Origin of the sequence: Nocardia sp. NPDC005366, assembly GCF_040606855.1 — a bacterium.
Taxonomy (GTDB): Bacteria; Actinomycetota; Actinomycetes; order Mycobacteriales; family Mycobacteriaceae; genus Nocardia.
In genome coordinates this window covers 173015-288357 of record NZ_JBEXFQ010000002.1, presented here as the reverse complement: position 1 = coordinate 288357, position 115343 = coordinate 173015, and the positions used below count along the sequence as shown (strand labels likewise).

The following is a 115343-nucleotide window of genomic DNA, read 5'->3' as shown; positions in this document are numbered from 1 at the left end:
GGAGCAGCCGATGACGATCATCGAGAAAACCATCACCGACGAACCCACCGAGACGGCCCGAATCGCCGGACTAGGCAAGAGCTTCGGTGACCATGTCGTCCTCGACGGCATCGACCTCGATATCGCGGCCGGGGAGATCGTCGCGCTGGTCGGGCGCAGCGGCTCCGGCAAATCGACGCTGCTGCGCGTCATCGGCGGGCTGGAGACCGCCGATCGCGGTGCGGTGGCCGTCGACACCCAGCCGACATTCGTGTTCCAGGAGGCGCGGCTGATCCCGTGGCTGCCGGTGGTGCGCAATGTGGCGCTCGGGCGTCCGCGCCCTCGCAGCCGTCGCCGGGACGAGGAGATCGCCCGGACCCTGCTCGACCAGGTGGGCCTGCGCGAGCGCGCCGATGCCTGGCCGCTCACCCTCTCCGGTGGGGAGGCGCAGCGCGTCGCGCTGGCCAGAGCCCTGGTAGCCCATCCGAGTCTGCTGCTGCTCGACGAACCATTCGGCGCGCTCGACGCGCTGACTCGCCTGTCCATGCACGAATTGCTGCTCGGCCTGCACGCCGAACACGGATTCGGCGTGCTGCTCGTCACCCACGATGTCACCGAAGCGGTGACCCTCGCCGATCGGGTGCTTGTCCTCGACGCGGGCCGGATCGCCGACGAGGTGCGCGTCGAGTTGCCGCGCCCGCGTTCGCATTCGGCGCCGGAGGCGGCCGGATACATCACCCGCTTGCTGGCGCTGCTCGGCGTCGGCGCCTGAATCTCCACCCATTCCGACAACGCAGGAAAGCAGTTCTCGTGAAACGACTCTCGATATCCCGACTCGCCGGTGCGGCCATGATAGCGGCGGCTGTGTTCGCTACCGCGGCCTGCGGCGGCGACACCGAGCCTGCCTCCGACGGCCCGGTGGATCTCAGCACGGTCACCCTGAAAGTCGGTGATCAGAAGGCGATCTCGATCGAGGTGCTGTTGCAGGCGTCGGGTCAGCTGGCGAATCTGCCGTACAAGATCGAGTTCTCCACCTTCACCGCGGGTCCGCCGTTGATCGAGGCGGCCGGAGCCGGTGGTATCGATCTGGCGCAGGTCGGCAACACCCCCGTGATCTTCGGGGCGGCGGCCAATGCCGATATCAAGATCGTCGGCGCACTCGCGGCCACCGGCAAGGGCGACGCGATCCTCGTCGGCAAGGATTCCGCGGTCCGCGCCGTCGCCGATCTCAAAGGTAAGAAGGTCGCGGTGACCAAGGGGAGTTCGGCGAACGCGAACCTGCTGTTGCAGTTGCAGAAGGCCGGTCTCGGCCTCGGCGATATCGAACCGGTCTACCTCGCCCCCGCCGATGGATACGCCGCGCTGACCCGCGACGATGTCCAAGCCTGGGCAGTGTGGGATCCCTACACCGCCATCGCGGAGAACGAGGTCGGCGCGAAGACCATCGCGACCGCCGACCAGGCCGCCAACGGCTACAACTTCTGGGTCACCTCGAAGAAGGCGATCGGCGATGCCGGAAAGTCGGCCGCGATCAGCGATTTCTTCAGCCGGTACGCCGCGGCGACGAAATGGTCCTCGGACAACCTCGACCTGTGGTCGACCAAGTACGCCGAACTCACCTCGATTCCGGTCGACGCCTCCCGCACCACCTGGACCCGCTCGATCAAGGAACCCATCCCGCTCGACGACAAGGTGATCGGCTCCGAGCAGCAGATCGCCGACGCCTTCACCAAGGCCGGCGCGATTCCAGGCAAGATCAGCTTCGCCGATTTCGTCGATACCCGCTTCGAGTCGAAGTAGGCAACCGTCCATCGATGGAATCGGCCTTGCCGTCGACCCCCGATCCACTGCGCGCTGCTGCACGCTGACGGGGAAGCCAATTCTGCTCCGGGGACGTCCAATTGGGCTCTGCTACTGGCCACATCGAGATCCTTCGCGCCGCTGAACGCGCCTGATCGTTCCTCGACGACCCTGGCCGAGGTCGCGGGTAGTAGTAGCGCGAAACCAGCTCAGCCTGATGCGATTCCAGCTGGTCACAGACTGTCCGGCTGGGCTCTGCCTAGATGAGCACATTCGCCGTCGGGCTCGGTCGCTCAGGATCGGTTGCTGCATCAACGTGGCCCTGGGCAACCTCGACATCGTCAGGGACTGTGTGCCATACTTTCGAAAGAATCGAAAGCTCATTCGCGATGTTCGAACGAGCTCATCTGAGGTGAGGAAGGTGCGACGGTGGACGCGCAGGCATTGGAGCAGAAAACCTTCATTCCAGCCGATGATCACGAGCAGTTAGCGCCTGTCCTGAGCTTCCTGAACGCCCACGAACAGCGGCGCGGGCAAGCGACCAATCTCAGCTATGCACTGGTCGGGGTCGACGAACATGACCGCATCGAGCTCCCCGAGGACGTGCACCAAGCGCTGAAGCGGGTTGTGACAGCCTTGCTGGCGGGAAAGGCGGTGACTATTGCCCCCCACGGCATGACACTGACCTCGCAGCAGGCTGCGGATCTGTTGGGCGTCAGCCGACCCACCGTTAAGCGACTGATCGAGAAGAACGAGTTGGCGGCCGAGCGGGTGGGGACGCGGCATCGCCTGCGCCTGGATGACGTCCTTGCATACCGGGAGGTTCGGCGTCAGCGTCAGTACGACGCCTTGGCGACGACGGCGGTAGACATCAACACCGAAGACGATCCGGCCAAGGTCCAAGAGCAGTTGCGTGAGGTCCGTCGGCTGGTCGCCGAACGTCGAAAAGCCAAGGGCTGAAACAATCGGCGGATGTTTGCCGTAGTGCTGGATACCTGTGTCCTCTGGCCAAGTCTGCAGCGTGACTTCCTGCTCTCTCTAGCCGTGGAAAACCTCTACCGGCCTCTGTGGTCCGACCGGATCCTGGAAGAACTGGAATTCCATGAGGCACTCAAGCTCAGTAGCCGTGGCGAGGCCATGCAGGTCGCAGAAACGCGTGCACACAACCTGATTCAGCGGATGGCATCGGCCTTCGATGACGCCCTTGTGGAGCACTGGCAACCCCACGAGGGCACTTTCGATCTTCCGGACCCGAACGACGAGCACGTGCTGGCCGCCGCAGTCGTAGGAGGAGCTGGTGCCATTGTCACCGGCAATGGAATGAATGAAGCTGTGGAACTGATCCGCAACGTCGATCCTGACTCCACTCCTTCAGCCGGCTAATTCGCCGAGGTAAGCGAACCCGGAGCCTCCAGGTCGCGGGCACCGCGCTGCAGGAACTCAATGCCTGCCCCGCTGAACGGCTCTGACGACTCGCTACGGGGCCGCCCTGCCAGGTCTTCGTCTGGCCTCCGATTCTCCCTCCCTTATCGGAGGCCAGCACCAAGGGGGCTGCAGGCTCACCGATGCGGATGCCGTGATGGGTGCACTCTTCGGCTGCCGGCTCGCGTCGGCAGCGTCGGCCGGTGAGAAGTTGGTAGAGTCCGGCGCTGTTGCGGTGGATCCGGTGGCGGACGTCCATGACTACCTCGTCGGCGGAAACGAGAGGTCGGTGACGTCAGGAGAGGCACTGGCACGAGGGCTGCGGGAATACTGTCGCGCCCGCATCGGCTGACATGTGGTGGCAAATCGTAGACAGATCGTAGCCAGCAGGGGGATACCCCACGGATGTACAGCTCGGGGTGGGATAGGGTTTATAGGTCATGAAGTCGGCTTTTTCGGGTCAGGTCACCAGTGGTGCGCCCAAGACGGTCTACCTCGATCACGCGGCCACCACACCGATGTTGCCTGCCGCCGTCGAGGCGATGACGGCTGCCTTCTCGCGGCCGGGGAACGCGTCCTCGCTGCACGCGTCCGGGCGTGCGGCCCGGCGGTTGCTGGAGGAGGCGCGCGAGTCGATCGCCGCGAATCTGGGCGCGCGGCCCTCGGAGGTCATCTTCACCTCCGGCGGTACCGAGAGCGACAATCTGGCGATCAAGGGCATCTTCTGGGCTCGCCGTGACGCCGACCCGCGCCGCGTCCGCATCGTCGCGAGTTCGGTCGAACATCACGCGGTGATCGACGCGGTGGAGTGGCTCGAGCAGCACGAGGGCGCGCGAGTGACCTGGCTGCCGGTGGACGACGACGGGGTGGTGTCGGCGCGCACCCTGCGAGCGGTACTGGCCGAGCACGGTGACGAGGTGGCTCTCGTCACCGTCATGTGGGCCAACAACGAGGTGGGCACCGTGCAGCCGATCGGTGAATTGGCCGCGGTGGCACAGGAATTCGGCGTACCGATGCACAGCGACGCGGTCCAGGCGGCCGCGCAGCTTCCGATCGATTTCGGCGCGAGCGGACTGTCGGCGGCCAGCTTCGCCGGACATAAGTTCGGCGGCCCGCACGGGGTCGGGGTGCTGCTGCTCGGCAGGCAGGTGCCGTGCGTACCCTTGCTGCACGGCGGCGGGCACGAACGGGATCTGCGTTCGGGGACCTCCGATACCGCGGGCGCGGTCGGATTCGCGACCGCACTGCATCAGACCGCGATCGAATTGCCCACGCGAATAGCCGAATTGAGCGCGCTGCGAGACGAGATGATCGCGCGGATCATCGAAGCGATCCCGGACGCGGTGCTCAACGGCCCACTGGGTGTGCAGCGGCTGCCCGGCAACGTGCATTTCACCTTCCCCGGCTGCGAAGGGGATTCGCTGCTGATGCTGCTGGACGCGGCGGGTATCGAATGCTCCACCGGTTCGGCCTGCAACGCGGGTGTCGCCTCGCCCAGCCATGTGCTGATCGCCATGGGGGTGGAACCGTGGCAGGCGCGGGGGTCGCTGCGCTTCTCTCTCGGGCACACGTCGACTCGCGCCGACGTCGATGCCCTGCTGACTGTCCTACCCCAGGTGGTGGAGCGTGCCAGAGCCGCAGGCCTGGCCGGAGCGAAAGGTGGTGTGTGATGCGGGTACTCGCGGCGATGAGCGGCGGTGTGGATTCCGCCGTCGCGGCGGCGCGCGCCGTCGATGCCGGACACGAGGTGGTCGGCGTGCACCTCGCGCTGTCCGCCACGCCGGGCACGCTGCGCACCGGTTCGCGCGGCTGCTGCTCCAAAGAGGATGCCGGTGATGCCAGGCGCGCCGCCGACGTCCTCGGAATCCCTTTCTACGTCTGGGATTTCGCCGATCGGTTCAAAGAGGACGTGATCGATGATTTCGTCGCGTCCTACGCCGCGGGTGAGACGCCCAATCCGTGCCTTCGGTGCAACGAGAAGATCAAGTTCTCCGCACTCGCCGACCGGGCGGTCGCGCTCGGCTTCGACGCCGTCGTCACCGGCCACTATGCCCGGTTGGACGACGGGGTGCTGCGCCGTGCCGTCGACGCGGACAAGGATCAGTCGTATGTGCTCGCGGTGCTGACCGCGGGGCAACTGTCCCGTGCGATGTTCCCTGTGGGTGACACCCCGAAGCCGCAGATCCGCGCCGAAGCCGCCGAGCGCGGGCTCGCGGTGGCGAACAAGCCGGACAGCCACGACATCTGCTTCATCCCCTCCGGCGACACCCGTGCCTTCCTCGGCGCGAAGATCGGCGTCAGGCCGGGCGCGGTCGTCGACGCCGACGGCCGGGTGCTCGGCGAGCACGAGGGTGTGCACGGCTTCACCGTCGGCCAGCGCAAGGGCCTGGGACTGCCGGGCCCCGCCGCGGACGGCAAGCCCCGCTACGTCACCGGGATCGACCCGGAGTCCGGCACCGTGCGCGTTGGCTCCGCGGAAGATCTGCACGTGTGGACCGTCATCGCGCAGCGGGCCGTCTGGACTTCGGGCGTCACCCCGGGCGGGCCGATCGAATGCGTCGCGCAGGTGCGCGCGCACGGCGGTACCGCGCCCGCGGTCGCCGAGGCGGTCGGTGACGGATTGGTGGTGCGGTTGCGTGAACCGTTGACCGGCGTGGCGCGCGGACAGGCCGTGGTGCTGTACCGGCCCGACGACGTGGGCGACGAGGTGATCGGCAGCGGCACCATCAGCGGTACCGCGGGCGCCGAAAGCCCCGTCGATGTCGCCGCCGGTGTCGCCGACTAGAACGCGTCACCGGGGCCGCCCTCCTCGTCATCGACGTCGACCGTGATGGGAACCACGAAGGACCGGACCGGATATGGTCGCCCCGCCGGGGTACGGCGGAGAACCGACAGGGGATGAACGTGGTGAGCGAAATCGGAACCGACGCGACGAACGCCGTATCGGAGGTATCGGCGTCGCTGCGCGGTGGGATCGCGACGGCGGTCGGCTCCTGGCCGGGCCTCGATCCGCGCGAGGCGGCCACCACGGTCATCGGTGAACTCGCCGATCTGGCGCACCTGGTGGAGTTGCCCGAGCGCGGGGCCGGGGCCGATATGGTCGGGCGCGTATCCGCGTTGCTGATCGACCTGCGCTTCGACACGACCACCAGGGGTTATCGGCTCGCATCGCGCCCGGGCGCACTGTCGCGCCGGTCGCGGGATCTGCTGCGCGCGGATCTGGACGCACTCGAAGAAGCCTGGGAGATATCGGGGTCGGCGGGGACAGGGCGGGCCGTCAAGGTGCAGGTCTGCGGTCCGCTGACGCTCGCGGCCCAGGTGGAGCTGCCCGGCGGGCATCGCATTCTCACCGACCGCGGTGCGGTGCGCGATATCGCGGAGTCGCTGGCCGAAGGAATCGACCGACATGTGTCCGAAGTGCGCAAACGGCTGGGCGCTGAGGTGGTCGTGCAACTGGACGAACCGTCGCTGAACGACGTGCTGAACGGTTCGCTGCGCGGGGTGAGCGTCCTCGACACGGTGCGCGCGCTGCCCGCCCCCGAAGCGCTCGCCGTACTCGACGCGGTGATCACCGCCCAATCCGCTCCCGTGCTCGTGCACAGTTGCGCCGAACCGCCGCCGCTGGATTTCCTGAAGGGCAGCGCGGCCGCCGCCATCGGCTTCGATATGGCGACCGTCGGCACGAAGGATCTCGACCCGATCGGCGAGATCATCGACGCGGGGAAGTATGTCGTTCTCGGTCTTGTCCCGACCACGGCCCCGGCGGCGCCGGTCACCTGGCGCGAGATCGCCGAACCCGGTGTGCGACTGATCGACCGGCTCGGCTTCTCCCGCTCGGCCCTCGCTCGCGCCGTGATCGTGAGTCCCGCGTGCGGTCTGGGTGCCGCGCCGCTGCCGTGGGCGCGCAAGGCGATCGGGCTCGCCACCGAGGTGGCGCGCGCGTTCGCCGAAGAACCCGAGTCGCTGACATTCGACTGAGCTTCCAGGGGGCTTCGCCGCCCGCGGCGCGCGCGTCCGCGGCCGGATCGCGGCACGGGGGCGAGGACCGGCACGGGTGCGAATCCATCCGAAATATGGCGGCGACGTGCGGGAACGTCTGCGAATGTGTCGGTGGGCTCCGCTAATGTGCGTGGGGTGAGTGACAGCGAGAGTGCAGCGGTTGCGGCGACCGCCGAGCAGCGGGTGCAGTGGCAGCAGCTTGCGGATGAGGTTCGTGAGCACCAGTTCCGCTACTACGTGCGGGACGCCCCGATCATCTCGGACGGGGAGTTCGACGAGCTGCTGCGGCGGTTGCACGACATGGAGGAGCGGCATCCGGATCTGCTCACCCCGGATTCGCCGACGCAACTGGTCGGCGGCGGATTCGCGACCGATTTCACCGCGGTCGACCATCTGGAGCGCATGCTGTCGCTGGACAATGTCTTCGATTTCGACGAGCTACGCACCTGGGCGAGCCGGGTGGAGGCCGACGCGGGATCGGATCTGCACTATCTGTGCGAGGTGAAGGTAGACGGCGTCGCGCTCAATCTGGTCTACGAGCACGGCAGGCTGGTACGCGGGGCCACCCGCGGTGACGGGCGCACCGGCGAGGATGTCACCCTCAACGCGCGCACCATCGACGACATCCCCGGCGAGTTGACCCCCACCGAGGAATTCCCCGTTCCGGCCCTGCTCGAAGTGCGCGGCGAGGTCTACTTCCGGCTGGAGGATTTCGAGACGCTCAACGCCCAGATCGTCGCGGAAGGGAAACCGCCGTACGCGAATCCGCGCAATACCGCGGCGGGTTCGCTGCGACAGAAGGATCCCGCGGTCACCGCGCGTCGCCACCTGCGCATGATCTGTCACGGCTTCGGACGGATCGAGGGGTACACGCCAGCCTCGCAACACGAGGCCTACCGGGCGCTGGCGGTGTGGGGACTTCCCGTCTCCGATCACACCCGCCGCGTGCAGGGCATCGACGCGGTGATCGAGCGGGTGACGTACTGGGGCGAACACCGTCACGATATCGACCACGAGATCGACGGCCAGGTCGTCAAGGTCGACGAGATCTCGTTGCAGCGCCGTCTCGGGTCCACCTCGCGCGCGCCGCGGTGGGCCATCGCCTACAAATACCCGCCGGAGGAGGCGACGACCAAACTCCTCAACATCGAGGTGAACGTCGGCCGCACCGGTCGCGTCACCCCGTTCGCGGTGATGGAGCCGGTGTCCATCGCGGGCTCGACGGTCGCCATGGCGACCCTGCACAACGCCTCCGAGGTCAAGCGCAAGGGTGTGCTCATCGGCGACACCGTCACCATCCGCAAAGCCGGAGACGTCATCCCCGAGGTGCTCGGCCCCGTGGTGGACGCGCGCACCGGTGACGAATACGAATTCGTCATGCCGACGCACTGCCCGGAATGCGGGACCGAACTCGCCCCGGCGAAGGAAGGCGACGCCGATATCCGCTGCCCGAATCAGCGGCACTGCCCGGCGCAGTTGCGCGAACGGGTGTATCACGTGGCGGGGCGCGGCGCGTTCGATATCGAAGCGCTCGGATACGAAGGCGCGGTCGATCTGCTGAAGTCGGGCGCGATCACCGACGAAGGCGATCTGTTCGATCTCGACGAGGCGCGCCTGCTCACCACCTCGCTGTACTCCAACAAGGACGGCAAGCTGTCGGCGAACGGCAAACGCCTGCTGGACAATCTGGCGACGGCGAAGGATCGGCCACTCTGGCGGGTGCTCGTCGGCCTGTCCATCCGGCATGTCGGCCCGACCGCGGCCCGCGCCCTGGCCGCCGAATTCGGCAGTATGGACCGGATTCGATCGGCTACCGCGGAGGAATTGGGCGGCGCGGACGGCGTCGGCCCCACCATCGCCGCCGCCGCCGCGGAATGGTTCACCGTGGACTGGCACCGCGCCATCGTGGACAAATGGCGCGCCGCGGGGGTGCGGATGGAAGACGCGCGCGACGAATCGATCGAACGCAACCTCGAGGGTCTTTCGATCGTCGTGACGGGCTCGCTGCGGGATTTCACCCGCGACGGAGCCAAGGAATCCATTCTCGTTCGAGGCGGAAAGGCTTCGGGGTCGGTGTCCAAGAAGACGTCCTTCGTCGTCATCGGCGATTCGCCCGGCTCCAAGGCGGCCAAGGCCGAGGAACTCGGCGTCCCCATCCTCGACGAGGAAGGGTTCCGGCTGCTCCTGGAAGGCGGGCCCGACGCGGTGCGGCCGGAGAACGCGGCAGCAGACGCGGAAGCCGACGAGGACTAGGCGGATATCTCGCAACCCTCGGGCTGACCGGAATCCGCTCGGCCGCCGTCGTTTCCGGATCCGCCGGAGGGCGATATCAGTCGGCGGTATCGCTCGTCGCGAATGTTCCTTGACCTGAACCTCACTTCAGGTAACACCATCGAGTGGGTAGGCGGTCGCAAACCCGGTGCTCGATCCGATGGGCGCGGTGCTCGGCCGCACCCTCGGGCGACCATCAGGAGATCGACATGACACACGCACCCACCGCAGTGATCACCGGCGCGTCGGCCGGATTCGGCCTCGCCCTTGCTCGCGCGCTGGTCGAGCGCGGCTGGCGGGTGATCGGCACCGGCCGCCGCGCCGACCGACTCGCGGCGGTGCACGAGGAACTCGGCCCCGCCTTCCTCGCCGTTGCCGGTGACATCGCCGATCCCGAACACCGGACGCGCCTGGCCGCGACCGCGCGTGCCGCCGGACCACTCGACCTGCTGGTGAACAACGCGAGCAGGCTCGGTCCCAGTCCGCTGCCAAGGCTCGCCGACTATCCGCTCGATGAACTCGAGCGGGTGTATCGCACCAATGTCATTGCCCCGCTGGCAGTTCTGCAGTTCGGGTTACCCCTGTTGCGCACCACCGGGGTCGTGGTGAATATCAGTTCGGACGCGGGGCGTGAGCCCTATCCGGGATGGGGCGGATACGGATCGTCGAAGGCGGCGCTCGATCAGCTCACCGCCGTACTCGGCGCCGAACATCCGGAAACCTCGATCTACGCGTTCGATCCCGGTGATATGCGCACCGCCATGCATCAGGCGGCATTCCCCGGCGAGGACATCTCCGACCGTCCCGAGCCCGAGACGGTCGTTCCCGCGCTGCTGCGCCTGATCGAACAGCGTCCACCGAACGCCAGGTATGCCGCGGGCGACGTCGTCACCTCCGGCGCGGTGCGATGAGCACCGTGGTATCGGTCGCGCGGCGCTCGTTCCCGCTCCCGCCGGAGCGCAATGCCTCGGTGCCGCCCGAGGCGCGCGGGCTGGCACGCGACGAGGTGCGCATGTTGGTCGCGCGGGACGCGATCGTGCACGCGCGGTTCCGTGAGTTGCCGCGGCAGCTGCGCGCGGGCGATCTCGTGGTGGTGAACAATTCGGCCGTCATGACGGCCGCGGTGGACGCCGTCATGGGGGAGCTGCCGGTGACGGTGCATTTCTCGACCTGGTTGGACGACGGCCGATGGGTGGTCGAGATCCGATCCGCCGAACGCACCCGATTCCCGGATGCCGACCTCGCGCCCGGCGCGGAACTGGTACTGCCCGACGGGGCGCGGGTCGTCCTGGACGAACCCTGGCTGCCACCGGCGCGGCGGCTGTGGACGGCGCGGACCGACGCCGATCCGCGCGCGACGATGACCGCGCACGGCCGCCCGATCACCTATGCCTATGTCCGGCAGCGCTGGTCGGCCGATTACTACACAACGGTTTTCGGCCGCCTGCCTGGCAGCGCGGAGATGCCGAGCGCCGCAAGACCTTTCACGGACCGCTTGGTACTCGATCTGCTCACCTCCGGTGTCGCGGTCGCTCCCGTCACCCTGCACACCGGCGTCTCCTCCCCGGAAACCGGCGAACCACCGAGCCCGGAACGGTTCGCCGTTCCCGCTGCCACGGCACGACAGGTCAACGCCACGCGGGCGGCGGGCGGTCGCGTCGTCGCGGTCGGCACCACGGTGACCAGAGCCCTCGAATCCGCCGCCGATCCCACCGGCTCGGTGCGGCCCGCCTCCGGCTGGACCGACCTGGTCCTCGGCGTGGACCGTCCCGCTCGCGCCGTCGACGGCCTGATCACCGGCTGGCATGCCCCCGGCGCATCCCACCTCGATCTGCTCGTCGCGGTCGCGGGCCCCGACATCGTCGACGAGTCCTACGCCGCCGCTCTCGACACCGGCTACCTGTGGCACGAATTCGGTGACAGCGCCCTGCTCATGCGTGGCGCCTGACCTCGCGCGCCCGAACCTACGGACCGTGCCGCCGAATCGTGCGATGACGGGCAGGCGCGCCCACGGACGCGGGTGATGCGGCCGAAGACCGGATCAGGCGGGCGCGACCACGACCGTGGCGCTCTGCTGACCATCGAGTTCGAGGCGGGCGCAGTGGCCGCCCGGATCCAGTTCGATGTGCTGCCTGTTGACGCGGCGTTTGCCGGTGGTGTCGATGACGGCCGTGGTGCCGCCGGTGGTGCAGATCTTGGTGGCCCAGGGCTGCGCGTAGGACGCGGTGCCCGCGCCCTGGCAGGTATTGGTGGAATTGCTGAGGAACACACGCGCCGTGCCGTCGGGGCACGGGGCATCGGCGACGGCGTGCGGGCCGAGCACGACCATCGAGCCGATACCCAGCGCGGCGGCGACGGAACTTCGGACCACCAGACGACGAACCGTACTTCCCATCGCTAACCCTCATCCGTTCGAGATCACCGAGCACGTGGCGAATGCCGCGTTCAGCATGCTAGCGCCCCGCGTGGCGCTTGTCCCGGCGTGCATCGACTCGCCCGGCGCTCCGGTCGCGCCGATCGGCGAGTCGCTCTGGATGCCGACCGTTTCCCTCGGGTGTGACCGGGGTGATGTCGAGACCGGATCACCCGACCTGAATCATGGCGTCATGCTGCGGAGTTTTCAGGTGACCAATCACCGATCGCTGGCCGAACGGCAGGAACTGCGGTTGTACCGGGGGAGCGGACCCGTCGCGGTGCCGGTGACGGCGATCCACGGCACGACCGCCGCGGGCAAGTCGAGTGTGATCGACGCGCTCGCGCAGATGCGCGACGCGGTACTGCATTCGGTGACCGGGTGGGATCCCTACGCCGGACCGGTGCGCGCGCCGCATCTCGGATTCCCCGATCGGCCGACGGAATTCGTCGCGGGATTCGTCGCGGAGGGGGTGCCCTACACCTACGGCTTCCAACTCGACAATGCCGGGGTGACCGCGGAATGGCTGCACACCCAACCGCGTTCGCGTAAACGGATCGTCTTCGAGCGGTCGGGGCAGGGCATCAAGATCGGGCCGATGTTCGAGGCCGCGCGCTGCGGTATCGCCGCACTGGTACCGCTGGTGCGCCCGAACGCGTTGCTGCTCAGCCTCGCCGGGCAGATGTACGCCGAGGCGCTGGTGCCCGCCTACCGCTGGTTCTCGTCCATGCTCGACGTCGAGCGGGGGACGGGTGAAACCGCCGAGGTCGCGCATCGGCTCGGCGCGCACATCTCGCGTGCGCCCGACAATGCCGCACGGCTGTCGATGTTGCTGTACGCTGCGGGACTCGGCATCACCGATGTGCGGATCGCCGATCACGATCCGCTGTACGCCGATTACCTGCGTGAGCTGGACGGCGATATCACGGCGACAGCGAAACAGGTCGAACTGTGCGCGACCGCGCCTGGCCACGCCGATCTGCTGTTGCAGGAGAACGGCGTCACGGCGCTGATGCTCGAACGGGAACTCGGTAATCTGCGCGCCGCGCGCGAGGCCCTCTACACCCGCATGGTCGCCCGCCGAGGGGTCGGACTGCGCCTGGTGCACGCCGGTATCGACGCGCCCTTCGAGATCTCCGACGAATCCGCCGCCACCGTTTCGCTGCTCCGGCTGCTACCGGCCATATTGGACGCGCTCGACCAGGGCAGGGTGCTCGTGGTCGACGATATCGGCGCGCGCCTGCCCGCCGAGCAGACCGACCGCTTGATTCGGCTCTTCCAGAGTCCGGAAACCAATTCTCTCGGCGCGCAACTGGTTTTCACCACCGACGATCGCGCGCTGATCGATCGCGGCAACGGCCGTTCGCAGCGCACCCGCACGGCGGTCTGGCAGGTGCGTCGCACCGAGCGGGGCGTCAGCGAACTCGCCGCGCTGTAGCCGCTGGGACGGCGGCGGCCCCATAGAGTGGTGGGCATGGTGGAGATCGCGATGCTGGTGATCATGGCCGCGGCACTGGTGGCCATGATCGTGCTGTACCGCCGCGGCCGGGGGCAGGCCGGGTTCCCGGCGGAGCCCGAACGCGGTTCGCTCCACGTCACCGGGGTGAGCCCGCGCCCGGATGCCGAGGGCGAGCAGTACGTCACCATCACCGGCAACCTGATGGGGCCGACCGTCGCGGAGCGGGTCGTGTACGGGCGCTTCGCCTGGGATGTGCACCACTGGCCGTCCATCGGTGACGAGATCGCGGTGATCTATCCGGCGGGCAAACCGGACCGCTGGCGAATCCTGCAACCGGGGAGCCGCCCACCCCTCGGCTCCTGATCGGTCACCGGCGCACCCGGCCCCGGTGTGCGCGGTGGCAGGATGCGGGTATGGGTGACAACGACGCCGAGCTCGCGATCAGGACGGCCAGCGCCGAGGAATACCGCGCGGTCGGCGCGCTCACCGTCGAGGTCTACGTGGGCGAGGGATACGTCGGCGCCGGCACCCCCTACGCGGCGCAACTCGCCGATGCCGAACATCGAGGCGCCGCCGCGCAGATCCTCGTCGCGGCATACGCGGGCGACATCGTCGGATCTCTCACCGTCGCTCGTCCCGGTACCCGCTACGCGGACATCGCGCGGCCGGGTGAACTCGAATTCCGCATGCTCGCGGTGTCCAAGACGGCACGCGGACTCGGCGCGGGAACAGCGTTGGTGCGCACCGTGATCGAGACGGCGGTCGCCGAGGGGCTCGACGCGGTGGTCCTCACCACGATGCCCGCCATGGCGGATGCCCGCCGCATCTACGACCGCTTCGGTTTCGTCCCCGTTCCCGAGCGGGACTGGAATACCGAGACGGGCGAAGCGCTCACCGTGCTGCGCCTGGAACTGCCTGCCGCGTAGCCGGATCGAGTGCTCAGCCCAGCACCGTGGCGACTATGCCGGCGAGATAACCCAGCCGCGCGACCTCGGACGGCCGGAAATCGGGTCCGCCGGGCCTGCCGAGCATGAGCACCTTGCCGGAGCTGCCCAGTGGGGCCGCCGCGAGTTTGGTGTCCATATCGCGCCAGATCTGCGGAACCCATTCGGCTTCGGGATCGAGCACCGTCGGCTTGTCCAGCGGCATCCAGGGCGCCGAACCGGCCTGGGTCTCCGGCGCGCTCTGGCTGCCGACCACCCGGTACGCGCCCTGCGGACCCATATCGATGATCGTGCTCCAGCCGACCCGGAGCACCCGGGGCACGCCGTCGACGAGTACCTGCATCCGGTCGTCGCGGGCGCTGGCCACCTGGTCGATCAATTCGAGTTCGCGATGGGTGTCCAGCACGCCGGAATACGGGCGGATGGAATCGACGTGGACGTCGCCGATGGATTCGGCGGCGGTGATCAGGGTGTCCGGGAGGGCGTTGGGTGGCACCTCGACGACGAGATCGTCGACTGCGAAACCCGCACCGCGCTCGACGACGTCCAGCGAGAGGATATCCGCGCCGACGGAACCGAGTGCGAGTGCGAGTGCGCCGAGGCTTCCCGGGCGATCCGGAAGTTGCACGCGGAGCAGATATGACACGCGCGTTCCTTTCCTCTTGCCGGCCGAGCGTGGTGGTCGGATACCCCGGTCTGGCAATCTTTACACCCCCTGGCGTCGGTTATCGACCCGAAGCACGGCCAGTGAGCTACGCCACGCGGTAAATTCGCGCACCGTCGGCGTGTCACTCTAGTTCACGGGGTGTGTCGTCGCATTGCGGGCGCGAGCGAGGGGGGCCGGGCGTGGCCAGCTAGGCTGTCCGATGGCCGAATTCTCCACGCTCAACCATGCCGAAAGGGGTTCCGCGGTGCCCGCCATCTCCCGCGACGAGGTCGCACACCTCGCCCGGCTGTCCCGGCTCGCGCTGTCCGACGCCGAACTGGATCAGTTCGCCGGTCAGCTGGATTCGATTCTGAGCCACGTACGGACCATCTCCGAGGTCGCCGCCGCGGACGTCTCGCCCACTTCCTCGCCGAATCCGGCGACCAATGTGACCCGCCCCGACGAGGTGGTGCCAGGTCTCACCCCGGAGCAGGCGCTGTCGGGCGCCCCCGCGGTGGAGGACCAGCGCTTCATGGTTCCGCAGATTCTGGGAGAGGGCGAATGAGCACGGCGACGACCGGCGGCAGCGACCTGACCACCAGGACGGCGGCCGACCTCGCGGCGCGGATCCACGCCCGCGAGATCTCCTCGGTCGAGGTCACCCAGGCGTATCTGGACCGGATCGCCGAGGCGGACGGTGAGATCCACGCCTTCCTGCACGTCTCGGGCGAGCAGGCGCTCGCCGCGGCGTCCGCGGTCGACGCCGCGCTGGCCGATGGCAAGGCCCCGGCCTCGCCGCTGGCCGGAGTTCCTTTGGCGCTCAAGGATGTTTTCACCACGACCGACGCGCCGACCACCTGTGCTTCCAGAATTCTGGAGGGTTGGGTCTCGCCCTACGACGCGACCCTCACCACCCGGCTGCGCGCCGCGGGCATCCCGATTCTCGGCAAGACCAATATGGACGAGTTCGCCATGGGCTCCTCCACCGAGAACTCGGCCTACGGCCCGACGAAGAACCCGTGGGACACCAGTCGCATCCCCGGCGGTTCCGGCGGTGGCTCCGCGGCGGCCCTGGCCTCCAACCAGGCGCCGCTGGCGATCGGCACCGATACCGGCGGCTCCATCCGCCAGCCCGCCGCCGTGACGGCGACGGTGGGCACCAAGCCGACCTACGGCACGGTCTCGCGCTTCGGCCTGGTGGCCTGCGCGTCCTCGCTGGATCAGGGCGGCCCGTGCGGGCGCACCGTGCTCGACACGGCCCTGCTGCACGAGGTGATCGCGGGCTACGATCCGCGTGACTCCACCTCCCGCGATGTGCCGGTGCCCCCGGTTGTCGCCGCCGCGCGCGCGGGCGCGAAGGGGGACCTGCGCGGGGTGAAGGTCGGCGTCGTCAAGGAATTGCATTCCGACAGTTACCAATCCGGCGTGATCGGTTCCTTCGACGCCGCCGTCGCGGTCTTGCGCGAACTCGGCGCGGAAGTGGTCGAGGTCTCCTGCCCGAACTTCGAATACGCGCTCTCGGCGTACTACCTGGTCATGCCGAGTGAGGTGTCGTCGAACCTGGCGCGCTTCGACGCCATGCGCTACGGCCTGCGCGTCGACGACGACGGTCAGCACAGCGCCGAGCAGGTGATGGCGGCCACCCGCGCCGCCGGATTCGGCCCGGAAGTCAAGCGCCGCATCATGATCGGCACCTACGCGCTGTCGGCGGGCTACTACGACGAGTACTACGGCCAGGCGCTCAAGGTGCGCACGCTGATCACCCGCGATTTCGACAGGGCATACGAACAGGTCGACGTGCTCGTCTCGCCGACCAGTCCGTTCACGCCGTGGAAACTGGGCGAGAAGGTCGACGATCCGCTGGCCATGTACCTGTCGGATCTGTGCACCCTGCCCACCAACCTGGCCGGTCATCCCGCCATGTCGGTGCCGTCGGGACTCAGTGCGGACGACGGCCTCCCGGTCGGATTCCAGATCATGGCCCCCGCCCTCGCCGACGATCGCCTCTACCGGGTGGGCGCGGCCTACGAAGCCGCCCGAGGGCCCATCGCCTGATCCTCTGACCCATCCGCTCCGGCCCAGGGGCGGATGGGTTCAGCGACCCGAATCCTCACTCCGCGCTCGCGGTGATCCTCTCGTGGACCGTGAGCAGCAGGTGATCGAACCTGGTCTGGACATGTTCGGCCGGACGAGGCAGGGTTTCCAGATCGATCAGCAATTGCGCGGCCAGGTCGCGCAGTTTGGTGTTGGTCTCCTGCGAACGCCAGCGCAGGAGGTCGAAGGCCTGATCCGCGGTGATTCGGTACACATAGCGCAGGATGCCTTTGGCCTGTTCGATCGCCACCCGCGCTTCGTGCAGCACGGGGACTTCCTCCTCGAGCACCTGCTGACGCCGATCCTCCAGTGCGTCGGTGAGATCGATGTAGTAGCCCGTGGTTCCGACCACGGCATCGCCCTCGACCAGTTGGTCGGCCAGCACTATCACCTCGTGCGCGGTGCCGGCGGTATCGATGATGCGGTGGCGGCTGCAGAACGCCTGCCCGTTCGTCACCGCGCCCTCGATCGCCGCGGCCACATGGTCGCGATCATCGGGATGTTTGTGCGAGAGCAGTAGCTCCGTGGTCGGTCGCGCCTGGCCTACCGCGTAGCCGTGCATGGCGGCGACCTCGTCGGACCAGTCCCATTGCTGGTCGGCGAAACGGAATCCGAATCGGCCCGCGGTCAGCCGGATGCCGCCACCGAACACGTGGTCGGCTGCCTCGCTTGTTCCCGGAACGGATTCCTTCATATCGGTCACAGCCCGAGTATGCCGAAGTGTCGAACCCGCTGTTCGCCGACCCGGGGGCGAACGCGAGTTCGAAACAACCGGGGTTCGTCGTGCACACGGTCGTAGCGACGGATACGCTACGTCAGCCCTTCATGGGAGCTCAGCTCCGAGGGGTATCGCTGATCCGGAAAGGCCGGGTAATCCAGTTGTTGGTAGGCGGAACCATGGAGACGGTTTCGGAGGTTGCCGGCGCGGGCTTGTTGTCCGAGTTGGTGGAACACCTGCGACAGAACCGTACGGTGCTGCGAGAGGAATGGGCGCGCCGGATCACCGAGGCCGAATTGCTGACCGCCATGTCGCCGGAGGAGATGTTCTCCGAGGCCACCTCGGTCTACGACAACTACGTCGCGGTGCTGGAGACCGGCAGTGTCGAAGCCCTGCGGGATTACGCGCGCGACCTGTCCGAACGCATCGTCCCGCGCGGCGTGGAGACCGACGAGGTCGTCGGCATCGTCCTGCTGCTGCGCGACGTGCTCGCCCGCTCACTGTTCGAGAAGTACCAGTCCGATTTCGAACTGCTGAACAACGTTCTCGACGCCTACGAGCCCGCGGCCAACCGTATCGCCAACACCGTCGGCGTGAGTTTCGTCGAAGAACGCGAACGCATCATCCGCCAGCAGCAGGAAGCGATCCGCGAACTGTCCACCCCGGTACTCCAGGTGCGCGAGCAGTTGCTGATCCTGCCGATCATCGGGGTGCTCGACGGCCAGCGTGCCCGGCAGCTGACCGAACAGCTACTCGGCGCGATCCGTGCCAACCGAGCCAAGGTGGTGGTGATCGACATCACCGGCGTGCCGACGATCGATTCCACGGTCGCCAACCATCTCGTGCAGACGGTCGAGGCATCCGGGCTGATGGGCGCCAGCGTGATCATCACGGGCCTGTCCTCGGAGATCGCGCTGACCCTGGTGACCATCGGACTCGACCTGTCGAAGATGAACGCGGTCGGTGACCTGCAGGGCGGTATCGAGGAGGCCGAACGGCACCTCGGCTACGAAGTCACGAGGACATCGGATCTGTTCCGTTCCCCGATCGCCGCCGAACCGCGTCTGCGTGCGTGATCGAACACGTCCCGTCGGCCGTCGTCTAGGGTTGCCGTGGTGCCCGTGTCCGCCGACCCGACGGCGGCGCACGGCATCGCGAGCTCTGCCGCGTGCCACGACGGTGAGTATCCATCGCTGGACGAGAAGGAGATCGTGCGATGCTTTCCGGGCGTAAAGAGGGTTTCGGCCGCGCCACGGCCGACCTCTCCGGATCGGAGACCAGACTGAACCCCATCGGTGCCGGAGTGTGGCATAAACCCGAGCCGGTGGTGCTCCTGGTCGAGGACGACGAGGCAGATGCTCTGCTGGTGGAGGAACTGGTCGCCGACGGCGCCCCCGGCCTGCGGCTGATCTGGGCCAATTCGATCGCCCAGGCGTGTGAGCGGCTCGCCGATGGCCTGCCCGACTGCGTACTCCTCGATCTGAATCTGCCCGACGCGCACGGACTCGACGCGCTGGCAGGCATCCACGACTACACCGATGAGGTGCCCGTCGTCGTCCTGACCGGACTGGACCAAGAGCAGACCGGCCTCGCCGCCGTCGCCGCGGGCGCGCAGGACTATCTGGTCAAAGGCCGGGTGGAACCCGAATTATTCGGTCGCGCAATCCGATACGCCATCCAGCGTAAGCAGACCGAGCTCGCCGCCGCCGCGCTGCGCCTGAGTCAATTGCGCACGGAGGAGAACGCGCGCCTGGAACGGGGTCTGCTGCCGACGCCGCTGCTGCGCGGCGAGCGTGTGATCGATGTCGTGTCGCGCTACCGTCCCGGCCGGGTCAAGGCCCTGCTCGGCGGCGATTTCTACGATGTGGTCCAGGACGCGGACGGCACCGTGCACGCGCTGATCGGCGATATCTCCGGGCACGGACCGGACGAGGCGGCGATCGGTGTCGCGCTCCGATTGGCCTGGCGCACATTGGTGTTGAGCGGCATCACCGGACCGAGGCAGCTGGGTCTGCTGGAAGAGGTACTGCTCGCCGAACGTACCGGACGGCGCACGTTCGCCACCGTCACCACCCTGGTCCTCGATCCGGGCACGCGGATGGCGCGAGTGCTGCGCGCGGGCCATCACGGCATGTTCCTCTGCCGCGGCGCACAGGTGGACCTGGTCGAGGTGCCGGGCGGCCCCGCGCTCGGATTCGTGCCAGGACAAGCGGATTGGCCCGAAGAGGAGCTGCGGGTGCCGGTCGGCACCGGACTGCTTCTCTTCACCGACGGCCTGTTCGAAGGTCATATCGGTCCCGGGCTCGAACGCCTCGGCGAGGAGGGGCTGCTGAGCCTGGCCCGCACCCTGTGCGAGTCGGCGCCCGCGGAGTTCGTCGACGCGCTGATCGAACACGCGGAAGGACTCGCCGCCGAACACGGCGGACTCGCCGACGACGTGGCCGTTCTGCATCTGCGGTGGATCCGCGACGACAGTATCGAGGGACGAAACCGATGACATCGAGTTCACCGCCGCGAAGGCTGGCGGGCAGGCTGACGGTTCAGACATGGTTCCAATGGGTGCTCGGACTGATGGCGCTGCTCGTTCTCGTGTGCGCCGTCGCGGGCGCGGTGCTCATCTCACAGACCAATCGCGTCGCCGACCGTCTGCTCGACCACGTCCAACCGGCCGCCGCCGAGGCATACCGGTTGCAGACCGCCCTGATCAGCCAGGAGACCGGTATACGGGGTTACGCCATCACCGCCGACCCCCAGTTCTTCGCGCCCTATCTCGAGGGCAAAGTGGAGCAGGCGCAATCGGCCGGCCGTCTGCGTGAACTGCTGGCGGGCCGCCAGGCGCTGCTCGCGGATCTCGACGCGGTGGAACGGGCCGCCACGACCTGGCGCGACAGCTATGCCGAACCCCTCGCGGCGAGCGTGACGCCACGGGGCGCGCGTGTCTCCGACGAGACAGCGGCCTCGAGGGGGAAGGCCCTTTTCGACGACCTACGCCTGCGGTTCACCGCGCAGAGCGAGGGGCTCGCCGCGGTCGCCGACCATGACCGCGACGAACTGCGTCAGGCGCGCGCGGTGCGCGATATCGTCCTCGTCGGCATGATCGCGGCCTTCGTGCTGACCAGCGTCATCCTGACCGTGCTGATCCGGCGGTTGGTCGCGCGCCCCCTGCACAGCCTGGAGAAGGCCTCGCTGCGGGTCGCGGGCGGTGACTTCGACCATCGCATCACCGCGCAGGGGCCTTCCGATCTGGCCACGGTCGCCGACGCGGTCGAGAGTATGCGTCGCAGGATCGTCGCGGAACTGGCATCCGCGCGGGTCCAGGAGACGCAGCTGGAGCGACAGGCGGCCGATCTGGACGCGCAGACGGTGGAACTGCGCCGATCCAACGCCGAACTCGAACAGTTCGCCTACGTGGCCTCCCACGACCTGCAGGAGCCGTTGCGCAAGGTGGCCTCGTTCTGTCAGCTGCTGGAGAAACGCTACGGCGACCAACTCGACGAACGCGCGACGCAGTACATCGGTTACGCGGTGGACGGGGCCAAACGGATGCAGGTGCTGATCAATGATCTGCTCGCCTTCTCCCGCGTCGGCCGGGTCAACGACCGCACGGTGCCCGTCGCCCTCGATCAGACCCTCGGCAAGGCCATCGATAATCTCGCCACCGCGATCGAGGACACCGCGGCGACGATCATCCGTCCCGACACCATGCCCGAGATGACCGGCGATCCGACGCTGCTGATCATGCTGTGGCAGAACCTGGTCGGCAACGCGATCAAATTCCGCAGTCCCGATCGCGCGCCGGTCATCCGCATCGAATGCGAACCCGACCCCGACGGCGGCCACCGATTCTCGGTGGCCGACAACGGGATCGGCATCTCGCCCGAGTTCGCCGACAAGGTGTTCGTGATCTTTCAGCGCCTGCACAGCCGCGACGAATACAGTGGAACTGGAATCGGCTTGGCGCTGTGCAAGAAGATCGTCGAGTATCACGGGGGGCGCATCCGGCTCGATACGGAATATTCCGACGGCACCCGATTCGTCTTCACCCTCGCCGAACCCCTTGCGTCACTCGCCGATCCCGCACCGCTATCCGACAAGGAGCTCACCACGTGACCACCGAAGGAAGACCGATCGACATCCTCCTCGTCGAGGACGATCCCGGCGACGAACTGATGACGAGGGAGGCGTTCGAGGACAACCGGATCGGCAACACCCTGCACGTCGCGCACGACGGCGAGGAAGCGCTCGATTTCCTCTACCGGCAGGGCTCCCACACCGACGCCCCGCGCCCCGATCTGATCCTGCTCGACCTCAACCTGCCCAAATACGACGGCAGGCAGGTGCTGGAGAAGGTCAAATCCGATCCGGATCTGGCGCATATCCCCGTCGTGGTGCTGACGACGTCCTCGGCCGAGGAGGACATCCTGCGCAGCTACAAATTGCACGCCAACGCCTACGTCACCAAACCGGTCGATCTGGATCAGTTCATCGCGGCGATCAAACAGATAGACGACTTCTTCGTTCAGGTGGTCCGGCTGCCGCAGCGTCCGTGATCGGCGGGCGGCAGCCGGAGCCGGACTCAGCTCGCGTCGACGGCGCGATCCACGGTGTCGAAGACGGCGAGGAGTTTGTCCAGACCGGTCACCTCGATCGGCCTGCGCACCTGATCCGAGGCCACCACCCTGAGCCCGCCCGCGGGCGCGGCCTCGGTGGCGACCAGCAGGACGCTGAGGCCGGCGGAGCCGAAGAATCCGACCCCGGACAGGTCGACCACCAGAACCGGCGGCTGCGCGCGCAGCGCCTCGTCGATGGCGGACTGCAGCTGCGGCGCGGACGCTACGTCGACTTCGCCGCTCACCGTGAGCACAGCCGTCGAACCGATCGAGGTGTGCTCCCATTCCAGGAGCAGATTCTTGCCGTCGGCGCTCATCGGGCCACCGCCCGTGCACCGCGCGTGCACTCGAAACCAGTGCGCACATCGCGTGCGCTCGCGGTCGCATTCACTGCACTACCTCCGCTGCGTGTCGAACCTCTGCCGAATCCGGATGCGGCGCAGAGGATGAGCCTTCGTGGTCAACCTACCCGACTCCGCTCCCCGATATGCCCCTGGTTCTATTCCCCGGTGGAACCGAGTTATCCTGGCCGCTCCGAATGGCTCTACATCTCGATGAGGCGGTAGGAATGGCAGAGTGGACCACGGATACCTCGACCACGATCGAGGTCCGAGTGCCTGCGCAGCTCGAACAACTCGCCATGCTGCGCGCTCTCGTCGAAACCGTCGCCTTCATGGCGGATTTCGCCGTGGACGAGGTCACCGATATCCGGCTCGCGCTCGATGAGATCGCCACCGGCCTCATTCTCGACGCGGTCCCGGATTCGACCCTGGACTGTTGTTTCACCTACCGCGATTCCGCCGCTATGCACGTGCGGGTGCATTCGGTCTCGGCGTCGCGGACTCCGCCCAGCCAGGACAGTTTCGGCTGGCATATCGTGCGCACACTGACCCGCTCGGTCAACGCGGTACAGGCCGAGTTCTCCGCCGATCGCGGTGGTTATCCGGTCGTGGTCGATTTCGAGTGGTCGCGCGGCGGTACCGATGGCCGATAGCGGCACGGGGCCCTCCAGACCGGAGCGGCGCCGACCCCATTCGGGTAACGAGACCTACGACGACCTCGAGCCGCTGTTCACCCGGCTGGCCGCCTTCGAGGCCGACGATCCCGCCCGGGACGCGCTGCGTCAGGACATCATCGAACGCTGTCTGCCGCTCGCGGCGAATATCGCCCGCCGCTTCTCCGGTCGCGGCGAGAATTTCGACGATCTGCTGCAGATCGCCCGCGTGGGCATGGTGCAGGCCGTCGACCGATTCGATCCGTCCTATGGCGCGTCGTTCCTGTCCTTCGCGGTGCCGACCATCATGGGCGAGGTCCGGCGGCACTTCCGCGATCACACCTGGGCGGTACGGGTGCCGCGCCGGTTGAAGGAGATCCAGCAGAGCATCGGACCGGCCACCGAGAAGTTGACCCACGAACTCGGCCGGATGCCGCGGGCCAGGGAGATCGCCGAGGAGATCGGCGCGGACCTGAACGAGGTCACGCAGGCGCTGATCGCGAGGAACGCCTATCAGACCTCCCCGATCGATCCCACCCCCGATGGCGATTCCGACAACACGCCCGCCTCGGTGCTCGACACCCTGGGGGCCGACGATTCGAACTACGGCTCGGTCGAGGACTATCTCGCCGTGCGCCCGCTCATCGCCGCCCTTCCGGAACGGCAGCGGCAGGTGCTGGTCTGGCGCTTCTTCGATTCGATGACTCAGATCGAGATCGCCGAGCGCCTCGGCTGCTCTCAGATGCAGGTCTCGCGGATTCTCACCAAGACGCTGAGTTCACTGCGCGAGCAGGCCATGCGCGACTGATCGCTCGGCGGGCGTCAACGCCATCATCGCGTACTGGGTGGTGCCGTGCCCGGTGGTGTGGGTGCGGACCAGGTCGCAGAGTTGGTGGACGAGTAGCAACCCCCTGCCGCCTGGCACTCCGGCGCTGGCCGGTCTGCGCCCGGCCAGCGGGTCGTCGAGCCGTCCGACGTCGTGGACCTCACAGATGAGGTAGGTGTCGTCGGTCCACAGTCGCACCCGCGACGGCCCCGCGCCGTGGCAGAGGCTGTTGGTGGCGAGTTCGGTGACGATCAGTTCGAGGTCACCCTGCCGCTCGGCATTCAGGCCGAAGCGTCGGCCCTGTTCGGCGGCCCAGCGGCGCGCCCCCGCCATATCGGCGGATTCGGATACCGTCAACTCCACGGCGTCGGCGGGGGCGGGAATCGGCCGGTTGTAGTGTTCGACCACCGCGTCCGGGTCGTAGTCCCGGCTCATCCTGCGGTGATCACCCTTCTCCCACAGCACCGGGTGGGTGGCGTGGGCGTCGGCGATCACCTCCGCGTCGAGTCCGGCGAGGTCGTAGGGACAGACGATCGTCACGTCGCGTCCGGCGAACGCGGGATTGATCAGCGCCTCGTGCTGGGCGCACGCCGGGTATTCCATGGCGTTGCGTCCGGGCCAGATGGGTTCGCCGATGATGCGGACATGCGAGTCGGGGTGGTCGTCGGCGAACGCGCGCAACACGGTGGCGATGATCCGGCCCGGATTGCGGCCCGCCTGCTCCATATCGATCCACCGCACGCCATCGGCCGACGTTCCGAGCGCCTCGCGCAGGGTCCGCAGTCTGGCTTCCGGCACCGCGACGGCGACCGGTTCGCCCAGCGCGAGTCCCTCGCGGATGAAGGGCACGAGCCCGGCCAGGTACTCGTCGTCGCCGTTGTAGAACAGTGCCGGGTGCGAGAAGTCGCTGGGCGCGCTGGTTTCGGTGACGGTCATACAGTGTCCGTTACGTCGGATCGATCGGGTGTCACGTGCCACCGTAGCGCCCAGCCGTGCCGATGCGGACAGTGCACCACCGTGCTCGTGCGCGGGTGCGGGCCCCGCGTCCCGCGCGAGGTCTCAGTCCTGGTCACCATCATCGTCTCCGGGGATTCGCTGGTCGGCTTTCGGCGCGTCCCGGCGCCAATCGAATTCGACATGGGTCGGATATCCGGAGACGGTGATGTCGAACGGCTGCTGGCTCGCGGTGGCCTGCGTGGTCAGCGATCGAACGATCCGCCACCCGAAATCGCGTTGCTTCACCCCCCGGTTGGCCCACGCGGCCGAATTCACCTCGACCGACATCCGGTCTCTGCCGTAGGTGAATCGACAGTCGATCATCGACCCGGGCACCGCCTCGACGACGAGTGCCGTCGCCACCTCGTTGAGGGCGAGCCGGATATCGGCGATATCCTCCGCTCGGAATTCGGCGTCCACCGTCACCGCGTCCGCGAGGGCCCGTACCAATGCGAGCTGCTCGCGTCGTGCGGGCACCTGAATTCGGACGGTCGTCGTTTCGGGGAGAGTTCCGTGAACCGATTGCATAGTGCTCACCACCTAAACCCGCTGGACCCGACCATCGGGCATATTCCCGGCCGACGAACGTCTGGTCCACTGGAAGAGTCGGGCCGCCATTTTTGTCGGCCGATGACATTCAGATACCCGGATACATGTCATCGAATCACCGTGTCGACGCGGTTTCCAGTCGGTTCCCGAACTCTGGTCAATTCGGCTGGAATCCGGCGCCGACCTCCGAACCGGCGTTCAGATCGGCGAGGATCGCGTGAATGTCGGTGCCGACCTCGGGCCCGAAGCAACCGACCCCGTAGTAGGCGTTGACCATCCCGACGAGGGTGGCGCCCGACACGATCGGCGCACCGGAGTCGCCTTCCAGGACGCAGAGCTGAGTCCAGGTCCGATCACTCGGTCCGCCGATATCGCCCCACGTGACGCCGCAGGTGTCGCCGGTGGTTCTGCCCTTCTTACAGACCACAGTCGGGAAGTACGTCGGCGCGCCGATATCGGCGATGCTGAGATTTCCCACGCGAGTGGACGGAGTGATCCGGTCGGGCGCGAATTCGATGACGGCATAATCCAATTCGTGATTCGTCCGGACGAATCGGCCGACCACCCCGTAATCCGGATCCGCTTCCGTCGACACCGCGGCGCCCGGCTCGCCGCAGTGGCCCGCGGTGAGTCCGACCAGTCGGCCCGCCGAATCGTGTCCGACCGTGGTCAGGGTGCAGGTGGTGTGCTGGTCTATCACGATTCCGGAACCTCCGCCCACCGTCGGAGGTTCGGTCCGTGCCGCCGCGCCGCCCGCGCCGAGCGTCGCGGTAGCGACGGCGAGTGCGCCGAGTGCGCCGATGGTGGTCAAATTCGGATGCTTCACTCCCATATCGCTGGGGTGCCCGACCGATGCCGCGTCAAACGATGCCTCGGCGGTGCCGAACGGCGACCGGATGCGAAGACGCGTTCTGATCAGCCGAGCGACTCGGCGGGTGCGAACTCAGCGCGTGCGCAGGGATTCGGACCTCAGCTGGATTCCCGCGGTCATCCCCTCGAACCCGGCGCGCAGATTCTTGCCGAGGACGGCGGCGACGACGGGGTGCAGCCAGCCGTCCAGTTCGAAATGCGATTCGTACCGGGTGCGGCCGTCGCCGACCGGTGTGACGGTGTGGGAGCGCAGGCTGTGCAGGGCCCCGAGCGGCACCGGCTTCATCGAGTAGCTGAGTTCACGGCCGGGGGTGTGACTGCGAATCCACTCCCGCTGTCTACGTGGGGTGGAGCCGAAGACGGCGACCGTCATGTCGATCGGTTCGCCCGGTTCGAGACTGCTCTCGCATCGGGTGACGAAGGGATTCCACTCGCCGTAACGCGGGAGATCCGTGATCACCTGCCACACCAGGTCGGCGGTGGCGTCGATGTAGACCGCCGCGTCGATGACAAAGCCCATGGGAGAAAACTAGAACATGTTCTATCGGGGGGCAAGGTCGGACTTCGATATCAGCACGATCCGATCCCCGTCCCCTGGTCCGTGCCGTAGCGGTGACCGTGACCGACGGGCGCGTCCAGGGCGGACAGGAGATCGGCGGTGGTCTGGACGAAACTCACCACCGGCAGCCAGCGTGGGATCGGCGCGTCCACCCGGACACCGTCGAGATTCGGTCCGCGCCAGAGCAGCGACGGCGACCAGCGCACCACCGGATCGGAACTGTTGGCGAGCACCGTCGCGCCGCCGCGGTGCACGTCACCGGCGGGCGGACCGGCCCAGAGCGCGGCGCAGGTGCGACGGTCCTGCTCGGCGTCGTCGGTGAAGATCGAACTGCCGCCGAGCGCGCCGAGGCTCTGTCCGTAGACGAATAGTCTCGGTCGCTGCGCGAGGGTGTCGAGACGGTTCTCGATCGCGGTGAACAGCGCGCGGGCGGAGGCGACGGCGGCATCGCGGCCGAAGACGAAGGTCGCCCAACTCGGCGCGTAGGAGTACTGCAAGCCGACCAGCGCCACATCGCCGCCGAACCGTTCGGCGAATCCGGTGACGGCGTCGGCGTCGATCCACCCGGAGCCGGTGGGGATGGCGACGACGATATTCCCCCGCCGGAAACCGCCGGTCCGCTCCAATTCCGCGAGGGCGAGCGCCACCCGCGCGTCGAGATCGGCCGCCGATTCGAGCCCGACATAGATCCGGATCGGACCATCGGGCCCACCCGCGACGAATCTGCGTCCCTGCGTACCGAGCGAGGACCAGCTGACCGCCGACGCGACCCCGCCCGATCTGCTCGATGACACCGGTGGCGGCAGCGCGGGGTCGACAACGGCGTTTGCCGCCGAGTACGTGCCGTAGCGCCAGTCGACCACGGCGGGCGCCACGATCGAATATCCGGCCACCGCAGCCGCGATGGTGACCGCGACCCCGCGCGCGGTGCCCAGCCTGCGTAGCACGCGCCCGGCGGCACGGGCGATACCGAGGCAGATGCCCGCGATCAGCGCGGCTCCCAGCCCGCAGCGCGCCCAGTACCCGGGGCCGATGGGCGGGGTGCCCATCGCGGCCCGCAGTCCGTTCTGCCAATGACCCGCCTGTGCGCCCGCCGCGACGACCAGCGCGACGGTGAGCGCGAGCAGTGGTCCGCGGAAGCTCACGAAGTGGGCATCGACGTCGAAACCACTGCGGCGCACCATGAATCGAAGGATTCCGGCGACACCGAGGGCGACGGCGACGAGTAGTCCGGTCAGCATCGCCTGTGCGCCCGGTGTCCGTGGCAGGAGTCCGGGGGACAGCGAGATCAGCGCGCCCGTGCCGACGGCGAGAGTGGTGCCGATCCTGGGTCGCGGTATCGAATTCCCCCGCTCGATCAGCGCTCGCGACGACCACCGGCGCCGTGTCGCGGACACGGGGTTCGTCACGTCCATGCCCCCGCACCGAACAATGCCGCCCGCCTGTCATCGATCGAACGACGCGGCGCGTCGATCAGGAACACGAGCAGAGCAACCAGCCCGGCGGCCCCGAGCCCGATACTGCCGACCAGCCACCCGCTGCCACCGGCAGGCCCGAACAGCGATTCGACCACCGGCGTGCCGTAGTGCTGGCGGCGCGAGTTCAGGTCGACAGCCACGTCGGCGATATCGGCCATCGCGAAACAGCTCGCGCGCTCGACCGCGCCGGTGCGGTCAGCGCACGCCCGTCGCATACGTCGGTCGAGGGCGGTGTCGATGGCCTGACGGGCCCACGGACCGAGCGGTTCACCGTGATGATCCGCGTAGCGCAACAGGTCATAGCCGAGATCGTGTGCCTTGCAGGCGATATCGAATTCGGCGGGCAGCGGTACCGGTGACGAGCAGTCACCGCTCGGGTTCACCAGCAGACCGTCGATGGTGCCGGGGTGATAACCGAGCACCGAGGCGAAATCATCGGGCACAGCGCCGGTCTCGCCGCCGGTGATCGCGGTGACAGCCTGTGCGGCCGAGGCGTTTTCGATGCCGGGCCGGTCGACGACGGTGGCCCGCGCGGCGGGCGCGAGGGTGACGGTGGCCGTGATCGCCGTCAGCGCGACGGCTGTCACGGCCGCGCAGCGCCGCACGGCGGCACGGTGTGCGGCGACACGGTGTATGGCGGCACGGCGTACTGCGACGGGACCGGTGCGGACCGGAGCGGCCTCGGATCGGGCGCTCACCTGCCGTGCGGTGCTCGAGGTGCTCATGATCCTCGACGCTAGGAATCGGGTGCGCCCGCCCGCCTCCCGCCGAAGTCCGGTTCGCCGCGCCTGCCGGTGGGGGAGTAGCGGCGTCGTCTCACCCCCGGGTACGGGTGGCGATTCACCCGCCGGTATGAGGCTCCGATGCGGCCGGGTTCCTACTGTCGTAGACATGGAACAGACAAGCCGTGCCCGGTTCGGGCGGATGAGCGCGCGAACGCGGATCGACGTGTGCACCGTGATCACGGCGATCGTGTTCTATTCCGTCGCGTGGCCGACGCTGCACGTCACCCACGTCGTTCCGGTGGCGGTCCAGCCGTTCATCGCCGCGCTCGCCGCCTTCCCGATTCTGCTCGCGCGGGTCAATCCGGCGCTGGGCTGGGCCATTTCCGCCGGGTCCGCGCTGGTCATCGCCTTGGCGATTCCGCATCAGCCGGGTAGTGATCTGCCTTTCCAGGTGGTGCAGATCCTGGCACTGATCGCCTTGCTGTTCGCGGTGGGGTTGCGCGCGTCGATGCAGATCGTCGCCGTCGCCTGGTTCGCCACCTCGCTGCTGTTCGCGACGACCACCTCCGGCGAGGGGGTGAGCGCGGCATGGGGCTGGCCGATCGGATTGTCGGCGGTGGTGCTGTTCGCGCTGCTGGTCCGCTGGCTGGTCTCCTCGCGCGTGCAATTGCTGCGGCAGGAGGAAGAGAACGAACTGGAGCGCGCCCGTCGCGCGATTCTGGAGGAGAAGGCGCGCATCGCCCGCGACCTGCACGATGTGGTCGCCCACCATATGTCGCTGGTGGTGGTGCAGGCACAGACCGCGCCCTACCGGGTCGAAGACGTCAGCCCGGCGGCGCGGCTGGAATTCGAATCCATCGGAGCCACCGCCCGCGAGGCGTTGAACGAGATCAGGGGCATGCTCGGGGTGCTGCGCAGCGACGGCCAACTGCCCGAACACGCCCCGCAGCCGAAGGCCGCCGACGTGACGAGCCTGTTCGACGGGGCGCGGCGCGCGGGCGTCTCGATCGAGTGGACCGTGACCGGCGACCTCGGCACCGTGGGGGAGACGACCGGCCTCGCGCTGTATCGCATCGTGCAGGAGTCGCTGTCCAACGCCGCGCGTCACGCACCCGGCGCACCCGTCCAGGTGCGCGTCACCCGCGATCTCGACCTGAGTCTGCGTGTCCTCAATGCCGCGGGCGCGCACCCGGCGCGTCCGGTCGGCAACGGCGGCCACGGTATCGCGGGGATGCGCGCACGGGCCATCGCGGTGGGCGGCGAGGTGATCGCGGGACCGAGCGCGGACGGCGGTTTCCTCGTCGAGGCGCGGCTGCCGCTCGGGCCTGGCACACCTGAGCCGCGGTCGGCCGAAGACGTGCTGCCCGCCGCGCCGGGGTAGCCGTCATCTCCGGGAGGCGACGAGGGTCGGCCACACCGACGACCGGTGCGGACGCGGGGTGAGCGGGGAGCCTTACGCTGGGCGCGTGGCTATTACGGTTCTGATCGCCGACGACCAGGCGATGGTGCGCCAGGGGTTCGGCGCACTGCTCGCCGCCCAACCGGATATCAGCGTGGTGGGGGACGCGCCGGACGGGAAGGTCGCGGTGGCCGAAGCCAAGCGACTGCGCCCGGATGTGGTGCTGATGGATGTCAGGATGCCGGAGATGAACGGCCTGGACGCCGCCCGCGCCATTCTGGCCGCCGGATTCGACCCGCCGGTGCGGGTGCTCATGCTCACGACCTTCGATATCGATGACTACGTCTACGAAGCTCTGAGTCTGGGCGCCAGCGGATTCCTGCTGAAGGACGCGCCCGCCGAGGAATTGGTGCGCGCGGTCCGGGTGGTCGCCGACGGGCAGGCGTTGCTCGCGCCCACCGTCACCCGCAGGCTGATCGCCGATGTCACCCGCCGTCGCACCGCGACCCGCGCCAAACCGGCGCCCGCGCTCGCCTCGCTGACACCACGGGAACGGGAAGTGCTGGAACTGATCGCCAAGGGCATGTCCAACACCGAGATCGCGGAGAACCTGTTCGTCGCCGAACAGACCGTGAAAACCCATGTTTCCAAGGTCTTCTCGAAGCTGCGTCTGCGCGACCGGGCGCAGGCGGTTGTGCTGGCCTACGAATCCGGGCTGGTCACCCCTGGCTGAACCCGGTGGCTCAGTGCGCGCATTCGCCGCCGCGCAATTCGTCGCGGTGCCTGTCGATCAACCGGGCCAGCCGGTCCAGCAGCGCGGTGCCGTCCTCGTAGGTACCCGAATCGGCCTGCGCGGCGACCGCGACGGCCATCCGGCCGGAAGGGGTCGGCACCAGGCCGAATTGGCGGACCGTGTAGATGCCGGTGTCGTCGTCGGGGCCCCAGCCGCCCTTGAATTCGGCGCCGTCGATCGTGCCGAGGCCCCATCCCTGTTCGGGCGTGATCTCGCCCATCAGTTTGGTCACCTCGCCGGTCTGCGCGAGGCACGGCAGCTTCGAGGCGAAGCGCACCTGCTCGGTCAGCGTCCATTCGGTGGAACCGAACGAGGTGTAGTCCAGCGTCGTCCGAGGACCGGCGACACCGGTGGTGAGATCACCGGCCTCGTCCAGGACGTCCTGCACCGCCTGCGCCGCTTCCAGGCCGTCGCCGAGCGACTGCCACAGCGCCTCCGCCGCGCCGTTGTCGGAGTAGGTGATCGCCGCCTCCGCGTCGTCGAGCGCGCCCGCCGGATCATGCCGCAACGCCGCGATGGCAAGCGGAACCTTGATGGTCGACCAGGCGATGCCGGTCGTCCAGTCGCCGAATACCGTCATCCGGCCACCGCCGACCGGCATGATCGCCATTCCGACCTGGCCCGCCAGCGTCGGCTGCAACTGGGTGAAATCGGCGGCGAAGGAACCGGGCCGGGCGACCGACCAACCGGAACGCCACGCCCCGCCGGAATTCAGGGTGACCGTCGTCGCACCGGACGCGTCGTGCTGCTGCGGCAGCAGGGCGCAGGAGGCGAGGATCAGCAGTACGAGGACGGCGGTACCGCGCAGTACCGATCGAGGGACATGAACCGTTCGAGCCGACTTCACCACCGCGTCCTCCCCACCACCAGCACACTGCAAAGCTCATCGGCGGTGAAACACTCCTCATCTCGCCGATCCGGGCGAATGCCGGACGGCGGGAACATCCTCGTGCGCGCCGCGAATCATGACGCGACGACGATGTCCCGCTCCTAGTTTTGCCGATTTTCGCCGAGAATTCGAAATCCCGTGGCCAGGCGCTCACCGGGTAGGCTCGAGTGGTGCGCTCGATGCGTTCGGCTCCGTTCACGACGAGGGGGCGCTGTGCCGATCGGCGCACCCGCGACGGCCACACCGCCGCCCCCGGATCTCGTACGCGGCGAGCGTCGGCGGCGCACTCGCTACCCTCGATTCCTGTGGTGGTTCACGGAAGGGGGCGGCGTTGCTGAACAGCGGTGACGTGTTCGCGGGATACACCGTCGAGCGACTGCTCGGGCAGGGTGGGATGGGATCGGTATACCTGGCGAGGCATCCGCGGTTCTCCCGGCAGACCGCGCTGAAATTGCTCAATCCCGACCTCTACACCGACAACGAGGTGCGCGCCCGATTCGAACGGGAAGCCGATCTCGCCGCGCAACTGGACCACCCGAGCATCGTCACGGTGTACGACAGGGGCTCGGAGAACGGTCAGTTGTGGATCGCCATGCAATACATCGATGGCGTCGACGCCGCCTCGGTGAATCCGATGACCTTGCCGCCCGAACGGGCCGTGCAGATCATCGAGGGTGTCGCCGCCGCACTGGATTACGCGCACGGCATGGGTGTGCTGCACCGCGACGTCAAACCGGCCAACATCATGCTGGCCCGATCCTCCGGCGGGCAGGGGGAGCGCGTCTTCCTCACCGACTTCGGCATCGCACGACTACGTGAGGATTCCACCCACCTCACCCAGACCGGTATGTTCACCGCCACCCTCGCCTATGCCTCGCCCGAACAGATGACCGGCGGCCACCTCGACCCGCGCACCGACCAGTACGCGCTGGCCTGCACGCTGTACTGGCTGCTCGCCGGAGTCGGCCCCTTCGATGCCGACAATCCCGCCGATATCATCCGTGGTCACCTCCAACTCGCCCTGCCTCCGCTGGCCGTGCGCCGCCGCGGCCTGAACCCCGCGATGGACGCGGTGCTCGCCGCCGGAATGGCCAAACGCCCCGAACATCGATACAACACCTGCGCCGAATTCGCCGCCGCCGCCAAACACGCCCTCACCACCACCTCCGGCCCCCGCCTGCCCAGCCCGCCACCCGGCGCGGTCGTGCGGGCCGACCAGACATTTCCGTCGATGCCGCCGGGCGCGTATCCCGCACCCGCCCAACAATTCCCACCCGCTCCCGGCCCGCCCGGATATCAGGCGGTGCCGCAGAATCCGGCGCCCGGCTACCCGGTGCCGCCGCAGAATCCCGCGCCCGCCTATCCGGCCGCGTCGCAGAGCCCGGCGCCCGCTCACCCTGCCCCACAACACGGAACGAGCGAGTCCGGACCGGCGGCCGAGACGAAGGAGGGCCGGGCGGAGTGGTCCGAGCACGCGTCCCCGCCCGCCGCGCAGGCGGGTTCGGCCGATACCGGCGCTGTCACGGTCGGGGATCAGCCGGTGCCGCGAGGCGACGAGTCGGCGCAGCCGGCCGCGGCGGGCGCGGTCGGCGTGGATCTCGTCGAGGGACAGGCGAATTCCGTCGCCCCCGGCTATCCGCCGCCGGTCGCCGCCGACAGCACGCCGCGGACGACATCGCGTGCGACCGGCGTACTGATCGGGGTGCTCGCCGTCGGCGTGGTCGCGATCGTCGTCGCCGCCGTTGCCCTGATCGCGGTGGTACTGATCGGCTCGGAGCCGTCCGACACCGCCGCGTCACCCGCGACGTCGAGCCTCCGATCCGTCACACCGAGCGGCGCACCCGACCCCGTGACGGCCAGCGTGCGGGCTTTCCCGCGGCTGTTGCCGCCTGGTGGCGTCGACTGGGGCGAGGGCTACCAGGACGCCGAATGCGCCGCGTACCGCCAGGGCGAGGGCTTCGAGCCGAAAGACGCACCGCTGCGGTCGAGTTCGTGGGTCATCGCGTGGCAGTGCGACCGCGACGTCGACGACCAGAGCCATATGAGCTACACGATTCTCGGCTACGACTCCCCGGCCGCCGCGCGCGCGACGGTCGCCGCCCTTCCCTCGAATACCGAAACCCCCGGTCTCAAGAACGGTGTCAGGCACACGCGCCACGGGTGGATAGTGCCGGACCCGCCCGGTCCCCTCCAGCCGTATTTCTACACCGCGAAAATGGTGGTCAGCTTCGAGGACGACCCGGCTCGCGCCGGCTACCTCCTCTACGTCAGCCATCAGGGCACCTCGAAGAACCCCCAATCCCTGCAACCCTCCGCCGATGCGAATATCGCCGAATGGTGGTCGGCGGCCCCGTTGTGAGATCCGGGCCGCGGTGCGGCTCAGTCCGCGGCCAGCGCCTCCACGATCGGCATGCGACTGGCGCGCAGTGCGGGCGGGATGGATCCGAGGAGGGCTAGGGCAAGGGCGGCCACCGCGTAGATCAGGATCAGCGGTCCGGGTTCGTAGACGATATCGATGGTCATGGCGTGCCCGATGGCGACGGTCGCCAGGTATTGAACAGCGGCGCCGACGATGAGACCCAGTGCGGCGCCGACGATTCCGATGCCCGCCGCTTCCGCGAGCACCGAGCGCATCAGGAATCTGCGTCCGGTGCCCATGGCGCGCAGCACGCCGAGTTCCCTGCGTCGTTCGAGCACCGAGAGCATCAGGGTGTTCAGCAGGGCGACCGTCGCGACCAGCACCACGATCCACAGGATGGCGGCGCTCATCGCCGAGCCCTGGCGCACGCTGGAGGATACGGCGGTGACGGCCGCGCGTCCGGTGTCGACGTGGAGATCCGGCGGCACCATCGCCCTGATGTCGGCTACCACAGCGGCCGGATCGGCACCGGGTTGGAGATCGACGGAAAGGATGGTCTCGCCCGGCCGCTCGTACCACTGTCGCAGCTGGTCCAGATCCATCACGACGACACCGGCGACCGCACTGAAATAGGGGATCACCTGCAGCACTTCGACCGTGTGCGCTCCGGTCGGGGTAGGCAGCGTCACCGACGACCCCGGTTCGAGATTCAGCGACCGCGCCACATCGCGGGACACGATCACGCCTTCGCCCGACGCCATGCGGGGCAGCAGGGAACGGTCCACCGCGTTCACCCTGATATCGCCGCTCGCGGCGGGGAAACCCTGCAGCATGACCCGTCCGCTGCCGAGGGTGGCGAAGGCCATCTGCGCCGAATTGACGTCGGCGACTCCCGGCAACGCGGCGATCTCGCCGCCGAGTCCGGTGGGCAGTAGCGGCCCGGTCGGAAACTGTTCCATCGAACTGGGACTCACGAAGATATCGGTTCTGGCCAGTTCCTCGAAGGTGACGGTGGCGGAATCGACCATATTGCGCGACGCCCCGCCCATCGCGACTGTCGCGGCGACCCCGATCATCACGGTCATCGCGGTCGCCCAGACCCGCCGCGGCGCGCGCTCCAAGGTGGTGGCTCCGAGTGCGCCGGGTGCGCCGAACAGGTGGGCGATCGCCGCGGCGACCCGAACGATCGGCCCGGTGCCCGCGTAACAGAGCGCGACCGCCGCGGTGAACGACAGGGAGATCGCGGCCAGCGACACCCGGCCGAGATCGGTCTCGGCGAGGGCGACGGCACCGCACGCCAACCCGGCGCCGACGACGACGGCAATCCAGCGCAGCGCCGGATGCGCCACATCGGAACCGCCCACTCCCACCGGTACGAGCGCCTCGATCGGCTCGACCTTGTACACCTGTCGCGCGGCGATGGCGGCGGCCGAAACACTCGCCAGGACGCAGGCCGCGATCGCGACGGGAATGGCATAGCCGGGCACCAGGTATTCGGTGCGCGCCTCGACCGATTGCATGATGGCGGCGGGCAACCGTCCGATGGCGATCCGGCCCATGAAGACGCCGATCACCGCGCCGATCGCGCCGCCGAAGACGCCGAGCAGCGCCGCCTCGACGAGCAGGTCGCGCACCATCGGCGCGCGTTTGCCGCCGATCGCCCGCAACAACGACAGCATCGGCCTGCGCTGGGCCACCGCCATACTCATCGCGTTGTAGATCAGGAAGCCCGAAACAATCAGTGCCGCAGCCGAAGACATCAGCGTCGAATACCGCACGATCTGGATCGCGCCGCCCGCCTGGGCCGTGCGCAGACTCGGATCGGCGACCACAGCGCGGCCATCGACCACGTCGGTGAGTTTCGCGCGCACCGTCGCGATATCGGCGCCATCGGCGGCGATGATCTGCACCGAATCCAGTCGGCCGACCCGGTCGGTGAGTTTCTGCGCCAATCCGAGCGGAGCCGCGACGATATGCCCGCCGTTGAGTTTCGCGGAGGTCTGCTCATCGAGCACTCCCGCCACCGTGACCGTCGCGGAGCCGAGGCGGAACGTCTCGCCTTCGGCCCTGCCGATGGCCCTGCCGACGAGCACCCCGTTCGGCACCGTGATCAACTTGCCGATCTGCGACGACATCGGGCCCGCCAGTTCGCTGCCGAGCGCGCTCATATTCGTGTCGGCCCCGATCAGCAGTGCGCGGTCAGCGCCGCTGCCGAGCTGGGCGCGCAACATGGGCACCGCCTTGTCGACCCCGGGGGTGGTCGAGATGGCTTGCAGCAGTGAGTGATCGAAACCGGCGTCGGTGATGCCGGTGATCTCCAGTTCGGCGTTGCCGCCCAACGCCTTGGTGAGCCGGTCGACCGATCCGGTCACCGATCCGGAGATGCTGAGCACCGCGACGAGCAGCGCGGCCGATATCCCCATGACGGCCAGCGACATCGCCGAGCGGCCGCGGTGGGCGAGCAGTTCACGAATATTGAACAGCCGCAGCCGATCCAAGGCCGCGCCGATCATGCGCGCACCGCGTCCTTGTCGGATTCGGCCGTGCCGTCGACCTTGTCGTTCGACCCGATCTTGCCGTCGCGCAGCGTGATCACGCGATCGCAGTAGGCCACCGCGCCCATATCGTGGGTCACCATCACCACCGAATTGCCGTTGGCCGCGATATCACCGAGCAGTGCGAGGATGGCCGCGCCGGTGGCCGAGTCGAGGTTGCCGGTGGGTTCGTCGGCCAGAATCAGCGGCGGGTCCATGATGAGCGCCCGCGCGACCGCGACCCGCTGCATCTGCCCGCCGGACAATTCGGCGGGCCGATGTGCGGCGCGGTCGCCGAGCCCGACCCGTTCCAGCAGTTCCATGGCGCGTGGTTTGGCCTTGCGTAATCCGGTGCCGTCGAGCAGTTTCGGGACGGCGACGTTCTCCCACGCGGAAAGCGTCGGCAGCAGGTTGAAGAACTGGAAGACGAAACCAACGCGATGCCTGCGGAATTCGGACTGACGCTCCTCGTCGAGCGCGCCGATCTCCTCGCCTCGGAAGCGGATCGAACCCGCGTCGGGGCTGTCGAGCGCGCCGAGCAGATGTAGCAGTGTGCTCTTCCCCGAACCCGACGGGCCGATGATCGAGGTGAATTCACCTGCCTCGATTCGTAGATCGACCCCGTCGAGCGCGGTCACCGTCTGGCCGCCGACCCGATACCGCTTGGTGATATCGGACAGTTCCAACATGGCCGGTTCCGGCATCTGTTGTCCCCCGTTCTCTTTCATCGTCTCAGCGGACCGGGGCCGCGGCGACCGAGTCGCGGTGACGATACTGCCTGTCGAGCAGCGCGCGCAGCGCCGGCTGTTCGGCCGAGAGTTCGAGATAGGCCTCGACCTCGGACTGGCCCTGCGTGAACGCCTGATCCAATTTGGCGGCGAGATGGTTGTTCCAGCGATGGCGCAGAGTGAGCAGCAACCCCTCGGGTCCGCCGAACAGTCGCTCCAGCTGCGGGATACCGGAGAACAGGGCGGGATCGTTCGGATCGAGGGCCGCGCGGTCGAGCACGGTGCGCACGATGTCGGAACGGAGGTGGTGATCTTCCCAGGACATGGTGTCGGACCTTCCCGTGGTACGTCCGCGGCGCCACCGATCGTGTCGGGGCGTTGGCGAGTATGTCCTCGACGCTACGGTCGCGCCGGGGCCGTGTCGTCGTGCCAGGGACGCGAATCGCTCTCCTACCCCGGTAGGAGACCGGGCCCGCTCGCGGGACGATGTGCGGGCCGCGACGCGGCGGCTAGCCTTGGAGCATGGATGTGATCCACGCCATCCCCTCTGCGGCAGGCGCCCGGGCGGCGATGCCCGTCGGGCAGCGTGGCCGCGTCCGGAACCGATGCGTGGCCTTCGTACGCAATCCGGTCGCGGCAGTGCGCGACAATCTCGAACAGCTGCCGTTCGACTACCCGCCGTCGCTGATGATCGGCGCCGACGCCGCGCTGGCCGTGGTCGGGGTCGCGGCCACGATCCAGCGTCACGGATATTTCCCCACGGTGCTGCCGCTGCTGGCCATGATGCTCGCCTTCGCCACCGTGCCACTGTTCTGTTTGTTCGGCATCACCCCGACACCGGGGCTGCTCGCCGTCACCGGGCTGGCGGCGACCGCGACCTTCCTCGCCCAGTCGGTCTCCGCGGATTTCGCACCGTTCGTCCTCATGGTCGTCGTCGCCGAGATCGCGGCCATCGCGCCCACACGCTGGAGCGCGTTGTTCGCGGTGGTCGCGGCGCTCGAATTGGTCGCCTTCGACGCCGCCGGACATGTCCAGTGGAGTGCCGACGGCGTACGGCTGCAGGGCCTCCCGATGTACATCGTCGGCGTCGCGCTCGGCTGGTTGGTCGGCATGATGTTGCAGTACCAGCGCAAATTCCTCTATCAGGAACGCGAGAGTCAGGCGATCCGCGCTGCCCAGGCCGCGAGCGAGGAACGCAGGCGCATCGCGCGCGAGGTGCACGACGTCATCGCGCATTCGCTGAGCATCACCCTGCTGCATCTGACCGCCGCCAGGCACGCGTTGCAGACCGATCGCGATGTCGATGACGCCGTCGAGGCGCTGGTCGACGCCGAACGCCTCGGCAGACAGGCGATGGCGGATATCCGCCGCACCATCGGACTCCTCGACGCGGCCCCGGCCAGGCTGGTTCCCGAACCGGGTATCGGCGATATCGAGGATCTGGTCGGTGATTTCGTCCGCGCCGGACTCGATGTGCGCTGCACCAGGGAGGGCGACCTCGGGGCGGTCTCGGCGGGGGTGGGTCTCGCGCTCTATCGCATCGGTCAGGAATCGCTGGCCAACGTGGTGAAACACGCGCCGGGGGCGAGCGCGCGGGTGCGACTCGCGGTGGACGCCGCCGCGGTGCGCATGGTCGTCGACAACACCGTGCCATCGGGTCAGCCCCGCGACGCGGGTGGCGGCATGGGGTTGTCCGGTATGCGTCAGCGCGCGGAACTGCTCGGCGGCAGGATCACGGCGGGACCGCGCGAGGACGGGTGGACGGTGCGCGCCGAATTCCCGCTCACCACGTCCCGCGGCTGGATGCTCTGCTCGGGTTCCGGTCGGGATGGCGACATGTCGACGGCAGCGCGCGAGCCTACGGAGAAGGCGGACAACGATGTCGCCACTACGGCACGGGAGGGTTTGTGACGACGACGTCGTCGGCGAACGGTGCGGACGCCGTCGCCGTTCTCGTGGTGGACGACCAGGAGTTGGTGCGCGGCGGATTACGCCGGATCCTGCGCCGCAGGGACGGATTCCTGGTCAGCGAATGCAGCGACGGAGATCAGATACCCGCCGCGATCGCGACCGCGCGGCCCGATGTGGTGCTGATGGATCTGCGGATGAAACGGGTTGGCGGCATCGACGCCACCCGATCGCTGCGCGCGGGGCGCGGCGCGCCACCGGTACTCGTGCTCACCACCTTCGACGACGACCAGTTGCTGTCGGGTGCGCTGCGCGCCGGGGCGGCCGGGTTCATCCTCAAGGATTCGCCCGCCGAGGATCTGATTCGCGCGGTGCGCACGGTCGCGGCGGGCGGCGCCTGGCTCGACCCGTCGGTCACCGGACGGGTGCTGTCGGCCTATCGGACCGTGCGTCCGGTCTCCGCGCGCACGGCCGACCGGCTCGGCGAACTGACGGCCCGCGAATACGAGGTGCTCGAATTGATCGGGCGCGGCCGGAGCAATTCGGAGATCGCCGGGAAGCTCGGCATCTCGGAAGTCACCGTGAAAAGCCATGTCGGACACATATTCGGCAAGCTCGACCTGCGAGATCGGGCCGCGGCGATAGTCTTTGCGTTTGACCAGGGGGTGGTCGCACCAGGAGAATCCAGTCTTTGACGGGTAGGACGACCGGTTGTTCGGCGCTGCCCGGGAAGCGGAGGTTCACGGGGTGGACGGACCTGGATGGCGGGTCGGTAGTCGGTTCGGGCCGTACGAGTTGCGCTCGCTGCTGGGCAAAGGCGGCATGGGCGAGGTCTACGAGGCCTACGACACCGTGAAGGATCGGGTGGTGGCGGTCAAGCTGCTGCCGGAGGAATTCTCCAAGGATCCCGTCTATCAGGTGCGGTTCCGGCGTGAATCGCAGGCCGCCGCTCGCCTGGCCGAACCGCACATCATCCCCATCCACGACTGGGGTTCGATCGACGGCGTCCTGTTCATCGATATGCGACTGGTCTCCGGCGTCGACCTGCGGACCATCCTGCGCTCGCAGGGGCCGATGACGCCCGAGCGCACACTCGGCATCATCGACCAGATCGCCGCCGCGCTCGACGCGGCGCACGCCAACGGGCTCGTGCACCGCGACGTCAAGCCGGCCAATATCCTGATCGCCGACGCGGATTTCGCCTACCTCGCCGATTTCGGCATCGCGCATACCGAGGGCGACAGCACCGTCACCCAGGTCGGGATGGCTGTCGGCTCCTACATCTACATGGCCCCCGAGCGCTTCGATGTCGGTCCGGTGACCGGTCGCGCCGACATCTATTCGCTCACCTGTGTTCTGTACGAATGCCTCACCGGGGCGACGCCGTTCCCGGCGGCGAGTATGAATGTGCTGATCAGGTCGCATCTGACCGAGCCGGCGCCGCGCCCGAGCGCGCAGCGACCGGGAATTCCGCCCGCCCTCGACGAGGTGATCGCCAAGGGGATGGCCAAGGATCCCGCCGACCGATATCCGACGGCCGCCGCCTTGGCGCAGGCGGCTCGGGTGGCGGCGAGTACCGGCCCGGTCACCCCCGCACCGACTTTCGTCGTCCGCACACCCGACCCGTCCCGTTTCGGGCAGCAGTCCCAGCCCGCCCCGCTGAGTTCGCTGGTGCCGCCGGAAGCCACCGGGGAGCTGTCGATCATCCCGACCGCCGCGACCGCGGTGCCCAGCGAAATCCAATTCGAGCCGTTGCCGCCTCGGCGAGAGCAGGACCCGGCGCCGTACGGACCCGAGCAGTCCTACGAAGCGCCGGTGCCCGTCCGCCCGTTCCCCGACGCGCATCTGTTCGGACAGGAGCAGGGTGGGGCCGCCGAACCGCCGCAGTACCCCGCGCCGCCGACCCAGCGATACGCGCCGGTGCCCGCGGTGTCGGGACCACCCGTCGCGATGTCGCCGCAGGGATCGTCGCCGCAGGGGTCGCACCAGGGTCACAATGGACCGCCGCAGGGATCTTTCGCGCCGCCGACTCAGCGCTACGACCAGGTTGTACCGGAACCGTACGGTCCGGCCGCCCAGCCGTACGGCGATGTCACGCCGGCGCCGGGGGCGTTCGCCCCCGCGACCCAGCGCTACGACGGGGCCGCACCGGCGGGACCGTACGCACCGCCGACGCAGCAGTACGGTGACGCCGCGCCGATCTCCGGATCGCAGGCCGAGGAGACCCGGCACTACGGGTTCGGCGCACCGGGATTCGATGACCCCGCCTCACGCGATGGCTTCGCCTACGAATCCGATCCGCATGTGGCCGCGACTCGGCATTATGGCGCGGCGCAGCAGCCGGTGCCGGGCGATCCGCAGTATCCGGCCGCGGGAGGTTACCCCGCGGCGCAGGCGTATTCGGACTACCAACCGGATTCGCCCGGGCACCTCTACGCCGCGGGCGGCTATCACCCGCAGGGCGCGAACGATCCGCGGGGCGAGTACGGCTACGGAGCCCAGGGTGAATCCGGTTACGGCGCCGCGGGGTACGCGCCGCCCGGTGACGGCGGCTACGGCGCACCGGGCCACTACGACGACTACAGCACCGGCGGCTACCTACAGGAGGCGCCACGGCGTTCGATCGTGCTGCCCATGTTGGTCGCGGTGGTCGTGATCGTGGTACTCGCCGTCGGCGGCGTCATCGGCTGGTCGATGTACGGCTCCGGCAAGCAGGACGCGGGCGTGGACGACCAGGCGGGGGCGATCACCACGTCGGCGGTCGCGCGCAGTACCGCGCCGGGGGCCGTCGCACCCAGCGCGACCACCTCGGCCGCGACCACCTCGACGACCCTGCCCGCTGGCGCGAAGACGTGTACGACGGGTCGCCCGCCCTCCGGCTCCTTCGGACGCGCGGCGGCGGGCAGCGAGGTGACGAGTTGCCCGTTCGCCGAGGCGGTCCGGCAGGCCTACGCCGAATCCGCAGCGGCCACGTCCTCGCGCGCACCCCGATCGATCGTGGCCGTCAGCCCCGTCACCGGGCGCAGCTACACGATGAATTGTGTCCCCGAGGGACAACTCGTCACCTGTACGGGAGGCGAGAACGCGGTGGTCTACATCTACTGACCAGGCGGTGCGGTGCGATGGTTTATCGGGACGGTGATATTTCCGAACGGAATGCCCACCCCGACACGCCGAAATGCGGGTTACGCTCGGTGCGTGTCGAAGCGGGGCTCTCAGGAGCGTGGGCGAGACGGGAAGCCCGAAGCGGTCCCCGCTCACAGATGGACGTCGGGCTGCGGACAGGGGCGCGCCACGCGTACCATGCCCGCACCGAGTACGGTTGCCCGTTACCGTACGTACGCAGGTATCGTGGGGAGCTCTCAACAGCAATGCGCCAAGTTATGTCTGACAGTCGTATTCGAAAATCCCTCGGTGCCGGCGCGCTCGCGCTGATTCTGGCGACCTCGTGCGGTATCGACCCCGGTGGCGTCGGTCCGAGCGAGTCCTCGACCATCACCCAGGCCGCGGCGGTCTCGGAACCGAAACTGGAGATGACCCTGCCAGGCACCCTCGCGGCCGGTTTCCAGGAGTTGCAGTCCACCCTGAAGGGGCGTTACGGCATGGCCGTCGTGGCCGTCGGCCGCGACGACGTGGTCACTTTCGGCGATTGGACCACCGGTCCGGCGTGGTCGACGATGAAGGTGCCGTTGACGATCGCCGCGGTCCGCCGCGACTCCGCCAACGGCGGTTTCGCCGCGAACGCCGCGATCACCGAATCCGATAATGCCGCCGCCGACGTGCTCTGGGAGGCGCTCGGCTCGGGACAGGAGGCCGCGACGGCGGTCGAGGCGGTGCTGCGCGAAGGCGGCGATACCAAGACCGTGATACCCGCGACCCGCACCCGCACCGAATATTCGGCCTTCGGACAGGCGGAATGGTCACTGAACGAACAGGTCCGGTTCGCCTCCCGGTTACCGTGCCTGGCGCGGGTCTCCACGGTGGTCAAACTGATGGAGCAGATCATCCCGAGTCATCGCTGGGGGCTCGGCGCGTTCACCGGCGCCGAGTTCAAGGGCGGGTGGGGCCCCGACGCGTCGGGCAAATATCTCGTGCGCCAGTTCGGCCTGATCTCCACCACCGGCGGACAGATCGCCGTCGCCCTTGCGGCACAACCGGATTCCGGCACGTTCTCCGACGGCATGACCGCGATGGACAAGATGGCGACATTGATTTCCGAGCACCTCGGTGAATTGGTCGCGGGCAAATGCTCGTCTTGAGAAACGGGTAACGGCGGGGGAGCGAACAATGTAGGTGAGGTCGCGGACGCGTGCGCGCGTTCCGGACGGCCGCGCCCGCGAGGTGGAGGTAACGGGGTGGTGGATGACGCGGATTCGCGGGTCGGTTCCCGATTCGGGCCGTACGAGTTGCGCTCACTGCTCGGCCGGGGCGGGATGGGCGAGGTCTACGAGGCCTACGACACGGTGAAGGGCCGGGTCGTCGCGGTGAAACTGCTGCCGCCGGATATGGCGAAGGATCCGGTGTTCCAGCAGCGGTTTCGCTACGAGTCGAAGGCGGCGGCGCGGCTGGCCGAACCGCATGTCATCCCGATCCACGACTGGGGCGAGATCGATGACGTCCTCTATATCGATATGCGGCTGGTGCGCGGCAGCGATCTGCGATCGGTGCTGCGGGAGACGGGTCCGCTGACTCCGGTCCGCGCGGTCGCCATCATCGAACAGATCGCCGCGGCGCTGGATGCCGCGCACGCCGAGGGGCTGGTGCATCGCGACGTCAAGCCCGCCAACATTCTCGTCACGCCGTCGGATTTCGCCTACCTCGCCGATTTCGGCATCGCGCGCTCGGCGGGCGACCCGAGTATGACCGACACGGGCACCGCCGTCGGGTCCTACAACTACATCGCGCCGGAGCGTTTCGACATCGCGCCCGTTTCCGGCGCCGCCGACGTCTACTCCCTCGCCTGCGTGCTCTACGAATGCCTCACCGGCACGCAGCCCTTCCCCGCCGATGGCATGAGCGTCTTGATTCGCTCGCACCTGACAACGCCGCCGCCACGCCCCAGTGTCAAACACCCCGGACTGCCCCCGGCCATGGACGAGGTCGTCGTGCGCGGTATGGCGAAAGAACCCGCCGATCGCTATCCGAGCGCGAGCGCCCTGGCGTCGGCGGCCCGCGCGGCGGTCACAGCACCGCCACCGCCGGATTCCCAGGGTGTTCGGCGCGATCCTGCCGCAGCCGCGCCCGTAACGGTGGTCTTCCCCGCCGTGGAACCCGGTTCCGAGTACGGCGATGCCCGCGCGGCGGACCCGACCACCCGGCGAATCGTCGGGGCGCGGGAGCCGCGGCCGTCATCGCGCCCGAGCGGCCGAGGCGCTTCGTCCCGGCCCGGGCCGGGGGGATCCGGTTCCGTTCCCGGCCCATCGATCGCGCGCGAACCCACCCCCTCGGGGCCGGTCGACCCCGTCGCGCGAGCCGCCGCCCCCACTGTTGATCTCGGTGCGGTCGCGCCGGAGAACCGACCGGCCGCGGCGACACCCGGTGGCCGTGCGGCCGAGTCGAACCCGCGACTCGTCGCGCCAGCTTCGGCCGGGCCAGCGGTGGCGACACCTCCAGCGAGCGGACCCGCCGCGTCAGGAGCTACCCCGCAATCGAGTGGTCCAGCGCAGGCGAGCGCGGCCAGTGCCGCCACCGTCGATTTCACCGCGCTGGCGCGCGATCGCCGATCCGCGACCCCGGTGGGCCCGCACGGGACCGGTAGCGCCGAACCCGCCACCGTCGATCTCGGCGAGTCGTCGGCGAAATCCGGGCCGGGACCGAGCGGTCCCGGCCGCGGTATGCGTGCGGGAATCACCGGTCCGCCCCGGTCGCCGGTGCGATCCACGCCGACAAGGACTTCCGGCCCGACACCGGGTGAGCGGCATGCGACCTCCGCGCGGTCGGCCCCGCCGACGACACGGATCGGCCGGGTCGAAGACGTCGCCGTCACTGTCGAGCGGTCGGCGCTGGCCCATCCTGTTCCGCCCGCACGAACGGATGCCGCGGGCAACGGTATTTCGCCGCGCGTGTACGTATCCGCCGCCCTACTGGTCATCGTCGTGGTCGCGGCGGGGCTGATCGGCTGGCAAATGCGCGGCGGTGGCGCCGAGTCCCCGGCGCGGGAGGTGTCGACGGCGACGGTCCCGCTGCCCGACGGTGCCAACACCTGTCCGCAGACGAAGCCGAGGGTCGGCCGTTTATCGGCATCGGCCACCGGATCCAGGGTGACGAGTTGTCCTTTCGCGGAGGCGGTGCGCGAGGTCTACGGCGAGTCGGCGGGTGACGCGGTCGAGGGCGACCATCGCACCGTGACAGCGGTCAGTCCGGTCAACGAGCGTGAGTACACGATGGACTGCACCGTTGGCCCCGACTACGTGACATGCACCGGCGGCGAGAACGCGATCGTCTACCTCTTCTGACCACGCGCGCCATGGCGTTGAGTGAACTGTGTTGTCGCGTAACCAAATCGGACTTTCGAGTCGGCCGAGCGGAATCGATCACCTCACCCGTTGGGCAGGATCACCGCGCGCCCGTCGATCTTGCCCGCGTGCAATCGCTCGTAGGCCAGCGGCGCCTCGTCCATGCCGAATGTCTCGACGTGCACCTCGATCGCGCCCGCTCGGGCGAGGTCGAGGACTTCGCGCAATTCGCCGCGACTACCCCAGTACGGTGCGGTCACGGTGACCTCGAAGGGCAGCACGCCGAAGCCGATGGGCAGGGTGCCGCCACCGAGGCCGATGATCGTCACATCACCCTCCATCGCGACGCACGCGCCCGCCGTGGTGACGGTCGATGGTGCGCCGACGAAATCGAAGACGGCGATGGCGCCGCGCCCGCCGGTCGATTCGCGCACCCGGTCCGCGGCCTTCTCGTCGGAGATCACGGTCTCGTCGGCCCCGACGGCGCGGGCGAGTTCGAGTTTGTCCTCGCTGATATCCATCGCGATCACCCGCGCGGGGCTCACCGCGCGCAGCAGTTGAATGGCGACGTGCCCCAGTCCGCCCGCACCGATGACGACGGCCGTCGAGCCGGGGACGAGTTTCGGCAGCGACCGCTTGATGGCGTGATAGGGGGTCAACCCGGCATCGGTCAGCGGCACCGCCCGCACCGGGTCGAGTCCGTCGAGCGGTTCGAGATGGCGGGAGTCGTCCACGATCATGTACTCGGCGATGGCCCCCGGCGCGCCCAATCCGGGCGGGAAGATGCCCAGTTCGGTCGCACGCAGGCAGTAGTTCTCCCTGCCCGCCGCGCAGGGCGGGCACCTGCCGCAGCCCCACGGACCGTAGACGGCGACGGAATCGCCGATCGCGACGCCGGTGACCCCGTCACCGAGTGCCGCGATCGTGCCCGCGCCCTCGTGGCCCAATGTCAGCGGCAGCCGGAACGGGAATTCGCTCGCAGGCCAGGACATCACGGCGATATCGGAGTGGCACACCCCCGCCGCCGACATCTTCAGCAGCACCTGGCCCGGCCCCGGCTCCGGGTCGGGCACGGTGACCAATTCGGGTGCCGCGCCGATTTCTCGATACTGAAGGGCCTTCATCGCGATACCTCCGTGGTCGAATTCTCGTAGCGGGCGGTCGACGCTCGTGAATCACAACGGAAAGCTTGTCCACCGGGCGCTGTCGGCACCCCGCGGCCGCTTCGAAATAAGCCGTGACGCACGAATATGCCGCTCGATACCCGAGCGGTCAGGCCGCATGACGGCTGTCTCCGATCATACGGCCTGGGACGGGTCCCGGATGGATGAGAGCGAGATCGGTCGGATCGACGGCGTAGCGCAAATCCGGACGGGCGAATTCCACCGGGGATGGTCTGTCCGGTTTGCGAATCGTCCACCGGCGCCGAGACTGGGGGTAGTGCGCAACCCGAATGCACATGTCGCTTTATCTACTGAACGAATCCGGAGATCCACGGTGAGTGCAGCTGGTAACCCAAGGTTCACGGGGGCGCGGGCCCTCGAGTACGCCGGGCGGGGCAAGATATCCGCCATGCGCATCGGAGTCTTGACCGGAGGCGGAGACTGTCCAGGACTGAACGCGGTCATCCGCGCTGTCGTTCGCACCGCGAACGGACGGTACGGAGACGCGATCGTCGGCTTCGAGGACGGTTGGCGCGGCCTATTGGAGGACCGCAAGATCCAGATTCTCAACGACGACCGCACCGACCGGCTGCTCACCAAGGGCGGCACCATCCTCGGCACCGCGCGCACCAATCCGGACGTCCTGCGCGACGGCCTGCCGCGCATCAAACAGACCCTCGACGACAACGGCATCGACGCACTCATCCCGATCGGCGGCGAGGGCACGCTCACCGCCGCCAGCTGGCTTTCCGACGAAGGCGTTCCCGTCGTCGGTGTTCCGAAGACCATCGATAACGACATCGATTGCACCGACGTCACTTTCGGCCACGACACGGCGTTGAGCATCGCCAGCGAGGCGATCGACCGCCTGCACACCACCGCGGAATCACATCAGCGCGTCATGCTGATCGAGGTGATGGGACGGCACGCGGGCTGGATCGCCATCAACGCGGGCATGGCGGCGGGCGCGCACCTCACGCTGGTGCCGGAGGTGCCCTTCGACGTGGACGAGGTGTGCACCATGATCAAGCGCCGCTTCCAGCGCGGCGACAAACACTTCATCTGCGTGGTGGCCGAGGGTTCGCATCCCGCGCCGGAATCCGATTTCGCGCTGCGCGAGGGCGGTATCGATGAATTCGGTCACGAGCGGTTCACCGGTGTCGCCCAGCAGCTCGGTTCCGAAATCGAACGCCGCATCGGCAAAGAGGTGCGCACCACCGTGCTCGGCCACGTCCAGCGCGGCGGCAGCCCGACACCCTACGACCGGGTACTCGCCACGCGATTCGGCCTGCATGCCGCGGAAGCCGTGCACGCGAAGCGGTTCGGTCAGATGGTCGCTCTGCACGGCACCGAGATCGATCTGGTCCCGCTGTCGGAGGCGACCAAACAGCTCAAGCGCGTCCCGGGAAGTCGCTACCGTGAGGCGGAGGCGTTCTTCGGCTGACGAGGCATATCGCCCCTGGCCGGGGACGCGCGCCCCGCTTACGCTGGTAGTCATGGCACTCATCGACATCGACGACCTGCCCACCGCGACCGCCGATGTCCTGCGTCGCCGGGCGCGGGAGGCGGGACTGGCCCCCGCCGAATACGTTCGGCGGGAACTGATCACCCGCGCGCGGGCGCGGATGCCGGAGGACGCGGTGGTCGACTTCGTCGAGACGCAGGGTTGTCAGCCCGGCCCGGTATTCGATGCCGACGCCGTCGCGCTCGTCCGCACCTATGACCTGGCAGGCGATGCGCTCGACCGGCTCGGTCGCCGCGCGCATGCCGTCGGGCAGCCACTCGGCGAATATGTGCGCGATCAGTTGGTCACGCTGGCTCGTCGCTCGAGTGGCGGCGACGCGATCGCGGAATTCGAGCAAGCGTGAGGATTTCTCGCCGGATCGCTCAATCCCCGATGCAAGATGCTCCCTTGATGCCGATCGCGAGTTCGGACCCGTCGGCGGCGGTGACGGCGATGCTGTTGACGTCGTCGGTATAGGCGACAGTCGCTGCTGCAGTGCAGATTCGGCGTCCGGTCGCAGCGCCGGAGGCATCGTCGGCCAGGTTCGTCTCGATGGCGACGGCCGTGCACTGGCCGATGATCGAGATATCGGTGACGCCGAATTCCGCCACGGCCTCCGTGATCCGGTCGACGTTGCCGCATGCCTCGGCGGTCGGCTGAACAGCCGACGCGGACGGCGCCGCCGAGGCCGCTCCATCGGAGGTATCCGATGAATTTCCGCACCCGGCCATCATGCCTATCACCGCGCACGCGAAGACATAGCGCGCCGCCGTGGAAAAAGCCTTCGTCACCTGCTCTCGCCGACGACGAGCGAGCCGGTCGCGTGCACGATATCCAGGTGCTGAACCGTCGGCTCCCCCGGGCGGGCGCCCCCGAAGGCGGCGTCGACGGCGGGGTGGATGCGTTCTTCGAAGGCGCGAGCGCAATGCGCCTCGGATTCCCACACGTCGATATAGCGCAGCCCGCCGTCCTCGCGGCGCACGCACAGGTGGATCAGTGAGCCGTCGAGCGGTTCGGGACCCAACTCGTCGATGATCCGCTGGTAGAGCTCCTCGCCGATAGGGACATCTTGGATGTAGGCGTAGACCATGGCCGGATCCCTTCTGAATTCGTCCGAAGCTGTTTCGGATGAATATGGGTAGAATAGGCGTCGATGAATGAGAACGTCAAGGCAGACAAGCGGCGATACAACGCCCCGCGGCGTGTCGCGCAGGCGGCGGATACGCGTCACGCGATCCTCGACGCCGCACGACAGTTGTTCGTAGAGCGTGGCTACGCCGCCACCACGGTGGCCGAGATCGCCACGCAGGCGGGCGTTTCCGTCGACACGGTCTACGCATCCATCGGCCGCAAGCCGGTATTGCTCCGAGAACTCGTCGAAACCGCGCTATCCGGTACCGACCACGCGATTCCGGCTCGGGAACGGGATTACGTCCGCGCCATCCGCGCGGCGACAGGAGCCGAAGACAAGATCATGATCTACGCGCACGCGCTGACCGCCCTCCAGCAGCGGCTCGCCCCCATCTTCCTCGCCCTGCGCGACGCCGCGACGAGCGACGATTCGTGCGCCAGGATCTGGGCCGAAATCGGCGAGCGGCGCGCACGCAATATGCGTGAGTTCGCGGCCGACCTGCGCGACACGGGGCAACTGCGCGACGACCTCTCCGACGATGAGGTCGCCGACATCATCTGGAGTATGAACGCCACCGAATACTGGGTACTCCTTGTCGGCGAACGCAATTGGACAGCTGAGCGTTTCCGCGACTGGCTCGCCGACGCGTGGAATCGCCTGCTCCTGCGCGACCCGCGGATCCTCTCGCGCTGAACGCGGGACCGGTACCGGAGGACGACAGCTGACCCGCCCGGTCGGGCGACATCCGACCGCAGCGGCGCTCTCGCCCCGGGAGTCCCTCGCCTGCGACAGGACTCTGATCATGCCCCCGTAGGTACGGTGGCGGGTATGCGTACCGGGCGACTGATCGCGATGACACTGACCATCATCGCCACCGTAGTGGTGGCGGCCTGCTCGTCGGATTCCAATCCGCCCGAGCCGACTACCGGCGATTGGCACGGCGCCATCCAGCTTCCCGGCCAAGGTCTCGACATCGGGGTGAGCTTCACCGATGACGGCACCGCCACCATCGATATCCCCGCGCAGGGCATGCGGGACGTCGCGCTGAAGGATGTGCGGACCGACCGCGGCGGCGTGGAATTCGCCATCCCCGGTATTCCCGGTGATCCGGCCTTCCGTGGCCGCTACGAATCCGACCGCATCACCGGTGATTTCACGCAGGCCGGTCAGAGTTTCCCGCTGACCCTGGAACGGGGGAAGGTCGCCGGGCTCGCGCGTCCGCAGGAGCCGAAGCCGCCGTTCCCGTACCAATCCGAGGACGTCACCTACCGCAACGGCGATATCACCATCGCCGGCACGCTCACCCGTCCGAGGGGCGGCGGACCGTTCCCCGCGGTGCTGATGATCACCGGGAGCGGCCCGCAGAACCGCGACGAAGAGATGATGGGCCACAAACCTTTTCTGCTGTTGGCCGATGCGTTGACCCGCGCGGGCTACGCCGTGCTGCGCACCGATGACAGGGGCGTCGGCGGCACCGGCGGCACACTGGACGCGGCGAACTACGCCGACCTGTCGGGCGACGCGGCGGCCGGGGTGAGTTTCCTGCGCGGTCGAGGTGATATCGATCCGGCCCGCGTCGGACTGTTCGGTCACAGCGAGGGCGGCTACCTGGCCCCGTTGGTCGCCTCCCGGCCCGACAGCGGCGTCGCCTTCGCCATTCTGATGGCGGGCCCGGCTGTCCCCGGCGACCAGGTACTGGTCGAGCAGACCCGTGTCATCATGGCGGCGAACGGCGCGTCCGCCGAGAACATCGACAAGCAGGTGGGCGAAACCGCCGAACTGGCCGCATTGCTGAAGGCAGGCGATCTCGAGGGCGCGAAGGCATTGCTGAAGCGCGCCAACGCCGCACTGCCGCAGGCTCAACGCGTTCCGGACGCCGAGGTCGGTGCGCAGGTCACCCCGTATTTCGCCGCGCTGATCCAATACGATCCGGCCCCGGCGCTCTCGGCGCTGCGTATTCCGGTCCTCGCCTTCTTCGGCGACAAGGATCTCCAGGTGATTCCGGCCCAGAACGAGCAGCCGATGCGCGATCTGCTGGCGTCGGACCCGGATGTCACCGTCCACACCTTCCTCGGCCTGAATCATCTGATGCAGCCCACCGAAACCGGCAAAACCAGTGAATACGCCACCATCGAGACCACCGTCTCGCCGGAAGTGCCGACCTATGTCACCGCCTGGCTCACCCAGCGCTTCCCGCCGAAGTAGTGCCCGTGAGACGCCGCCCGCCCGGCATCGGGAGGTCGGCGCGGCTTACCTAGACTGAACCCCATGAGCGAGCGTAGCGAGCGAAAATCCGGCACAGTCAGCGAGGCCAGGGCATGAGCGCACCCACCGCCGAGTTGATGGAGTACGCCGAGGTCATCTCCCGGTACGAGCCGGTGCTCGGCATGGAAGTCCACGTCGAGTTGTCCACCGCGACCAAGATGTTCTGCGGCTGCCCGACCGAATTCGGCGCGGAGCCCAATACCCAGGTGTGCCCGGTCTGCCTGGGGCTGCCCGGTTCGCTGCCGGTGGTGAACGAGAAGGCCGTGGAGTCGGCGATCCGGATCGGCCTCGCGCTGAACTGCTCGATCACCCCGTGGGGCCGTTTCGCCCGCAAGAACTACTTCTACCCCGATCAGCCGAAGAACTACCAGATCAGCCAGTACGACGAGCCGATCGCGACCGAGGGCTACCTCGATGTGGTGCTCGATGACGGGAGCGTCTTCCGCGTCGATATCGAGCGCGCGCATATGGAGGAGGACACCGGGAAATCGCTGCACGTCGGTGGTGCGACGGGCCGCATCCACGGCGCGAGCCACTCGCTGCTCGACTACAACCGGGCGGGCGTGCCGCTGATCGAGATCGTCACCAAGCCGATCACCGGGGCGGGCGAGCGCGCGCCCGAGGTGGCTCGCGCCTACGTGACCGCCCTGCGCGAAGTGCTGAAATCGCTCGGCGTTTCCGATGTGAAGATGGAGCAGGGGTCGCTGCGCTGCGACGCCAACGTCTCGCTGATGCCGGTGGGCGCGAAGGAATTCGGCACCCGCACCGAGACCAAGAATGTGAACTCGCTCAAGAGTGTCGAGGTGGCCGTCCGCTTCGAGATGCGTCGCCAGGCCGCGGTGCTCGCCGGGGGCGGCAGCATCGTGCAGGAGACCCGCCACTTCCACGAGGCCGACGGGGCGACATCGCCCGGCCGCCGCAAGGAGACCGCGGAGGATTACCGCTACTTCCCCGAACCGGATCTGGAACCTGTTGCGCCGGAAGCGGATCGGATCGAGGAGTTGCGGGCGACCATTCCCGAGTACCCGTGGCTGCGGCGCGCCCGCATCCAGTCCGAATGGGAGCTCTCCGACGAGGTCATGCGCGATCTGGTGAACGCGGGCGCGCTCGATCTCATCATCGCCACCGTCGACGCGGGGGCCCCGGTCAACGAGGCGCGGTCGTGGTGGGTCGCCTACCTCACCGAAAAGGCCAAGGAGCGCGAGGTTTCCCTGGAGGATCTGCCGATCACCCCCGCCCAGGTGGCCGAGGTCATCGGGCTGGTCGAGGCCAAGACGGTGAACAACAAGGTCGCCAAGCAGGTCGTCGACTTCGTGCTGGCGGGCGAGGGCGATCCGGCGAAGATCGTGGAGACCAGGGGCCTCGGCATGGTCAGCGACGACAGCGCCCTGCAGGCCGAGGTCGAGAAGGCGCTGGCGGCGAACCCGGATATCGCCGAGAAGATCCGCTCCGGCAAGGTTCAGGCCGCGGGCAAGATCGTCGGCGATGTCATGAAGGCCACGCGCGGTCAGGCCGATGCCGCCCGTGTCCGCGAACTGGTGCTGGCCGCCTGCGCGTGATCGCCTCGGCGTAACCGCCGCCGGTCCGCACGGTCACGGTGCGCAGTCGTCGTCGGACACCCGGATACACGAACGGCGCTCACGGTAGGTGAGCGCCGTTCGTCATGGCCGGATATCCCTAGTCGGGTCCGCCGCCTCCGCCGGACTGGGGCAGCGGAATGCGCACGACGCGATCGTCATTGGGACCGGGCTTGCCATCGGTCTTGTTCACCGTGCCCACCCAGAAGCTGCCGTCCGGCCCGATGGTCGCGCCGCCGAGCTGACCGTATTTGTCCTGGGACAGCAGACTCGGCGCGGTGGTGATCGCATGGGTTTTCTCGTCGGCCGCGGCCAGCGCCAGCGCCTTCGCGTAGGTCAGCGAGACGGCGACACCGTCGACCGCGGCCGCACAGCCCGCGACGCCGGGACGGTCCGGCCAGGTCCACGCGACGGTGACCTGACCGTCGGGGCCGAGACGTTGCAGCCGATCCTCGGCGGGAGTGCGGTCGGTGATCCAGACGCTGTCCTTGCCGTCGCGGCACAGGTCGCCCGCGACGCCGATCCCCGAGATCACGATCTCGGCTGCCGCGCCCGGCGCGGGCGCGTTGACCCGCAGCACCTTGCCCGCCAGCGAGGACGGGGTCGACGCCAGACCTGGATTGCCCGCGTCACCGGTGAGCACGAGTAGTTGATTCGGCGTCGCCCATTCCAGCGCGCCGTGATTACCGTTCTGGCCCTTCGGAATTCCGGTCAGGATGTCCTTCTGCGAGCCGCCCTCGGCGATGCGGACCACGCGGTTGTCGCTGCCGGTGGTGATGTAGGCGTACATCAGCCCGTCCTCGTGGAAGGTGGGGGACAGCGCGATATCGCTGAGTCCGCCGTCCGTCGATCCGTCGACATCGACCTTGGCGATCTCGACCGGCGGGGTATCCGGATCGACCACCTTCAGAATGCGGCCGGTGCGGCGTTCGGCCACCAGCGCGCCCTCGCTGATCCCGATGATGCCGCCGGTCGTGTCCAGGCAGGTGGCGACCACGGCCGGATCGGGATCGATGCACGGACCGCTCGGACGCGTGGTCGAGGGCGGCGTGTTCTGGGGCGATTTGGGATCGGCGGGTTCGAACGTCGGCTCCGGGGTGAAGGGGCTCGACGCCGAATCGTCGAACCGGGCGCATCCGGCCACCAGAAGGGAGCCGAGCGCCAGACACATCACGACGCGACCAACGACAACCACACTCATGGCTCAGACGTTACGGAAATACCGCCGGACGCGCCCCTCCCGGGTGGGTGTCGTGCGCCGTCCGGCATCGGCGGGGTGACTGACACGCCGTCGCGTTTGGGCAGTCCGACCGCAGCGCGCGGCATAGGGTATGCCCGTGAGTGAGCGGAGCGAGCGAACCATTGACGCCCATCCGGCCCGGTGGAATCGAGCGACAGAGAGGCGCGGCCGTGGCCGATAAGACGAAGGACACATCCGGGCTCGCCGAGCCGTCGACCGGCGAGCAGACCTCGGTGTCGACCGGTCGGGGCGTCGGCAGCCCCTACGATTCGCCGACCGGGCAGCTACCCCGGGTCGGAATGACCAAGAGCCCCGATTCGGGTGCCGACGTGCCGCGCACCGATGACGAACTCGGTCTCGATCCAGGGCCGGACGTGCCGACGGTGTCCGCGCGCTCCGATACCTCCGGTACCGGAGCTACGGCCGCCGACGCCCCCGGCGCGGGCGGGACGGCTGGGGGCACGACGGCTGGGGGCGCGACGGCTGGGGGCGCGACGGCGGCGGGCACGACGGCGGCAGGCACGACGTCGGCAGGCACGACGGCGGCGGGCGCCAAATCCGCGTATTCCTACGCGAGCATCCCCCCGGCCGCCAACCCGCCCGGTGAGCCGAGTAGATCGCTGCGCCGCCGCACCGTCGACAATCGCCGCGGCACCCTCGATCTGGGACTGTTCCTGCTGCGCCTCGTGGTCGGCGGCACCTTCGTCTACCACGGCCTGCAGAAGCTCACCGGCTGGTTCAACGGTCCCGGACTCGACGGCACCCGCGACATGATGGCCGACGGCGGTTGGGATCACGCCACCGTATGCGCCCTCCTGGTGACCGTCGGCGAACTCGGCGGCGGCGCGCTGCTCGCGCTCGGCCTGGTGACGCCGCTGGCCGCGGGTGCGGTGCTCGCGGTGATCCTCGACGCGTGGGCCTGGAAGCAGGGCATGATCCCCGGCTTCCAGTACCGCGGCAGCGTGCCCTCCGGCATCGAATTGGAAAGCGTTCTGGCAGGCACCGCCGCCGTCATCATCCTCACCGGTCCGGGGCGCTGGTCGTTCGACCGCAATCGCGGCTGGGCGACCCGTCCCTCATACGGATCGTTCGGTGTCCTCGTGCTCGCGGTGGTCGCGGCCATCGGCGCCTACTGGTATCTGCACGGCGGCAATCCGTTCACCGGCATCGGTCCCTTCGACTGACCGAAAGCGCCCCTCGTCACCCGACGAGGGGCGCTCGGCCGCCGGGGTTACGGAACCCGCCGGACCGCGCCCTTGTCGGCCGAGGTGGCGAGGGCGGCGTAGGCGCGCAGCGCGGTCGTGACGGTGCGCTCGCGAGCCAGCGGCTGCCAAGGCCGTTCGGACGCTTCCATTTTCGCGCGGCGCTCGGCCAGCACATCGTCGTCGACGACCACCTCGAGGGTTCGGGTCGCGACGTCGATGCGGATCTGATCGCCGTTGTGGACCAGGCCGATCACCCCGCCGCTGGCCGCCTCCGGCGAGATATGCCCGATCGACAACCCGGAGGTACCACCGGAGAAGCGTCCGTCGGTGATCAGCGCGCACTGCTTGCCGAGACCCGCGCCCTTCAGGAAGGCGGTGGGGTGCAGCATTTCCTGCATACCGGGGCCGCCGGAGGGGCCCTCGTAGCGGACGACGATCACATCACCCGGCTTGATCTTCTTGCCGAGAATCGCCGAGACCGCCTCCTCCTGCGACTCGACCACCACGGCCGGGCCCTGGAAGGAGAACAGCTCCTCATCGATACCCGCGGTCTTGAGGATCGCGCCGTCCGGGGCGATATTGCCGCGCAACACGACTAGACCACCTTCCACGGTGTAGGCGTGCTCCTTATCGCGGATGCAGCCGCCCGCGGCGTCGGTATCCAGTGACGACCAGCGGTTCTCGGTGGAGAACGGTTCGGTGGTGCGCACGCCGCCGGGTGCGGCGTGGAACAATTCGATCGCTTCCTCGGTAGCCTTGCCCGAGCGGATATCCCAGGTGTCGAGCCATTCGTCGAAGCTCGCGGAATGCACCGTCGTCACATCGGTTTCGAGCAGTCCGGCGCGGCGCAGCTCGCCGAGGATGGCGGGGATGCCGCCCGCCCGGTGCACGTCTTCCATGTGGTAATCCGAATTCGGCGACACCTTGGACAGGCAGGGCACCCGGCGGCTGATCTCGTCGATGGTCTCGAGATCGAAGTCGACCTCGCCCTCCTGCGCGGCGGCCAGCGTGTGCAGCACCGTGTTGGTGGATCCGCCCATCGCCACATCCAGCGCCATCGCGTTGCGGAAGGCCTTCTCGTCGGCCACATTGCGCGGCAGCACCGACGCGTCGTCCTCGCGGTACCAGCGGTTGGCGATATCGACGACGACGGTGCCCGCCCGCTCGAACAGGGCGCGGCGCGCGGCATGGGTGGCCAGCGTGGAACCGTTGCCGGGCAGCGCGAGACCGAGCGCCTCGGTGAGACAGTTCATGGAGTTGGCGGTGAACATGCCGGAGCAGGAGCCGCAGGTCGGGCAGGCGCTGCGTTCGACCTCGGACAGACCGTCTTCCGACACAGCCTGATTCGCGCTGGCCGAGATGGCGGTGATCAGATCCGTCGGCGCCTGCGCGACACCGCCGACCACGACCGCCTTACCCGCCTCCATCGGACCGCCGGAGACGAAGACCGTCGGGATATTGAGCCGCATAGCGGCATTCAGCATGCCCGGGGTGATCTTGTCGCAGTTCGAGATGCACACCAGCGCGTCGGCGGTATGCGCGTTGACCATGTATTCGACCGAGTCGGCGATGATCTCGCGCGACGGCAGCGAGTAGAGCATGCCGCCGTGCCCCATGGCGATGCCGTCATCGACCGCGATCGTATGGAATTCACGCGGCACGCCTCCGGCGGCGCGCACCGACGCCGCCACGATCTCGCCGACTTCCTTCAGGTGCACGTGGCCGGGAACGAACTGGGTGTAGGAGTTCGCGATGGCGACGATCGGCTTACCGAAATCGGAGTCGGTCATACCGGTGGCCCGCCACAGGGCGCGGGCTCCGGCGGCGTTGCGGCCGACGGTGGTTGTGCGTGAACGAAGCGGTGGCATGGAGGGTCCTCGATGGGTCGCGGGGGCTGATGTGCGACAGCGCAGAGCCGGCTCGCCGGCCACCCCACGGTACTCCCGGCGGACTCGGCCGCTTACGCCGGGAATCGGAGTGTGTCATCGGGGTGCGCGTCCCGTGCGCGCGGCGTTATCAGTCCGTCGCCGTGCGGAGTGTGGTTATCCCCACCCGTGTCATCCATCACACGAAAGGGCGGGCGCTGTCGTCACTCTCGCGGTTTCGGGTCCGCATCGGCGTCGTCCACCGCCTTCGCTGCCGCCTTCTCTGTGGCTTTCTCTGCCGCCTTCGCTGTGGCCTTCGCTGTGGCCTTCTCCGCTGCCTTTTCGGTGGCCTCGCGCTCGGCCCATGCCCGTTCCTCGGCCGCTTCCGCGGCGGTGAACAGGTCGGGAATCCGGCCGTGGGACGCGGTGATCAACTCCCGTAAGCGGTCGTAGCTCACGGCGGGCAGCGTCACCTCGGAATCGTCGTCGAGATGGGCGCGGACGAATCCGCGCTTGGGAATCCGCACGCCCTTGACCTGCGCCCACTCCAGATGCCGTGTGCCGAGTACGGTGCGCAGATCGAGTCCGGCGTCCGACACGGTGGTCTGGGTCCGCAGGATCCAGATCCCCACCGCGGCCGGGAGCAGCAGCAGCCACCACAGGAAAGCGGGCGCGCCGACGAAGAAGAAGAATGTGCCCATCAGCAGGACGACCACGCCGAGAAACGCCAGGCGCGGGGTGCGGATGACCTTCGTTTCCGGCCGTGGCCGGTCCGGGCTGATCGAGCTACCCGTATCCGATCCCTCGGGCGCGGTGTGGGACGATTCAGGTGGTGGCACGGACTGATGCGGTGATGACACACCACCATCCTCGCATCTGGTGAATGGACACAAGCAGCCGCACTGTCCCACATAATGGGACGCACTGGGTCATCTGTTTGACTCATCGGTTCACGCCCGCTTAACGTCATGCGCGTGAATCCACACGAGTTGCTCGTACTCGGCCGGCGCGTCCAGCGTTGAGCCTGACTACCTGAGTCGAATACGTCAGCTCGCGTCGCGACGCGCCACCCTCGATCAGCCATGCGCTGACGGGGGCTTTTTTGTGTTCGGGCGAAAGTGTCGAACGTGGCCGTCGGGAGGGATGTCCGGTCATATCGAATTGAACAGCAGTGTTGTCCGGGGTCGAGTACGAACAGTTAGGAACGAAGACGGTGAGTGCACCAACCGCACGGCCAGGGCCCTCGGCCCGCAGGCCGGCGCCTTCGGCGAATCAGCAAGCCGCGTCCGCGGCCACGACAGCGGCGAACCGCCGCCAGGTCCCGCCCGAGCGGGTCACCGGCGCGAAATCCGTAGTCCGTGCGCTCGAGGAGCTCGGCGTCGACACCGTATTCGGCATTCCCGGCGGCGCGATTCTCCCGGTGTACGACCCGCTCTTCGACTCGACCAAGGTGCGCCACGTGCTGGTGCGACACGAGCAGGGCGCTGGCCACGCGGCCACCGGTTACGCCCAGGCCACCGGCAAGGTCGGCGTGTGCATGGCAACCTCGGGCCCCGGCGCGACCAATCTGGTCACTCCCATCGCGGACGCGCAGATGGACTCGGTCCCGATCGTTGCGATCACCGGCCAGGTCGGTCGTAGCCTGATCGGCACCGACGCGTTCCAGGAAGCCGATATCTCCGGCATCACCATGCCGATCACCAAGCACAACTTCCTCATCACCGACGGCATCGACATCCCGCGCATCATCGCGGAGGCGTTCTACCTGGCCGCCACCGGTCGCCCCGGCGCGGTGCTCGTCGACATCCCCAAGGACGTGCTGCAGGCGCAGACCACGTTCACCTGGCCGCCGGAGATGCGGCTGCCCGGCTACCGTCCGGTCACCAAACCGCACGGCAAGCAGGTGCGCGAAGCCGCCAGGATGATCTTGGAGGCCAAGCAGCCGGTGCTCTACGTCGGCGGCGGCGTGATCAAGGCCGACGCCTCGCCGGAGTTGCTCGAACTGGCCGAGCTGACCGGAATCCCCGTGGTCACCACGCTGATGGCCCGCGGAGCCTTCCCGGACAGCCACGACCTGAACATGGGCATGCCCGGTATGCACGGCACCGTCGGCGCGGTCGCCGCGCTGCAGAAGTCGGATCTGCTGATCACCCTCGGCGCGCGTTTCGACGACAGGGTCACCGGTCAGCTGGATTCCTTCGCGCCCGGCGCCAAGGTCATCCACGCCGATATCGACCCCGCGGAAATCGGGAAGAACCGGCACGCGGACGTGCCGATCGTCGGCGACTGCCGCGAGGTGATCGTCGAGTTGATCGAGACGCTCAAATCCGATCCGGCGGGGCCGCCGAAATTGGATCTGGCCGCCTGGTGGCAGTACCTGGACGGCGTCCGCAAGAGCTATCCGCTCGGCTGGACCGCTCCCAGCGACGGTTCGCTGTCGCCGGAGTACGTCATCGACGCGCTGGGCAGGCTCGCCGGACCCGACGCCATCTACTGTGCGGGCGTCGGCCAGCACCAGATGTGGGCCGCGCAGTTCATCAAGTACGAGAAGCCGCGCACCTGGCTGAATTCGGGTGGTCTCGGCACCATGGGCTACGCCGTCCCGGCCGCCATGGGCGCCAAGATGGGCGCGCCGGACAAGGAAGTCTGGGCGGTCGACGGCGACGGCTGCTTCCAGATGACCAACCAGGAACTGGCCACCTGTGCCGTCGAGGGCGTGCCGATCAAGGTCGCGCTGATCAACAACGGCAACCTGGGCATGGTTCGCCAGTGGCAGACCCTGTTCTACCAGGAGCGTTACTCCAACACCGACCTCGGAACGCACACCCTGCGCATCCCGGACTTCGTGAAACTCGCCGAAGCGCTCGGCTGCTACGGCATCCGGGTGGAGAAGGAGGAGGACGTGGAGGCCGCGATCCGCGAGGCGCAGTCCATCAACGACCGCCCCGTGGTGATCGACTTCATCGTCGGCAAGGACGCCCAGGTGTGGCCGATGGTCGCCGCGGGCACCGGCAACGACGAGATCATGGCCGCGCGCGGAATCCGTCCCCTGTTCGACGAGGACGAGCAGTCCGCGGAGCCCGCCGTCATCCATGAGGCCCTGACCCACGGGCAGGCCGAGCACGAGAAGAACCAGGTGAGCGAATGAGTACGACCCACACCCTGAGCGTTCTCGTCGAGGACAAGCCGGGCGTGCTGGCGAGGGTCGCGAGCTTGTTCTCGCGGCGCGGTTTCAATATCGAGTCACTGGCGGTCGGCGGGACCGAACTCCCCGAGATCTCCCGCATGACCATCGTGGTGACCGTCGACGATCTGCCCCTCGAGCAGGTCACCAAGCAGCTCAACAAGCTGGTGAACGTCATCAAGATCGTGGAACAGGACGCCGACGCCTCGGTGGCCCGCGAACTGATCCTGGTGAAGGTGCGCGCCGACGCCAGTGTGCGGACCCAGGTCATCGAGGCCGTGACGCTTTTCCGGGCGAAGGTCATCGATGTGTCCCCGGACGCGCTCACCGTCGAGGCGACCGGAACCCGGTCCAAACTCGACGCATTGCTGCGCATGCTCGAACCGTATGGCATTCGCGAGATCGTGCAGTCCGGCGTCGTCGCCGTCGGTCGCGGGCCGAAGTCCATCACGGCGACGCGCTAGTGCCTGATCCGTCGGTCGCGGCCAGCGGCTAGTCTTGCTGCGATCGACGGTCGGCGCACTGCGCTTCCCCGCCATCGCGGGGATCTGATTTTGATCTGTAGGAATTTGACAACTATGCACCGCGCAGCAGCGTGGTGTGCCCCGCCTCGGGCGGGGTTGATCCGGAAGGAACCACACAGTGGCAGTCGAGATGTTCTACGACGACGACGCCGACCTGTCGATCATCCAGGGCCGCAAGGTCGCTGTCATCGGCTACGGCAGCCAGGGCCACGCGCACTCGCTGAGCCTGCGCGATTCGGGCGTCGAGGTCCGCGTCGGCCTCGCCGAGGGTTCGAAGTCGCGCCCGAAGGCCGAAGAGGCCGGTCTCACCGTCGGCACCCCCGCCGAGGTTTCGGAGTGGGCCGACCTGATCATGGTGCTGGCGCCCGACACCGCGCAGGCGTCCATCTTCACCAACGACATCGAGCCGAACCTGAAGGACGGCGACGCGCTGTTCTTCGGCCACGGCCTCAACATTCACTTCGGCCTGATCAAGCCGCCCGCCGAGGTCACCATCGGCATGGTCGCGCCGAAGGGCCCTGGCCACCTGGTGCGTCGTCAGTTCGTCGACGGCAAGGGCGTTCCCGCCCTGATCGCGATCGATCAGGACCCCAAGGGCGAGGGGCAGGCGCTGGCGCTGTCCTATGCCAAGGGCATCGGCGGCACCCGCGCGGGCGTCATCAAGACCACCTTCAAGGAAGAGACCGAAACCGACCTGTTCGGTGAGCAGGCCGTGCTGTGCGGCGGCACCGAGGAACTGGTCAAGACCGGTTTCGAGGTCATGGTCGAGGCCGGTTACGCGCCGGAGATGGCCTACTTCGAGGTGCTGCACGAGCTGAAGCTGATCGTCGACCTCATGTACGAGGGCGGCATCGCGCGCATGAACTACTCGGTGTCCGACACCGCCGAATTCGGCGGCTACATCTCGGGCCCGCGTGTCATCGACGCCGACACCAAGAAGCGGATGCAGGACATCCTCAAGGACATCCAGGACGGCACCTTCGTCAAGCGCCTGGTCGCCAATGTCGAGGGTGGCAACAAGGAGCTCGAGGCGCTGCGCAAGCAGAACGCCGAGCACCCGATCGAGGTCACCGGCGCCAAGCTGCGCAACCTGATGAGCTGGGTGGACCGCCCGATCACCGAGACCGCCTGAGTCACGGCGTCATAGCGAGATGGCCCGCTCCGATCCGGAGCGGGCCATCCGCGTTCGGGGACTAGCTGCTGCCGAACAGCCCGTGAGGGTGATGCGGGTGGTGACCCGGACCGTGGTGATCCCACGGATCGCAGCCGTCGAACAGGCCGTCCCACGGCTGGTGCCGCAGGTCGTCCCAGAAGTTGTCCCACGGATCGCCGTGGTGGCAGCCCTTCCTGTCATGTTCGACCTCGGCCACCGCCGGGCCGTGGTCGGCCGAGGCCGGACCGGCCGCGACGGTGACGGGAACCGCGGCGAGCGCGCCCGCGATGGCGGCTCCGGCCAGCAGGCGGCGGGAGGTGCTGGACTTTCTCGTCGTGAACAACGTGAATCCTTTCGAACTTCTCGACATTCGGCACGTCGCCGACCTTCGCGGCGAGGCGCCCGCGGGGTGGCGCAGGTCGGGATCGATGGGCAAGAGCCTCGACCGATCCGCCGACGTAGCGGCCACCGCACGATCACACTGTGCCGTACTCGGATTGAAAATTCACTAGTGACGACATCATGACGAGAAACTTTTCATACTTTGGGATGAGCACGGTCCGGCGACCCCCCGAGTCTGCCGCGGGGTTCTACCCGAGTATTCGCAATCCGTAGTGGCGCGGCGCAGTTCGCGTCGGTGAAGCTGGTTCGAGTCGTGTCGGATGCCGTGCCGTCAATTGGCAACTATTCGGCGAACTCGCCGATCCGGCGGTAACGGAAGAGTTGACCCGGACACGCCGCTGCGGGGGCAGACCCTTGCTCTGCCGCATTCATAGAGCAAGACTGTGGAAATGACGGACGTACTCGGCGTATCGAACGGGCGTTCAGGGGCCGAAGCGGGTCGCGCGGCTCGCAAGCTGGTGCCGCGTTCGGTCCTCGGCCGATGGCATTCCTCGCCCACCCGCACAGATCCGGTTATCATCCTGGAACGCCAGGCGAAGACCAGACTCCCCGAGCTGGTGCCGATCCGATACGCGCGGATGGCCGCGGCGCCATTTCCGTTCCTGCGCGGCGGTCCCGCCATCATGGCGGCCGATCTCGCCGCCACGCCGAATACCGGATTGACCGTGCAACTGTGCGGCGACGCCCATCTGTCCAATTTCGGCCTCTTCGCCTCACCGGAACGCGCCCTCGTCTTCGATCTCAACGATTTCGACGAAACCCTGCCCGGCCCCTTCGAATGGGATGTCAAACGCCTCGCCGCCAGTGTCGCGGTCGCCGCACGCGGTAACGAATACAGCGACGCACGGGCCGAGAGCGCCGTGCTCGATGCCGCGCGCGGCTACCGCGAACATATGCTTCGGCTGGCCGGGCTGGACGGGATGTCGGTGTGGTACATGCAGGTCAACGCCGATACCGTCGCCGAGTTGGTCCGCAAACCCAAACGGCGCAAGGGAGTCGAGAAGGCGCTGAACGCGGCACGCGCCAACACCAGCCTGCACGCCTTCTCCAAACTCACCGAGCCGGGCGAGGACGGCAATCCCCGCATCAAATACAAGCCGCCGCTGCTGGTGCCGATCGAAAAATTGCTGGCGGTCGACCTCTCGGAGGTCTTCGCCGCCTATCGGAAAACCCTGCCGGAGGAACGCCGGATACTGCTCGACCGCCATGAACTGGTCGACTTCGCCCTCAAAGTGGTCGGCGTCGGCAGCGTCGGCACCCGCTGCTTCATCGGCCTGATGGCCGATCGCGACACCGGCAGCCCCCTGTTCCTGCAGGTGAAGGAAGCCGAAACCTCGGTGCTCACACCGCATCTCACCGCGAGCAAATTCAAGCACCAGGGGCACCGGGTCGTGCACGGTCAGCGCCTCATGCAAGCCGCGAGCGATATCTTCCTCGGCTGGGCCACCGGCCCCAACGGGCGCTACTTCTACTGGCGGCAGTTGCGCGATATGAAAGGTTCGGCGGTGCTGGAGAATCTGTCGCCGGGTGCGCTGGCCAAGTACGCGACCCTGTGCGGCCATACGCTGGCCCGCGCCCACGCCCGATCGGGGGATCGAGTCGCGATCGCGGCGTATCTGGGCGGCGGTGACGCATTCGACCGGGCCATGGCGGAGTTCGCGATGGCGTACGCGGATCAGACGGTGGAAGATCATCGGACATTGGTCGCGGCGATCGAGTCGGGGCGAGTGAAGGCGGCTTCGGAATCCTGAACCCGCGCGTCGGTGGGTGCGTTCGGCCTCCGACCGTCCGGATCTACACTGGTTACCGATGAGTAAGTTCTTTGATTCGGTCGATGAGGTGATCCGGCGGCTCACCACTGCGGGCTACCTGCCCTCCACCGATATCGCCACCGCCGTCTTCCTCGCCGACCATCTTGGCAAACCCCTGTTGATCGAGGGACCGGCAGGCGTCGGCAAAACCGAATTGGCCCGCGCGGTGGCGACCGCGACAGATGCCGAGATGGTGCGGCTGCAGTGTTACGAGGGCATCGATGAAGCCCGCGCCCTCTACGAGTGGAATCACGCCAAACAGCTATTGCGCATCACCGCCACCGAGAACGAGGGTTGGGACAGCACCCGCGACCACGTCTTCACCGAAGAGTTCCTGCTCCAGCGACCCCTGCTCGCCGCCATCCGCAACCCGGACCCGACCGTGCTGCTCATCGACGAACTCGACAAGGCCGATGTCGAGCTGGAAGGTCTGCTGCTGGAGGTGCTCGGCGACTTCCAGGTCAGCATCCCGGAACTCGGCACCATCAGTGCTGTGCGGAAGCCTTTCGTCGTGCTGACCTCCAACGCCAACCGCGACCTCTCCGAGGCATTGAAGCGACGCTGCCTGTATCTCCATATCGACTATCCGACAGCGGAATTGGAACGCGCGATCGTTCGGCTGAAGGTTCCCGAACTGGACTCCGCCACCGCGTCGGCCGCGGTCGAGGTCGTGGGCGCACTGCGTCAGTTATCGCTGCGGAAAGCGCCGTCCATCGCCGAAACCGTGGATTGGGCACGAACTCTGGTGACGTTGGGCGCACGGAATCTCACCACCAGCGTGGTTCGATCGACGCTCGGGGTGCTTCTCAAATATCAGTCGGATCACCGCGTCGCGATCGAACACCTGTCGCTCGACGCGCCGGACCGGGACGGTGCCCGATGACGTCCGCGACAAGGGACCGGCCCGTCTCCGATGCCAGGCCGCACCGGGAGTGGTCGACCTCGCGCCCACCGTCGGGCGAGCAGATCCTCCTCGTACCGCCCCCGGCATCACCCGCCGCACCTCACCGGTGCGCCCGGTGACCGCGCCTCCGCGCCGTCCTGACCGAGATATCGACAACACGTCGATGACCGACCGTCTCGTCGATTTCGTGGGCATACTCCGCGAATACGGCATCACCGCGGGCCCGAGCGAAACCATCGACGCTGCCGAAGCGATCCTCGCCCTCGGCCTGACCGACACGAACCGCCTCCGCTCCGGCCTAGCCGCAACCCTGCTGCGCCGCAACGGACAACGCGCCGTCTTCGACCAACTCTTCGACCTCTACTTCCTCGGTATAGGCGAGATCGAAACGCACGAACTCGAATCGCTGGAGGCCATGCGCGAGCATATGGTCTCGGTATTGGCCCGCGACGACAGCACCGCCACAACAGAATTGGCCCGCCGGACCCTCACCATGCTCGGCGGTTACGGCGGCGCCGGAGCCGGACAGAATCCGAGCCCCGTCAGCACAGGCTCCGGCATGGGCTGGTCCTCGTACCAGACGATGAAAACCCTGCGACCAGAGGAACTCGTCGACCGCATCGCCGAAACCATGGGCGGCACGAGCCGACTCGACACCGCCGTCCATACCATCGAAGCGCGACGCCGCGTCGACGCGTTCCGCGCCGCCGTCCGCACCGAGGCCATGCTGCGCGCGGGGCAACTACGCGGCACCGACTACATCGCTCGCCGCGGCGTCGAAGCCGCCACCGACCGCGTCGACTTCCTCGGCGCGCGCGAACAGGACCTCGCCGAAATGCGCCGACTCGTCACCCCGTTGGCGCGCAAACTCGCCACCCGCCTCGCCGCTCGCCGCAGGAAAGCGGTACGCGGCCACATCGATATGCGCCGCACCCTGCGCCGATCGATGGCCACCGGAGGCGTCCCCATCGACCCCGTCCTCCGATCACGTAAACACGGCCGCCCCGACCTGGTGATCCTCGCCGACCTCTCCGGCTCCGTCACCGCTTCGCCGAATTCACCCTCCACCTCGTCCAAGCCCTCCAAGACCAGTTCTCCCGAGTCCGCAGCTTCGGTTTTGTCGACACCTGCGACGAGATCACCCCCTACTTCACCCCCGGCACGCCACCCACCCCCGGCATCGCCGCCCGAATCATCCGCGAGACCAACGTCTCTCGCTTCGGCAGCAGCAATTACGGCGAAGCCTTTCGCACCTTCACCGACAACTACCTCGACGTCCTCGGCCCCCGCACCTCCCTGCTGATACTCGGTGACGCGCGCACCAACCGCACCGATCCGAATATCGACGCGCTGCAACTGATGTGCGACCGGGCGAAATTCACCTATTGGCTCAATCCCGAACCCGCCCGGTCATGGGCCACCGGAGACTCTGCCGCGGCGGTGTACGCCGAGCACGTCACCATGCACGAATGCCGCAATGTCGAGCAACTCACCCGAGTGGTCACCCGCTTACTTCCGGTGTGACATTCCTCGGGTCACTGACGTGTGTGCCCCGGTGGCAGTTCCTGGGTCGTCCCGGTTGCATCGGCAGTTGTCGCGACGGTGTCGGTCCGCCGACTGGCGAGTGATCGCGAAACCTCGAGGGGCATAGCTGGCCGAGCGATATCGATCGTGCCGATGCGCTGCGAGTGAACTGGTGAAGCCCCGGACTGGAACGCGGAAAACCGCTCTGCCAAACGCTCACGAGAAGGCCGGTCGGCTTTTCGGTGCGGCAAGTTCAGTTCTTGGCTATCGATACCCTGCAGGGCGTGTTGGAGTGTCGGACTCGTACCGTGATCTTCCATGAGTAGTGCACCGATGTGAACCTGGTAGGCGGGCGAAATTCCGAGGAGGTTCGCGTCGTAGGCCGCATGGTGGATCTTGCACATACTCAGGCCATTGGCAACTTCGGCGGTGCCGTGGGGCTTTCCGTCCGAGATGATATGGGCTGCGTCGAGAAGTTGCGCATGGCCCAAATAACATACCGTGCAGCGATTCCGGTAGGCGAGCAGCACGCGCCCACGAAATTCGGGTTGGTGTAATCGCTGTTTCTGAACTCTCTGGGCATACACGCGCTCGATCGGCTTCAAATGCGAGGGATCGGAGACCGAACGAAGACTCTGGTCCAGTGCGAGGATGAACTGCTCCTGATCCCTGTTGTCGGCGACAACGAATACGGGGAAAACTGGAACGTAGCGGATGGCCGAGCCGATGCTGATCCAACGAAGCAGGATGACTGGAAGCTCGAGTTCGAATGCGCGTCGCAGCTTTGTGTTGTCTCCGTTGACGTTCCCGGCGCGGTAGTCGTATGCATAGAGGGACTCTCCGACAGCCATGTCCGCGTATGGACTGTCCGGCTTGGACAGGATGGACAGCGTCGCTGCAAATCCTTGTGGATTCCAGATCCCCTTATTGCGGTCGATCAAGCGGTACGTATGTCCGTCGACGTGAAAGTGGGTCAGCTCCTCGCGCGTCAGCGATCCCTTTTCGGCGACTTCTTGCTCCAGTCGCTCGAAGATGCGCTGCCGAAGGTCTTGCTCCACCCCGAGTTCCACAAGTGGAGTGTGCCATGTTCATTCGCTCGATGTTGATCGTCGTCGGACGGCAGCGGTCGGGAGTGGACAGAGGTGCCCGTGTGCCGATCCGGCGAGTGCCAGTCGGGTGTACTGTGGGAATCCGTTCCGGTCACATCGGTCGATCTCAGCGCCCGCCCGCAGATTTCTGTCGAATGTGGCCGAGAATGTCCGCTCAGGCCGGCCTCGAACGGCGGCGACGTCGCACCACCGCGACCACCTCGTCCGCGCAGGCGTCAACTGCGGTGAACACGTCGGCTGCCGCATAGCGGAGCACCATCCACCCGTCGAGGACCAGCCGATTCTGGCGTCGGCGGTCGTTGCGGAAGGTTTCCGGGGCGCTGTGGAACTCGCGGCCATCGATTTCCACGATCGTTCGGGAGCGTTCATCGACGAAGTCGCAGATATACCGGCCGACAGGATGGTTGGGGCGCAGGAGTAGGTGACGTCTTGCGAGAGCGCGGGCCAACAGGCGTTCCGGTTCGGATGCGGAATACAGCGCCGCTTCTCTGAGTTGTCTGCGTAGCGCCGGTGCGCCGAGTTGCCCTGAGTCACAAAGTGCTCGGACTTCGTCTTCGGCAACCGTGCGGCGCAGATGACTGTCGATGATCGCACCGGCCTCTGTCTCTGACATGACAGCCGTACAGTCCAGCAGTGTCCGCGCGGGGGTCGTGGTAGGAAGGCCGAGTATCTCGTCCATCGCGTTCGCGGGGAGGGCGCGTCGATACAGCTTGAGCCACTTCGGCGCGCTCCGATGTATAGGCGGGGGAACGGTCGCCTCGAACACAACGGGTTCCGGCAGCATGCCGTGTAGCCATGCGGCCGTGCGATGGCTCAGTCGGGCGCTCGGAATCCATGCGACTACCGCAGCACCGCGTGCCAATCCGATCGGTGCGCCGAGGCAGTATGTGCGGGGCAGTAGTCGGGTGTAGACGCCTCGACGGCACCGATCATCGATGGTTGTGGCGGCCAGCCCTTCGGCCAGCAGCTCTGCCCGGGTGTGGATGCGGTAGGTCATTGGTGCAGCATGCCGGGGGGCTAACGGTGAGATTGGGGTCTGGCCTCGGGGAATGGTGGGCTTGGGGATAGATGCGGGGGTGTGGAGAACCCGGTCTGGGCGGACATTCTTCGTGCATGATGCCGGAAACCCGCGAATTCGGTCGGAGCATGTCCGTGTAGACCGGACACCCAGCCGCCCGCCGCTCCGGTCATGAGATGTGACGCCAACGAGCGCGAGCGTCAGTGGCGAATTCGGCGACTCCGACAGGGCGGCGTTCCACGTGCGAGAGTACGCACGCTTCGGCGACGTAGAAGGGTTCAGCGCCTCGACTGGCGTGCACAGACGGTTCGGTGCCGGGTCTGGTCGAACAGGTCGTGGCATCGGGGGCCGAGGTGCTGGTGTTGTCCTCGACGCACGCGGACGTGGTGACGTCGGATCGGGTGATGGCGTTCGCCGATGTCGAATGCCTCGCGCCGCGTGCGTCGTTCGCTCGTTGGTCGCCGGTCGGCGGTCGGCGGGGTGCGCCGATGAGTGCCGTGTACGTCGGTCTGGCGCTCGCGTTCGTCGTGGCGACGATCTTCTGGCCGTCCGACTACGACTGAGGCGTGCGGACCACCGTCGAAAGCAGGCGGTATTCAGCGGGACTGGCCCACAGTATTTTTGTGTCGGACTTCCGCGACTGCTACCGGACGCCGCTCAACCCGCGACAACTCGCACGCTTCGGCCACATAGAACGCTTCGAGCGCTTCGCCCGGCGGGCAGGGGTTCTCGATCTCCCCGGTCGCCAGCGCGACGAACGCGGTGAGTTCCTCCGTATACGCCCACCGGAACCGTTCCATGAAGCCCGCGTAGACAGGTCGCGCGAAAGTGGGGTGGCCGGGTTCCACGGAGCGCAGGGGTGCGCGGTTGTCGAGGCCGACGACAGCGTTGGCTCGGGAGCCGAGCACTTCCAGGCGGACGTCGTAGCCCGCGCCGTTGTAGCGGGATAGTGACACGGTGGCGAGGGTGTCGTCGTCGAGGGTCAGGATGGCGGCGGCGGTGTCCACGTCGCCCGCGTCGGTGAAGACGCGATCGCCGCGGTTCGCGCCCCGGGCGTAGACCTCGATGATCTCGCGTCCGGTGACCCATCGGATGATATCGAAGTCGTGGATGCCGCAATCGCGGAAGATTCCGCCGGAGTGGGGGATGTAGGCGGCGGCCGGGGGCGCCGGATCGAGGGTGGTGGCGCGGAGGGTGTGGAGTCGGCCCAGTTCGCCGGAACCGACGGCGGCGCGGGCGGCGTTGTAGCCGGGGTCGAAGCGGCGTTGGAAGCCGATTTGTACGGGGACGGTGGAGTTTTCGAGATGCTCGAGTACGGCCATGGTTCCCGCGAGGTCGGCGGCCACCGGTTTTTCGCAGAATACGGGGATACCGCGGTCTACGGCACGGGTGATCAGTTCGGGGTGGGAGTCGGTGGCGGTGGCTATGACGAGGCCGGTGAGGTCGGAGGCGAGGAGGGTTACGATATCGGGGACGACTTCGACGCCGAGTGTGGCGGCGGTGTCACGGGCGCGGGCACTGTCGATATCGGTGACAAGTACGCGGTCGACTTGCGGGAGAATTCTGAGGGTTTTGGCGTGTGCGGTGCCGATGCGCCCGGTGCCTGCCAGTCCGACGGTGACGGTGCGTTCGGATGTCATCGACTTTCCTCCTGCTGGTGGGGTGGTTGCCGTTGTCCGCCGGGGTGATTCGGTGGAGCGGATCAGCCGGAGGGAGGCGGCGGTGGTCGGTGGCCGACCGGGTGGGTTCCTGCTTCGACGCCGGCTGTCCGGTCGAGGTCGAAACCGGTGGTCGTGCGAGCGAACGTGTCGAGCAATAGAGCGCTCCGATCGGTGGTGTCGTCCGTGACGGACGGTCGGCCTCGTGTCCGATTCTGGTCATTTATGCAGGTAGATGGGGTGATAGTCGTGTGGTGGCATCCTTGACATGATATGGCCCGCGTTACATAGTTGGAGCGCTCCACTGCGTGAAGTGCCACCGTCATGTCGAAGGTCGGAGAGCCTGGATGGCTGAACTTCTCTACCCGATGCGGATCGCGGGCGCACCGATTTCCTGGGGAGTATGCGAGGTCCCCGGGTGGGGGCGGGCGCTGGATCCGCGAATCGTTCTCGCCGAGATGGCCGCGCTCGGCATCACCGCGACCGAATGCGGCCCGCCGGGCTACCTGCCGTGTGATCCGATCGCGCTGGGCGATCTGCTCGATGAATACGGCATGGCGATGGTCGGCGGATTCCTCGCGACGGTGCTGCACCGCGAACCGGAGCGCGCGGTCGACGCCGCGCGGTCGACTCTCGCGCGGTTCGCGGGCGCGGGTGGGCAGGTGCTCGTGCTCGCGGCTGCGACCGGACTCGGCGGTTACGACGTCCGGCCCGCGCTCACCGGCCCCGAATGGCGGACCTTGATCACGACAGCGTCGGCGGTCGGCGATCTCGCCGCCGAATACGGGATGCGCGCTGTGCTGCACCCGCATGTCGGCACTCATATCGAAACCGAAGACGAGGTGGAGCGTTTCCTCGCCGACGCCGATCTGGATCTCTGCCTGGATACCGGACATCTGCTGATCGGCGGCACCGATCCGGTTCGCCTCGCACGTCTGCATCCCGACCGCATCGGCCATATTCATCTCAAGGACGTCCGCGCGCGGGTGCTACACGAAATCCGCGCGGGCCGAATGGAATACAGCGAGGCGGTGCGGAACGGTCTGTACGCGCCCCTCGGCGCGGGCGATATCGATATCGCCGCATTGGTGCGCGAGATGCGTGCGGTCGGCTATCGGGGCTGGTACGTCATCGAGCAGGACACCGCGTTGCTCGCCGGTGGGTCGGCCGAATCGCCGAGCCGGGATGCGGCACGCAGCCTCCGATACCTCGTGGAAATCGGAGCCGCCGCGAAACCGATGCGGATCTGATGGGGAACGACGACGGGCGCGGAGCTGCCGACCTCGAGGTGTTGACCGTCGGCCGGGTAGGTGTCGATCTCTACCCGCAGCAGAGCGGCGTGCCCCTCGCCGAGGTCGACACCTTCGCGAAATCCCTCGGCGGCACGGCGACCAACGTGGCGGTCGCCGCCGCCCGACTCGGCCGCCGCAGCGGTGTCCTCACCAAGGTGGGCCCCGACGGTTTCGGCGAATATGTGCGCACCGCCCTGGAAGGTTTCGGTGTCACCGCGCGGTATGTGGGGACCGCGCCGGATCTGCTGACGCCGGTGGTCTTCTGCGAACTCACTCCGCCCGAGGACCCGCCACTGCTGTTCTATCGCGCGCCTATCGCCCCCGATCTCACGCTGACCCCGGGTGAAGTGCCTTGGGACGTAGTGGATTCGGTGCCGCTGCTCTGGGTCACCGGGACCGGGGTGAGCGCGGAACCCGGCCGGGGCACCCAGCGGGCGATACTGGACCGGCGGCCTCGCCGCGGGCATACCGTGCTCGACCTGGACTATCGGCCGATGTTCTGGCCCGATGAGGACACCGCGGCGCGCGAGATCGGCGGAATGCTCGGCCACGTGAACGTCGTTGTCGGCAACCGCACCGAGATGCGGGTGGCGGTCGGCACCGAGGACCCCGACGACGCCGCCGATCGGCTACTGGCTCGCGGTGTGCGGCTGGTACTGGTCAAACGCGGGGCCGACGGCGTGCTCGTCGCCACCGAAGGCGAACGCTGGACGGTGCCGCCGTGTTCGGTCGAGGTGGTGTGCGGGCTCGGTGCCGGTGACGGCTTCGGCGGCGCACTCGCACACGGGCTGTTGGCGGGCTGGGAGCCGCATCGCATCGCCACGTACGCCAATGCGGCGGGCGCGTTGGTGGCATCACGGCTGGCCTGTGCCGACGCCATGCCGAACGCCGCCGAGATCGAGGAGTTGCTGTGTCGATGACATCGCGGGGGTTCCGAACGCAGAGGCCGACCTATCGCAGGTCGCGCTCGATATCGATGCGCGTATATGGCGAGACAGTGGCCGAGAGAACAGCTCTACGCGGCCCCGCCGCGGCCGACGACGGCGGTGTTCCATGACGCTGCATCGCCCCTCGGGAACCCTGGCGGACGGCTCGGACCCGGTATCGCTCACCCCCATCGACGCCGGATGGTCCTACGCGGGGCTGCGTGTGGTGCGGGTGCCCGCAGGCACGACCAGGAGATTGAGCACCGGCGCATCCGAGGCATTCGTCGTGCCGTTGGCCGGATCGGGCACGGTGCGTGTCGACGGACTGACATTCGAATTGCGCGGCCGGGATTCGGTTTTCACGCGAGTGACGGATTTCGCGTACGTCCCCCGCGACGCCGAGGTCGAACTGTTCAGCGCGCACGGCCTGGAAGCCGCGCTTCCGATGGCGCGCTGCGGACGCAGACTCACACCGAAATATGGTCCCGCCGAAGCTGTTCCGGTGGAGGTGCGCGGTGCGGGACGGGCGACCCGCCAGGTCACCAATTTCGGCGTCCCCGGGGTCTGGGACCACGCCGACAAACTGAACGCCTGCGAACTCATCACCCCGGACGGCAACTGGTCCTCCTACCCGCCGCACAAACACGACGAGCGTAGCGATTGCGAGGTCGTCAACGAGGAGATCTACTACTTCCGCATCGCGGGCCGCGACGGAATCACCCCGTCGCGTGAAGGTTTCGGCCTGCACCGGACCTATACCGCTGATGGCGCACTGGAGGAGAACGTCGCGGTCCGCGACGGTGACGTCTTCCTCGTCCCGCGCGGATACCACGGACCGTGCGTCGCGTCCCCCGGCTATCCGATGTACTACCTCAACGTGCTCGCGGGCCCCGCCGCGCAACGCTCGATGGCGTTCTGCGACGACCCCGCGCACACCTGGATCCGCGAGCGCTGGCGTGACGAGTCCGCCGACCCGCGCTGCCCGGTCACCGACCATCGGGGCAGGTGCGGATGAGGGTGCGCACCGATCATCGAGGACGATTCGCATGGAACTGACCACCGCTCGGGCCCTGGTCGCCTGGCTCGTCGCTCAGCGTTCGGAAACGCTCGACGGTCGCGAAGTGCCGCTGTTCCCCGCCGTTTTCGCGATCTTCGGTCATGGCAATGTCCTCGGACTCGGCACCGCGTTGCAGGAACGCGCCGCCGAAATCCCGGTATGGCGCGGTCATTCCGAGCAGGGCATGGCGCTGGCCGCGGTCGGCTACGCGAAGGCCGCCCAGCGCAGACAGGTGGGTGTGGTGACCTCGTCCATCGGTCCCGGCGCATTGAACATGGTGACCGCGGCGGGTGTCGCGCACGCCAATCGTCTTCCGCTGCTGCTGCTTCCGGGGGACACCTTCACCAGCCGCGCCCCGGACCCGGTGCTGCAACAGATCGAGCGTTTCGGCGACGCGACGGCCACCGCGAACGACGCGTTCCGTGCGGTGAGCCGCTATTTCGACCGAATCACCCGGCCCGAACAATTGCTCGCGACCCTGCCGCAGGTGGTCAGGGTGCTCACCGATCCCTCGGAAACGGGCCCGGTCACCCTGGCCTTGCCGCAGGATGTGCAGGCCGAGACCTTCGACTATCCCGATGCGCTTTTCGAGCCGGTTGTGCACCGAATTCCGCGTCCGCGCGCCGATATTCGCGAACTGGAAGCCGCGTCGGCGGTGCTGCGGGCGGCGCGACGGCCGCTGCTGGTTCTCGGCGGTGGCGTGCGATATTCGGGGGCGGCGTCCACCGCGATCACCGTCGCGCAGCGGCACGGTATTCCGATCACCGAGACGACCGCCGGACGCACGCTGGTCGCGCACGACCACCCGCTCTACGCGGGCCCGCTCGGCGTCACCGGTTCGGAATCGGCGAATATCCTCGCCGCCGAGGCGGATGTGGTGCTGGCCGTCGGCACCCGGCTCCAGGATTTCACCACCGCGTCCTGGTCGATATTCGCCCCCGCGGTGCGGGTGGTCACCGTCAATACCGCTCGCTTCGACGCGGTGAAACACGGTGCTCTCGCCGTGGTGGGTGACGCCGCGGCGACCCTGCCGGAGCTGGCGCTGTCGGGGTGGCGAGCCGACCGGGATTGGACGTCGCGCGCGGCCCAACTGCGCACGGCCTGGGACGCCCGGATCGACGAGTGGCGCGCGCCGACCACGAATGTGCCGACATACGCCCAGGTGGTGGGCATCGTCAATGAGCTCAGTGAGCCGAAGGACTACGTCATGACCGCCTCGGGTGGGCTGCCAGGCGAACTGATCGGCGGCTGGCGGGCCGCAGGTGGTTCGCCGTCGATGGACGTCGAATACGGCTTCTCCTGCATGGGATACGAACTGGCCGGTGCGTGGGGCGCCGCCATGGCGCGCGAGGAGGGGGTGGTGACGACCCTGCTCGGCGACGGCTCCTACCTGATGTCGAATTCCGAACTATTCTCCGCCGCGTTCGCGGGCCACCCCTTTGTCGCGGTGGTCTGCGATAACGACGGTTACGCGGTGATAGCCCGTTTGCAGGAGGGACAAGGCGGCATCCCGTTCAACAATTTCTACGCGAACTGCCGCACCGATCACGCCTCACCGCCGCGAGTGGATTTCGCCGGACATGCCAGGGCTCTCGGCTGCTCGGTTTTCACCGCGTCCGGAATCGGCGAGTTCCGCGACGCGTACGCGCGCGCACGCGCCGCCGCCGTATCGCGACCGGCGGTGGTCGTCGTGTCGACCGATCCGCGCGCGTGGACCGAATCCGGCGCATGGTGGGAAGTCGGTGTGCCGCAACACCTTTCCGGTGACGCCGGATATCGGGAGGGTAAGCGGGAGCAGCTGCGCTACCTGCGCGGTCGATGATCGCGGACCGATTCGTTGGGGAGTACCCCATTTAGGAGATGGCACGCACATTCCACCATCCGGCGAGGGATAGCTCACAGTAGGGGGCTCCGTAGGTGGAGGAATTCATCGGATCATGGCATCGTTGATATACGAGACCAGGGCATTCCGATTGTCAGAATCTGGCTCGTCAACAGAAAGTATGAAATGGCTCAAGGCATTGTGAAGTGGTTCAACAGCGAGAAGGGCTTCGGCTTCATCGCTCAGGACGGCGGAGGCCCCGACGTCTTCGTGCATTACTCGGCTGTCAGCGGCTCCGGCTTCCGCTCCCTCGATGAGGGTCAGCGTGTGGAGTTCGAGATCGGCCAGGGGCAGAAAGGCCCGCAGGCCCAGGACGTCCGCGTCCTCTGATCGCGACGGCCGCGTTCTCTGATCGCGACCAAGCTTCGACGGCCCCCGCACCGAACAGGTGCGGGGGCCGTCGCCATTTTCCCAAGGGATTCAGGCGATCCTGCCGAACGTCACGTACGTGATGCGCAGGGAGCGCGCGTCCAGTTGTATATTGCAAGCAGCGGTGATGCGGAACGGAGGCGCGCCATGCGTGACGAGGGACGCTCGGGCTGCCCGATCAACGCGACCATCGAGGTGATCGGCGATCGGTGGACCCTGCTCGTGCTGCGGGACGTGATGTTCGGCGATCGGCGGCACTTCAGGGAGATCCAATCGGGTTCCGAAGAGGGCATCGCCACCAATATCCTCGCCGACCGGCTCAAACGCCTCGTCGCGGCCGGACTGCTCAGTAGGGAGGAGGCGGGACGCGGCAAGAAGGCCGAATATCGGCTTACCGAACCCGCCATCCAACTCGTCCCGATCATGGCCCAGCTCGGCGCGTGGGGACTGCGGCATCGCCCGACCACCAAGCAGTTGCGGGTGCGCGCCGAACTGCTCGAGGAGGGCGGTCCCGAGCTGTGGGATGAATTCATGGACGAATTGCGTGAGTCGCATCTCGGGATTCCGCGCCCCGATCCCGAAAAGCCCACCGCCACCGACCGGCTCGCTCGCGCGTACGCGGCCGCGGTCGCCGAGGTCGGTACGACCACCGGGCGCACGGGCCATTCCCGCACGTGACACCATTGATTCATCGGGCACGTCCGCAGCGGGCGGTCGCGGCCGAGTATGGAGGAAACGCACACCATGGTCCACGGCACGGTGAAGTGGTTCGACACCGAGAAGGGTTTCGGGTTCATCGCCCAAGACGGCGACGGTCCGGATGTATTCGTGGATTACCTCGAGCTACAGGGCTCAGGATTTCGCGCGCTGACCGCCGGGCAGCGAGTGCAGTTCGAGATGCGACTGGTGAAAGCAGGACCGGAGGCCGTCAGCGTCCGGGTCGTGGACTGACCGGTTATCGCGCCGCGACAGCGGCCAGCGCCTCGGTGCGGAAGAATTCGGCCGTCAGAGCCTTGGCGCGATCGGTATCCGGGTCGGGTGTCCGGGGGAAAGCGTCTGCGGCACGGTCCAATTCGTCCGCGATGAAGGCCGCGATCGGCGCGGGCACCGCGCCGCTGCCCATTTCCCTTGTGCGGGACTTGAGTTCGGTCAATTCCGCGACGGCCGTGACGAAGTCATCCGCGAGCGCGCACTCCTCGAGCAGCGTGGGCAGATGCATGGGCGCGACGGCGGCGCCGGGATGTTCGCGCAGCCAGCGCAGCGCCATGGCCGGGCGCAGCGAGTAGAACACCTTCTTCAGCGAACGGTGGTGTTCGGCCAACTCCCACTGCTTGCGGCCCAGATGCAGGTAGTGCCGCGCCACCTTGTTCCGATCGGCGACACGGTCGGCCAAGTCGCGCAGGTCATCCCGGAACCGTTCGTCACCCCGATACATGATCGGTGACATCAGCCACTCGATGAGCACGGCGTTACCGCCCACCAGCAGCCGCAGCGCCTTGGCGAGATCCCAGCCGTTGACGTCGAGCAGGCCGACCAGCGGAGTCTCGATGACGTCGCGTCCGCGCCACGGGGTCAGATAACCGTCCAGACTCGCGACGTAGACGAAGCGGCAGTCGTAGTCGGAATCGGGGGAGGGGAAGCCCCAAGCGCGGCTTCCGCTTTCGATGGCGAAGCGCACCGACACCCGATGTTCGAGCTCGACCCGATCCAGCTCGGCATCGATGGCGCCGACAACGGTCGGGTCCATGGAATCGGGTATCGCGCGCAGTGCCATGGCCCGATGCTAGGGGTCGATTCCCCTGTGCGCAGCTTGTTTTCGGCGGTCGGGAGGCGGTGTCGGGCGGTGGTGGTGCTGCTCGCGGCGGCGCGGGGCGGCGGCCGGGAGGTCGACAGTGCGGGCATTGCCGCCGACGTGCGACAGGGTGGGACGCACATGTCGCCTCGATGGCCGATCATCGTTTCCGATACGTGTATCACCAACGGATCACGGCGGGGATGCCCCGAATATCGGGGGCATCAGATGTAATGGCATAGAGGTGTCCGGTCTGTCGATTATTCGATGCTGAAAGCCGTGCCTACCTCGGATTTTCATGAGATCGAAATATTTCTTCCAGAGATTTCCGGAAGGACGTGCATGGTCGATTGTTAGGCGAATCTTCCCTGGTCAGTGCGTGTTTCGCTGATCGCAAGCCCCTGATTTCGTTGGCTCCGACCATTCGGATCGAATAAATGTGTTCCGCGTCACTAATCATCTCGATTGCGTAACCCGATTAGTCGCACCGCCGATGTGCCCTGTGTCAGCCAGTTTCGGACTGGGTATTTATCGACGAAGAGGAATTCATATGATCCCCGTTATCATCGACACCGGTTCCGCCGCACTGAACGGCATCGTCAGCACCGCGAGCGCCGCGCTGACCGGTCTTCTCAACACCCTGTGGACGGGTTCCTTCGGCGCCTGAGCTCGCTGACCGGTCGACTTCGACCGGGTGGGTGCCGCGTGATCGGCACGACCACCGTGTGAAGGCCTCGCACCCTGCGGTGCGGGGCCTTCCGCCGCGGTGGGGTCGTGGATCACGGGTACTGACGGCGGGTGCATACCGGGGGGTAATGGCCCCCGAAATCGTGCGGACTAAGCTGGTCCGCGGTAATTGCCGACCCCTTTCCCCAGGAGTACCCCACAGTGAGCCAAGCAGGCCGTCCTGTAGTTCTGATCGCCGACAAGCTCGCCCAGTCGACCGTCGACGCGCTCGGTGACGGTGTCGAGGTTCGCTGGGTCGACGGCCCCGACCGCCCGGCACTGCTGGCCGCGGTCCCGGAGGCCGACGCGCTGCTCGTGCGCTCCGCGACCACCGTCGACGCCGAGGTGCTCGAGGCAGGGAAGAACCTGAAGATCGTCGCCCGCGCTGGCGTCGGCCTCGACAACGTCGATGTCCCGGCCGCCACCGAACGCGGTGTCATGGTCGTGAACGCGCCCACCTCGAATATCCACACCGCCGCCGAGCACGCGGTCACCCTGCTGCTCGCCGCCGCGCGCCAGATTCCCGCCGCCGACGCGACCCTGCGCGAGCGCACCTGGGCCCGCAGCAAGTTCAACGGCGTCGAGATCTTCGACAAGACCGTTGGCGTGGTCGGCCTCGGCCGCATCGGCCAGCTCTTCGCCGCGCGCCTGGCCGCCTTCGAAACCAAGATCGTCGCCTACGACCCCTACGTATCCCCGGCGCGCGCGGCCCAGCTCGGCATCGAACTGCTGAGCCTGGACGAACTGCTCGAGCGCGCCGACCTGATCTCGGTCCACCTGCCGAAGACCCCGGAAACCAAGGGGATCATCGGCAAGGAAGCGATCGCCAAGACCAAGCCCGGCGTGATCATCGTCAATGCCGCCCGCGGCGGTCTGGTCGATGAGGACGCCCTCGCCGAGGCGATCAAGTCCGGCCACGTGCGCGCCGCCGGACTCGATGTCTTCGACACCGAACCGTGCACCGACAGCCCGCTGTTCGACCTGCCCCAGGTCGTGGTGACCCCGCATCTGGGTGCCTCCACCTCCGAGGCCCAGGACCGCGCGGGCACCGATGTCGCCAAGTCGGTGCTGTTGGCGCTGGCCGGTGAATTCGTGCCGGGCGCGGTGAACGTCACCGGCGGCACGGTGACCGACGATGTCGCGCCCTGGCTGGATATCGTGCGCAAGCAGGGCGCGCTGCTCGGCGCGCTGTCGGACGAACTGCCGGTCTCGGTCGAGGTGCAGGTGCGCGGCGAACTGGCCGCCCAGGAAGTCGCGGTGCTCGAACTCTCGGCGCTGCGCGGCGTCTTCTCGGCGCTGGTCGAGGATCAGGTCACCTTCGTCAACGCGCCGGCGCTGGCCAAGGACCGCGGTATCACCGCGCAGGTCACCACGGTGCCGGAGAGCCCGAGCCACCGCAGCGTCGTCGACCTGCGCGCCGTCTTCGGCGACGGCCGCACCCTCAATGTGGCGGGCACGCTGACCGAGCCGCAGCAGGTGCAGAAGATCGTCAATATCAACGGCCGCAGCTACGACATGCGCGCCGAGGGCCTGAACCTGGCGGTCCTGAACTACGAGGACAAGCCGGGCGCGCTCGGCAAGATCGGCACCAAACTGGGCGAGGCGGAGGTCGACATCCTCGCCGCGCAGCTGAGCCAGGACGTCGACAAGGAAGGCGCCACCGTCATCCTGCGCGTCAACCGCGAGGTTCCGGCCGAGGTCCAGGCGTCGATCGCCGAATCCGTCGGCGCGGCGAAAGTCGTCCAGGTCGATCTGTTCTGATCCTCCGGGCGAACCGAACCTACGCCGCGCGTGTGTCGGCAACGCGCGGCGTCCGCTGTTCGCGCCCGCCCGATAGCCGCGGGTACACCGGGCGGGCACACCATTCGCCGCGATCGTGCGCGGGCCACGGTCGGCAGAACTGAACGGAGCACTGTTGTCATGAAGCTTGCTGTCATCCCGGGTGACGGAATCGGTGTCGAGGTCATCGCCGAGGCGCTGAAGGTACTCGATGTCGTCGTGCCGGGCGTCGAGAAGACGCAGTACGACCTGGGGGCCAAGCGCTACCACGCGACCGGCGAGATCCTGCCCGATTGGGTGCTGCCGGAGCTGAAGCAGCACGACGCCATCCTGCTCGGGGCGATCGGTGATCCGTCGGTGCCGAGCGGTGTGCTGGAACGCGGGCTGCTGCTGCGCACCCGTTTCGCGTTGGACCACCACGTCAACCTGCGGCCGTCGAAGCTCTACCCGGGCGTCACCAGTCCGCTGGCGGGCGATCCCGATATCGACTTCGTCGTGGTGCGCGAGGGGACCGAGGGCCCGTACACCGGCACCGGCGGCGCGATCCGCGTCGAAACCCCGCACGAGGTCGCGACCGAGGTCAGCACGAACACTCGCTTCGGCATCGAGCGTGTGGTGCGCTACGCCTTCGCCAAGGCGCAGACCCGGCGCAAGCATCTGACACTGGTCCACAAGAACAATGTGCTCACCTTCGCCGGGTCGCTGTGGCTGCGGACCGTGAACGAGGTCGCCACCGAATTCCCCGACGTGCAGACCGCCTACCTGCACGTCGACGCCGCGACCATTCACATGGTCAACGACCCCGGCCGTTTCGACGTGATCGTCACCGACAACCTCTTCGGCGATATCATCACCGACCTCGCCGCCGCCGTCAGCGGAGGTATCGGCCTGGCGGCCAGCGGCAATATCGATGCCTCAGGCGTCAATCCGAGCATGTTCGAGCCGGTGCACGGCAGCGCCCCCGATATCGCGGGCCAGTCCAAGGCCGATCCGACCGCCGCGATCCTCTCGGTCTCACTGTTGCTCAACCACCTCGGTGACGTGGACTCCGCCGCCCGCATCGAGGCGGCCGTCGCCAAGGATCTCGCCTCGCGTACCGGCGCGGCGTCCACCGTGCAGATCGGTGACCGCATCGCCGCCGCGGTCTGACCGTACGCGCCGGGCCCCGCACTCGAATAGAGTGCGGGGCCTTGTCATTTCGGGACTTATGGTTCGGTTCGATGCGCCATGCGTGAAAGCTGGTGCACGCACACGGCTTTCGCGATCGGGTTGTGTTATCGCGGGGGGCTGGGAGGCTTCGGGAACCGCGGCGCGACCGAGTGATCCGATGTTCCGCCGCTGGGAGGCTGCGGATGCGGCGGGGCCGGATGTTCCGGTGTGCCGCCGCCGGGAGGCGCGGGAGGCTGCGGATGCGGCGGGGCCGAGTGTTGCGGTGCTCCCGCACCCGGCGGCACGGGCGGCGGCGGGCCCGATCGGTCGCCCGGTCCAGGAAAAACGGGTGGTCCCGGCGGTGCGGGCAGGTGGTGCGGGGGCCGATCCGGTGGCGCGGGCGGACGCGGCTGGTTCGGGTGGCGGTGCGGGCCCGGCGGGAAATGCGGCGGAGGCGGGAAAGGTCCGGTCGGCGGCATCGGCCCGCTGAACCGCTGGAACGCGGCCTGGCGCGAGGTGCCGAGCAGGTCGCCGAGTTCGGCCCACGTGTGGCCTTCTTCGCGGGCCTGTCGGGCCAAAGTGTGCAGGATGTCATCGACCAGATTGCCGAGATTGCGGGTCGCGGTGAGGGCGGCGAGCACCGGAACCTGTTGTGCGCCTTCGGCGGGACGGAGGACGCCGACGACGAGTTCCGCGTTGGCGGATAACAGTGCTCCCAGCGTCGCACGCTCGTCGTGCGCGTCGGTGTGGGATTCTTCGGTCATATGTAAAGCCTGCCTTGACACGGAGGGCGTGTCAAGGCTGACTTTACATCGTGGGGTGTAGTCGCTACGTCGCGCGATCGACGGGGTGGCGCTGGGCGACTCGGGCGTGATCGCGCAATACGTAGGCCACCACGATGTCGTCGGCGATCTGGACGAGCACGTCGCGACCCTCGACCCCGGCGGCCCACTCGTGTGGCAGTCCGGACAGTCCATGTATCGCGCCGAGCAGATTGCCGGTGACCGCCCCGGTGGAGTCGGAGTCGCCGGAATGGTTGACCGAAAGCAGCAGTGCCGTACGGATATCCTCGGTTTCCGCGCGCAGCGCGCAGTGCACGGCGATGGCGAGGCATTCCTCGGCGATCCAGCCCGCCCCCACCTGCTGGACGACCTCCGATGTCGGCGGCTCGGTGTCGGCGAGGGTGAGCGCGCGTTCGAGCGCGGTGGCCGTCTGTGTCCCGCGCGGCATCGAGGCGACCTGAACGATGGTTTCTCGCAAGGCTTTTCGAAGTTCGATGCCACTCATCACGCGATCGATCAGCGCACCGAACGCCCCGGCCGCCAGATATCCGGTGGGGTGCCCGTGCGTCAATTGCGCGCACCGTGCGGCCGACTCGAACGCGCTATCCGGACCGGCGCCGACCAATCCGAAGGGCGCGGAGCGCATTACCGTTCCGCAGCCCTTCGAATGGGCGTTGACCGGGCCGGGATGGCCGAGCGGAGCCGGCGCGATGTAGCCGCGCCGCTGCTGCTCGAGTCCGCTCATGCAGGTGTCGCCGGGGGCCCGAACCGCGTAGAGGAAGCGATGATTCAGCAGCCAGCCATCGGGTGAGGCGCCCGGTCCCTGGGCGGATTGGCTATGCAGCCACCGTAGGTAGGACCGCCGCATCACCGGTGCGAGGTCGGCACCCGGCGGGCATCGCAACAAACCCTCGGCGGTGAACAATGTCATCTGGGTGTCGTCGGTAACCTGTTGCGGCGGGCCGTAATCGGGTAGGAATCCGGTGACGCCCAGGCTGCCGTGCTGTTCCCTGATCTGTGTCAGGCTCCTGAATTCGATCGGCCAACCCAGTGCGTCCCCGATGGCCCCGCCAAGCAGTGCGCCGCGCACGCGGTCGACGATCTCCACATACTCCACCATGACTCGATCCTGTCAGGTTCGCCCCGCGATCGGTGGCAACCGCACACAGTCGCCGGGGCCGACGACTCGGGCGGGCACGCCTGGCTGCCCGCGAAAGAGCTACGCGCGCGGCGTCTTCGTCGCACGCGATGGCACCAGCGGGATCGCCGCGGTCGCCAGCGCGGCGGCGGCCAGATAGGCGGCGGAGAAACCGCCCGCTGTGATCAACGCGCCGAAAGCCGGTGGGATGGCGGCCATCGCGAGGTTCTGGCCGGTGTTCTGGACGCCGAGGCCGCGCCCGCTCCAGTACGGGCCCGCGATCTCGGCGACGGCGGTGAAGGCGAGGCCGTTGTCGGACACCGTGATCACCGACGCGGCGATCAGCAGCGGGACAGCGGCCCACCACCAGTGCAGCCACGCGGCGATCCCCAGCGCCGCCATGGAGATCACCGCGGCCACGGCCACCGTGCGCAGCGGGCCCAATCGGCTGCCGACGCGATCCGACCACGCGCCCGCGCCGATGCGCCCGCCCGCGCCGAGTATCTGCGTGACGGTGACCAGTGCGCCCGCCACCGGTAGCGACCAGCCGATATCCCGGTGCAGCCACAGCAGCGCGAAGGTCCACACCACGCCCTGCGGTATGCACAGCAGCACCGACACCGCGTGGATGCGCCACAGGGTGGAATCGCCGCGATAAGGGCTCACGCGGTCCGCGGATTTCGCGTCGGGCCGTGGCGGATCGATGATGCCGAGATAGCAACCGACGGCGGCGAATCCGGCCATGATCGCGGGAACGAGGATGGCGGCCGAGACACCGTGCGCGGCAGCGACGGCGGGGATCGCCATGGCCCCGATGCCGACTCCGATCGGCTGGGCGGTTTGTCGTATGCCCATCGCCAATCCGCGACGCTGCGGCGGGAACCACCCGACGATGACCCGCCCGCTCGCGCCGTTGGTGCTGGCAGCGCCGACGCCCCCGAGGAACAGCATGGCGCCGAGCCCGATGTGGTTCGTGGTGGCCGCCGCCGCGCACCCCGCGGCCAGCATGACCAGCGGCCCGCCGACCAGCACCTTGTGCTCGCCGATGCGGTCGACCACGTATCCCCAGGCGATCAGCGTGCAGACCAGGCCGACCGTGGGCATGGCCACCAGCAGGCCTGCGGTCGGTAGCGACATGCCGCCGTCGGTGAGCGCGGGTAGCAGGAAGGGCACCCCGTGGACGAATACCGCGCTGGAGGCCTGGGCGAAGACGCCGAGGCCGAGCATGGACCACCGTCGAACGTCGAGCATCGGTGTCACGGTAGCCATCGGCCGCACCTCTCCGTCGCGCGCATCTCGCGATCATCCCAATATATGGAATGGAAATCTCATTGAATGAACTCCTGGCGATACGCTACACCCTGCGGGCAAGTCGATTTCGAACGAATAGATGTCGAACTTGTCACATCTGGCGGTATTCGGGCATCGGTCTCGACCTGCGGAGAGTCTGTCGAGCCCGCCGGTCGTGATCACTGTGTGATCTCGGCGGTCGGCTGCGTTCGCGGTGCGGCTGGCGGTGCGGCTCGCGGTGCGGGTTCGGTGTCCCGATCGCGTTTCGGACCGCTCGGTCGGGCGCGTTCGGGCAGGTGGAGACCGGTCGATAGACTGCCGGGCATGCGTCTAGGTCGAGTTGCCAGTCCCGATGGGGTCGCGTTCGTCAGCATCGAGGGGGAGGGAAGCGAGGCCGCGTCGCTCACCGCCAGGGAGATCGCCGAGCATCCCTTCGGCACTCCGACGTTCACCGGCCGCAGTTGGCCGCTGGCCGATGTGCGGATGCTCGCGCCGATCCTCGCCAGCAAGGTGGTCTGCATCGGCAAGAACTACGCGGCGCACGCGGCGGAAATGGGTGGTCCCGCACCGGAAGAGCCGGTAATCTTCATGAAGCCGAGCACCTCGATCGTCGGTCCCAACGCCTCGATCATCCTGCCGCCCAGCTCATCCCAGGTGGATTACGAGGGTGAACTGGCCGTCGTCATCGGCCGTCCATGCAAGGATGTGCCCGCCGCCCGCGCGCTGGACGTGATCCTCGGGTACACCGTCGCCAACGACGTCACCGCACGGGATCAGCAACGCAAGGACGGGCAGTGGACCCGCGCGAAAGGTTACGACACGTTCTGCCCGCTCGGTCCGTGGATCGAAACCGCCGTCGACCCATCGGATCTGGAGATCGTCACCGAACTCGACGGCGAGGTGAAGCAGCGTAGCCGCACCTCGCTTCTGCTGCACGATATTCCGAAGCTCATCGAATGGGTGACCACGGTGATGACCCTGCTGCCGGGTGATGTGATCCTCACCGGAACGCCCGAGGGCGTCGGCCCGATGCGGTCCGGACAGCAGGTGTCCGTGACCGTCGAGGGTATCGGCACCCTGACCAATTCCGTTGCGACCAAACACCGCTAGCGACCGCTCGAACGAGCCGAGAGAGAGCCATGACTGAAGTACGGGTCCGCTTCTGCCCGTCACCGACCGGAACACCGCACGTCGGCCTGATCCGAACGGCGCTGTTCAACTGGGCCTATGCCCGCCACACCGGTGGCACATTCGTCTTCCGCATCGAAGACACCGACGCCGCACGCGATTCCGAGGAATCCTATACGGCCATCCTCGACGCGCTGCGCTGGCTCGGGCTCACCTGGGACGAGGGGCCGGAGGTCGGCGGCCCGTACGAGCCGTATCGGCAGTCGCGGCGGCGTGAGCTGCATCTCGACGTCGTACGGAGACTCCTCGAAGCGGGCGAGGCGTACGAATCCTTCTCGACCCCCGAGGAAGTCGAGGCCCGCCACCGCGCCGCGGGCCGGGATCCGAAGCTCGGCTACGACAATTTCGACCGCGATCTCACACCCGAGGCGATCGAGGCCTACCGCGATAAGGGGCGCCCCGCGGTGATCCGGCTGCGGATGCCGGATACCGATCTCGGCTGGCGCGATCTGGTACGCGGCGAGATCACCTCCAAGGGTGGGACGGTTCCTGACTTCGCCCTGACCCGCGGCAACGGCGACCCGCTCTACACCCTGGTGAATCCGGTCGACGACGCGATGATGCGGATCACGCACGTATTGCGCGGCGAGGATTTGCTTTCCTCCACTCCGCGTCAGCTCGCGCTCTATGCCGCATTGCAGCGGATCGGCGTCGCCGAGTTCACCCCCGAGTTCGGTCACCTGCCATTCGTAATGGGGCACGGTAACAAGAAGTTGTCCAAGCGCGATCCGGAATCCAATCTGTTCGCCCACCGGGATCGCGGATTCATTCCCGAGGGTTTGCTGAATTACCTGGCACTACTCGGCTGGGGCATCTCGGACGATCACGATGTGTTCTCGATGGCGGAGATGGTCGAGGCGTTCGACATATCGAAAGTGAATTCGAATCCGGCCCGTTTCGATCAGAAGAAGGCCGATGCGCTGAACGCCGAGCACATCAGAATGCTGGAGTCCGGAGATTTCGCACATCGACTGCGCGAGTTCCTGACGCGGCACGGCCATATCGGGGCCGAGATCGATGACAAGTTGTTCGCCGCGGCGGCGGACTTGGTGCAAACAAGGATCGTCGTACTTTCCGATGCGTGGGATCTGCTGCGATTCCTGTTCGTACCCGCCGAGGAGTTCGCCGTCGATCCCGCGGCGGCAGCGAAGAATCTCGGTGCGGAGGCCACCCAGGTGCTCGACGCCGCGATCGCCGCGCTGGAGGTTCTGCCCGCCTGGGCGACCCCCGCCATCGAGGAGGCGCTCAAAATCGCGCTGATCGAGGATCTGGGGCTCAAACCGCGTAAGGCTTTCGCGCCGGTGCGCGTCGCGGTGACCGGATCGCATATCAGCCCGCCGCTGTACGAGTCGCTCGAACTGCTCGGGCGGGAGATATCGCTGGACCGGCTGCGCTCCGCGCGAGAGTGGGCCGCCACCGTCCGATAACCGCAAAATCACCGAAAGTATGGCTCTGACCAGGCGATTTGTAGTTTACCTGCCGAGGTTTGGTACTCTTCTTCTCGGCCGGAACACGGCCCCGAAGCCAGCCAGGCTCGGGGCTGACGTCCTGGTCATTGGGGTATGGTGTAATTGGCAACACAGCTGATTCTGGTTCAGCCGTTCTAGGTTCGAGTCCTGGTACCCCAGCGGAAATGTTGCACATCTCTCGGTTCGCGACCGAAAGTAGTTCAGCATCCGGCGATTTGGTCGCCGAGCTTCGGTCGGTTAAGCTAACCGAGCTTCCACAGATCGAAAGATCACCGGTTGATCCCCGCGTAATGCGGGAGATCAAGTCCTGGCCCCGTCGTCTAGCGGCCTAGGACGCCGCCCTCTCAAGGCGGTAGCGCGGGTTCGAATCCCGTCGGGGCTACGCATGAAGAAGGCTCACACTCGCGGAGTGTGAGCCTTTTCTGCATCGCGATGGCTCGCGGGGTCGCGCCCCCGCGCCTTGGCTCGCGCGCTGCCACGCGCCGGGGACTTCGCCACGCCGCGTCTCGCTTCTCCCCTGATTGTGGTCGGCTCCCGAAAATTCTTGCGGTCTAAGTCAATTGGTGGAGGGGGATTGTTTTCGGGGGTGTTCGCCCTGGCGGCCCGATGTTCTTTCGATGATCTTGTTCGGAGATTCGGCGGGGTGTTTTTCGGAGTTGCCGGGGTTTGCTCGGGAAGGAATCGTCCGATTCCTGCGGGGCGAGGGAGGGCGCGTGCTCGCGGGCCGAGCGCCCCCGGTGCCTCGGGACCCAGCACGCGAAAAGAGCCCCACGGGTCTGACCCGGAGGGCTCTTTCGGACGGCTTCCGGCGCCGACGGGCGGCGTACGGAAGGTCGTGGCTATCCGCTCTTGCGGCGGAACTCCCGCTTGTGGCTGGCGTTGCCGTGGGGTGCGGCGGCCTTGGAGCGACCGTCGAGGTGCTCGTTCGCCCGGGCGTTCTGGGAGTTCTTGCGTTCCAGCACCTCTTTGAACTTGCGTTTCACTTCGTCGGCACTGCCATTGGAACTATCCGAATCCGTCATCGCCTGCTCCTCGTCATCGCGGCCGAAGGCCGCGTCCTCGGACACGGTATACGGCCGATTCGTGTCGCACCGAAACGACGTTAGTGCGCGCCGCGACAGCTGTCAGCCGGATTACGCCTCGCGTCGCGTCACGCGGTGGGCGCGGCAGTGGTTCCGCCGAGTGGCATGGCGGGCATGCCGAGCTTGCGGTGATCCCAGCTGCGCACACGTTCGGGAACCACACGGATCGCGACCCGTTTGTGCAGCATGGCCTCGACTCCCGGACGCATCTCCTCGCTGTAGGGGCCGGTGTAGCGCTCCCAGACGCTCACACCGACCGCGAACAGCTTGTCCGGGTCGTCGATGATCTCGGCGTTGCCCTCGAGCGAGACGCCGCGCAGCTGGTCGTAGGTGTCGCCCGCTTCCACCATGCAGGTGATGCGGGGGTCGCGCCGCAGGTTGAGTGCCTTCTGTGATTTGGCCTTCGTCTCGAACCACACCTCGCCGTCGATCAGGGCGTACCACATGGCGATCAGATGCGGTCTGCCCTGCGGTCCGATGGTGGCCATGGTCGCGACGCGGCTGCGCTCGAGGAATTCGGTGATCTCGATATCGGACATCACGATCTGTGCCCGCCGGTTGACTCCCATGGGCCAACTGTAGAACGCGTCGGCTGGAACGTGTTATAGACGTTTGTGCAGCGCCTCGGCCGCGGCCACCAGATCGGCGGCCCAGCGGGCGCCCGGCCTGCGACCCATCCGATCGATGGGGCCGGAGACCGATACCGCGGCCACGACGTTGCCCGCGGTATCGCGAACCGGTGCCGATACGCTGGCCACACCGGCCGCGCGCTCCGCGGCGCTCTGCGCCCAGCCGCGTTTGCGCACCTCGGCCAGTGCCCGATCACCGAACACCGCGTCGGCGAGGATGGTCCGCTGCAATTCCGGATCGGCCCAGGCCAGCAGGACCTTGGCGGCCGAACCCGCGGTGAGCGGCAGCCGAGCGCCGATGGGGACGGTATCGCGCAATCCGACCGGCGGCTCCAGTGCCGCGATGCAGACCCGCGCATTTCCGTCACGGCAGTAGAGCTGGACGCTCTCGCCGGTGATCTCACGCAGACGCGGCAGGATGGCACCTGCGGCCTCCTGCAGCGGATCGGAGGCGCCCGCGGCGAGTTCGGCGAGGGCCGGCCCGGGTCGCCACAGTCCGTTGCTGTCCCTGGCCAGCAGGCGGTGTAGTTCCAGGCCGACCGCCAGACGGTGCGCGGTGGCCCGAGGCAGGCCGGTGCGAGTGCACAGTTCGTTGAGACCACAGGGGTGCTCGGCGACGGCGTAGAGCACCGCCACTGCTTTGTCGAGGACCCCGATACCGCTATGCTGTCTCATAGAACGATACTAGCGTCTCGGATGCTGGGAATCCCACTGCTGGTAATCCCACTGCTGGGAATCCGCTGCTGGGAATCCCCCGTGGGGGCGTCCAGCGGGAGAAAGCGGGCATCGCGGTCGATGTGGCCCCCCGGGGGTCGCGAGCGACACCGAGCGATGCGGCTCGATCCGTCATCCGGGACACCGCTGTCAACAACGTGTGCAGCCGGCGGCGCGCTCTCAGCCCAGAGCGCGTGATCCGGTTGTCCGTCCGAAAGGTGATCGAGAAAATGGCCGACCGCCCACGCACCCTGGCCGAGAAGGTGTGGGAAGAACATGTCGTCGCCCGCGGAGAGGGTGAGGGCGCCTCGCGCGAACCCGATTTGATCTACATCGACCTCCACCTCGTGCACGAGGTGACGAGCCCGCAGGCCTTCGACGGCCTGCGCGCCGCCGGCCGACCGGTGCGCCGCCCCGATCTGACCATCGCGACCGAGGACCACAACGTCCCCACCATCGACATCGATAAGCCGATCGCCGACCCCGTGTCGCGCACACAGGTCGAGACGCTGCGCCGCAACTGCGAGGAATTCGGCATCCGGCTGCATCCGATGGGCGATCCGGATCAGGGCATCGTCCACGTCGTCGGCCCGCAGCTCGGCCTGACCCAGCCCGGCACCACCGTGGTCTGCGGCGACAGCCACACCTCCACGCACGGCGCGTTCGGCGCGCTGGCGATGGGTATCGGCACCTCCGAGGTCGAACACGTGCTCGCCACGCAGACGTTGTCGCTGCGGCCGTTCAAGACCATGGCCATCAATATCGACGGCACGCTGCCCGATGGCGTCACCAGTAAAGACGTGATCCTGGCTGTGATCGCCCAGATCGGCACCGGCGGCGGCCAGGGCTACGTGCTGGAGTACCGGGGCGAGGCGGTGCGCGCCATGTCCATGGAGGCGCGGATGACCATGTGCAACATGTCCATCGAAGCGGGCGCGCGGGCGGGCATGGTGGCGCCGGACGAGATCACCTACGAATTCATCAAGGGCCGCCCGCACGCCCCGCAGGGGGACGACTGGGATGCCGCAGTGGCCGCCTGGGACGCGCTGAAGACCGACGAGGGCGCTGTTTTCGACGCGGAAGTCCATCTCGACGCGAGCACGCTGTCCCCGTTCGTCACCTGGGGCACCAACCCCGGTCAGGGCGCCCCGCTGGCGGATACCGTGCCGGATCCGGCCGAGATCGCCGACGAGGGGGCGCGCGATTCGGCGGAGAAAGCACTGCGATACATGGATTTGACGCCGGGAACTCCGTTGCGGGATGTCTCGGTCGACACCGTATTCGTCGGTTCCTGCACCAACGGCCGTATCGAGGATTTGCGTGCCGTGGCGAGCATTTTGAAGGGCCGCCGCGTCGCGAGCGGGGTCCGAATGCTGGTTGTACCGGGCTCGATGCGGGTTCGCGCACAGGCGGAAAAAGAAGGATTGGGCGAGATTTTCGACGCGGCCGGCGCCGAATGGCGGCAGGCCGGATGCTCGATGTGTCTCGGAATGAATCCGGATCAGCTTTCGCCGGGTCAGCGCTGTGCTTCCACGTCGAACAGGAACTTCGAGGGCAGGCAGGGCAAGGGCGGCCGTACCCACCTGGTTTCCCCGCTGGTGGCCGCCGCGACGGCGGTCCGTGGAACTCTGTCCTCGCCTGCGGATCTGGACTGAATTCAGCCGTATCCGGGCCGTACGCGGCGATCTTCGGCCGCTGACGGCCCGGGATTATCTCTACTTACCCAGGAGAATCTGATGGAAGCTTTCACCGTTCACAAGGGGATCGGGGTGCCGTTGCGCCGATCCAATGTCGATACCGACCAGATCATCCCGGCGGTGTACCTGAAGCGGGTGACCAGAACCGGATTCGAGGACGGACTCTTCGCCGCGTGGCGCAACGATCCGCACTTCATTCTGAACACCGAGCCGTACAACCGTGGCAGCGTTCTGGTGGCAGGCCCGGATTTCGGAACGGGATCCTCCCGAGAGCACGCGGTATGGGCGCTGTCGGACTACGGCTTTCGGGTGGTCATCTCGTCGCGCTTCGCCGACATCTTCCGCGGCAATGCGGGTAAGGGCGGGTTGTTGGCCGCGCAGATGTCACAGAACGATGTCGAATTGCTCTGGAAGATGATCGAGGAACAACCCGGCATCGAATTGGTAGTAGACCTCGAAGCGCGAACGGTGACGGTTGGAACCGTCGTGTTGCCGTTCGAAATTGATGACTACACCCGCTGGCGTCTGCTGGAAGGTTTGGACGACATCGGTCTTACGCTGCGGCGTCGCGACGTCATCACCGAGTTCGAAAAGGTAAGGCCGAGTTGGAAGCCCACCACCCTCCCCGCGCGTATTTCACCGGCGTAATCACTGGGTGCCGATAGCTGGATAGCACCGGAGGCGGTAGCTAGACGTGTGCTAAACCACGATGAATTTTGGCGTGGCACATAGACTCTTGCTCAAAGTGGGTTTACCGTGGTACCTAGTCGGTCCGACGACGGGCCATTAGTCTGCGGAGGATTCAATGAACAAGGCGGAACTGATCGACGTTCTGACCGAAAAGTTGGGTACGGACAGGCGCACGGCTACCGCGGCAGTCGAGCATGTTGTCGACACCATCGTGCGCGCGGTGCATAAAGGCCAGAGCGTCACGATCACTGGTTTCGGTGTGTTCGAACAGCGAAAGCGTGCAGCCCGTGTGGCTCGGAACCCGCGCACCGGCGAAACCGTCAAGGTCAAGCCGACTTCGGTGCCCGCGTTCCGACCCGGCGCCCAATTCAAGGCCGTTATCGCGGGCAAGCAGAAACTTGCCGCGAGCGGTCCTGCGGTCAAGCGGGGCGTGAATGCCCCTGTGGCGGCCAAGAAGACCGCCGCCAAGAAGGCAGCGGCCAAGAAGACCGCCGCCAAGAAGGCGACCGCCACCAAGGCGCCCGCCAAGACGACGGCCAAGCGGGCAGCGGCCAAGGCCCCGGCAAAGACCGCCGCTCGCAAGGCGACTGCGACCAAGACGGCCGCCAAGAAGGCGCCCGCCAAGAAGACGACGGCGGCCAAGGCCGTGGTGAAGAAGGCCGCACCGGCCAAGAAGACGACGGCGGCCAAGAAGACCACCGCGGCCGCCGCCAAGAAGGCCACCGGGACGGCCGCGAAGAAGGCGCCCGCCAAGAAGACCGCGGCCAAGAAGGCCCCGGCTCGTCGCGCTCGCTGACCCGAGCATCGGCGGTCCAGCGCCGCCGGGCGATTCGCCCCAACGCAGCCGAATCACCCGCCATACCGCAGAGAGACGGCCCCGGATCACCTCCGGGGCCGTCGCTCGATCGCGGTTGTTCTCGCCCGCTGTGCCTACGGTCGGGGCCCGGTCAGCCCGGCACGACGTCGGTGGATATCGAGCGATCCAGATGGTCGGCGGCGACCAGTGTGCCGCCGACGAACGACAACACCCACACGCTGCCCTTGCGATTTCGGGCAGGTTGCAAGGTGAGACCGTCTTTTTTCGCCCACCAGGCCAGCAGATCCGGGATGACCTTGCCCTGGCTGCAGACAACCCGCACCGCGTGATCGGAGACCAGGGAAGCGGCCCGCTGCCTGGCCCCGTCGGTATCCGCCGCATAGCCGGTTTCGGACAGCAGCGGCTCCAGCACGATGTCGGTGCCCAATTTCTCGGCCAGCGGCCGGACCGTCTGCACGCAGCGCAGCGGATTCGCCGAGTAGACCTCCTCGGCGCCGAAGGCAAGTAGATTCGGTATCAACGCCTCGGCCTGGGCCGATCCGGCCCGCTCGAGGGGGCGTTCATCGTCGGGCCCGTCGAACCGGTCCCGACGTCCGGCCTTCGCGTGCCGAACCAGCAGCAGCGTGGCGGTGTGCGCGGGCAGTCGGGCGAAGGCGCGCACCACCTGTCGGTCCATCGGGTAGGAGAGTTCGTCCATCACCCGATCCAGCGGGTGCCAGTGCAGGACGTCGACTTCGGAGTTGACGGTGAAATCGCCACCGGTGACCTGCGCGGCCCAGTAGTCGACCCGCTTGAGCCTGCGATGACCCGGCACCGGATAGGTCACGTGGCCCAGATAGCGGCCGAGCCGGCAACGCAGGCCCGTTTCCTCTCCGACTTCACGCACCGCGGCCATGATCGGCGTCTCGCCGGGATCGAGTTTGCCCTTCGGCAGTGACCAGTCCTGATATTTCGGCCGATGTACCACGGCGATCTCGATGCCGCGCGAATCCTGCGACGACGGCCGCCACAACACCGCGCCCGCGGCGTGAATGTTGGCTCTGACTCGGGGATCCCAGAACGGGCCCTCTGCTTCGTATCCGGTCGGGCCGTTCACTGCTGTTCCGGTCTCCGCAGCCGCATGAGGAACTCCTGATGGTCTCTGACTTCGACGCCGTCGGTACCCGCCTGCTGCGGCCAGGCGTGCCAGCTGCCGTCGGCGCGCAGTTCCCAGCTGCGGGTGGCGGGATGCAGCGCCGATTCGAAGACCTCGCTCAACTGCCCGCTCAGCCGCGGATCCTTCACTTGCGCCATGACTTCCACGCGCCGGTCCAGATTGCGATGCATCATGTCGGCGCTGCCGATCCAGTATTGGTCCTGCGCCTGGAAGTGCATGACCCGCGAATGTTCCAGGAAGCGACCGAGTATCGAGCGCACCTCGATGTTGTCGCTCATACCCGGCACACCGGGGCGCAGGCCGCAGATACCGCGTACCAGGATCTGCACCGGCACCCCCGCCTGCGAAGCGCGGTACAGCGCGTCGATGATCTGCTCGTCGACGATCGCGTTGGCCTTCAGGCGGATTCGGGCCTCGGCGCCATCGCGGGCCAGTTCCGTCTCGCGCTGGATCCGATCGATGATGCCCGCGCGCACGCCCTGCGGTGCGACAAGCAGGTTGCGGTAGTTGGCTTTTCGGGAGTAGCCGGTCAGCGAATTGAACAGGTCGGTCAGATCGGCGCCGATTTCCGGTGCGGCGGTGAGTAATCCGACGTCCTCGTAGAGGCGTGCTGTCTTCGGGTTGTAATTGCCCGTGCCGATGTGGCAGTAGCGGCGAATGGTCGAACCCTCGCGGCGCACCACGAGGCAGGTCTTGCAGTGCGTCTTCAGGCCGATCAGGCCGTAGACGACGTGTACGCCCGCCTGCTCCAGCGCGCGTGCCCATTTGATGTTGGCCTGCTCGTCGAAACGAGCTTTGATCTCGACCAGCGCGACGACCTGTTTACCGGCCTCGGCGGCGTCGATGAGCGCGTTGACGATCGGGGAGTCACCGGAGGTGCGGTACAGGGTCTGCTTGATCGCCAGCACCTGCGGGTCGGCGGCGGCCTGTTCGATGAAACGCTGCACGCTGGTGGAGAACGAGTCGTACGGGTGGTGCACCAGCACATCGCCCTCGCGCAGCGCCTGGAAGACATTGCGTGGGGTCTCGCGCTCGCCGAACGCGGCGGGGGTGACGGGGACGTACGGGGTGTCCTTGAGGTTGGGCCGATCGACGCCGTATACCTGCCATAGGCAGGATAGGTCTAGTAATCCCGGCACCTGGATGACGTCGCCGGGATCGACATCGAGTTCGCGCAGCAGCAGATCGAGCATGTGCTCGGTCATATCGTCGGAGACTTCGAGCCGCACGGGGGAACCGAAGCGGCGACGGGCCAGTTCCCGCTCCAGCGCTTGCAGCAAATCCTCGTCGCGATCCTCGTCGACCTCGAAATCGGCGTTGCGGGTGATGCGGAAGGAGTGGTGTTCGACTACTTCCATGCCGGGGAAGAGCAGATCGAGATGTGCGGCGATGAGCGCTTCCATCGGGAGGAAGGCGGCGATGGGCGAACCCGGCTCGGTGCGCCGCACGCGGACGAAGCGGTCCACATTGTCGGGCACCTTGACCCTGGCGAAATGTTCGCCGCCGGTCGCCGCGTCCTTCACCGTCACCGCGAGGTTGAGACTCAGCCCGCTGATGTAGGGGAAGGGGTGGGCCGGGTCCACCGCGAGCGGGGTGAGAACCGGGAAGACCTGATCCTGGAAATGGCCCGAGAGACGGGTGCGCTCGTCGTCATCGAGATCGGACCAGTCGATGATCGCGATGCCCTCGGCGGTCAGCGCGGGCAGTACCGAATTCAGGAAGACCCTGGCGTGCCGGTCAGCGATCTCCTGGGCCCTGGCCGCGATCATCTCCAACTGCTCGGTCGGCGAGCGACCATCCGCAGAACGGACCGAAAGCCCGGTCTCGGCGCGGCGCTTGAGGCCCGCGACCCGAACCATGTAGAACTCGTCGAGATTGGACGCGAAGATCGCCAGGAATTTCGCACGTTCCAGCAAAGGCAGTGAGGAGTCCTCCGCGAGGGCGAGAACCCGGGCGTTGAAGTCGAGCCAGCTGAGTTCTCTGTTGAGGTAGCGATCACGTGGCAACCGTTGCTCGGCCGAATCCGCCAAAGGTGGCGTCGCAGCGGGCGGCGGTGTGGGAAGCAACTGTTGTTGCTTGACAGTTTCCGTATCGCTCACGTCACCGATCATCCCCTACTCATCGGTCCGATTGCACGCCGACACTGGGATTGCGCTGTGCGTCACCCGGGTGTGGCGATCGTCTAGCACACGCGGCGAACTGCCTCGTGAACACGACCGGACCAGCCGATGTCGCGCAGGAGGGCGCGGGTCGCGTCACCCGCGCCCAGTTCGACCGCGCGATCCAGATCCGCGGCCGTATCCACGTCGAGCCGCAGTCCCGGCCACTCACCCGCCAGATCCGTTGCGCCCGAAGCGATATGCGCGCGCGCCGAGCCTGGTCCGAAACGCGGATCCAACGCGACCGCGGGGCCGGCGGCGTAGAGCGCCGCGGTGCCGGTCCCGGCGTGGTCGACCACGATCGAACGCCTGCCCGCCGCCGCGGCGGCGAGCATCTCGCACAGTTCCTCGGGACGCACGGCGGGCAGGTCCGCCTGGAGCGCGAGCAGTTCGACAGGTCCATGGCCGCGCCGCAATGCCGCCGCCGCGTCGTCCAGCGCGGCGTTCAAATCCGAGATCCTCGGTTCGGGATGGACGTGCGCGCCCAGCCCGCGAGCGAGGTCGGCGACGGTGGGGTCCGGGGTGACGACGGTGACCGACCGGATGGCGGGGACGGCCAGCGCGGCCGTCACGGTATCGGTGAACATCGCCAGCACCAACCGCGCCCGGTACTCCGGGCGCAGCCGGTCGGCCAGTCGGCTCTTGGCCAGATCGAGGTTCTTGACCGCGATCACGGCATGCACGGCGTGCGGGCGCATGGGCCAATACTTCCATGACGGACCTGACACCACGCCAGGCGAGTCTTTCGGGGGTATCGGCGGTGGAAGCGGTGCCGAATGGCATATTGGGCAGATGACGAGGGCGGCAGTACTAGGCGCGGGGTCGTGGGGCACCGCGTTCGCGAAGGTGTTGGCAGACGCGGGGACCGACGTCACGATCTGGGCGCGCAGGCCGGAGATCGCCGAGGCGCTCGCCACCGAGCATCGCAATCCGGCCTATCTGCCCGACGTGCAGTTACCCGAGGTCGCCGCCACCCATGATCACGTCGAAGCACTGCGCGGCGCGGAGATCGTGGTCCTCGCGGTGCCGTCGCAATCGCTGCGGGCGAATCTGGAGCGGTGGAAGGGCGCGCTCGACGACGCGCTGACCCACCACGACGCCACCCTGCTCAGCTTGGCCAAGGGCATCGAAACCGGCACCCTGCTGCGGATGAGTCAGGTGATCGGCCAGGTCACCGGCGCCGACCAGGACCGCATCGCGGTGCTGTCGGGTCCGAATCTGGCCAAGGAGATCGCCGCCGAACAGCCCGCCGCGACCGTCATCGCCTGTACCGACGCCGCGCGCGCGGTCGCGTTGCAGCAGGCCAGCGCGAACGCCTATTTCCGGCCCTACACCAATACCGACGTGATCGGCTGCGAGATCGGCGGCGCGTGCAAGAACGTCATCGCACTTGCCTGCGGCATCGCCGCCGGAATGGGCTTGGGGGACAACTCCATCGCGAGTCTGATCACTCGCGGCCTCGCCGAGATCATCCGGCTCGGGGTGGCATTGGGCGCGGAGCCGGTGACGTTGGCCGGGCTGGCCGGAGTGGGGGATCTGGTGGCGACCTGTACCTCGCCGCTGTCGCGCAACCGTTCCTTCGGACATGTGCTCGGTGCGGGCGGGTCGATGGAGGCGGCGCAGCAGGCGACCCACGGTCAGGTCGCCGAGGGTGTGAAGTCGTGCACATCGGTGCGCGCGCTCGCCGCCGCGCACGAGGTGGAGATGCCGCTGACGGATGCGGTGCACCAGGTGTGTCACGAGGGCATGTCGGTCTCCGAGGCGGTCGGTAACCTGCTGGGCAGACGGATGAAACCCGAGTAGACGGGGACCTCGCCCCTGGCAGGCGGATGCGGAACGGGTACGAGATATCGCGGCCGCGCGTGATCGGACCGGGGCGGGTATCGCGCGCCCGGTACGGGTACGGTTCCGAACATGACGAACCGGATCAGGGTGGCTGTGGTATTCGGCGGGCGGAGCAACGAGCACGCCGTGTCGTGTGTGTCTGCCGGCAGTGTGCTGCGCAACCTCGACCCGGACAAGTACGAGGCCGTGCCGATCGGCATCACCACCGAGGGCAGCTGGGTGCTCGGCAACGCCGAGGTAGCCGCGCTCGGATTGCGCGATAGGGAATTGCCGTCGGTTGACGTCACCGGAACCGCGCTCACCCTGGCCGCGGACCCGAAGCGATCGGGCAGACTGGTCGCCCTCGACGATCCGGGTATCGCACTCGGATCGGTGGATGTCGTGTTCCCGATCCTGCACGGTCCTTTCGGCGAGGACGGCACTCTGCAGGGCATGCTCGAACTCGCGGGCATCCCCTATGTCGGCCCGGGCGTGCTGGCCAGCGCGGCGGGTATGGACAAGGAATTCACCAAGAAACTGTTCGCCGCCGAGGGGCTGCCGATCGGTACCCAGGTCGTGTTGCGCCCCGATGTCGCGACGGTGAGCGAGCAACAGCGCGAGCGGCTCGGGCTCCCCGTTTTCGTCAAACCCGCGCGCGCGGGTTCCTCCATCGGCATCACCAAGGTGACGGACTGGGCCGACCTGGACGCCGCGATCGCGGCGGCGCGGGCCCACGATCCGAAGGTCATCATCGAGGCGGGCATCGTCGGGCGTGAAGTCGAATGCGGTGTACTGGAATTCCCGGACGGCCGGGTGGAGGCCAGCGTCGTCGCCGAAATTCGTATGCCGCAGGCGCAGGACGCCGGTTTCTACGATTACGAGACCAAATACGTCGACGATATCTGCGAACTCGACGTGCCCGCCGACCTCGACGACGACACCGCCGAGCAGATCCGCGAACTCGCGGTACGCGCCTTCCGCGCACTCGACTGCCAGGGCTTGGCCCGAGTCGATTTCTTCGTCACCGAAGACGGTCCTGTACTCAACGAGATCAACACCATGCCCGGGTTCACCGCCATCTCGCTCTACCCGCGCATGTGGGAAGCCAGCGGGCTGGACTACGCGAAGCTGGTTTCGACGTTGATCGAGACGGCGCTGGCCCGCGGGACCGGGCTGCGCTGAAGCGGGCGCTGGGACAGGGCCGTACAGCGGACTGCCCGATCGGACCCGCGCAGCCTGCGTCGAGCCGGGCGAGAGAATTCGCGCTCGGCGGCGCGCCGAAGTCGTGCTAGTTCGGCAGGGGACCCGGATCGAGCGGGCGTTGCGGCAGATTCGCGGTGATGGTGTCGGAGACTTCCTGCAGCGGCGTGGGACCCGAGCCGTCGGGGATGGTCAGCGCGATATAGGTTTCCCGGTCGACGGCGAACCAGGTGCTCGCCGAGGCGGCGGGGTCGCGGGCCTCGAACCATTGCACGGTGTCGACGAGTTGTAGCGGGGAGGCGCGGGTGAATTCCAGCGGACGGTCCAGACCGCAGCGCAACACGATCGCATCGCCGCCCTCCTCCCGCTGCCAGGCCCGCGTCGCGGGCGGTGTGGGCTCGACCAGCTGCGATTTGGTGTAGTCGCCGAGTTGGGCGGGCAGGGCGGGCAGCAGGGCGGTGCAGGCGGGGCCGTCGGCGGCGGGGGCGGGGACAGGGCCGAGGACGAGTGGTTCGCGCTCGACCGGCATTCGGCGGGCGATGACGGCGGCGACCAGAACGGCGACGACCAGGACGACGGGCAGGGCCACGGCGGTGGCGATCAGCGCGGGCGGGTAGCCGCCGGATCCGGCATCGTCGGGGGCTGTGCTGTCGGTGTCGGCGCTGTCGGTACCTGTGCTGTCGGTGTCGGCTTCGGTGCTGATCGGCGCTGCCGCGTCCGCGGCACGTGACGGATCATCGGCCGGTGCCGGGCCGGCCGCCGACGAGTCGTGGTCCGACGAGTCCGCCGCCATCCCTATCGACCTTCCTTCGCATTCGCCGAGTGCGTTCGCCGTGCCGATATCCGGCGGTCCCGCGAGGGTGTGGCGCGCAGGCTCGGTGGTCTCGATTGCCCTGGACAGGGTACCGTCGACCCGTTTCCGGTCGGCACGGCGCCTCGGTCGTCGATCCGTCGGTCCACCTCGGGAAGGATGCGGTCATCAGCGAGAGCACGGCGCCTCGGACGGTGGGCGAACTGGGGGAGTTCGCGCTCATCGACCGCATCAACGCGGGTAGGGTGCAGGCCCCCGCCGTGCTGCTCGGACCCGGCGACGACGCCGCCCTCGTGGCCGCGCCGGACGGGCGTTTCGTGGTGACCACCGACATGCTGGTGCAGGGGCGGCATTTCCGGCTCGACTGGTCGAGTCCGCGCGATATCGGTCGTAAGGCCATCGCGCAGAACGCGGCTGACGTGGTCGCGATGGGGGCGGTGCCGACGGCCTTCGTGGTAGCGCTCGGCTGCCCGGCCGAGACGCCGCTCGAGGTGGTGGACGGTATCGCCGACGGATTGTGGGCCGAGGCTGCGCACGCCGGTGGGTCCATCGCGGGCGGCGATCTGGTGCGAAGCGAGGACATCGTCCTCTCGATCACCGCCTTCGGGGATCTGCGCGGGCTCGCGCCCCTTCTCAGATCCGGCGCCCGCGTCGGCGACACGATCGCGGTGGCGGGCAGACTCGGCTGGTCGGCCGCGGGACTGGCGGTGCTCAGCGCCGGAGCCGATATCGAGCGGTTCGCCGATGTGGTTGCCGCGCACCGTGTTCCGCAGCCGCCCTACGCCGCCGTGTTGGATGTCGTGCACGGCGGCGCGGTGGCGCGCACCGGGACGCCGCACGCGCTCACCGATATCTCCGACGGACTGCTGGCGGATCTCGGTCATATCGCCTCGGCATCGGGTGTGCGGATCGACCTCGACTCCGCGGCGCTGCGCGATCCGTTCCTGGAGACGATCGCGCGAGGACTGGATGCCGATGCGGCGCAATGGATTCTGGCGGGCGGTGAGGAACATGCCTTCGCCGCGGCGTGGCCGTGTGATGTCACGCTGCCGGTGGGCTGGCAGCGGATAGGACGCGTGTTCGCAGGTCACGGGGTCACCGTCGACGGCGCGGTGCGGCCGGGCAGTGGCGGCTGGGAATCATTCGGTGGGGCGGACTCTGCGGTGTCGGCCGAGCCACGATAGGTTGTGCGGTCATGGGCGGTAAACCATTGTCGGAAATCATGGACGCGGGCTGGGCGCGGGCGCTGGAACCGGTTGCCGGGCAGATCGCTTCCATGGGTGAGTTCCTGCGTGCGGAGAACGCCGAGGGCCGGGGTTACCTGCCCTCGGGCGACAATGTGCTACGTGCCTTCCAGCGACCGTTCGACGAGGTCCGCGTCCTCATCGTCGGCCAGGACCCCTACCCGACTCCCGGGCATGCCATGGGCTTGAGTTTCTCTGTCGCACCCGATGTTTCGCCGGTGCCGCGCAGCCTCGTCAATATCTTCGCCGAACTCGCCAAAGATCTCGGCCACCCGACCCCGTCCTGTGGCGATCTGAGCCCGTGGGCGGATCAGGGTGTGCTGTTGCTGAATCGCGTGCTCACCGTGCAGCCGGGACAGGCCGCGTCACATCGAGGTAAGGGCTGGGAGGCGGTGACCGAGCAGGCGATCCGCGCCCTCGTGGCCAGGGACGAGCCGCTGGTCGCGATTCTGTGGGGCCGTGACGCGTCGACGCTGAAGCCGACGCTCGCCGCCGCGGAAGTTCCTTTCATCGAATCCGCGCATCCATCGCCGCTGTCGGCCTCGCGCGGTTTCTTCGGTTCCCGGCCGTTCTCCCGGGTGAACGAATTGCTGGACGAATTGGGCGCCGAACCTGTCGACTGGCGCCTGCCATGACCATCCACCGCCCGGCACTCGCCTGGCCGCCCGACCGCTGTACCGAATACAACTGAGGAGCAGTCCCAATGCACAACCGAACCGTTCGCGGCGCACTGCGCGGCACCACCGCCACTCTTGCCCTGTGTGCCGCGCTCGCCGGTGGCACGGCCGCCGCCGGTGCGGCGCCGCTGGCGCTCGAGCCGGCCACCGATACCACCGCAACCCCGGTCGGCGAGGAATTCACCTCGACCGGCTCCTCCACCATCTCCTCCTCGGTGAACGCCAAGGTCACCTGCCTGTTCCAGAACACGTTCAGCGGTACCAAGCTGAACTGCTGAAATCCCGATCGGCGAGGCTCGCGCGGAACCGGACCCGGTACTGTGCGATCCTCAGATCGTGAGTAATGCGAACAATCTCCTCGAGCCGGTCCGCCTGCGACTGCGAGGTTCGGGTGGGATCGAGCTGGCCGGTGACCACTTCGGGCCGGTGGACGGTCGGCTCGTCGTCTTCCTGCACGGCGGTGGTCAGACCCGTCATTCCTGGAAGCTGACCGGTGCGAAACTGGCGGCGGCGGGGATGCGAGTCGTCACCCTTGACGCGCGCGGTCACGGTGACAGCGAATGGGCGAAGGACCGCGACTACCGTCGCCAAACCATGGTCGCCGACCTGATCGAGGTTCTCGGTCAGCTCGGTGCGACGCCGGAGAACCCCGCGGTGGTGGTCGGCGCGAGTATGGGCGGCATCACGGGACTGCTCAGCACCGCGGCGCCGGGCGGTGCGGCGATCGGCGCGCTCGTGCTGGTCGATATCGTCACCAGGCCGGAAACCGAGGGCGTGGAGCGCGTACTGGATTTCCTGAGCAAACACCGCGACGGTTTCGACACCGTGGCGGAGGCCGCCGACGCGGTCGCCGAGTACATGCCACACCGGCCACGGCCGAAGAATACCGACGGCCTGATGCGGAACCTGCGCGAGCGCGACGGCCGCTGGTACTGGCATTGGGATCCGGGCATGCTCTCCGACCGGGTGGAGGACGCCTCCCTGATGACCGATGTCATGGAGAGCGCCGCCCGTAAGCTGACGATCCCGGTGTTGCTGGTGCGCGGCATGCGCTCCGATGTCGTCAGCGCCGAGGGCGCGGCGGTGTTCAAGGAACTCGTGCCGCATACGCAGATCGCCGAGATCGGCGGAGCGGCACACACCGCGGCGGGTGACGACAACGACGCCTTCACCGAGGCGGTCACCGCCTTCGTACTGAGCACGCCGAGCTGAGCGCCCGTCGCCCACCCGCCCTCGATCGAATTCGGCGGGTGGGCAACGGTTTCGGTATCAGCCCAGACCGGAGTAGTCCGGCTTGCGCTTCTGCGCGAACGCGTCGACGCCTTCGCGACCCGCGGGGCTGGATGCCGCCGCCGCGATGGATTCCGTTTCGCTGTCGAGCTGTTCGCTCAGTGTGGCCGACTTCGATTGAACCAGTAGCTTTTTGATGCTGGCGTGGGTGGATCGCGGTCCGGCGGCGAGCGCGGCCGCCAGCTTCAGGGCCTCGGCGCGTACCTGATCGTCGGCGACCACGCGGCTGAGGATGCCGAGGCGCGCGGCTTCCTCGGCGTCGAGGATCGCGTCGGTCAGCAGGATTTCGCTCGCGCGTCCGGTACCGACGATGCGCGGCAGCAGCCAGGACATCCCCCCGTCGGGGCTCAGACCGATGCCGGGGTAGGCCGGACGCATCTTGGTCGACGAACCGCCGATGGCGATATCGGAGGCGAGCACCAGGCTCATCCCGGCGCCTGCCGCCCAGCCCTGGACGGCCGCCACCACGGGGACCGTGGTCGCGTCGAGTGCGCGGACGAATTCGTGCAGATCGGTGGCGAGGCCGTGGATGTGGGCGGAACGGTCCTCGGCCGCGGCGAACCCTCGGACGTCACCGCCCGCGCAGAAATTCGCGCCGGAACCGATGAGCAGGATCGCACCGGCATCGAATCCGGGCGCGCGGAGTGCTGCCGTCCCCGCGTTGATGCCCGCGAAATCCATCGAGGTGCCGTTCGCGGCGGTGGCAATGGTGATCTGGAGAACGCCGTCGACGTCGGTGACGTATTCGGTCTGCGCGGTGGAGGTCATAAACTCGCACCCTATCGTCCGCTCGGACACAGACCAATGGCGCGCTCACCGCGATCCGGGTCAGCGCTGGTCGCCCTCGCGTGCCGCGCGCACCATGCGCACCATCAGGGCGGGGGTGAAATCCTCGATCTTGTGAGCTCCGTCGAGTGCGAAACCGTGTTTGCGGTAGAAGGCCTGTGCGCGCGGATTCTCGGCGAAGACCCACAGCGAGCAGGAGACCCCCGGTGTGAGGGCGACGTCGATGAGATCGTCGGCCACCCCCGTCCCGTACCAGGGCGCGCGGATATACAGGGCATTGAGTTCGAGGTCCGCCGCGGGCGGTTCGTCCTTCGGCGACCCAGCGCTCGCGAATCCGATGACGATGCCGTCGGACAGGGCGATATGGGTGCTGCGCGGATACTTCACGCGCGTACGTTCCCACTGCGCGGCCCTGCGGTCGACATCGAAGGCATCGAGCAGGTGCCGAGGCACCAGACCGTCGTAGGCCTCGCGCCAGCACGCGATATGGCATTCGGCGAGGCCATGGGTGTGTTCGGCGGTCAGCGATTCTATGCGCCACCTACTCATCCGCGCCGACCTCGCGAACTCGTGAATACGAACAAGCCCCGGCACTCGTATCGAGTAGCGGGGCTTGTGGTCTTCGCCGTAGCTCGACCAGACGCGGACCGTGCGGAGAGTTGGACGACTCGCACGAGTTGCTCCGAGTCGAAGTCGAAACCGCCGGTCCGCTGGAAAAGTGACCGTGGCGAATCAGCCGCGGACGACCTTGCCGGCCTTCAGGCACGAGGTGCACACATTCATCCGGCGGGTGTTGCCGGGGGCAACCTGCGCACGAACGGTCTGGATATTCGGGTTCCAGCGACGGTTGGTACGCCGGTGCGAGTGCGAGACCGACTTCCCGAAGCCGGGGCCCTTGGCGCAGACGTCGCAGACGGCAGCCATAGTCGCGAACTCCTTCATGTCAAGTGGGGACCGCTGCGACGCGGCAGCATGTCCGGAAACAATGTCGTGATGTGCCCTGCCGACAGATGTCGGCCAGCGCAAACCGGGGAGGGCCGCGCGAGGCAACCCTGCAAGGGTAGCCAACGGTGCCCCGATCCGCCAAACCGGTGGTCGTGCGTACCGGCCGAGGCGACCCGGCATGGGCGAGAGTACTCGATCGGTGTCGCGACTCCAGTGTCGGGATAGCCCGCTAACCTGGCGGGGAGCGGGTGTGCGGGTGGCGACTGGGAGCGAGGTGACGGTGCGGGCAGAGCGGGACTCGATCGACGGCGCGGCACTGCTGCGCTGGGGGTGGACCTGTCTCGCGGGTCTGGAGCAGCGGCGCGAAGAGATCAACGCGCTGAACGTCTTCCCGATCGCCGATTCCGATACCGGAACCAACATGCTCGCCACCATGCGCGCGGCCGTGCAGGCCGCCCAGGCGCGGGCGGTGTCGCCGACGGGCCGCGAACAAGGCGCGGTGACCGAGGCAGCCGGGGATGTCGACACGCCGCCGGTCGACGCGATCGAGATCTCGGCGCACGAGGTCGCCGCGGCCATGGCGCGTGGAGCCACCCTCGGCGCCCGCGGCAATTCCGGGATCATCCTGTCGCAGGTCCTGCGCGGAATCGCCGAGGCGACAGCCGGCGGACCCCTCACCGCCGCCACCTTGGCCGACGCGTTGGAACGTGCGGGGGCGCTGGTGCGCGAGGCGCTCAGCGTGCCGGTGGAGGGAACCATCCTCACGGTGCTCGAATGCGCGGGCGCGAGCGCGGCGGCCCGCCGGGGGGCTTCGCTGGCCGAGGTCGCGCTCGCGGCGGCGGACGGCGCGGCCAAGGCGCTCGGGGATACCCCGTCCCAACTCGGTGTCCTGCGCGAGGCGGGTGTGGTGGACGCGGGCGCCCGCGGACTCGTCGTACTACTGGACGGGCTCGTCTCGGTGATCAGGGGCGAAGCGCCCGCCCGGCCCGATTACCTGCCCGGCGACCTCGAGGTCGGGCCGGGCGCGCGGTCCTCGCGCGGCGCGGATTCGGGGGCGGATGCGCCCGAGCCGCATTTCGAGGTGATGTACCTGCTCGCCGATACCGACGAGACCCGCGTCGCGGCGTTGCGTGATCGTCTCGGCGCACTGGGTGATTCGGTGGCGGTGGTCGGCGACGGCGCGGGATCGTGGTCGGCGCACGTGCACTGCGCGGACGCGGGCGCCGCCGTGGAGGCGGGCCTGGCGGCGGGGACGCTCGGTGCGATTCGCATCGAGAGTTTCGTCGTCACCGCGTCCATCGCCGAGGACGACTGCTCGCCGGAGGCTCGCCGCACGGTCGACGGTGGATATCCGGGCGCTCGGGATTCCGATGGCCGCGCCGTGGACGCGCCGGTGGATCGCGCTGTCCTCGCCGTCGCGGCGGGGGAGGGCGCCGCGGCGCTGTTCGAGGCCGCGGGCGCGGTGGTCCTCGGCGGTGACGATCCGATCACCGCCACCGCCCTGCTCACCGCCATCCGTCGGATGCCCAATCGGGAGGTGCTCGTGCTGCCCAACGGCGCGCTGCCCGCCCACGAACTGGTCGCGGTCGGAGTGGCGGCGCGTGATGCCCGCCGGGATGTGCTGATGCTGCCGAGCGGCTCGATGGTGCAGGGGCTGGCGGCGCTCGCCGTGCACGATCGGGGCAGGATCGCGGTGGACGACGCCTTCGCCATGTCCGAAGCCGCCGCCGCGACGCGGTGGGGTTCGCTGCGCGCTGCCGCCCATCGCGCCCTCACCATGGTCGGCACGTGCGATTCCGGTGACGGGCTCGGACTGGTCGGCAACGATGTGGTGCTGATCGAGCGCGATGTCCTCTCGGCGGGCCGGACGCTGTTGGATCGGATGCTCGGTCTAGGTGGAGAACTGGTCACCCTGCTGATGGGCGCCGGTGCGCCGGAGGGACTCGCCGGGGAGTTGGCCGCGCATATCGCGCGCGGATTTCCCGGAGTCGAGGTCACGGTGTATTCCGGTGGGCAGCAGGAGGATCTGGTGCAGATCGGGGTGGAATGACCCGCGCGCGGACGAAGGAATGAGGCATGGCGACACTCGGTGATCGGCTCGATCACATCCTCGGAGCGAAGGCGGCCGATTCACTGGCCGAAGCCTTCGATATGAATACGGTCGAGGATCTGCTGCGGCACTATCCGTTGCGCTACGCCACCCAGGGGCAACCGCTGACCGAGGAGGCCCCCGACGACGGGTCGCATATCACCGTCATCGGCCGGATCACCAAAACCGAACTCAAGCCGATGCGCAACCGGCGCGGCTCCCTGCTGAAGGTGATGCTCGATACCGGCGCTGGACGCCCGGTCGACGTGACATTCTTCAACGGCGACAAGGTGAAATACGTCGTCAAAGAGGGTCTGCGGGCGATGATGTCGGGCACGGTGAGCTACTGGCGGCCCGGCAGCTGGAATCTGTCGCACCCCGGCTATCTGATTCTGCCGGAGACCGAGGACGATTCGGTCGGCACCTTCACGAGGGTGCGCGGCGGCGGGGATCTGCGCGGACTCGCGGAGAGCGCGAAAGGTGCGGGGGGCGTGGACGTCTCGTTCATGGAACGCGAGTTCATCCCGGTCTATCCGGCGACGGCGAAGGTGCAGAGCTGGGATCTGCTCGCCTGCGTGCGTCAGGTGCTCGAACAACTCGATCCGATCGATGATCCGCTGCCCGAGCGGACCCGCGACGAACGCGCGTTGATGAAGATCTCGGACGCCCTGCGCTCGATTCATCTGCCCGAGAGCAAATCCGAGATCGACCAGGCCAGGGAGCGGCTGCGTTTCGACGAGGCGCTGGCGCTGCAGTTGGTGCTGGCCGAGCGCCGTCACGAAGTGGCGGGCCGGACCGCGCGACCGTGTCCACCGCGGACCGACGGTATCGCCGCCGCGTTCGAGAAGAAGTTGCCCTTCGAACTCACGGCCGGTCAGCAGCAGGTGATCGCGGAGATCTCCACCGATCTGTCCCGGGTGCAGCCGATGCACCGGCTGTTGCAGGGCGAAGTGGGTTCGGGAAAGACCATCGTCGCACTGCACGCGATGTTGCAGGTGGTCGACGCCGGTCAGCAGTGCGCGTTGCTCGCGCCGACGGAAGTGCTGGCCGCCCAGCACTATCGGTCGCTGCGCGCGATGCTCGGCGAACTCGCGACGGCGGGTGAACTGGGTGCGGCGGATCAGGCGACGAAGGTGGTGCTCGTCACCGGTTCCATGTCGGCCGCCACCAAGAAGGCGGCGCTACTCGACGCGGTGACAGGCGAGGCGGGCATCGTGATCGGCACCCACGCGCTCATCCAGGACGCGGTGGAATTCTTCGATCTGGGCATGGTGATCGTCGACGAACAGCACCGGTTCGGCGTTGAACAGCGCGATGCGTTGCGCGCCAAGGCGAAAACCGGCACGAGTCCGCATCTGCTGGTGATGACCGCCACCCCGATTCCGCGCACCATCGCGATGACGACACTCGGCGATCTGGAGACCTCGACCCTCACCCAGCTGCCCAGGGGACGATCCCCGATCACCTCCAAAGTCGTACCGCGCAAACAGCATCCGAATTGGGTCGACCGGGCGTGGGAGCGGATTCTCGAAGAGGTCGATGCGGGCAGGCAGGCCTACGTGGTCTGTTCGCGCATCGGCGACGACGAGGAGGACGGCGGCGCGAGCAAGGCGAAGGGTAAGGGCAAGTCGAAGGCGGCGCAGGAGAAGGAACCGCCGACCACGCAGGCCGCCCTCGAGGTTTTCGATATGTTGCGTACGGGCCCATTGGCGAGGGTGCGCGTCGGCCTGTTGCACGGCAGGTTGCCCTCGGACGAAAAAGATCACGTGATGCGCGCGTTCAACGACGCCGAGATCGATGTGCTGGTCTGCACCACAGTGGTCGAAGTCGGCGTCGACGTGCCCAATGCGACGGTCATGGTGATCGTCGACGCCGATCGCTTCGGTGTGAGCCAGCTGCACCAGCTGCGCGGGCGTATCGGCCGAGGCGAACATCCCGGCCTGTGCCTGCTGGTGACCGATGCCGCTCCCGGCGGTTCCGCCATGGCCAGGTTGACGGCCGTCGCCGCCACCACCGACGGATTCGAACTCTCGGTGCTCGATCTGCGCCAGCGGCGCGAGGGCGACGTCCTCGGGGCGGCCCAGTCCGGCACCGCTCGCTCGCTGCGTTTGCTCTCCCTGCTCGACGATCTGGAAATAATCACCGCAGCACAGGATTTCGCCCGCGAAGTGGTGCGCGAAGATCCCGGCCTGACACGGCATCCCGGGTTGGCGAGCATGATGCACGCCGCCGTCGATTCCGAACGGCTGGAGTACCTGGCCAAATCCTGAGCCGGACGGCCCTCCGGTGGGGACTGCCGGTCGGGTGAGTCAGCGAACGGCGCGCGGATACGGCAGATCGGTAGTGGTGTGCTCCGAGATGGCCAGCGGGCTGCCGATCTGCGGGAACGCGCGCTGTGCGCAGGATGGACGTTCGCACACCTTGCAGCCTGCGCCGATCGGCACGGCGGCGGCTGGATCGTCGAGCGGTAATCCGGTCGAGTAGACGAGCCGGTCGGCGTATTCGATATCGCAGCCGACCCCGATCGCGAAATTCTTTGTCGCGGTGCCGAATCCCCGTGGCGTCGGCACGGCGGTCCGCGCGATCCACAGATAGCGCCGTCCATCGGGCATGGACGCGATCTGGGTGAGTGTCCGGCCGGGATGCGCGAATGCCTCGTGCACCACCCACAGCGGGCAACTGCCGCCGACCCGGGAGAAATGGAATGCGGTGGCCGACTGGCGTTTGGAGATATTGCCCGCGCGATCGGTGCGGATCAGGAAGAACGGCACCCCGCGCTGTCCCTGGCGCTGCAGGGTGCTCAGCCGGTGGCAGATAGTCTCGAAGCCGACCTCGAAACGCAGGCTGAGCAGGTCGATGTCGTAGCGAAGTTCCTCGGCCGAGCGCAGGAAACGACCGTAGGGCAGTACCAGCGCCCCCGCGAAGTAGTTGGCGAGGCCGATCCTGGCCAGTGTGCGCGATTCCCCGGCGAGCGAGGGAGTTTCGTCGAGGACCACGTCGAGATCGTTGCCGTAGAGCAGGAATCCGAGTGTCGCCGCGATCTGGAATGCCCGCTGACCGGGACGCAGCCGTCGCGCCAGGGTCAAGGTCCGGCTGTCGGCGTCGTAGTGCCGCTTCGGAATCGACGGGTCGGCGCCGTCGCCGCGTACCAGCACGGTCACGCCCGCGCGTTCCTCGGCGATGCGCGCCAATTGACGATCCAGTGAGCCGATGGTGAGACCGCATTCATCGAACAGCTGCTCGGCGGCAAGATCCAGATGCGGGATGTGGTTGTGATGGTCGTAGAAGAAGTCCCGGACGTCCTCGTACGGCATCGGAACGCCGGGTGCGCCCGACGGAGCGGAGACCCTGGAGGAGAACAGATCGAGCTGATCGGTGGCTGCCCGTAGCCGCCGGTGCATCGCGACGAGGATACGGGCGACCTCCGGTTGCCGCGTCGCGAGTTCCTCCACCTCGGTCAACGGGGCGCTGTCGCCGCCCGCCGCATCGATGAGCACCTCGTGCAGGTCCGAGACCAGTCGCACGTCAGAATCGGCGGCGAAGAATTGCACGTCGAGATCGAAAGTGGAATTGAGTTTCAGCAACACCGGAATGGTGAGCGGTCGCTGATCGCGCTCGAGCTGATTCAGGTAGCTGGGCGATAGGTCGAGCGATTTCGCGAGTGCCGCCTGGGTCATCCGTCTTTCCTCGCGCAGTCGCCGTAGCCGGGCGCCCGCGTACATCTTGCGCACGGCCGAATCCTAACCGCGGCCTTCGCAACCATCGCACGAAACGGCGTTCTCGCCCACAAGAATCTGCTCTTGCACGGGGTTTTGGGACAGCTCGGCCCTGCGTAACCTGCGAAGGGGTGAGGCCACACCCCACCGAACCGCAGGATGCGCGAAGACCCACATATTACGCGCGGGCACGGTCCGCCGAGACGTTTCGGACGCTCGGGGCCGGGGTAGTAGTCGGGCGGAGTGAAGACTGTTTTCTCGGCGCGACGGACCCGAAAGTGGGTGCGGGCGAACTCGATCAGCTGATGTTCACCGTGGCGCCCGTGGTATCGGACCGGGCACCGGAGGCTCGTGAGGGGATCTTCTGATGTCCGGTCCACCGCCACCGCCCCGCCACCGCCCCGCCACCGCCCCGGCACCGCCACCGCCCCGGCACCGCCGCCGCCCCGGCACCGCCACCGTCGTGCCCGCCGCCCGGTCGAATCGTCGCCGCGGACTCGCCTTTCGGCGCGGTGGGAAATCTTTCGCTGATCGTGGGAACCGGATCGGACGGTCGCGCGTCGAAGAGGGGGAATGAGCAAGATCGACGTGCGAGGAGGGGTGACGGATGGATCGTTGTTCGAGTCACATGTCGTGGCGGCGCGGGATCGATGCCCGTGCGTTCGATGCCCGTGGTTTCGATACCTGTGGTTTCGATGCCAAGGCACGGGTTCGGCCCGCGTTGCGCGCCGGCGAAGCCTGCGAGACCTACACCTCGCCGCGCTGGCCGAAGCCGCGCCCGAAGCCGCAGGCGGAATGACGCGGGCGCGGGCCGTGCACCGGTGACCGGCTCCGCGTGACGTCATGCGCGCGGAGTCGGTTCCGAACAGCGGATGAGGCGTGGGTCGGCCGCGACCATAGTGCGCGGCGATTCCCTCGAAGGCATCGGTGTCGGTGTTGGTGTCGGTGTCGCGGGCGGAGGCGAGATCTCGGTCGAGCGGATCGGTGATAACCGTCACACGCGCGGCAGTCGCCGAGGAGTACGGCGGCGTCGAGTACCCGGTCGTTGCGGGGGAAGGCACCCATCGGCGCCGAATCCATTCCGGCCGCGAGCAATTCGGTGAATCGGGCGCGGCGCGGCTGCCGGGCGACGGCGTGCAATCACTCGGCGTTCATACGCCCGGCGTAGGTCGGCATGTGCAAAGAGCTCGCCGACGCGGCGGCACGCGAGCGGTGTCCAGCTACGACGGAGCGATTCCGGTGAGCTAATTCGCAGCGCCGGGCCCCGCGCTCATCGTCGCAGCATGTGACCGCCGGATGAACACAACTTCGCAACCGTGCTAGTTCTGTTGTGAAGATTTCTGCGAAGGGCACTTCGTGTCGGCAGCCGTTCGTGAGCCGGGTACCTTAGGCCAATGTTCTCGAAAGTCTTGGTTGCCAATCGTGGCGAGATCGCCATCCGTGCCTTTCGCGCGGCCTACGAACTCGGCATCGGGACCGTCGCCGTTTTCCCGTACGAGGACCGCAACTCGGTTCATCGGTTGAAGGCGGCGGAGTCCTACCAGATCGGGGAGAAGGGTCATCCGGTCCGGGCCTATCTGTCGATCGAGGCGATCATCGATGCGGCCAAGAGCGCGGGTGCGGACGCCGTCTATCCGGGATACGGGTTCCTGTCGGAGAATCCGGATCTGGCCGCGGCCTGCGCCCGGGAGGGCATCACCTTCATCGGCCCCTCGGCGGAGGTGCTGGAGTTGGCGGGTAACAAGGCCCGCGCGATCGAGGCGGCCAAGGCGGCGGGGCTGCCGGTCCTCGCGTCGAGTGCGCCCTCGGCGGATGTGGAGGAATTGCTGGCCGCGTCGAGCGAACTGGAGTACCCGATCTTCGTGAAGGCGGTTGCCGGTGGCGGCGGTCGCGGGATGCGCCGGGTGGCCGAGCCGGCGCAATTGCGTGAATCCATCGAGGCGGCCTCGCGGGAGGCGGAGTCGGCGTTCGGTGATCCGACGGTGTTCCTCGAACAGGCGGTGGTGAATCCGCGCCATATCGAGGTGCAGATCCTGGCCGACCAGCACGGTGATGTGATGCATCTGTTCGAGCGGGATTGCTCGGTGCAGCGTCGTCATCAGAAGGTGATCGAGCTGGCGCCCGCGCCGAATCTGGATCCGGCGCTGCGCGAGCGGATCTGCGCGGACGCGGTGGCCTTCGCGCGCCGGATCGGGTACAGCTGCGCGGGCACGGTGGAATTCCTGCTCGACGAACGCGGCAATCACGTGTTCATCGAGATGAATCCGCGGATCCAGGTCGAGCACACGGTGACCGAGGAGATCACCGATGTGGACCTGGTGCAGTCCCAGTTGCGGATCGCCGCGGGGGAGAGCCTGTCGGATCTCGGGCTGAGTCAGGACACCGTGACGATCAGGGGTGCGGCGTTGCAGTGCCGGATCACCACCGAGGATCCGGCCAACGGCTTCCGCCCCGATACCGGGCGCATCACCGCCTACCGCACCCCCGGCGGCGCGGGTATCCGCCTCGACGGCGGCGCGAACCTCGGCGCGGAGATCGGCGCCTACTTCGACTCCATGCTCGTCAAGCTGACCTGTCGCGGTCGTGATTTCGAGGCGGCGGTCGCACGGGCCGCGCGCGCGCTCGCCGAATTCCGTATTCGCGGCGTGACCACCAATATTCCCTTCCTCCAGGCTGTCCTGGAGGATCCGGATTTCCGCGCGGGCCGGGTCACCACGTCGTTCATCGATGAGCGTCCGCAATTGCTGACTCTGCGCGGTTCGGCGGACCGGGGTACCAAGATCCTGACCTACCTGGCCGATGTCACGGTGAACAAGCCGCACGGTGAGCGGCCGACCACGGTGTACCCGCACGACAAACTGCCCGCGATCGACCTGAATATCGCGCCGCCGGATGGTTCTCGGCAACGGCTGCTCGCGTTGGGGCCGGACGGTTTCGCGCGGGCGCTGCGTGAGCAGAAGGCGGTCGGTGTCACCGACACCACTTTCCGTGACGCGCATCAGTCGTTGTTGGCGACGCGGGTGCGGACCAATGGATTGTTGGGTGTCGCGGGGCATGTCGCGCGGCTGACCCCGGAACTGTTGTCGATCGAGGCGTGGGGTGGGGCGACCTACGACGTGGGGTTGCGGTTCCTGTTCGAGGATCCGTGGGAGCGGTTGGCCGCGCTGCGGGAAGCGGTGCCGAATATCTGTTTGCAGATGCTGCTGCGTGGCCGTAACACCGTCGGCTACACCCCGTACCCGGAGAAGGTGACCCGCGCGTTCGTCTCCGAGGCCGCGGCGACCGGGATCGATATCTTCCGGATCTTCGACGCGCTCAACAAT

General features: G+C 67.6%; 104 protein-coding genes, 2 tRNA genes and 2 pseudogenes (2 of these 108 running past the window's edge). 69 read left to right on the top strand and 39 right to left on the bottom strand.

Annotated features, from left to right (window positions below):
- The 11 genes from ABZS43_RS03605 to ABZS43_RS03555 form a co-directional block, all read left to right on the top strand.
- On the top strand, positions 1–14 hold the 3' end of the coding sequence (locus tag ABZS43_RS03605) for an ABC transporter permease (RefSeq protein WP_355034377.1). Its footprint begins 802 nt before the window's first position; the window shows 14 of its 816 coding nt (coding positions 803–816); its start codon lies off the left edge, out of view; its stop codon occupies positions 12–14.
- Positions 11–751, top strand: coding sequence for an ABC transporter ATP-binding protein (locus ABZS43_RS03600; protein WP_355034223.1), 741 nt, complete (start codon positions 11–13; stop codon positions 749–751). Before ABZS43_RS03605 ends, ABZS43_RS03600 begins: the two co-directional genes overlap by 4 nt.
- A 77-nt stretch (positions 752–828) precedes the next feature.
- Positions 829–1779, top strand: a complete 951-nt coding sequence (locus tag ABZS43_RS03595; protein ID WP_355034376.1) for an ABC transporter substrate-binding protein — start codon at positions 829–831, stop codon at positions 1777–1779.
- A gap of 429 nt (positions 1780–2208) precedes the next feature.
- A complete protein-coding gene (locus tag ABZS43_RS03590) occupies positions 2209–2739 on the top strand; it encodes a helix-turn-helix domain-containing protein (RefSeq protein ID WP_355034222.1) in 531 nt (176 codons plus the stop codon).
- 12 nt (positions 2740–2751) lie between these two features.
- Positions 2752–3162 (top strand): PIN domain-containing protein, encoded by a 411-nt coding sequence (locus ABZS43_RS03585; RefSeq protein ID WP_355034221.1) that lies wholly within the window; start codon positions 2752–2754, stop codon positions 3160–3162.
- A gap of 479 nt (positions 3163–3641) precedes the next feature.
- Entirely contained in the window at positions 3642–4871 is a 1230-nt protein-coding gene (locus ABZS43_RS03580) for a cysteine desulfurase family protein (protein ID WP_355034220.1), read from the top strand.
- Entirely contained in the window at positions 4871–5986 is a 1116-nt protein-coding gene (gene mnmA, locus ABZS43_RS03575; RefSeq protein ID WP_355034219.1) for a tRNA 2-thiouridine(34) synthase MnmA, read from the top strand. Before ABZS43_RS03580 ends, mnmA begins: the two co-directional genes overlap by 1 nt.
- Before the next feature lie 176 nt (positions 5987–6162).
- Entirely contained in the window at positions 6163–7179 is a 1017-nt protein-coding gene (locus tag ABZS43_RS03570; RefSeq protein ID WP_355034375.1) for a methionine synthase, read from the top strand.
- 156 nt (positions 7180–7335) lie between these two features.
- On the top strand, positions 7336–9453 hold the full coding sequence (ligA, locus tag ABZS43_RS03565) for an NAD-dependent DNA ligase LigA (RefSeq protein ID WP_355034218.1): 2118 nt from the start codon (positions 7336–7338) through the stop codon (positions 9451–9453).
- A gap of 227 nt (positions 9454–9680) precedes the next feature.
- Positions 9681–10382 (top strand): SDR family NAD(P)-dependent oxidoreductase, encoded by a 702-nt coding sequence (locus ABZS43_RS03560; RefSeq protein WP_355034217.1) that lies wholly within the window; start codon positions 9681–9683, stop codon positions 10380–10382.
- The gene (locus ABZS43_RS03555) at positions 10379–11419 is read left to right on the top strand and encodes an S-adenosylmethionine:tRNA ribosyltransferase-isomerase (protein WP_355034216.1); all 1041 of its coding nucleotides are present in this window, start codon (positions 10379–10381) and stop codon (positions 11417–11419) included. The genes ABZS43_RS03560 and ABZS43_RS03555 overlap by 4 nt, the downstream gene beginning before the upstream one ends.
- 93 nt (positions 11420–11512) lie before the next feature.
- Here ABZS43_RS03555 and ABZS43_RS03550 read toward each other — a convergent pair whose 3' ends face one another.
- Positions 11513–11866, bottom strand: a complete 354-nt coding sequence (locus ABZS43_RS03550; protein WP_355034215.1) for a hypothetical protein — start codon at positions 11864–11866, stop codon at positions 11513–11515.
- A 229-nt stretch (positions 11867–12095) separates the two neighbouring features.
- Between ABZS43_RS03550 and ABZS43_RS03545 the strand changes: the two genes are divergently transcribed.
- Genes ABZS43_RS03545 through ABZS43_RS03535 form a run of 3 tightly spaced genes read left to right on the top strand, consistent with a single transcriptional unit; the run spans position 12096 to position 14269 of the window.
- On the top strand, positions 12096–13322 hold the full coding sequence (locus ABZS43_RS03545; protein WP_355034214.1) for an ATP-binding protein: 1227 nt from the start codon (positions 12096–12098) through the stop codon (positions 13320–13322).
- A 36-nt stretch (positions 13323–13358) separates the two neighbouring features.
- Positions 13359–13706 (top strand): hypothetical protein, encoded by a 348-nt coding sequence (locus tag ABZS43_RS03540; protein ID WP_355034213.1) that lies wholly within the window; start codon positions 13359–13361, stop codon positions 13704–13706.
- A 50-nt stretch (positions 13707–13756) separates the two neighbouring features.
- Complete coding sequence (locus ABZS43_RS03535; protein ID WP_355034212.1) at positions 13757–14269, top strand: GNAT family N-acetyltransferase; 513 nt, start codon at positions 13757–13759, stop codon at positions 14267–14269.
- A 13-nt stretch (positions 14270–14282) separates the two neighbouring features.
- Here ABZS43_RS03535 and ABZS43_RS03530 read toward each other — a convergent pair whose 3' ends face one another.
- Complete coding sequence (locus ABZS43_RS03530; protein WP_355034211.1) at positions 14283–14933, bottom strand: amino acid-binding protein; 651 nt, start codon at positions 14931–14933, stop codon at positions 14283–14285.
- A gap of 265 nt (positions 14934–15198) precedes the next feature.
- Between ABZS43_RS03530 and gatC the strand changes: the two genes are divergently transcribed.
- Together gatC and gatA are read left to right on the top strand one after the other, a co-directional pair.
- Complete coding sequence (gene gatC, locus ABZS43_RS03525; protein ID WP_355034374.1) at positions 15199–15498, top strand: Asp-tRNA(Asn)/Glu-tRNA(Gln) amidotransferase subunit GatC; 300 nt, start codon at positions 15199–15201, stop codon at positions 15496–15498.
- Positions 15495–16988, top strand: a complete 1494-nt coding sequence (gene gatA, locus ABZS43_RS03520) for an Asp-tRNA(Asn)/Glu-tRNA(Gln) amidotransferase subunit GatA (RefSeq protein ID WP_355034210.1) — start codon at positions 15495–15497, stop codon at positions 16986–16988. The genes gatC and gatA overlap by 4 nt, the downstream gene beginning before the upstream one ends.
- A 55-nt stretch (positions 16989–17043) precedes the next feature.
- Here the strand turns inward: gatA and ABZS43_RS03515 are convergent, their stop codons facing one another.
- The gene (locus ABZS43_RS03515) at positions 17044–17730 is read right to left on the bottom strand and encodes a PAS and ANTAR domain-containing protein (RefSeq protein WP_355034209.1); all 687 of its coding nucleotides are present in this window, start codon (positions 17728–17730) and stop codon (positions 17044–17046) included.
- 194 nt (positions 17731–17924) lie between these two features.
- On the opposite strand from ABZS43_RS03515, the gene ABZS43_RS03510 reads away from it, so the two are divergent.
- From ABZS43_RS03510 to ABZS43_RS03495, 4 genes are all read left to right on the top strand, one after another.
- A complete protein-coding gene (locus ABZS43_RS03510; protein WP_355034208.1) occupies positions 17925–18821 on the top strand; it encodes an STAS domain-containing protein in 897 nt (298 codons plus the stop codon).
- Positions 18822–18961: 140 nt separating this feature from the next.
- The gene (locus ABZS43_RS03505) at positions 18962–20242 is read left to right on the top strand and encodes a SpoIIE family protein phosphatase (RefSeq protein ID WP_355034207.1); all 1281 of its coding nucleotides are present in this window, start codon (positions 18962–18964) and stop codon (positions 20240–20242) included.
- Entirely contained in the window at positions 20239–21855 is a 1617-nt protein-coding gene (locus ABZS43_RS03500; protein WP_355034206.1) for an ATP-binding protein, read from the top strand. Before ABZS43_RS03505 ends, ABZS43_RS03500 begins: the two co-directional genes overlap by 4 nt.
- Entirely contained in the window at positions 21852–22295 is a 444-nt protein-coding gene (locus ABZS43_RS03495; protein WP_355034205.1) for a response regulator, read from the top strand. The genes ABZS43_RS03500 and ABZS43_RS03495 overlap by 4 nt, the downstream gene beginning before the upstream one ends.
- A 26-nt stretch (positions 22296–22321) precedes the next feature.
- On the opposite strand, the gene ABZS43_RS03490 is transcribed toward ABZS43_RS03495, so the two are convergent.
- Positions 22322–22672, bottom strand: a complete 351-nt coding sequence (locus ABZS43_RS03490; RefSeq protein WP_355034204.1) for an STAS domain-containing protein — start codon at positions 22670–22672, stop codon at positions 22322–22324.
- 251 nt (positions 22673–22923) lie between these two features.
- On the opposite strand from ABZS43_RS03490, the gene ABZS43_RS03485 reads away from it, so the two are divergent.
- Complete coding sequence (locus ABZS43_RS03485) at positions 22924–23349, top strand: anti-sigma factor (RefSeq protein WP_355034203.1); 426 nt, start codon at positions 22924–22926, stop codon at positions 23347–23349.
- Entirely contained in the window at positions 23339–24157 is an 819-nt protein-coding gene (locus ABZS43_RS03480; RefSeq protein WP_355034202.1) for an RNA polymerase sigma factor SigF, read from the top strand. The genes ABZS43_RS03485 and ABZS43_RS03480 overlap by 11 nt, the downstream gene beginning before the upstream one ends.
- On the opposite strand, the gene ABZS43_RS03475 is transcribed toward ABZS43_RS03480, so the two are convergent.
- The 6 genes from ABZS43_RS03475 to ABZS43_RS03450 all read right to left on the bottom strand — a co-directional run bounded on the left by ABZS43_RS03475 (position 24128) and on the right by ABZS43_RS03450 (position 29352).
- Positions 24128–25111 carry a sensor histidine kinase gene (locus tag ABZS43_RS03475; RefSeq protein ID WP_355034201.1) on the bottom strand — a complete coding sequence of 328 codons (984 nt, stop codon included), beginning with the start codon at positions 25109–25111 and terminating at the stop codon, positions 24128–24130. The genes ABZS43_RS03480 and ABZS43_RS03475 overlap by 30 nt on opposite strands.
- 123 nt (positions 25112–25234) lie before the next feature.
- The gene (locus tag ABZS43_RS03470) at positions 25235–25699 is read right to left on the bottom strand and encodes an anti-sigma factor (protein ID WP_355034200.1); all 465 of its coding nucleotides are present in this window, start codon (positions 25697–25699) and stop codon (positions 25235–25237) included.
- A 178-nt stretch (positions 25700–25877) separates the two neighbouring features.
- Positions 25878–26531, bottom strand: coding sequence for a S1 family peptidase (locus ABZS43_RS03465; RefSeq protein ID WP_355034199.1), 654 nt, complete (start codon positions 26529–26531; stop codon positions 25878–25880).
- A 132-nt stretch (positions 26532–26663) separates the two neighbouring features.
- A complete protein-coding gene (locus ABZS43_RS03460; RefSeq protein ID WP_355034198.1) occupies positions 26664–27110 on the bottom strand; it encodes an SRPBCC domain-containing protein in 447 nt (148 codons plus the stop codon).
- A 50-nt stretch (positions 27111–27160) separates the two neighbouring features.
- Positions 27161–28546, bottom strand: coding sequence for an alpha/beta-hydrolase family protein (locus tag ABZS43_RS03455; protein ID WP_355034197.1), 1386 nt, complete (start codon positions 28544–28546; stop codon positions 27161–27163).
- An 8-nt stretch (positions 28547–28554) separates the two neighbouring features.
- Positions 28555–29352 (bottom strand): hypothetical protein, encoded by a 798-nt coding sequence (locus tag ABZS43_RS03450; protein ID WP_355034196.1) that lies wholly within the window; start codon positions 29350–29352, stop codon positions 28555–28557.
- Between the two features lie 199 nt (positions 29353–29551).
- On the opposite strand from ABZS43_RS03450, the gene ABZS43_RS03445 reads away from it, so the two are divergent.
- Both ABZS43_RS03445 and ABZS43_RS03440 read left to right on the top strand, forming a co-directional pair.
- Positions 29552–30733, top strand: coding sequence for a histidine kinase (locus ABZS43_RS03445; protein ID WP_355034195.1), 1182 nt, complete (start codon positions 29552–29554; stop codon positions 30731–30733).
- Between the two features lie 85 nt (positions 30734–30818).
- On the top strand, positions 30819–31484 hold the full coding sequence (locus tag ABZS43_RS03440; protein WP_355034194.1) for a response regulator transcription factor: 666 nt from the start codon (positions 30819–30821) through the stop codon (positions 31482–31484).
- 10 nt (positions 31485–31494) lie between these two features.
- On the opposite strand, the gene ABZS43_RS03435 is transcribed toward ABZS43_RS03440, so the two are convergent.
- Complete coding sequence (locus ABZS43_RS03435) at positions 31495–32391, bottom strand: hypothetical protein (RefSeq protein WP_355034193.1); 897 nt, start codon at positions 32389–32391, stop codon at positions 31495–31497.
- A 373-nt stretch (positions 32392–32764) separates the two neighbouring features.
- Between ABZS43_RS03435 and ABZS43_RS03430 the strand changes: the two genes are divergently transcribed.
- Positions 32765–34792: a protein kinase gene (locus ABZS43_RS03430; protein ID WP_355034192.1), complete on the top strand. Its 2028-nt coding sequence runs from the start codon at positions 32765–32767 to the stop codon at positions 34790–34792.
- Positions 34793–34812: 20 nt separating this feature from the next.
- On the opposite strand, the gene ABZS43_RS03425 is transcribed toward ABZS43_RS03430, so the two are convergent.
- From ABZS43_RS03425 to ABZS43_RS03415, 3 genes are read right to left on the bottom strand one after another with little or no spacing between them, the layout of a single operon-like run.
- Positions 34813–37305, bottom strand: a complete 2493-nt coding sequence (locus ABZS43_RS03425) for an FtsX-like permease family protein (RefSeq protein WP_355034191.1) — start codon at positions 37303–37305, stop codon at positions 34813–34815.
- Positions 37302–38030 carry an ABC transporter ATP-binding protein gene (locus ABZS43_RS03420; RefSeq protein ID WP_355034373.1) on the bottom strand — a complete coding sequence of 243 codons (729 nt, stop codon included), beginning with the start codon at positions 38028–38030 and terminating at the stop codon, positions 37302–37304. Before ABZS43_RS03420 ends, ABZS43_RS03425 begins: the two co-directional genes overlap by 4 nt.
- Before the next feature lie 28 nt (positions 38031–38058).
- The gene (locus ABZS43_RS03415) at positions 38059–38379 is read right to left on the bottom strand and encodes a hypothetical protein (protein ID WP_355034190.1); all 321 of its coding nucleotides are present in this window, start codon (positions 38377–38379) and stop codon (positions 38059–38061) included.
- A 197-nt stretch (positions 38380–38576) separates the two neighbouring features.
- Between ABZS43_RS03415 and ABZS43_RS03410 the strand changes: the two genes are divergently transcribed.
- The 5 genes and pseudogenes from ABZS43_RS03410 (at position 38577) to ABZS43_RS03390 (ending at position 46417) form a co-directional block, all read left to right on the top strand.
- Entirely contained in the window at positions 38577–39965 is a 1389-nt protein-coding gene (locus ABZS43_RS03410; RefSeq protein ID WP_355034189.1) for a histidine kinase, read from the top strand.
- A complete protein-coding gene (locus ABZS43_RS03405; protein WP_355034188.1) occupies positions 39962–40657 on the top strand; it encodes a response regulator transcription factor in 696 nt (231 codons plus the stop codon). The genes ABZS43_RS03410 and ABZS43_RS03405 overlap by 4 nt, the downstream gene beginning before the upstream one ends.
- Positions 40658–40709: 52 nt before the next feature.
- Positions 40710–41525, top strand: a pseudogene (locus ABZS43_RS03400) (serine/threonine-protein kinase); the annotation flags it as partial.
- Positions 41526–43345: 1820 nt separating this feature from the next.
- Positions 43346–44221, top strand: coding sequence for a hypothetical protein (locus tag ABZS43_RS03395; RefSeq protein WP_355034187.1), 876 nt, complete (start codon positions 43346–43348; stop codon positions 44219–44221).
- Positions 44222–44320: 99 nt separating this feature from the next.
- On the top strand, positions 44321–46417 hold the full coding sequence (locus tag ABZS43_RS03390) for a protein kinase (protein ID WP_355034186.1): 2097 nt from the start codon (positions 44321–44323) through the stop codon (positions 46415–46417).
- Between the two features lie 83 nt (positions 46418–46500).
- On the opposite strand, the gene ABZS43_RS03385 is transcribed toward ABZS43_RS03390, so the two are convergent.
- The gene (locus ABZS43_RS03385; protein WP_355034185.1) at positions 46501–47541 is read right to left on the bottom strand and encodes an NAD(P)-dependent alcohol dehydrogenase; all 1041 of its coding nucleotides are present in this window, start codon (positions 47539–47541) and stop codon (positions 46501–46503) included.
- Positions 47542–47989: 448 nt separating this feature from the next.
- On the opposite strand from ABZS43_RS03385, the gene ABZS43_RS03380 reads away from it, so the two are divergent.
- Together ABZS43_RS03380 and ABZS43_RS03375 are read left to right on the top strand one after the other, a co-directional pair.
- Positions 47990–49024 (top strand): ATP-dependent 6-phosphofructokinase, encoded by a 1035-nt coding sequence (locus ABZS43_RS03380; RefSeq protein ID WP_355034184.1) that lies wholly within the window; start codon positions 47990–47992, stop codon positions 49022–49024.
- Between the two features lie 52 nt (positions 49025–49076).
- Entirely contained in the window at positions 49077–49448 is a 372-nt protein-coding gene (locus ABZS43_RS03375; protein WP_355034183.1) for a hypothetical protein, read from the top strand.
- A gap of 19 nt (positions 49449–49467) precedes the next feature.
- Here ABZS43_RS03375 and ABZS43_RS03370 read toward each other — a convergent pair whose 3' ends face one another.
- The gene (locus tag ABZS43_RS03370; RefSeq protein WP_355034182.1) at positions 49468–49875 is read right to left on the bottom strand and encodes a hypothetical protein; all 408 of its coding nucleotides are present in this window, start codon (positions 49873–49875) and stop codon (positions 49468–49470) included.
- Positions 49872–50174: a hypothetical protein gene (locus ABZS43_RS03365; RefSeq protein ID WP_355034181.1), complete on the bottom strand. Its 303-nt coding sequence runs from the start codon at positions 50172–50174 to the stop codon at positions 49872–49874. The genes ABZS43_RS03370 and ABZS43_RS03365 overlap by 4 nt, the downstream gene beginning before the upstream one ends.
- Before the next feature lie 63 nt (positions 50175–50237).
- On the opposite strand from ABZS43_RS03365, the gene ABZS43_RS03360 reads away from it, so the two are divergent.
- The 3 genes from ABZS43_RS03360 (at position 50238) to gatB (ending at position 54040) form a co-directional block, all read left to right on the top strand.
- Positions 50238–50909 carry a helix-turn-helix domain-containing protein gene (locus ABZS43_RS03360; RefSeq protein ID WP_355034180.1) on the top strand — a complete coding sequence of 224 codons (672 nt, stop codon included), beginning with the start codon at positions 50238–50240 and terminating at the stop codon, positions 50907–50909.
- A gap of 135 nt (positions 50910–51044) precedes the next feature.
- Positions 51045–52421, top strand: a complete 1377-nt coding sequence (locus tag ABZS43_RS03355) for an alpha/beta fold hydrolase (protein WP_355034179.1) — start codon at positions 51045–51047, stop codon at positions 52419–52421.
- Between the two features lie 113 nt (positions 52422–52534).
- On the top strand, positions 52535–54040 hold the full coding sequence (gatB, locus tag ABZS43_RS03350) for an Asp-tRNA(Asn)/Glu-tRNA(Gln) amidotransferase subunit GatB (protein WP_355034178.1): 1506 nt from the start codon (positions 52535–52537) through the stop codon (positions 54038–54040).
- 118 nt (positions 54041–54158) lie between these two features.
- On the opposite strand, the gene ABZS43_RS03345 is transcribed toward gatB, so the two are convergent.
- Complete coding sequence (locus ABZS43_RS03345; RefSeq protein ID WP_355034177.1) at positions 54159–55259, bottom strand: PQQ-dependent sugar dehydrogenase; 1101 nt, start codon at positions 55257–55259, stop codon at positions 54159–54161.
- Between the two features lie 209 nt (positions 55260–55468).
- On the opposite strand from ABZS43_RS03345, the gene ABZS43_RS03340 reads away from it, so the two are divergent.
- On the top strand, positions 55469–56482 hold the full coding sequence (locus tag ABZS43_RS03340) for a DoxX family protein (RefSeq protein WP_355034176.1): 1014 nt from the start codon (positions 55469–55471) through the stop codon (positions 56480–56482).
- Positions 56483–56529: 47 nt separating this feature from the next.
- Here the strand turns inward: ABZS43_RS03340 and ilvD are convergent, their stop codons facing one another.
- The gene (gene ilvD, locus ABZS43_RS03335; RefSeq protein WP_355034175.1) at positions 56530–58371 is read right to left on the bottom strand and encodes a dihydroxy-acid dehydratase; all 1842 of its coding nucleotides are present in this window, start codon (positions 58369–58371) and stop codon (positions 56530–56532) included.
- A gap of 221 nt (positions 58372–58592) precedes the next feature.
- Positions 58593–59228 carry a PH domain-containing protein gene (locus ABZS43_RS03330; RefSeq protein WP_355034174.1) on the bottom strand — a complete coding sequence of 212 codons (636 nt, stop codon included), beginning with the start codon at positions 59226–59228 and terminating at the stop codon, positions 58593–58595.
- A 353-nt stretch (positions 59229–59581) separates the two neighbouring features.
- Between ABZS43_RS03330 and ABZS43_RS03325 the strand changes: the two genes are divergently transcribed.
- The 3 genes from ABZS43_RS03325 (at position 59582) to ilvC (ending at position 63208) form a co-directional block, all read left to right on the top strand.
- Positions 59582–61516, top strand: a complete 1935-nt coding sequence (locus ABZS43_RS03325) for an acetolactate synthase large subunit (RefSeq protein ID WP_355034173.1) — start codon at positions 59582–59584, stop codon at positions 61514–61516.
- Positions 61513–62016 carry an acetolactate synthase small subunit gene (gene ilvN, locus ABZS43_RS03320; RefSeq protein ID WP_040708923.1) on the top strand — a complete coding sequence of 168 codons (504 nt, stop codon included), beginning with the start codon at positions 61513–61515 and terminating at the stop codon, positions 62014–62016. The genes ABZS43_RS03325 and ilvN overlap by 4 nt, the downstream gene beginning before the upstream one ends.
- Before the next feature lie 190 nt (positions 62017–62206).
- Positions 62207–63208: a ketol-acid reductoisomerase gene (gene ilvC / locus ABZS43_RS03315; RefSeq protein ID WP_355034372.1), complete on the top strand. Its 1002-nt coding sequence runs from the start codon at positions 62207–62209 to the stop codon at positions 63206–63208.
- 61 nt (positions 63209–63269) lie between these two features.
- On the opposite strand, the gene ABZS43_RS03310 is transcribed toward ilvC, so the two are convergent.
- On the bottom strand, positions 63270–63572 hold the full coding sequence (locus ABZS43_RS03310; RefSeq protein ID WP_355034172.1) for a hypothetical protein: 303 nt from the start codon (positions 63570–63572) through the stop codon (positions 63270–63272).
- Positions 63573–64020: 448 nt separating this feature from the next.
- Between ABZS43_RS03310 and ABZS43_RS03305 the strand changes: the two genes are divergently transcribed.
- The 3 genes and pseudogenes from ABZS43_RS03305 (at position 64021) to ABZS43_RS03295 (ending at position 67870) form a co-directional block, all read left to right on the top strand.
- A complete protein-coding gene (locus ABZS43_RS03305; protein ID WP_355034171.1) occupies positions 64021–65382 on the top strand; it encodes a DUF2252 domain-containing protein in 1362 nt (453 codons plus the stop codon).
- Between the two features lie 58 nt (positions 65383–65440).
- On the top strand, positions 65441–66325 hold the full coding sequence (locus ABZS43_RS03300; protein WP_355034170.1) for a MoxR family ATPase: 885 nt from the start codon (positions 65441–65443) through the stop codon (positions 66323–66325).
- Positions 66326–66509: 184 nt separating this feature from the next.
- Positions 66510–67870: pseudogene (locus ABZS43_RS03295) on the top strand (VWA domain-containing protein).
- An 11-nt stretch (positions 67871–67881) separates the two neighbouring features.
- On the opposite strand, the gene ABZS43_RS03290 reads toward ABZS43_RS03295, so the two are convergent.
- Complete coding sequence (locus tag ABZS43_RS03290) at positions 67882–68928, bottom strand: HNH endonuclease (protein WP_355034169.1); 1047 nt, start codon at positions 68926–68928, stop codon at positions 67882–67884.
- Positions 68929–69133: 205 nt separating this feature from the next.
- Positions 69134–69976, bottom strand: coding sequence for a DUF559 domain-containing protein (locus ABZS43_RS03285; RefSeq protein WP_355034168.1), 843 nt, complete (start codon positions 69974–69976; stop codon positions 69134–69136).
- 332 nt (positions 69977–70308) lie between these two features.
- On the opposite strand from ABZS43_RS03285, the gene ABZS43_RS03280 reads away from it, so the two are divergent.
- Complete coding sequence (locus ABZS43_RS03280; RefSeq protein WP_355034167.1) at positions 70309–70560, top strand: hypothetical protein; 252 nt, start codon at positions 70309–70311, stop codon at positions 70558–70560.
- 33 nt (positions 70561–70593) lie between these two features.
- On the opposite strand, the gene ABZS43_RS03275 is transcribed toward ABZS43_RS03280, so the two are convergent.
- A complete protein-coding gene (locus ABZS43_RS03275) occupies positions 70594–71637 on the bottom strand; it encodes a Gfo/Idh/MocA family oxidoreductase (protein ID WP_355034166.1) in 1044 nt (347 codons plus the stop codon).
- Between the two features lie 365 nt (positions 71638–72002).
- On the opposite strand from ABZS43_RS03275, the gene ABZS43_RS03270 reads away from it, so the two are divergent.
- The 7 genes from ABZS43_RS03270 to ABZS43_RS03240 all read left to right on the top strand — a co-directional run bounded on the left by ABZS43_RS03270 (position 72003) and on the right by ABZS43_RS03240 (position 78132).
- Positions 72003–72905, top strand: a complete 903-nt coding sequence (locus ABZS43_RS03270) for a TIM barrel protein (protein WP_355034165.1) — start codon at positions 72003–72005, stop codon at positions 72903–72905.
- Positions 72905–73867 (top strand): 5-dehydro-2-deoxygluconokinase, encoded by a 963-nt coding sequence (gene iolC / locus ABZS43_RS03265; RefSeq protein WP_355034164.1) that lies wholly within the window; start codon positions 72905–72907, stop codon positions 73865–73867. The genes ABZS43_RS03270 and iolC overlap by 1 nt, the downstream gene beginning before the upstream one ends.
- Before the next feature lie 133 nt (positions 73868–74000).
- The gene (gene iolB, locus ABZS43_RS03260; protein ID WP_355034163.1) at positions 74001–74888 is read left to right on the top strand and encodes a 5-deoxy-glucuronate isomerase; all 888 of its coding nucleotides are present in this window, start codon (positions 74001–74003) and stop codon (positions 74886–74888) included.
- A gap of 31 nt (positions 74889–74919) precedes the next feature.
- Positions 74920–76752 (top strand): 3D-(3,5/4)-trihydroxycyclohexane-1,2-dione acylhydrolase (decyclizing), encoded by a 1833-nt coding sequence (iolD, locus tag ABZS43_RS03255; RefSeq protein ID WP_355034162.1) that lies wholly within the window; start codon positions 74920–74922, stop codon positions 76750–76752.
- Positions 76753–76938: 186 nt separating this feature from the next.
- A complete protein-coding gene (locus tag ABZS43_RS03250) occupies positions 76939–77142 on the top strand; it encodes a cold-shock protein (RefSeq protein WP_014987157.1) in 204 nt (67 codons plus the stop codon).
- Positions 77143–77328: 186 nt separating this feature from the next.
- On the top strand, positions 77329–77859 hold the full coding sequence (locus tag ABZS43_RS03245) for a helix-turn-helix domain-containing protein (RefSeq protein ID WP_355034161.1): 531 nt from the start codon (positions 77329–77331) through the stop codon (positions 77857–77859).
- A 66-nt stretch (positions 77860–77925) separates the two neighbouring features.
- A complete protein-coding gene (locus ABZS43_RS03240) occupies positions 77926–78132 on the top strand; it encodes a cold shock domain-containing protein (protein ID WP_355034371.1) in 207 nt (68 codons plus the stop codon).
- A 4-nt stretch (positions 78133–78136) separates the two neighbouring features.
- Here the strand turns inward: ABZS43_RS03240 and ABZS43_RS03235 are convergent, their stop codons facing one another.
- Entirely contained in the window at positions 78137–78955 is an 819-nt protein-coding gene (locus ABZS43_RS03235) for a nucleotidyltransferase domain-containing protein (protein ID WP_355034160.1), read from the bottom strand.
- Positions 78956–79861: 906 nt separating this feature from the next.
- Between ABZS43_RS03235 and serA the strand changes: the two genes are divergently transcribed.
- Both serA and ABZS43_RS03225 read left to right on the top strand, forming a co-directional pair.
- Positions 79862–81460, top strand: a complete 1599-nt coding sequence (gene serA, locus ABZS43_RS03230) for a phosphoglycerate dehydrogenase (RefSeq protein ID WP_355034159.1) — start codon at positions 79862–79864, stop codon at positions 81458–81460.
- A 159-nt stretch (positions 81461–81619) separates the two neighbouring features.
- On the top strand, positions 81620–82627 hold the full coding sequence (locus ABZS43_RS03225; RefSeq protein ID WP_355034158.1) for a 3-isopropylmalate dehydrogenase: 1008 nt from the start codon (positions 81620–81622) through the stop codon (positions 82625–82627).
- 125 nt (positions 82628–82752) lie between these two features.
- Here the strand turns inward: ABZS43_RS03225 and ABZS43_RS03220 are convergent, their stop codons facing one another.
- The 3 genes from ABZS43_RS03220 to ABZS43_RS03210 all read right to left on the bottom strand — a co-directional run bounded on the left by ABZS43_RS03220 (position 82753) and on the right by ABZS43_RS03210 (position 85816).
- Positions 82753–83391 (bottom strand): hypothetical protein, encoded by a 639-nt coding sequence (locus tag ABZS43_RS03220; RefSeq protein WP_355034157.1) that lies wholly within the window; start codon positions 83389–83391, stop codon positions 82753–82755.
- A 64-nt stretch (positions 83392–83455) separates the two neighbouring features.
- Entirely contained in the window at positions 83456–84529 is a 1074-nt protein-coding gene (locus ABZS43_RS03215) for an ADP-ribosylglycohydrolase family protein (protein WP_355034156.1), read from the bottom strand.
- 99 nt (positions 84530–84628) lie between these two features.
- Positions 84629–85816 carry an MFS transporter gene (locus ABZS43_RS03210; protein ID WP_355034155.1) on the bottom strand — a complete coding sequence of 396 codons (1188 nt, stop codon included), beginning with the start codon at positions 85814–85816 and terminating at the stop codon, positions 84629–84631.
- A 345-nt stretch (positions 85817–86161) separates the two neighbouring features.
- On the opposite strand from ABZS43_RS03210, the gene ABZS43_RS03205 reads away from it, so the two are divergent.
- The 4 genes from ABZS43_RS03205 (at position 86162) to ABZS43_RS03190 (ending at position 88876) form a co-directional block, all read left to right on the top strand.
- On the top strand, positions 86162–86947 hold the full coding sequence (locus tag ABZS43_RS03205; RefSeq protein WP_355034154.1) for a fumarylacetoacetate hydrolase family protein: 786 nt from the start codon (positions 86162–86164) through the stop codon (positions 86945–86947).
- Between the two features lie 29 nt (positions 86948–86976).
- Positions 86977–88452: a glutamate--tRNA ligase gene (gltX, locus tag ABZS43_RS03200; RefSeq protein ID WP_355034153.1), complete on the top strand. Its 1476-nt coding sequence runs from the start codon at positions 86977–86979 to the stop codon at positions 88450–88452.
- A gap of 129 nt (positions 88453–88581) precedes the next feature.
- Positions 88582–88653, top strand: a tRNA-Gln gene (locus ABZS43_RS03195).
- A gap of 150 nt (positions 88654–88803) precedes the next feature.
- A tRNA-Glu gene (locus tag ABZS43_RS03190) sits at positions 88804–88876 on the top strand.
- Between the two features lie 457 nt (positions 88877–89333).
- Here the strand turns inward: ABZS43_RS03190 and ABZS43_RS03185 are convergent.
- The 3 genes from ABZS43_RS03185 to ABZS43_RS03175 all read right to left on the bottom strand — a co-directional run bounded on the left by ABZS43_RS03185 (position 89334) and on the right by ABZS43_RS03175 (position 90880).
- Positions 89334–89516 carry a DUF5302 domain-containing protein gene (locus ABZS43_RS03185; protein WP_355034152.1) on the bottom strand — a complete coding sequence of 61 codons (183 nt, stop codon included), beginning with the start codon at positions 89514–89516 and terminating at the stop codon, positions 89334–89336.
- A gap of 128 nt (positions 89517–89644) precedes the next feature.
- Positions 89645–90145, bottom strand: a complete 501-nt coding sequence (locus ABZS43_RS03180; RefSeq protein ID WP_355034151.1) for a PPOX class F420-dependent oxidoreductase — start codon at positions 90143–90145, stop codon at positions 89645–89647.
- A 33-nt stretch (positions 90146–90178) separates the two neighbouring features.
- Positions 90179–90880 (bottom strand): IclR family transcriptional regulator, encoded by a 702-nt coding sequence (locus ABZS43_RS03175; protein WP_355034150.1) that lies wholly within the window; start codon positions 90878–90880, stop codon positions 90179–90181.
- A gap of 269 nt (positions 90881–91149) precedes the next feature.
- Here ABZS43_RS03175 and leuC point away from each other — a divergent pair, with 269 nt between their 5' ends.
- From leuC to ABZS43_RS03160, 3 genes are all read left to right on the top strand, one after another.
- Positions 91150–92574, top strand: coding sequence for a 3-isopropylmalate dehydratase large subunit (leuC, locus tag ABZS43_RS03170; protein ID WP_355034149.1), 1425 nt, complete (start codon positions 91150–91152; stop codon positions 92572–92574).
- A gap of 81 nt (positions 92575–92655) precedes the next feature.
- Complete coding sequence (gene leuD / locus ABZS43_RS03165; RefSeq protein WP_355034148.1) at positions 92656–93264, top strand: 3-isopropylmalate dehydratase small subunit; 609 nt, start codon at positions 92656–92658, stop codon at positions 93262–93264.
- Between the two features lie 157 nt (positions 93265–93421).
- Entirely contained in the window at positions 93422–94102 is a 681-nt protein-coding gene (locus ABZS43_RS03160; protein ID WP_355034147.1) for an HU family DNA-binding protein, read from the top strand.
- Positions 94103–94253: 151 nt separating this feature from the next.
- Here ABZS43_RS03160 and ABZS43_RS03155 read toward each other — a convergent pair whose 3' ends face one another.
- From ABZS43_RS03155 to cofC, 3 genes are all read right to left on the bottom strand, one after another.
- Positions 94254–95219, bottom strand: coding sequence for a bifunctional NUDIX hydrolase/histidine phosphatase family protein (locus tag ABZS43_RS03155; RefSeq protein WP_355034146.1), 966 nt, complete (start codon positions 95217–95219; stop codon positions 94254–94256).
- Entirely contained in the window at positions 95216–97390 is a 2175-nt protein-coding gene (locus tag ABZS43_RS03150) for an RNA degradosome polyphosphate kinase (protein WP_355034145.1), read from the bottom strand. The genes ABZS43_RS03155 and ABZS43_RS03150 overlap by 4 nt, the downstream gene beginning before the upstream one ends.
- 71 nt (positions 97391–97461) lie before the next feature.
- Positions 97462–98136 carry a 2-phospho-L-lactate guanylyltransferase gene (cofC, locus tag ABZS43_RS03145; protein WP_355034144.1) on the bottom strand — a complete coding sequence of 225 codons (675 nt, stop codon included), beginning with the start codon at positions 98134–98136 and terminating at the stop codon, positions 97462–97464.
- 94 nt (positions 98137–98230) lie between these two features.
- On the opposite strand from cofC, the gene ABZS43_RS03140 reads away from it, so the two are divergent.
- Entirely contained in the window at positions 98231–99241 is a 1011-nt protein-coding gene (locus tag ABZS43_RS03140; RefSeq protein WP_355034143.1) for an NAD(P)H-dependent glycerol-3-phosphate dehydrogenase, read from the top strand.
- Positions 99242–99352: 111 nt separating this feature from the next.
- Positions 99353–100444 (top strand): D-alanine--D-alanine ligase family protein, encoded by a 1092-nt coding sequence (locus ABZS43_RS03135; protein ID WP_355034142.1) that lies wholly within the window; start codon positions 99353–99355, stop codon positions 100442–100444.
- 106 nt (positions 100445–100550) lie between these two features.
- Here the strand turns inward: ABZS43_RS03135 and ABZS43_RS03130 are convergent, their stop codons facing one another.
- The gene (locus ABZS43_RS03130; protein ID WP_355034141.1) at positions 100551–101255 is read right to left on the bottom strand and encodes a DUF3515 family protein; all 705 of its coding nucleotides are present in this window, start codon (positions 101253–101255) and stop codon (positions 100551–100553) included.
- Positions 101256–101440: 185 nt separating this feature from the next.
- Here ABZS43_RS03130 and ABZS43_RS03125 point away from each other — a divergent pair, with 185 nt between their 5' ends.
- The 4 genes from ABZS43_RS03125 (at position 101441) to ABZS43_RS03110 (ending at position 104406) form a co-directional block, all read left to right on the top strand.
- A complete protein-coding gene (locus tag ABZS43_RS03125; RefSeq protein WP_355034370.1) occupies positions 101441–102457 on the top strand; it encodes a thiamine-phosphate kinase in 1017 nt (338 codons plus the stop codon).
- An 11-nt stretch (positions 102458–102468) separates the two neighbouring features.
- Complete coding sequence (locus ABZS43_RS03120) at positions 102469–103152, top strand: uracil-DNA glycosylase (RefSeq protein WP_355034140.1); 684 nt, start codon at positions 102469–102471, stop codon at positions 103150–103152.
- A 68-nt stretch (positions 103153–103220) separates the two neighbouring features.
- Positions 103221–103472 carry a hypothetical protein gene (locus ABZS43_RS03115; protein ID WP_355034139.1) on the top strand — a complete coding sequence of 84 codons (252 nt, stop codon included), beginning with the start codon at positions 103221–103223 and terminating at the stop codon, positions 103470–103472.
- Positions 103473–103530: 58 nt separating this feature from the next.
- Positions 103531–104406 (top strand): alpha/beta hydrolase, encoded by an 876-nt coding sequence (locus ABZS43_RS03110; RefSeq protein ID WP_355034138.1) that lies wholly within the window; start codon positions 103531–103533, stop codon positions 104404–104406.
- 57 nt (positions 104407–104463) lie between these two features.
- Here the strand turns inward: ABZS43_RS03110 and ABZS43_RS03105 are convergent, their stop codons facing one another.
- From ABZS43_RS03105 to rpmB, 3 genes are all read right to left on the bottom strand, one after another.
- Positions 104464–105252 carry an enoyl-CoA hydratase-related protein gene (locus ABZS43_RS03105; protein ID WP_355034137.1) on the bottom strand — a complete coding sequence of 263 codons (789 nt, stop codon included), beginning with the start codon at positions 105250–105252 and terminating at the stop codon, positions 104464–104466.
- Positions 105253–105312: 60 nt separating this feature from the next.
- Positions 105313–105819, bottom strand: a complete 507-nt coding sequence (locus ABZS43_RS03100; protein WP_355034136.1) for a GNAT family N-acetyltransferase — start codon at positions 105817–105819, stop codon at positions 105313–105315.
- 183 nt (positions 105820–106002) lie between these two features.
- Positions 106003–106194 carry a 50S ribosomal protein L28 gene (gene rpmB / locus ABZS43_RS03095; protein WP_011210730.1) on the bottom strand — a complete coding sequence of 64 codons (192 nt, stop codon included), beginning with the start codon at positions 106192–106194 and terminating at the stop codon, positions 106003–106005.
- Between the two features lie 322 nt (positions 106195–106516).
- On the opposite strand from rpmB, the gene ABZS43_RS03090 reads away from it, so the two are divergent.
- Complete coding sequence (locus ABZS43_RS03090; protein ID WP_355034369.1) at positions 106517–108265, top strand: DAK2 domain-containing protein; 1749 nt, start codon at positions 106517–106519, stop codon at positions 108263–108265.
- 26 nt (positions 108266–108291) lie between these two features.
- On the top strand, positions 108292–110574 hold the full coding sequence (recG, locus tag ABZS43_RS03085) for an ATP-dependent DNA helicase RecG (protein WP_355034135.1): 2283 nt from the start codon (positions 108292–108294) through the stop codon (positions 110572–110574).
- A 39-nt stretch (positions 110575–110613) separates the two neighbouring features.
- Here recG and ABZS43_RS03080 read toward each other — a convergent pair whose 3' ends face one another.
- The gene (locus ABZS43_RS03080) at positions 110614–112035 is read right to left on the bottom strand and encodes a short-chain fatty acyl-CoA regulator family protein (RefSeq protein WP_355034134.1); all 1422 of its coding nucleotides are present in this window, start codon (positions 112033–112035) and stop codon (positions 110614–110616) included.
- A 592-nt stretch (positions 112036–112627) separates the two neighbouring features.
- On the opposite strand from ABZS43_RS03080, the gene ABZS43_RS03075 reads away from it, so the two are divergent.
- Entirely contained in the window at positions 112628–112819 is a 192-nt protein-coding gene (locus tag ABZS43_RS03075; RefSeq protein WP_355034133.1) for a hypothetical protein, read from the top strand.
- 595 nt (positions 112820–113414) lie between these two features.
- Positions 113415–115343 carry the 5' portion of a pyruvate carboxylase gene (locus ABZS43_RS03070; RefSeq protein WP_355034132.1) on the top strand. It continues 1476 nt past the right edge of the window, so the window shows 1929 of its 3405 coding nt (coding positions 1–1929); the start codon lies at positions 113415–113417; its stop codon lies off the right edge, out of view.

What these genes read in the sequence shown, in the direction of transcription:
- ABZS43_RS03600 (WP_355034223.1), top strand. Translation starts at nt 11, where the DNA reads ATGACGATCATCGAGAAAACCATCACCGACGAACCCACCGAGACGGCC.
- ABZS43_RS03595 (WP_355034376.1), top strand. Translation starts at nt 829, where the DNA reads ATGATAGCGGCGGCTGTGTTCGCTACCGCGGCCTGCGGCGGCGACACC.
- ABZS43_RS03585 (WP_355034221.1), top strand. Translation starts at nt 2,752, where the DNA reads ATGTTTGCCGTAGTGCTGGATACCTGTGTCCTCTGGCCAAGTCTGCAG.
- ABZS43_RS03580 (WP_355034220.1), top strand. Translation starts at nt 3,642, where the DNA reads ATGAAGTCGGCTTTTTCGGGTCAGGTCACCAGTGGTGCGCCCAAGACG.
- mnmA (WP_355034219.1), top strand. Translation starts at nt 4,871, where the DNA reads ATGCGGGTACTCGCGGCGATGAGCGGCGGTGTGGATTCCGCCGTCGCG.
- ABZS43_RS03560 (WP_355034217.1), top strand. Translation starts at nt 9,681, where the DNA reads ATGACACACGCACCCACCGCAGTGATCACCGGCGCGTCGGCCGGATTC.
- ABZS43_RS03555 (WP_355034216.1), top strand. Translation starts at nt 10,379, where the DNA reads ATGAGCACCGTGGTATCGGTCGCGCGGCGCTCGTTCCCGCTCCCGCCG.
- ABZS43_RS03550 (WP_355034215.1), bottom strand. Translation starts at nt 11,866, where the DNA reads ATGGGAAGTACGGTTCGTCGTCTGGTGGTCCGAAGTTCCGTCGCCGCC.
- ABZS43_RS03540 (WP_355034213.1), top strand. Translation starts at nt 13,359, where the DNA reads ATGGTGGAGATCGCGATGCTGGTGATCATGGCCGCGGCACTGGTGGCC.
- ABZS43_RS03535 (WP_355034212.1), top strand. Translation starts at nt 13,757, where the DNA reads ATGGGTGACAACGACGCCGAGCTCGCGATCAGGACGGCCAGCGCCGAG.
- gatA (WP_355034210.1), top strand. Translation starts at nt 15,495, where the DNA reads ATGAGCACGGCGACGACCGGCGGCAGCGACCTGACCACCAGGACGGCG.
- ABZS43_RS03510 (WP_355034208.1), top strand. Translation starts at nt 17,925, where the DNA reads ATGGAGACGGTTTCGGAGGTTGCCGGCGCGGGCTTGTTGTCCGAGTTG.
- ABZS43_RS03505 (WP_355034207.1), top strand. Translation starts at nt 18,962, where the DNA reads ATGCTTTCCGGGCGTAAAGAGGGTTTCGGCCGCGCCACGGCCGACCTC.
- ABZS43_RS03500 (WP_355034206.1), top strand. Translation starts at nt 20,239, where the DNA reads ATGACATCGAGTTCACCGCCGCGAAGGCTGGCGGGCAGGCTGACGGTT.
- ABZS43_RS03490 (WP_355034204.1), bottom strand. Translation starts at nt 22,672, where the DNA reads ATGAGCGCCGACGGCAAGAATCTGCTCCTGGAATGGGAGCACACCTCG.
- ABZS43_RS03485 (WP_355034203.1), top strand. Translation starts at nt 22,924, where the DNA reads ATGGCAGAGTGGACCACGGATACCTCGACCACGATCGAGGTCCGAGTG.
- ABZS43_RS03480 (WP_355034202.1), top strand. Translation starts at nt 23,339, where the DNA reads ATGGCCGATAGCGGCACGGGGCCCTCCAGACCGGAGCGGCGCCGACCC.
- ABZS43_RS03475 (WP_355034201.1), bottom strand. Translation starts at nt 25,111, where the DNA reads ATGACCGTCACCGAAACCAGCGCGCCCAGCGACTTCTCGCACCCGGCA.
- ABZS43_RS03470 (WP_355034200.1), bottom strand. Translation starts at nt 25,699, where the DNA reads ATGCAATCGGTTCACGGAACTCTCCCCGAAACGACGACCGTCCGAATT.
- ABZS43_RS03460 (WP_355034198.1), bottom strand. Translation starts at nt 27,110, where the DNA reads ATGGGCTTTGTCATCGACGCGGCGGTCTACATCGACGCCACCGCCGAC.
- ABZS43_RS03450 (WP_355034196.1), bottom strand. Translation starts at nt 29,352, where the DNA reads ATGAGCACCTCGAGCACCGCACGGCAGGTGAGCGCCCGATCCGAGGCC.
- ABZS43_RS03445 (WP_355034195.1), top strand. Translation starts at nt 29,552, where the DNA reads ATGAGCGCGCGAACGCGGATCGACGTGTGCACCGTGATCACGGCGATC.
- ABZS43_RS03425 (WP_355034191.1), bottom strand. Translation starts at nt 37,305, where the DNA reads ATGATCGGCGCGGCCTTGGATCGGCTGCGGCTGTTCAATATTCGTGAA.
- ABZS43_RS03420 (WP_355034373.1), bottom strand. Translation starts at nt 38,030, where the DNA reads ATGCCGGAACCGGCCATGTTGGAACTGTCCGATATCACCAAGCGGTAT.
- ABZS43_RS03415 (WP_355034190.1), bottom strand. Translation starts at nt 38,379, where the DNA reads ATGTCCTGGGAAGATCACCACCTCCGTTCCGACATCGTGCGCACCGTG.
- ABZS43_RS03410 (WP_355034189.1), top strand. Translation starts at nt 38,577, where the DNA reads ATGGATGTGATCCACGCCATCCCCTCTGCGGCAGGCGCCCGGGCGGCG.
- ABZS43_RS03395 (WP_355034187.1), top strand. Translation starts at nt 43,346, where the DNA reads ATGTCTGACAGTCGTATTCGAAAATCCCTCGGTGCCGGCGCGCTCGCG.
- ABZS43_RS03385 (WP_355034185.1), bottom strand. Translation starts at nt 47,541, where the DNA reads ATGAAGGCCCTTCAGTATCGAGAAATCGGCGCGGCACCCGAATTGGTC.
- ABZS43_RS03380 (WP_355034184.1), top strand. Translation starts at nt 47,990, where the DNA reads ATGCGCATCGGAGTCTTGACCGGAGGCGGAGACTGTCCAGGACTGAAC.
- ABZS43_RS03375 (WP_355034183.1), top strand. Translation starts at nt 49,077, where the DNA reads ATGGCACTCATCGACATCGACGACCTGCCCACCGCGACCGCCGATGTC.
- ABZS43_RS03365 (WP_355034181.1), bottom strand. Translation starts at nt 50,174, where the DNA reads ATGGTCTACGCCTACATCCAAGATGTCCCTATCGGCGAGGAGCTCTAC.
- ABZS43_RS03360 (WP_355034180.1), top strand. Translation starts at nt 50,238, where the DNA reads ATGAATGAGAACGTCAAGGCAGACAAGCGGCGATACAACGCCCCGCGG.
- ABZS43_RS03355 (WP_355034179.1), top strand. Translation starts at nt 51,045, where the DNA reads ATGCGTACCGGGCGACTGATCGCGATGACACTGACCATCATCGCCACC.
- gatB (WP_355034178.1), top strand. Translation starts at nt 52,535, where the DNA reads ATGAGCGCACCCACCGCCGAGTTGATGGAGTACGCCGAGGTCATCTCC.
- ABZS43_RS03345 (WP_355034177.1), bottom strand. Translation starts at nt 55,259, where the DNA reads ATGAGTGTGGTTGTCGTTGGTCGCGTCGTGATGTGTCTGGCGCTCGGC.
- ilvD (WP_355034175.1), bottom strand. Translation starts at nt 58,371, where the DNA reads ATGCCACCGCTTCGTTCACGCACAACCACCGTCGGCCGCAACGCCGCC.
- ilvN (WP_040708923.1), top strand. Translation starts at nt 61,513, where the DNA reads ATGAGTACGACCCACACCCTGAGCGTTCTCGTCGAGGACAAGCCGGGC.
- ilvC (WP_355034372.1), top strand. Translation starts at nt 62,207, where the DNA reads ATGTTCTACGACGACGACGCCGACCTGTCGATCATCCAGGGCCGCAAG.
- ABZS43_RS03305 (WP_355034171.1), top strand. Translation starts at nt 64,021, where the DNA reads ATGACGGACGTACTCGGCGTATCGAACGGGCGTTCAGGGGCCGAAGCG.
- ABZS43_RS03300 (WP_355034170.1), top strand. Translation starts at nt 65,441, where the DNA reads ATGAGTAAGTTCTTTGATTCGGTCGATGAGGTGATCCGGCGGCTCACC.
- ABZS43_RS03285 (WP_355034168.1), bottom strand. Translation starts at nt 69,976, where the DNA reads ATGACCTACCGCATCCACACCCGGGCAGAGCTGCTGGCCGAAGGGCTG.
- ABZS43_RS03275 (WP_355034166.1), bottom strand. Translation starts at nt 71,637, where the DNA reads ATGACATCCGAACGCACCGTCACCGTCGGACTGGCAGGCACCGGGCGC.
- ABZS43_RS03270 (WP_355034165.1), top strand. Translation starts at nt 72,003, where the DNA reads ATGGCTGAACTTCTCTACCCGATGCGGATCGCGGGCGCACCGATTTCC.
- iolC (WP_355034164.1), top strand. Translation starts at nt 72,905, where the DNA reads ATGGGGAACGACGACGGGCGCGGAGCTGCCGACCTCGAGGTGTTGACC.
- iolB (WP_355034163.1), top strand. Translation starts at nt 74,001, where the DNA reads ATGACGCTGCATCGCCCCTCGGGAACCCTGGCGGACGGCTCGGACCCG.
- iolD (WP_355034162.1), top strand. Translation starts at nt 74,920, where the DNA reads ATGGAACTGACCACCGCTCGGGCCCTGGTCGCCTGGCTCGTCGCTCAG.
- ABZS43_RS03250 (WP_014987157.1), top strand. Translation starts at nt 76,939, where the DNA reads ATGGCTCAAGGCATTGTGAAGTGGTTCAACAGCGAGAAGGGCTTCGGC.
- ABZS43_RS03245 (WP_355034161.1), top strand. Translation starts at nt 77,329, where the DNA reads ATGCGTGACGAGGGACGCTCGGGCTGCCCGATCAACGCGACCATCGAG.
- ABZS43_RS03240 (WP_355034371.1), top strand. Translation starts at nt 77,926, where the DNA reads ATGGTCCACGGCACGGTGAAGTGGTTCGACACCGAGAAGGGTTTCGGG.
- ABZS43_RS03235 (WP_355034160.1), bottom strand. Translation starts at nt 78,955, where the DNA reads ATGGCACTGCGCGCGATACCCGATTCCATGGACCCGACCGTTGTCGGC.
- ABZS43_RS03225 (WP_355034158.1), top strand. Translation starts at nt 81,620, where the DNA reads ATGAAGCTTGCTGTCATCCCGGGTGACGGAATCGGTGTCGAGGTCATC.
- ABZS43_RS03220 (WP_355034157.1), bottom strand. Translation starts at nt 83,391, where the DNA reads ATGACCGAAGAATCCCACACCGACGCGCACGACGAGCGTGCGACGCTG.
- ABZS43_RS03215 (WP_355034156.1), bottom strand. Translation starts at nt 84,529, where the DNA reads ATGGTGGAGTATGTGGAGATCGTCGACCGCGTGCGCGGCGCACTGCTT.
- ABZS43_RS03210 (WP_355034155.1), bottom strand. Translation starts at nt 85,816, where the DNA reads ATGGCTACCGTGACACCGATGCTCGACGTTCGACGGTGGTCCATGCTC.
- ABZS43_RS03205 (WP_355034154.1), top strand. Translation starts at nt 86,162, where the DNA reads ATGCGTCTAGGTCGAGTTGCCAGTCCCGATGGGGTCGCGTTCGTCAGC.
- gltX (WP_355034153.1), top strand. Translation starts at nt 86,977, where the DNA reads ATGACTGAAGTACGGGTCCGCTTCTGCCCGTCACCGACCGGAACACCG.
- ABZS43_RS03185 (WP_355034152.1), bottom strand. Translation starts at nt 89,516, where the DNA reads ATGACGGATTCGGATAGTTCCAATGGCAGTGCCGACGAAGTGAAACGC.
- ABZS43_RS03180 (WP_355034151.1), bottom strand. Translation starts at nt 90,145, where the DNA reads ATGGGAGTCAACCGGCGGGCACAGATCGTGATGTCCGATATCGAGATC.
- ABZS43_RS03175 (WP_355034150.1), bottom strand. Translation starts at nt 90,880, where the DNA reads ATGAGACAGCATAGCGGTATCGGGGTCCTCGACAAAGCAGTGGCGGTG.
- leuC (WP_355034149.1), top strand. Translation starts at nt 91,150, where the DNA reads ATGGCCGACCGCCCACGCACCCTGGCCGAGAAGGTGTGGGAAGAACAT.
- leuD (WP_355034148.1), top strand. Translation starts at nt 92,656, where the DNA reads ATGGAAGCTTTCACCGTTCACAAGGGGATCGGGGTGCCGTTGCGCCGA.
- ABZS43_RS03160 (WP_355034147.1), top strand. Translation starts at nt 93,422, where the DNA reads ATGAACAAGGCGGAACTGATCGACGTTCTGACCGAAAAGTTGGGTACG.
- ABZS43_RS03150 (WP_355034145.1), bottom strand. Translation starts at nt 97,390, where the DNA reads ATGATCGGTGACGTGAGCGATACGGAAACTGTCAAGCAACAACAGTTG.
- cofC (WP_355034144.1), bottom strand. Translation starts at nt 98,136, where the DNA reads ATGCGCCCGCACGCCGTGCATGCCGTGATCGCGGTCAAGAACCTCGAT.
- ABZS43_RS03140 (WP_355034143.1), top strand. Translation starts at nt 98,231, where the DNA reads ATGACGAGGGCGGCAGTACTAGGCGCGGGGTCGTGGGGCACCGCGTTC.
- ABZS43_RS03135 (WP_355034142.1), top strand. Translation starts at nt 99,353, where the DNA reads ATGACGAACCGGATCAGGGTGGCTGTGGTATTCGGCGGGCGGAGCAAC.
- ABZS43_RS03130 (WP_355034141.1), bottom strand. Translation starts at nt 101,255, where the DNA reads ATGGCGGCGGACTCGTCGGACCACGACTCGTCGGCGGCCGGCCCGGCA.
- ABZS43_RS03120 (WP_355034140.1), top strand. Translation starts at nt 102,469, where the DNA reads ATGGGCGGTAAACCATTGTCGGAAATCATGGACGCGGGCTGGGCGCGG.
- ABZS43_RS03115 (WP_355034139.1), top strand. Translation starts at nt 103,221, where the DNA reads ATGCACAACCGAACCGTTCGCGGCGCACTGCGCGGCACCACCGCCACT.
- ABZS43_RS03105 (WP_355034137.1), bottom strand. Translation starts at nt 105,252, where the DNA reads ATGACCTCCACCGCGCAGACCGAATACGTCACCGACGTCGACGGCGTT.
- ABZS43_RS03100 (WP_355034136.1), bottom strand. Translation starts at nt 105,819, where the DNA reads ATGAGTAGGTGGCGCATAGAATCGCTGACCGCCGAACACACCCATGGC.
- rpmB (WP_011210730.1), bottom strand. Translation starts at nt 106,194, where the DNA reads ATGGCTGCCGTCTGCGACGTCTGCGCCAAGGGCCCCGGCTTCGGGAAG.
- recG (WP_355034135.1), top strand. Translation starts at nt 108,292, where the DNA reads ATGGCGACACTCGGTGATCGGCTCGATCACATCCTCGGAGCGAAGGCG.
- ABZS43_RS03075 (WP_355034133.1), top strand. Translation starts at nt 112,628, where the DNA reads ATGGATCGTTGTTCGAGTCACATGTCGTGGCGGCGCGGGATCGATGCC.